This is a genomic window from Kitasatospora dryopteridis, from assembly GCF_050749075.1.
In the GTDB taxonomy this organism is placed as follows: Bacteria; Actinomycetota; Actinomycetes; order Streptomycetales; family Streptomycetaceae; genus Kitasatospora.
Genome location: NZ_CP192749.1, coordinates 2,190,566 through 2,305,908, shown reverse-complemented (window position 1 = coordinate 2,305,908; position 115,343 = coordinate 2,190,566). Strand labels below are relative to the sequence as shown.

Annotated in this window: 94 protein-coding genes, 3 pseudogenes and 3 riboswitches (2 of these 100 running past the window's edge); of the genes and pseudogenes, 71 read left to right on the top strand and 26 right to left on the bottom strand. The window is 73.7% G+C overall.

The genetic code is table 11. The features are described from left to right. Window positions 1-1,006, top strand: the 3' portion of a protein-coding gene (trpD, locus tag ACQ614_RS10465) for an anthranilate phosphoribosyltransferase (RefSeq protein ID WP_431678184.1). The gene continues 68 nt to the left of window position 1, outside the view; the window shows 1,006 of its 1,074 coding nt (coding positions 69-1,074); its start codon lies beyond the left edge, outside the window; it ends in the stop codon at window positions 1,004-1,006. A gap of 199 nt (window positions 1,007-1,205) precedes the next feature. Continuing rightward, window positions 1,206-1,323: riboswitch (SAM riboswitch) on the top strand. Between the two features lie 49 nt (window positions 1,324-1,372). Continuing rightward, a complete protein-coding gene (locus ACQ614_RS10460; RefSeq protein WP_431678182.1) occupies window positions 1,373-2,743 on the top strand; it encodes an aminotransferase class V-fold PLP-dependent enzyme in 1,371 nt (456 codons plus the stop codon). A 153-nt stretch (window positions 2,744-2,896) separates the two neighbouring features. Here the strand turns inward: ACQ614_RS10460 and ACQ614_RS10455 are convergent, their stop codons facing one another. Together ACQ614_RS10455 and ACQ614_RS10450 are read right to left on the bottom strand one after the other, a co-directional pair. After that, window positions 2,897-3,178: an Lrp/AsnC ligand binding domain-containing protein gene (locus ACQ614_RS10455; RefSeq protein WP_363489315.1), complete on the bottom strand. Its 282-nt coding sequence runs from the start codon at window positions 3,176-3,178 to the stop codon at window positions 2,897-2,899. Next, the gene (locus tag ACQ614_RS10450) at window positions 3,175-4,020 is read right to left on the bottom strand and encodes a rhomboid family intramembrane serine protease (protein WP_431678180.1); all 846 of its coding nucleotides are present in this window, start codon (window positions 4,018-4,020) and stop codon (window positions 3,175-3,177) included. Before ACQ614_RS10450 ends, ACQ614_RS10455 begins: the two co-directional genes overlap by 4 nt. Before the next feature lie 149 nt (window positions 4,021-4,169). Between ACQ614_RS10450 and ACQ614_RS10445 the strand changes: the two genes are divergently transcribed. The 6 genes and pseudogenes from ACQ614_RS10445 (at window position 4,170) to ACQ614_RS10420 (ending at window position 11,500) form a co-directional block, all read left to right on the top strand. Next, the gene (locus tag ACQ614_RS10445) at window positions 4,170-4,442 is read left to right on the top strand and encodes a hypothetical protein (RefSeq protein ID WP_363489319.1); all 273 of its coding nucleotides are present in this window, start codon (window positions 4,170-4,172) and stop codon (window positions 4,440-4,442) included. A gap of 226 nt (window positions 4,443-4,668) precedes the next feature. Beyond that, window positions 4,669-6,023 (top strand): annotated as a pseudogene (locus tag ACQ614_RS10440) (NYN domain-containing protein). Between the two features lie 179 nt (window positions 6,024-6,202). Continuing rightward, entirely contained in the window at window positions 6,203-7,231 is a 1,029-nt protein-coding gene (locus tag ACQ614_RS10435; RefSeq protein ID WP_431678178.1) for an NlpC/P60 family protein, read from the top strand. Between the two features lie 358 nt (window positions 7,232-7,589). Beyond that, a riboswitch (cyclic di-AMP (ydaO/yuaA leader) is annotated at window positions 7,590-7,780 on the top strand. A 10-nt stretch (window positions 7,781-7,790) separates the two neighbouring features. Further along, the gene (locus tag ACQ614_RS10430) at window positions 7,791-8,858 is read left to right on the top strand and encodes an NlpC/P60 family protein (RefSeq protein ID WP_431678176.1); all 1,068 of its coding nucleotides are present in this window, start codon (window positions 7,791-7,793) and stop codon (window positions 8,856-8,858) included. Window positions 8,859-9,095: 237 nt separating this feature from the next. Further along, window positions 9,096-10,163 carry an NlpC/P60 family protein gene (locus tag ACQ614_RS10425; RefSeq protein WP_431678175.1) on the top strand — a complete coding sequence of 356 codons (1,068 nt, stop codon included), beginning with the start codon at window positions 9,096-9,098 and terminating at the stop codon, window positions 10,161-10,163. A gap of 176 nt (window positions 10,164-10,339) precedes the next feature. After that, window positions 10,340-11,500 (top strand): hypothetical protein, encoded by a 1,161-nt coding sequence (locus ACQ614_RS10420; protein WP_431678174.1) that lies wholly within the window; start codon window positions 10,340-10,342, stop codon window positions 11,498-11,500. 36 nt (window positions 11,501-11,536) lie between these two features. On the opposite strand, the gene ACQ614_RS10415 is transcribed toward ACQ614_RS10420, so the two are convergent. Then, window positions 11,537-12,463 carry a carbohydrate kinase family protein gene (locus tag ACQ614_RS10415; RefSeq protein WP_431678172.1) on the bottom strand — a complete coding sequence of 309 codons (927 nt, stop codon included), beginning with the start codon at window positions 12,461-12,463 and terminating at the stop codon, window positions 11,537-11,539. Between the two features lie 125 nt (window positions 12,464-12,588). After that, on the bottom strand, window positions 12,589-13,971 hold the full coding sequence (locus ACQ614_RS10410; RefSeq protein ID WP_363489331.1) for a glycosyltransferase 87 family protein: 1,383 nt from the start codon (window positions 13,969-13,971) through the stop codon (window positions 12,589-12,591). A 191-nt stretch (window positions 13,972-14,162) separates the two neighbouring features. On the opposite strand from ACQ614_RS10410, the gene ACQ614_RS10405 reads away from it, so the two are divergent. Next, the gene (locus ACQ614_RS10405) at window positions 14,163-15,296 is read left to right on the top strand and encodes a glycosyltransferase family 4 protein (RefSeq protein ID WP_431678171.1); all 1,134 of its coding nucleotides are present in this window, start codon (window positions 14,163-14,165) and stop codon (window positions 15,294-15,296) included. An 83-nt stretch (window positions 15,297-15,379) separates the two neighbouring features. Here the strand turns inward: ACQ614_RS10405 and ACQ614_RS10400 are convergent, their stop codons facing one another. Beyond that, window positions 15,380-17,173, bottom strand: coding sequence for an AMP-dependent synthetase/ligase (locus tag ACQ614_RS10400; RefSeq protein WP_431678170.1), 1,794 nt, complete (start codon window positions 17,171-17,173; stop codon window positions 15,380-15,382). A 318-nt stretch (window positions 17,174-17,491) separates the two neighbouring features. Between ACQ614_RS10400 and ACQ614_RS10395 the strand changes: the two genes are divergently transcribed. The 5 genes from ACQ614_RS10395 (at window position 17,492) to ACQ614_RS10375 (ending at window position 21,627) form a co-directional block, all read left to right on the top strand. Then, on the top strand, window positions 17,492-17,926 hold the full coding sequence (locus tag ACQ614_RS10395; protein ID WP_431678169.1) for an SRPBCC family protein: 435 nt from the start codon (window positions 17,492-17,494) through the stop codon (window positions 17,924-17,926). Between the two features lie 6 nt (window positions 17,927-17,932). After that, complete coding sequence (locus ACQ614_RS10390; RefSeq protein WP_431678168.1) at window positions 17,933-19,099, top strand: ArsA family ATPase; 1,167 nt, start codon at window positions 17,933-17,935, stop codon at window positions 19,097-19,099. A gap of 204 nt (window positions 19,100-19,303) precedes the next feature. Continuing rightward, window positions 19,304-19,591: a DUF5304 family protein gene (locus ACQ614_RS10385; protein ID WP_431678167.1), complete on the top strand. Its 288-nt coding sequence runs from the start codon at window positions 19,304-19,306 to the stop codon at window positions 19,589-19,591. Window positions 19,592-19,787: 196 nt separating this feature from the next. Further along, window positions 19,788-20,729 (top strand): ROK family glucokinase, encoded by a 942-nt coding sequence (locus ACQ614_RS10380; protein WP_431678166.1) that lies wholly within the window; start codon window positions 19,788-19,790, stop codon window positions 20,727-20,729. 88 nt (window positions 20,730-20,817) lie between these two features. Next, window positions 20,818-21,627, top strand: coding sequence for an endonuclease/exonuclease/phosphatase family protein (locus tag ACQ614_RS10375; RefSeq protein WP_431678164.1), 810 nt, complete (start codon window positions 20,818-20,820; stop codon window positions 21,625-21,627). Window positions 21,628-21,775: 148 nt separating this feature from the next. On the opposite strand, the gene ACQ614_RS10370 is transcribed toward ACQ614_RS10375, so the two are convergent. From ACQ614_RS10370 to ACQ614_RS10360, 3 genes are all read right to left on the bottom strand, one after another. Further along, on the bottom strand, window positions 21,776-22,714 hold the full coding sequence (locus ACQ614_RS10370; RefSeq protein WP_431678163.1) for a DUF4352 domain-containing protein: 939 nt from the start codon (window positions 22,712-22,714) through the stop codon (window positions 21,776-21,778). Window positions 22,715-22,798: 84 nt separating this feature from the next. Continuing rightward, a complete protein-coding gene (locus ACQ614_RS10365; protein ID WP_431678162.1) occupies window positions 22,799-23,413 on the bottom strand; it encodes a hypothetical protein in 615 nt (204 codons plus the stop codon). Window positions 23,414-23,423: 10 nt separating this feature from the next. Next, the gene (locus ACQ614_RS10360; RefSeq protein ID WP_431678160.1) at window positions 23,424-24,215 is read right to left on the bottom strand and encodes an alpha/beta hydrolase; all 792 of its coding nucleotides are present in this window, start codon (window positions 24,213-24,215) and stop codon (window positions 23,424-23,426) included. Between the two features lie 280 nt (window positions 24,216-24,495). Between ACQ614_RS10360 and ACQ614_RS10355 the strand changes: the two genes are divergently transcribed. The 3 genes from ACQ614_RS10355 to ACQ614_RS10345 all read left to right on the top strand — a co-directional run bounded on the left by ACQ614_RS10355 (window position 24,496) and on the right by ACQ614_RS10345 (window position 27,255). After that, window positions 24,496-25,353, top strand: coding sequence for a lysophospholipid acyltransferase family protein (locus ACQ614_RS10355; protein ID WP_431683885.1), 858 nt, complete (start codon window positions 24,496-24,498; stop codon window positions 25,351-25,353). A 124-nt stretch (window positions 25,354-25,477) separates the two neighbouring features. After that, window positions 25,478-26,593, top strand: a complete 1,116-nt coding sequence (gene macS, locus ACQ614_RS10350; RefSeq protein WP_431683884.1) for a MacS family sensor histidine kinase — start codon at window positions 25,478-25,480, stop codon at window positions 26,591-26,593. Continuing rightward, the gene (locus tag ACQ614_RS10345) at window positions 26,593-27,255 is read left to right on the top strand and encodes a response regulator transcription factor (RefSeq protein WP_363489355.1); all 663 of its coding nucleotides are present in this window, start codon (window positions 26,593-26,595) and stop codon (window positions 27,253-27,255) included. Before macS ends, ACQ614_RS10345 begins: the two co-directional genes overlap by 1 nt. 18 nt (window positions 27,256-27,273) lie before the next feature. Here the strand turns inward: ACQ614_RS10345 and ACQ614_RS10340 are convergent, their stop codons facing one another. Further along, window positions 27,274-27,477, bottom strand: a complete 204-nt coding sequence (locus ACQ614_RS10340) for a hypothetical protein (protein ID WP_431678158.1) — start codon at window positions 27,475-27,477, stop codon at window positions 27,274-27,276. 185 nt (window positions 27,478-27,662) lie between these two features. After that, a complete protein-coding gene (locus ACQ614_RS10335; protein WP_431678157.1) occupies window positions 27,663-29,600 on the bottom strand; it encodes an anthranilate synthase family protein in 1,938 nt (645 codons plus the stop codon). A 303-nt stretch (window positions 29,601-29,903) separates the two neighbouring features. Between ACQ614_RS10335 and ACQ614_RS10330 the strand changes: the two genes are divergently transcribed. Both ACQ614_RS10330 and ACQ614_RS10325 read left to right on the top strand, forming a co-directional pair. After that, window positions 29,904-31,253, top strand: coding sequence for a class II 3-deoxy-7-phosphoheptulonate synthase (locus ACQ614_RS10330; protein WP_431678155.1), 1,350 nt, complete (start codon window positions 29,904-29,906; stop codon window positions 31,251-31,253). Between the two features lie 161 nt (window positions 31,254-31,414). Continuing rightward, on the top strand, window positions 31,415-31,669 hold the full coding sequence (locus tag ACQ614_RS10325; protein WP_363489363.1) for a (2Fe-2S)-binding protein: 255 nt from the start codon (window positions 31,415-31,417) through the stop codon (window positions 31,667-31,669). 2 nt (window positions 31,670-31,671) lie between these two features. Here the strand turns inward: ACQ614_RS10325 and bfr are convergent, their stop codons facing one another. Further along, window positions 31,672-32,151: a bacterioferritin gene (gene bfr, locus ACQ614_RS10320; RefSeq protein WP_431678154.1), complete on the bottom strand. Its 480-nt coding sequence runs from the start codon at window positions 32,149-32,151 to the stop codon at window positions 31,672-31,674. A 188-nt stretch (window positions 32,152-32,339) separates the two neighbouring features. Between bfr and ACQ614_RS10315 the strand changes: the two genes are divergently transcribed. Next, entirely contained in the window at window positions 32,340-32,969 is a 630-nt protein-coding gene (locus tag ACQ614_RS10315; protein WP_431678153.1) for a sulfite oxidase-like oxidoreductase, read from the top strand. 24 nt (window positions 32,970-32,993) lie between these two features. Here the strand turns inward: ACQ614_RS10315 and pknB are convergent, their stop codons facing one another. The 4 genes from pknB to thiO all read right to left on the bottom strand — a co-directional run bounded on the left by pknB (window position 32,994) and on the right by thiO (window position 37,040). After that, on the bottom strand, window positions 32,994-34,742 hold the full coding sequence (pknB, locus tag ACQ614_RS10310) for a Stk1 family PASTA domain-containing Ser/Thr kinase (RefSeq protein WP_431683883.1): 1,749 nt from the start codon (window positions 34,740-34,742) through the stop codon (window positions 32,994-32,996). Window positions 34,743-34,867: 125 nt separating this feature from the next. Next, window positions 34,868-35,665 carry a thiazole synthase gene (locus ACQ614_RS10305; RefSeq protein WP_431678151.1) on the bottom strand — a complete coding sequence of 266 codons (798 nt, stop codon included), beginning with the start codon at window positions 35,663-35,665 and terminating at the stop codon, window positions 34,868-34,870. 2 nt (window positions 35,666-35,667) lie between these two features. Then, the gene (thiS, locus tag ACQ614_RS10300) at window positions 35,668-35,892 is read right to left on the bottom strand and encodes a sulfur carrier protein ThiS (protein WP_363489371.1); all 225 of its coding nucleotides are present in this window, start codon (window positions 35,890-35,892) and stop codon (window positions 35,668-35,670) included. Beyond that, complete coding sequence (gene thiO, locus ACQ614_RS10295; protein ID WP_431678150.1) at window positions 35,886-37,040, bottom strand: glycine oxidase ThiO; 1,155 nt, start codon at window positions 37,038-37,040, stop codon at window positions 35,886-35,888. The genes thiS and thiO overlap by 7 nt, the downstream gene beginning before the upstream one ends. After that, window positions 37,035-37,147: riboswitch (TPP riboswitch) on the bottom strand. (Overlaps the previous gene by 6 nt.) A gap of 125 nt (window positions 37,148-37,272) precedes the next feature. On the opposite strand from thiO, the gene ACQ614_RS10290 reads away from it, so the two are divergent. The 3 genes from ACQ614_RS10290 to thiE all read left to right on the top strand — a co-directional run bounded on the left by ACQ614_RS10290 (window position 37,273) and on the right by thiE (window position 39,541). Beyond that, window positions 37,273-38,418 (top strand): NAD(P)/FAD-dependent oxidoreductase, encoded by a 1,146-nt coding sequence (locus ACQ614_RS10290; protein ID WP_431683882.1) that lies wholly within the window; start codon window positions 37,273-37,275, stop codon window positions 38,416-38,418. Between the two features lie 113 nt (window positions 38,419-38,531). Then, window positions 38,532-38,897 (top strand): Rv2175c family DNA-binding protein, encoded by a 366-nt coding sequence (locus ACQ614_RS10285; RefSeq protein WP_431678149.1) that lies wholly within the window; start codon window positions 38,532-38,534, stop codon window positions 38,895-38,897. Beyond that, complete coding sequence (gene thiE, locus ACQ614_RS10280) at window positions 38,897-39,541, top strand: thiamine phosphate synthase (RefSeq protein WP_431678148.1); 645 nt, start codon at window positions 38,897-38,899, stop codon at window positions 39,539-39,541. The genes ACQ614_RS10285 and thiE overlap by 1 nt, the downstream gene beginning before the upstream one ends. A 101-nt stretch (window positions 39,542-39,642) precedes the next feature. On the opposite strand, the gene ACQ614_RS10275 is transcribed toward thiE, so the two are convergent. Further along, window positions 39,643-40,749: a polyprenyl synthetase family protein gene (locus ACQ614_RS10275; RefSeq protein WP_431678147.1), complete on the bottom strand. Its 1,107-nt coding sequence runs from the start codon at window positions 40,747-40,749 to the stop codon at window positions 39,643-39,645. Between the two features lie 184 nt (window positions 40,750-40,933). Between ACQ614_RS10275 and metF the strand changes: the two genes are divergently transcribed. Beyond that, window positions 40,934-41,848 carry a methylenetetrahydrofolate reductase [NAD(P)H] gene (metF, locus tag ACQ614_RS10270; protein ID WP_431678146.1) on the top strand — a complete coding sequence of 305 codons (915 nt, stop codon included), beginning with the start codon at window positions 40,934-40,936 and terminating at the stop codon, window positions 41,846-41,848. A gap of 83 nt (window positions 41,849-41,931) precedes the next feature. After that, window positions 41,932-42,765, top strand: coding sequence for a hypothetical protein (locus tag ACQ614_RS10265; protein ID WP_431678145.1), 834 nt, complete (start codon window positions 41,932-41,934; stop codon window positions 42,763-42,765). A gap of 3 nt (window positions 42,766-42,768) precedes the next feature. Here ACQ614_RS10265 and ACQ614_RS10260 read toward each other — a convergent pair whose 3' ends face one another. Together ACQ614_RS10260 and ACQ614_RS10255 are read right to left on the bottom strand one after the other, a co-directional pair. Beyond that, window positions 42,769-44,154 (bottom strand): phytoene desaturase family protein, encoded by a 1,386-nt coding sequence (locus ACQ614_RS10260; RefSeq protein WP_431678143.1) that lies wholly within the window; start codon window positions 44,152-44,154, stop codon window positions 42,769-42,771. Window positions 44,155-44,207: 53 nt separating this feature from the next. Next, window positions 44,208-44,816 carry a DUF4126 domain-containing protein gene (locus tag ACQ614_RS10255; protein WP_431678142.1) on the bottom strand — a complete coding sequence of 203 codons (609 nt, stop codon included), beginning with the start codon at window positions 44,814-44,816 and terminating at the stop codon, window positions 44,208-44,210. Between the two features lie 581 nt (window positions 44,817-45,397). Here ACQ614_RS10255 and ACQ614_RS10250 point away from each other — a divergent pair. The 3 genes from ACQ614_RS10250 (at window position 45,398) to ACQ614_RS10240 (ending at window position 47,440) form a co-directional block, all read left to right on the top strand. Then, window positions 45,398-45,922 carry an SAV_6107 family HEPN domain-containing protein gene (locus tag ACQ614_RS10250; RefSeq protein WP_431678141.1) on the top strand — a complete coding sequence of 175 codons (525 nt, stop codon included), beginning with the start codon at window positions 45,398-45,400 and terminating at the stop codon, window positions 45,920-45,922. 109 nt (window positions 45,923-46,031) lie between these two features. Further along, window positions 46,032-46,784, top strand: coding sequence for a methyltransferase domain-containing protein (locus ACQ614_RS10245; protein WP_363489391.1), 753 nt, complete (start codon window positions 46,032-46,034; stop codon window positions 46,782-46,784). Window positions 46,785-47,056: 272 nt separating this feature from the next. Further along, window positions 47,057-47,440, top strand: a complete 384-nt coding sequence (locus ACQ614_RS10240) for a DUF3040 domain-containing protein (protein ID WP_431678139.1) — start codon at window positions 47,057-47,059, stop codon at window positions 47,438-47,440. Window positions 47,441-47,550: 110 nt separating this feature from the next. On the opposite strand, the gene ACQ614_RS10235 is transcribed toward ACQ614_RS10240, so the two are convergent. From ACQ614_RS10235 to ACQ614_RS10220, 4 genes are all read right to left on the bottom strand, one after another. Then, complete coding sequence (locus tag ACQ614_RS10235) at window positions 47,551-49,983, bottom strand: transglutaminaseTgpA domain-containing protein (RefSeq protein WP_431678138.1); 2,433 nt, start codon at window positions 49,981-49,983, stop codon at window positions 47,551-47,553. Next, complete coding sequence (locus ACQ614_RS10230; RefSeq protein ID WP_431678137.1) at window positions 49,980-51,323, bottom strand: DUF58 domain-containing protein; 1,344 nt, start codon at window positions 51,321-51,323, stop codon at window positions 49,980-49,982. Before ACQ614_RS10230 ends, ACQ614_RS10235 begins: the two co-directional genes overlap by 4 nt. Before the next feature lies 1 nt (window position 51,324). After that, on the bottom strand, window positions 51,325-52,350 hold the full coding sequence (locus ACQ614_RS10225) for an AAA family ATPase (RefSeq protein ID WP_431678136.1): 1,026 nt from the start codon (window positions 52,348-52,350) through the stop codon (window positions 51,325-51,327). Window positions 52,351-52,680: 330 nt separating this feature from the next. Next, a complete protein-coding gene (locus ACQ614_RS10220; protein WP_363489399.1) occupies window positions 52,681-53,220 on the bottom strand; it encodes a beta-class carbonic anhydrase in 540 nt (179 codons plus the stop codon). Window positions 53,221-53,740: 520 nt separating this feature from the next. Between ACQ614_RS10220 and rsmH the strand changes: the two genes are divergently transcribed. The 17 genes and pseudogenes from rsmH to ACQ614_RS10135 all read left to right on the top strand — a co-directional run bounded on the left by rsmH (window position 53,741) and on the right by ACQ614_RS10135 (window position 72,620). Beyond that, the gene (gene rsmH, locus ACQ614_RS10215; RefSeq protein ID WP_363489401.1) at window positions 53,741-54,709 is read left to right on the top strand and encodes a 16S rRNA (cytosine(1402)-N(4))-methyltransferase RsmH; all 969 of its coding nucleotides are present in this window, start codon (window positions 53,741-53,743) and stop codon (window positions 54,707-54,709) included. Window positions 54,710-54,911: 202 nt separating this feature from the next. Then, window positions 54,912-55,355, top strand: coding sequence for an FtsB family cell division protein (locus ACQ614_RS10210; protein WP_431678135.1), 444 nt, complete (start codon window positions 54,912-54,914; stop codon window positions 55,353-55,355). Further along, window positions 55,352-56,230: pseudogene (locus ACQ614_RS10205) on the top strand (cell division protein); the annotation flags it as partial. The gene ACQ614_RS10210 and the pseudogene ACQ614_RS10205, both read left to right, overlap by 4 nt. A 575-nt stretch (window positions 56,231-56,805) precedes the next feature. Continuing rightward, window positions 56,806-57,963 (top strand): annotated as a pseudogene (locus ACQ614_RS10200) (peptidoglycan D,D-transpeptidase FtsI family protein); the annotation flags it as partial. A 113-nt stretch (window positions 57,964-58,076) separates the two neighbouring features. Further along, entirely contained in the window at window positions 58,077-59,774 is a 1,698-nt protein-coding gene (locus ACQ614_RS10195) for a UDP-N-acetylmuramoyl-L-alanyl-D-glutamate--2,6-diaminopimelate ligase (protein WP_431683881.1), read from the top strand. Continuing rightward, window positions 59,771-61,174, top strand: a complete 1,404-nt coding sequence (locus ACQ614_RS10190; RefSeq protein WP_431678133.1) for a UDP-N-acetylmuramoyl-tripeptide--D-alanyl-D-alanine ligase — start codon at window positions 59,771-59,773, stop codon at window positions 61,172-61,174. The genes ACQ614_RS10195 and ACQ614_RS10190 overlap by 4 nt, the downstream gene beginning before the upstream one ends. Further along, on the top strand, window positions 61,171-62,232 hold the full coding sequence (mraY, locus tag ACQ614_RS10185; RefSeq protein WP_363489409.1) for a phospho-N-acetylmuramoyl-pentapeptide-transferase: 1,062 nt from the start codon (window positions 61,171-61,173) through the stop codon (window positions 62,230-62,232). The genes ACQ614_RS10190 and mraY overlap by 4 nt, the downstream gene beginning before the upstream one ends. Further along, window positions 62,229-63,656: a UDP-N-acetylmuramoyl-L-alanine--D-glutamate ligase gene (murD, locus tag ACQ614_RS10180; RefSeq protein ID WP_431678132.1), complete on the top strand. Its 1,428-nt coding sequence runs from the start codon at window positions 62,229-62,231 to the stop codon at window positions 63,654-63,656. Before mraY ends, murD begins: the two co-directional genes overlap by 4 nt. Window positions 63,657-63,722: 66 nt before the next feature. Then, window positions 63,723-65,093 (top strand): putative lipid II flippase FtsW, encoded by a 1,371-nt coding sequence (ftsW, locus tag ACQ614_RS10175; RefSeq protein ID WP_431678130.1) that lies wholly within the window; start codon window positions 63,723-63,725, stop codon window positions 65,091-65,093. 6 nt (window positions 65,094-65,099) lie between these two features. Beyond that, a complete protein-coding gene (murG, locus tag ACQ614_RS10170; protein WP_431678129.1) occupies window positions 65,100-66,206 on the top strand; it encodes an undecaprenyldiphospho-muramoylpentapeptide beta-N-acetylglucosaminyltransferase in 1,107 nt (368 codons plus the stop codon). Continuing rightward, window positions 66,199-66,966 carry a cell division protein FtsQ/DivIB gene (locus ACQ614_RS10165; protein ID WP_431678128.1) on the top strand — a complete coding sequence of 256 codons (768 nt, stop codon included), beginning with the start codon at window positions 66,199-66,201 and terminating at the stop codon, window positions 66,964-66,966. The genes murG and ACQ614_RS10165 overlap by 8 nt, the downstream gene beginning before the upstream one ends. Before the next feature lie 363 nt (window positions 66,967-67,329). After that, window positions 67,330-68,538 (top strand): cell division protein FtsZ, encoded by a 1,209-nt coding sequence (gene ftsZ / locus ACQ614_RS10160; protein ID WP_431678126.1) that lies wholly within the window; start codon window positions 67,330-67,332, stop codon window positions 68,536-68,538. Between the two features lie 11 nt (window positions 68,539-68,549). Then, window positions 68,550-69,284, top strand: coding sequence for a peptidoglycan editing factor PgeF (gene pgeF, locus ACQ614_RS10155; RefSeq protein WP_431678125.1), 735 nt, complete (start codon window positions 68,550-68,552; stop codon window positions 69,282-69,284). Next, complete coding sequence (locus ACQ614_RS10150) at window positions 69,281-70,069, top strand: YggS family pyridoxal phosphate-dependent enzyme (protein ID WP_431678124.1); 789 nt, start codon at window positions 69,281-69,283, stop codon at window positions 70,067-70,069. Before pgeF ends, ACQ614_RS10150 begins: the two co-directional genes overlap by 4 nt. Before the next feature lie 210 nt (window positions 70,070-70,279). Continuing rightward, on the top strand, window positions 70,280-70,888 hold the full coding sequence (locus ACQ614_RS10145) for a cell division protein SepF (RefSeq protein ID WP_344627430.1): 609 nt from the start codon (window positions 70,280-70,282) through the stop codon (window positions 70,886-70,888). A 75-nt stretch (window positions 70,889-70,963) separates the two neighbouring features. Continuing rightward, entirely contained in the window at window positions 70,964-71,254 is a 291-nt protein-coding gene (locus ACQ614_RS10140) for a YggT family protein (RefSeq protein WP_100890667.1), read from the top strand. A gap of 49 nt (window positions 71,255-71,303) precedes the next feature. Then, window positions 71,304-72,620 carry a DivIVA domain-containing protein gene (locus tag ACQ614_RS10135; RefSeq protein WP_431678123.1) on the top strand — a complete coding sequence of 439 codons (1,317 nt, stop codon included), beginning with the start codon at window positions 71,304-71,306 and terminating at the stop codon, window positions 72,618-72,620. Between the two features lie 295 nt (window positions 72,621-72,915). Here the strand turns inward: ACQ614_RS10135 and ileS are convergent, their stop codons facing one another. Further along, window positions 72,916-76,044 carry an isoleucine--tRNA ligase gene (gene ileS / locus ACQ614_RS10130; protein WP_431678122.1) on the bottom strand — a complete coding sequence of 1,043 codons (3,129 nt, stop codon included), beginning with the start codon at window positions 76,042-76,044 and terminating at the stop codon, window positions 72,916-72,918. Between the two features lie 616 nt (window positions 76,045-76,660). On the opposite strand from ileS, the gene ACQ614_RS10125 reads away from it, so the two are divergent. The 7 genes from ACQ614_RS10125 (at window position 76,661) to ACQ614_RS10095 (ending at window position 81,174) form a co-directional block, all read left to right on the top strand. Then, window positions 76,661-77,167, top strand: a complete 507-nt coding sequence (locus ACQ614_RS10125) for a TraR/DksA family transcriptional regulator (RefSeq protein ID WP_363489428.1) — start codon at window positions 76,661-76,663, stop codon at window positions 77,165-77,167. A gap of 204 nt (window positions 77,168-77,371) precedes the next feature. Then, a complete protein-coding gene (lspA, locus tag ACQ614_RS10120) occupies window positions 77,372-77,989 on the top strand; it encodes a signal peptidase II (RefSeq protein ID WP_431678121.1) in 618 nt (205 codons plus the stop codon). A gap of 82 nt (window positions 77,990-78,071) precedes the next feature. Beyond that, the gene (locus tag ACQ614_RS10115) at window positions 78,072-79,010 is read left to right on the top strand and encodes an RluA family pseudouridine synthase (RefSeq protein WP_363489432.1); all 939 of its coding nucleotides are present in this window, start codon (window positions 78,072-78,074) and stop codon (window positions 79,008-79,010) included. 1 nt (window position 79,011) lies between these two features. After that, window positions 79,012-79,497 (top strand): GNAT family N-acetyltransferase, encoded by a 486-nt coding sequence (locus ACQ614_RS10110; protein WP_431678119.1) that lies wholly within the window; start codon window positions 79,012-79,014, stop codon window positions 79,495-79,497. Between the two features lie 58 nt (window positions 79,498-79,555). Further along, window positions 79,556-80,008: a hypothetical protein gene (locus ACQ614_RS10105; RefSeq protein WP_431678118.1), complete on the top strand. Its 453-nt coding sequence runs from the start codon at window positions 79,556-79,558 to the stop codon at window positions 80,006-80,008. Next, on the top strand, window positions 80,002-80,505 hold the full coding sequence (locus ACQ614_RS10100) for a hypothetical protein (protein ID WP_431678117.1): 504 nt from the start codon (window positions 80,002-80,004) through the stop codon (window positions 80,503-80,505). Before ACQ614_RS10105 ends, ACQ614_RS10100 begins: the two co-directional genes overlap by 7 nt. 57 nt (window positions 80,506-80,562) lie before the next feature. Beyond that, window positions 80,563-81,174 carry an endonuclease gene (locus ACQ614_RS10095; RefSeq protein WP_431678116.1) on the top strand — a complete coding sequence of 204 codons (612 nt, stop codon included), beginning with the start codon at window positions 80,563-80,565 and terminating at the stop codon, window positions 81,172-81,174. 71 nt (window positions 81,175-81,245) lie between these two features. Here the strand turns inward: ACQ614_RS10095 and ACQ614_RS10090 are convergent, their stop codons facing one another. Next, window positions 81,246-82,553 (bottom strand): SUKH-4 family immunity protein, encoded by a 1,308-nt coding sequence (locus tag ACQ614_RS10090; RefSeq protein ID WP_431678114.1) that lies wholly within the window; start codon window positions 82,551-82,553, stop codon window positions 81,246-81,248. 155 nt (window positions 82,554-82,708) lie between these two features. Here ACQ614_RS10090 and ACQ614_RS10085 point away from each other — a divergent pair, with 155 nt between their 5' ends. The 10 genes from ACQ614_RS10085 to ACQ614_RS10040 all read left to right on the top strand — a co-directional run bounded on the left by ACQ614_RS10085 (window position 82,709) and on the right by ACQ614_RS10040 (window position 98,800). Continuing rightward, complete coding sequence (locus tag ACQ614_RS10085; RefSeq protein ID WP_431678113.1) at window positions 82,709-83,059, top strand: hypothetical protein; 351 nt, start codon at window positions 82,709-82,711, stop codon at window positions 83,057-83,059. Between the two features lie 243 nt (window positions 83,060-83,302). Further along, entirely contained in the window at window positions 83,303-88,180 is a 4,878-nt protein-coding gene (locus ACQ614_RS10080; protein WP_431683880.1) for a toxin glutamine deamidase domain-containing protein, read from the top strand. Between the two features lie 9 nt (window positions 88,181-88,189). Next, window positions 88,190-90,166 (top strand): SUKH-4 family immunity protein, encoded by a 1,977-nt coding sequence (locus ACQ614_RS10075; protein WP_431678112.1) that lies wholly within the window; start codon window positions 88,190-88,192, stop codon window positions 90,164-90,166. Between the two features lie 47 nt (window positions 90,167-90,213). Beyond that, window positions 90,214-92,007: an ATP-binding protein gene (locus ACQ614_RS10070; RefSeq protein ID WP_431678111.1), complete on the top strand. Its 1,794-nt coding sequence runs from the start codon at window positions 90,214-90,216 to the stop codon at window positions 92,005-92,007. A 216-nt stretch (window positions 92,008-92,223) separates the two neighbouring features. Next, window positions 92,224-92,469, top strand: a complete 246-nt coding sequence (locus ACQ614_RS10065) for a hypothetical protein (protein ID WP_431678110.1) — start codon at window positions 92,224-92,226, stop codon at window positions 92,467-92,469. 86 nt (window positions 92,470-92,555) lie between these two features. Continuing rightward, window positions 92,556-92,795 (top strand): hypothetical protein, encoded by a 240-nt coding sequence (locus ACQ614_RS10060; RefSeq protein WP_431678108.1) that lies wholly within the window; start codon window positions 92,556-92,558, stop codon window positions 92,793-92,795. A gap of 117 nt (window positions 92,796-92,912) precedes the next feature. After that, complete coding sequence (locus tag ACQ614_RS10055; protein WP_431678107.1) at window positions 92,913-93,641, top strand: hypothetical protein; 729 nt, start codon at window positions 92,913-92,915, stop codon at window positions 93,639-93,641. 89 nt (window positions 93,642-93,730) lie between these two features. Continuing rightward, window positions 93,731-96,223: an SUKH-4 family immunity protein gene (locus ACQ614_RS10050; RefSeq protein WP_431678106.1), complete on the top strand. Its 2,493-nt coding sequence runs from the start codon at window positions 93,731-93,733 to the stop codon at window positions 96,221-96,223. 29 nt (window positions 96,224-96,252) lie between these two features. Then, on the top strand, window positions 96,253-98,184 hold the full coding sequence (locus tag ACQ614_RS10045; protein ID WP_431678104.1) for a hypothetical protein: 1,932 nt from the start codon (window positions 96,253-96,255) through the stop codon (window positions 98,182-98,184). 232 nt (window positions 98,185-98,416) lie between these two features. After that, window positions 98,417-98,800 carry a WXG100 family type VII secretion target gene (locus ACQ614_RS10040; RefSeq protein ID WP_431678103.1) on the top strand — a complete coding sequence of 128 codons (384 nt, stop codon included), beginning with the start codon at window positions 98,417-98,419 and terminating at the stop codon, window positions 98,798-98,800. Between the two features lie 337 nt (window positions 98,801-99,137). On the opposite strand, the gene ACQ614_RS10035 is transcribed toward ACQ614_RS10040, so the two are convergent. Together ACQ614_RS10035 and ACQ614_RS10030 are read right to left on the bottom strand one after the other, a co-directional pair. Then, a complete protein-coding gene (locus tag ACQ614_RS10035; protein WP_431678102.1) occupies window positions 99,138-99,395 on the bottom strand; it encodes a hypothetical protein in 258 nt (85 codons plus the stop codon). 96 nt (window positions 99,396-99,491) lie between these two features. Continuing rightward, a complete protein-coding gene (locus ACQ614_RS10030; RefSeq protein ID WP_431678100.1) occupies window positions 99,492-99,953 on the bottom strand; it encodes a hypothetical protein in 462 nt (153 codons plus the stop codon). Window positions 99,954-100,905: 952 nt separating this feature from the next. Between ACQ614_RS10030 and ACQ614_RS10025 the strand changes: the two genes are divergently transcribed. The 9 genes from ACQ614_RS10025 to ACQ614_RS09985 all read left to right on the top strand — a co-directional run. Continuing rightward, window positions 100,906-103,584 (top strand): toxin glutamine deamidase domain-containing protein, encoded by a 2,679-nt coding sequence (locus ACQ614_RS10025; RefSeq protein ID WP_431678098.1) that lies wholly within the window; start codon window positions 100,906-100,908, stop codon window positions 103,582-103,584. A gap of 26 nt (window positions 103,585-103,610) precedes the next feature. Further along, the gene (locus ACQ614_RS10020) at window positions 103,611-105,752 is read left to right on the top strand and encodes an SUKH-4 family immunity protein (protein WP_431678097.1); all 2,142 of its coding nucleotides are present in this window, start codon (window positions 103,611-103,613) and stop codon (window positions 105,750-105,752) included. Between the two features lie 73 nt (window positions 105,753-105,825). Beyond that, window positions 105,826-107,637, top strand: coding sequence for an ATP-binding protein (locus ACQ614_RS10015; RefSeq protein WP_431678096.1), 1,812 nt, complete (start codon window positions 105,826-105,828; stop codon window positions 107,635-107,637). A 60-nt stretch (window positions 107,638-107,697) separates the two neighbouring features. After that, complete coding sequence (locus ACQ614_RS10010; RefSeq protein WP_431678095.1) at window positions 107,698-109,002, top strand: SUKH-4 family immunity protein; 1,305 nt, start codon at window positions 107,698-107,700, stop codon at window positions 109,000-109,002. 102 nt (window positions 109,003-109,104) lie between these two features. Next, the gene (locus tag ACQ614_RS10005) at window positions 109,105-109,656 is read left to right on the top strand and encodes an AAA family ATPase (protein WP_431678093.1); all 552 of its coding nucleotides are present in this window, start codon (window positions 109,105-109,107) and stop codon (window positions 109,654-109,656) included. Between the two features lie 44 nt (window positions 109,657-109,700). Beyond that, entirely contained in the window at window positions 109,701-110,963 is a 1,263-nt protein-coding gene (locus ACQ614_RS10000; RefSeq protein ID WP_431678092.1) for a hypothetical protein, read from the top strand. A 67-nt stretch (window positions 110,964-111,030) separates the two neighbouring features. After that, a complete protein-coding gene (locus ACQ614_RS09995; protein ID WP_431678091.1) occupies window positions 111,031-112,122 on the top strand; it encodes an SUKH-4 family immunity protein in 1,092 nt (363 codons plus the stop codon). Between the two features lie 188 nt (window positions 112,123-112,310). Beyond that, window positions 112,311-112,889, top strand: a complete 579-nt coding sequence (locus ACQ614_RS09990; RefSeq protein WP_431678089.1) for an O-methyltransferase — start codon at window positions 112,311-112,313, stop codon at window positions 112,887-112,889. A gap of 92 nt (window positions 112,890-112,981) precedes the next feature. Then, window positions 112,982-115,343, top strand: partial view of an alpha/beta fold hydrolase gene (locus ACQ614_RS09985; protein ID WP_431678088.1) — the 5' portion only. Its footprint extends 392 nt past the window's final position; only the first 2,362 of its 2,754 coding nucleotides appear in the window; its start codon is at window positions 112,982-112,984; its stop codon lies off the right edge, out of view.

Genomic DNA, 115,343 nt, shown 5'->3' with positions numbered 1-115,343 from the left:
CCTGTCGGCACTGCTGCGCGGCGAGGACCTCGCAGAGGCGGACACCGCCTGGGCGATGGACCAGATCATGAGCGGCGAGGCCTCGCCCGTCCAGGTGGCCGGCTTCATGGTCGCGCTGCGGGCCAAGGGCGAGACCGTCGAGGAGATCGCCGGCCTGGTCGACGCGATGTACGCGCACGCCGAACCGCTGCACATCCCCGGCCCCGCCGTCGACATCGTCGGCACCGGCGGCGACCGCGCCAAGACCGTCAACATCTCCACCATGTCCGCGATCGTCGCGGCCGCGGCCGGTGCCAAGGTCGTCAAGCACGGCAACCGGGCCGCCTCCTCGGCCTCCGGCTCCTCCGACGTCCTGGAGAAGCTCGGCATCAGCCTCGACCTCGGCGCCCGGCGGGTCGCGGAGGTCGCCGAGGAGGTCGGCCTCACCTTCTGCTTCGCCGCGAAGTTCCACCCCGCGATGCGGCACGCGGCCACCGCCCGGGCCGGCCTCGGCGTGCCCACCGCCTTCAACATCCTCGGCCCGCTGACCAACCCGGCCCGGGTCACCTCGCACGCCGTCGGCTGTTTCGACACCCGCCTCGCCGGGCTGATCGCCGGCGTCCTCGCCCGCCGGGGCGCCTCCGCCCTGGTCTTCCGCGGCGACGACGGCCTCGACGAACTCACCGTCTGCACCACCTCGCACGTGTGGATCGTCAAGGACGGCACCATCACCGAGACCTCCTTCGACCCTCGGGACGTCGGGCTGGAGCTCGCCGGGATCGAGGCGCTGCGGGGAGCGGACGCCGAGTTCAACGCCGGCGTCGCACGGCGGCTGTTCGCCGGCGAGAAGGGGCCCGTCCGGGACGCCGTCCTGCTCAACACGGCCGCCGCACTCACCGCACTCGACCTCACGGACGCCCCGCTCACCGAGCAGCTCGCGGCCGGCATGGAGCGGGCGGCCGCCGCCATCGACTCGGGCGCTGCCGAGGCCACGCTCGAGCGCTGGGCCGAGGCGACCAGCAAGTAGGGCGAGCCGGGACTGCTGAGTGGCAAGCCACTGAGGGGCGCGTGGGGGCACCTCCCGGCCGAAGGCCGGGGGAGAACTGCGCGAGGCGGGAGGTGCGGACCGTTGCCTTCCGAGTCGCGCAGATCCCCGCGCCCCTTTGGTGGTTGGCGCCGGGTGTCGGGTTGACCGGTGTCGCCGGGGTCACCTAGAGTCCTCGACAGGTCATGAGTGGCAGCGTCAAGCCCCAGCTTGCTGTCCGGCAACCCTCCGTCCGTGGCGGGGTGCCCTGGGTGAGGACCGGGCCGTGCGGCAGACCGTCCGCGTGGCAAGCGCGGACTTCCGGCGATGCATCCCCGGGGTCCCCACCCCGTGAAGGAGTGCATCCTCATGTCGCTGTCCACCCGGATCTGCGCCCCCCTCGCCGTCCTCGGCCACGACGTCCAGGTCCCGCTCGCCACCGGTGAGAAGGTCGGCTACGCCGCCCTCGACTACGCCGCCAGCGCCCCCGCCCTGCAGCGCGTCTGGGACGACATCGCCGCCTACGCCCCCTACTACGGCAGCGTCCACCGCGGCGCGGGCTACCTCTCGCAGCTCTCCACCGACCTGTTCGAGCAGAGCCGCCGCACCGTCGCCGACTTCCTCGACCTGCGAGAGGACGACCAGGTGGTGTTCACCCGCGCGACCACCGACTCGCTCAACCTGCTGGCCGGCGCGGTGCCCGCCGGCACCCGCGTCTACGCCTTCGAGACCGAGCACCACGCCTCCCTGCTGCCCTGGCGGCACGCCGGTCTGACGGTGGAGTACCTCCGGGCCCCGCGCTCCCGCGCAGAGGCGGTCGCCGCCCTCGACGCCGCGCTCGCCGCGGGCACCCCGGACGGCCCGCGCCTGCTGTGCGTCACCGGGGCGTCCAACGTCACCGGCGAGCTGTGGCCGATCGCCGAGCTCACCGAGACCGCCCACCGGCACGGCGCCCGGGTCGTCCTGGACGCCGCCCAGCTCGCCCCGCACCACCGGCTGTCGGTCCGTGAACTCGGCGTGGACTGGGTCGCGTTCTCCGGCCACAAGCTGTACGCGCCGTTCGGCGCCGGCGTGCTCGCCGGGCGCAGCGACTGGCTGGACGCGGCCGAGCCGTACCTGGCCGGGGGCGGCGCCAGCCGTACGGTGGCCCGGGAGGCGGACGGCTCGGTGGCGGTGGAGTGGCACAGCGGTCCGGCCCGGCACGAGGCCGGTTCGCCGAACGTGATCGGCGCCTACGCGATCGCCTCGGCCTGCCGGGCGCTGGCCGAGGCCGGGTTCGACGCGCTGGAGGCGCGCGAGCAGGCGCTGGTCGAGCGGCTGACCGACGGGCTGGCCGCGATCCCCGAGGTCCGGGTGCTCAACCTGTTCGGCGAGGGCTCGGCCCGGGTCGGGGTGCTGTCCTTCGTCGTCCGCGGCTGGAACAGCTCGCACTTCTCGGCGGCGCTCTCCGCCGAGTACGGGATCGGCGTGCGGGACGGCCTGTTCTGCGCGCACCCGCTGGTGCGGACCCTGCTCGGCGGGGAGGAGGCCGCGCCCTCCGAGTGCGGTGCGCCGGAGCCCTCGCTGCCCGGGGAGCGGAGCCTGAACGCGATCCGGGTCAGCTTCGGCGCGGGCACTCCGGTGGAGCACGTGGACCGCTTCCTGGCCGCCGTCCGCGAGCTGGTCACCGACGGCGCCCGCTGGACCTACCGCAACGAGGGCGGCCGCTGCGTTCCCGCCACCTCGGCGCCCAGGGCATGAGCGTCACCACCAGGGGCGCGGGGAACTGCGCAATTCGGATGCGGGCCACCGTACGAATCAGGGGTCTGCCGATTTCTCACGGCGGCCCACTCCCTGATTGCGCAGTTCCCCGCGCCCCTGAATCAACCGCCCCCTGGGTGGTTGCCCCTCTTACTACTCGTCGAGGCCGAGGGCGAAGGCTGCCTCGAGGTCGTGCTGGGAGTAGGTGCGGAAGGCGATCTGGGTCTCGGTGTGCTCGACGCCCGGCACCTTGTTGACCTGACCCGGGATCACCTCGGCGAGGTCCTCGTGCCGGCGCACCCGGACCATCGCCACCAGGTCGTAGCTGCCGGTCACCGAGTAGACCTCGCTGACGCCCTCGATCGCGGCGATCGCCTCGGCGATCTCGGGGATCCGGTCGACGCTGGTCTTGATGAGGACGATCGCGGTGATCACTCTTCGGCTCCTGTGTGTGGGGTACGGCTCAGCGTATCGGCCGTCGGCCGGGCCCGTCTGCCCTGCCGGAGGCCCGCCGCCCACACCGCCAGCCAGCCCGCGCTGAAGCCGATGACGTGCACCAGGTACGCAACCCCGGGCACCGCCGGGCCGAGCGGCCACCACTGCAGGGCGAACCACAGGCCGAGCACCAGCCAGGCCGGGAACCGCAGCGGCAGGAAGAGCAGCAGCGGCACCAGGGTGGTCACCCGGGCCCTCGGGTACAGCCGCAGGTAGCCGCCGAGCACCCCGGCGATCGCGCCCGAGGCGCCGACCAGTGCGCGCGCCGACTCCGCGGAGTCGGCCTCGGCCAGCGCCCAGCCGTACGTCGCCAGGTAGCCGACCCCCAGATAGAAGAGGAGGAAGCGCAGCCGGCCGAGGCGCCCCTCCAGGTCGGGGCCGAACACATAGAGGAAGAGGAGGTTGCCGACCAGGTGCAGCCAGCCCGCGTGGACGAACAGCGAGCTCAGCACCGACAGGAACGGGATCTTGTGCGGTGTGGGGGAGAGCGTGCAGCCCGGTACCGCCGGCGGCAGGGCGGCCAGCCGGCCGGCGTCCAGCGGACGGCCGGCCAGCAGTTCGGCGGGGACTGCGCCCCAGCGCTGCTCGAAGCGCTGCTCGGCGCAGACCCGGGCGTTGCCGGTGCCGTACCGCGGGTTGAGGCCGAAGCTGGGGCCGGCCAGCAGGACGACGGCGCTCAGTGCGATCAGCGTGTAGGTGACCAGCGGGGTGCGGGCAGCGGCCCCGGCGCCGGCACCCGCCGGTTCGCGCACCGGTGCGGGGACGGGGGCGGGGACGGCCATACCGGCGAGCATTCCTCGGAGCCCGCGCCGCGAACCGGCCGCTGCTGCAAGCGGGTGACCTGTCCGTTCCCCAAGACCGGTGACCGTCGGCCGGGCCGTACGCAATAGGCTTGGACGACCGGACCCGGGACCATCCGAGAGGACCTCCGATGACCATCGCCGCCCCCACCGCCGAGACTCGCTGGCGCTGCACGCTCTGCGGGAACCTCACCCGCTTCGACGTGACGCGCTCGGCCCGGGTGGTGGAGTACCTGCACTTCGACCTCAGCGGCGAGTCGAAGGTGGAGGAGACCGAGGTGCTCAGCGAGACCCTCGAGTCGGTCCGCTGCCGCTGGTGCAACGCCGTCGACCAGGTCGAGCTCGTGGCCCGGCCCGGGGCCGAGGCCGCCGCGGAGCAGGCCGAGGACGAGTCGAAGGCCTGAGCCTTCCGCTTCCGACACACCCCGGTGGAGCTCCTGCGCCACCGGGGTGTGTGGCGCGGTGCCCGGCTGGGCACGGTAGACGGGACAATTGCACAGAGCGGTGCATTCGAGGGCAGCGGCCACCGGCCGCGCGGGCCCGGGGAGCAGGATCGGAGCCGAGGACGTGGTGGACGCAGCGAGCGGGCCGGCCGAGCCGCAGGGGCAGCAGCCCGCTGCGGACGCGGAGCTGCCGGACGCTCCCGGGGCCGGGCCGACGGCCGGGGACGCGCCGTCCGAGCAGCTGGACCGCCCGCTGCCCGAAGGGGTGCGCCGCCGTGTGGTGGGCATCGCCGCCGACGCCCTGGGTGCCATCCCGGTCGGCGAGCTGCCGTCCGGCCTGCGCCCGTACGCCAAGTTCACCCCCGCCCGGCGGGCCAAGTACGCGGGGACCGCGCTGGCCGCGGCGCTGGACGCGGAGCCGGTGTTCCGGGTCCGGATAGCCGATCGGCTGCGGCTCGGACAGCCCGACCTGGTGAAGGCGCTGGAGTCCGGGACCGTTCCGGCCGCCGCCGATCCGATGGACGTGGCAGCCGCCGCCTACCTGCTGCGCCCGGTCGGCTGGAGCCGGCTGGTCGTCGACGCGGGGGACGAGGTCGAGCGGGCGGACGCCGAGGGCGCCGCCGCGGAGGCCGCCCGGGTGGTGGAGAAGCTCCAGGCGGAGCTCACCGAGGTGCGCGCCTCGGCCCGGGCGGACCTGGAGCGGCAGCGGGCCGACGCGGAGGGGGTGCGCCGGGAGGCGGAGTCGCTGCGCAAGCGCGTCCGCTCCCTGGAGAGCGACACCCGGCGCGCGCAGGCGGAGGTCCGCAAGCTGCAGGCCGAGTTGGACGCCGCCCGGGCCGCCGCCGCGGCCGAGCGCAGTGCGGCGGAGGGCGAGGCGCGCCGGCTGCGGCACCGGATCACCGAGCTGGAGACGGCCGCCGAGGCCGGCCGCGTTCGGCGCGCGAGGGCCGGAGCGTGGAGGACATGCGGCTGCGGCTGCTGCTCGACACCGTGCTCCAGTCGGCGCAGGGCCTGCAGCGGGAGTTGGCGCTGCCGGTCTCCCAGCTGCGGCCAGCCGATCTGGTGGACGCGGTGGAGCCCGGTTCGGCGAACCCGCACGACGTGGCCCGGCGCGGGCTGGCCGAGGACGACCCGGCGCTGCTCGACCAGCTGCTGGCGATCCCTCAGGTGCATCTGGTGGTGGACGGCTACAACGTGACCAAGACCGGCTATCCGGCGCTGCCGCTGGAGCAGCAGCGGATGCGGCTGCTCGGCGGGCTGGCGATGCTGGCGCAGCGCACCCAGGCCGAGGTGACCTGCGTCTTCGACGGGCAGGACCTGGACGTTCCGGTGATCATGGCGCCGCCGCGCGGGGTCCGGGTCCGCTTCAGCCGCACGGGGGAGACCGCGGACGAACTGATCCGCCGCCTGGTGCGGGCCGAGCCGCAGGGCCGGCCGGTCGTGGTGGTCTCCACCGACAAGGAGGTCGCGGACGGCGTGCGGAAGGCGGGAGCGCGTCCGGTCGCGTCGATTCTGCTGCTCAACCGGCTCGCCAGGCCCTGACGGGCCGTCGGCCCAGGTGGCGGGGTTGTGTCGGGGTGGTGAAATCCGGGTCCGCGCGACAAGTTCGCCCGGGCGGGGAGTGGCGCCGAGGGCGGATCTTCACTAGGGTCTGGCGTCAAACCTATTTTCCGGACGTCCACTCGATCGGGTGAGTCCAGCAGGAAGAAGGAGCTAGTCCCTTGGCCTCCCACCGCCGTCCCAAGCAGCCGAGCCGCGCGCGGGTCACCGTGCTCACCGCTGCCGCCGCGACTGCGGTCGCCCTCTCCGCCCAGGCCGCCGCACACGCCGCGCCGGCCAAGCCGAGCAAGGACGAGGTGAAGGTCCAGGTCGACAAGCTGCTCGAGGAGCAGGAGCAGGCGGCCGAGAAGTACAACGGCGCCAAGGAGCGGGCCGACCAGCTCCGCAAGCAGGCCGACCAGCTGCAGGACCAGATCGCCCGCGGCCAGGAGCAGCTCTCCCAGGTGGCGTCCGGCCTGTCCGCGGTGGCGGCCGACCAGTACCGCACCGGTGGCGTGGACCCGACGGTCGCGCTGATGCTGGACTCGAACCCGGACAACTACCTCGACCGGGCGTCCAGCAACGAGCAGGCCACCGACACCCAGGCGTCCACGCTGAAGGGCCTGCGGGACCAGCAGCGCCGGCTGGACCAGCAGAAGCAGGAGGCCGCGGCCATCCTCGCCGAGCTGGACAACTCCACCCAGGCGCTGAACGACGCCAAGGCGGACGTCCAGAAGAAGCTCTCCGAGGCCCAGCGCCTGCTGAGCACGCTGACCGCCGCCGAGCGCGCCGCGATCCTCGGCAGCGACCGCGCCTCGCGCAGCGACGACCGCTACGACGTCGGCAGCCTGCCGCCGGCCGCGGGCTACGCGGCGACCGCCGTCTCGGCGGCGATGGGCAAGCGCGGCACCCCGTACGTCTGGGGCGCCACCGGCCCGAACTCCTTCGACTGCTCCGGCCTGATGGTGTGGGCGTACGCCAAGGCCGGCGTGTCGCTGCCGCGCACCTCGCAGTCGCAGGCGAGCGTCGGCACCCGCGTCCCCTCGTTGGCCGCCGCCCAGCCGGGTGACCTCGTCATCTACTACTCGGACGCGCACCACGTCGGCATGTACGTCGGCAACGGCCTCGTCGTCCACGCGCCGCGCACCGGCGACGTGGTGAAGCTGATGGATGCGGACATCCTGCCGATCAAGACCATTCGCCGCGTCTGACCCATCGGTAGCAATTCAGACATATGCCTCACCTGCGGCGTTTCTGACGTCGCATGACACGCCCGGGCGCGTCGTGATCACTGTGTGATCTCCGACACGCCCGGGCGTCGGCTTTGTCGGGCGTGCGGTGAAAACTCGTCAGCCGAGCGTGGATTATCGGTCACGGGCAGTCGCAATCACATTTTCACGACAACATTCCCCCGATGTTTTTCTGACAAGGATTTGAACGGATCACGGATCGGTTACTAGGGTCATGACCCACGGACCGCCGCACAGTCGAGCGCCCAACCCGGGCGACGGTGGCGGTCACCGCCGAGTCCGCGACGCAGCAGGGCAGTCCGACTGCCCACGGGGAGCCCCTGCGGGGGCGCTGTCGAACGGAGCCGGGGAACCACGTTTCCCCCGGGGTGAATCGGCGTCAGGTCGGCCGCGCCGGCCGGGCCGCGGATCGGACCGCGGACCGTGCAGGGGTGGCCGTGAGGCGTCGTAGGGCAATGCTTCCGGCCCGAACCCGTCAGCTCACCCGGTAGGCGGTGTGAGGAAGAAGGAGTCCGCCTTCGTGGCGTCCCATCGTCGTCCCAAGCCCGTCGGCCGTACCCGCGCCTCGATCCTGACTGCGGCAGCCGCCACTGCGGTGGCACTTTCCTCGCAGACCGGTGCGTACGCCGACCCGGCACCCACCAAGGAGCAGGTCGCGGCCCAGGTCGACCAGCTCAACGAGCAGGCCGAGGCCGCCAACGAGGAGTACCTCGCGGCGACCGAGAAGCAGCAGGACCTGCAGAAGCAGGTCACCCAGCTCCAGGACCAGGTCGCCCGCCAGCAGGCGGAGGTGAGCGGCGTTCAGGGCCGCCTCGCCGAGGTGGCCGCCCAGCAGTACCGCGACGGCGGCATCTCGCCCACGGTCAAGCTGATGCTCTCCAGCAACCCCGGCGACTTCCTCGGCCAGGCCGGGGCGGTCAGCCGGATGAATGCGACCCAGGCCGACACGCTCAAGTCCTTCAAGGCCGAGCAGGCCAAGCTGGACGTCCAGAAGACCGAGGCCGAGCACAAGCTCGCCGAGCTGGACACCAGCACCCGGGCCCTCAAGGCCAAGAAGGAGGAGTTCCAGGGCAAGCTGGCCAAGGCCAGTGCCCTGCTGAACACCCTCACCCAGAAGGAGAAGGACGATCTGGCCGCCGCCGAGGCCCGTGCCGCGGCTGCCGCCAAGTCCACCGCCGACCGGGCCTCGCGCGACACCACCCGTACCGACCTCGGCACCGCCGACGTGCCGACCGGGTCCTACACCGCGCGGGCGATCGAGGCCGTGAAGTCCAAGCTGGGCTCCCCGTACGTGTACGGAGCCACCGGCCCCAACCAGTTCGACTGCTCCGGTCTGATGCAGTGGGCGTACCGCCAGGCCGGCGTGTCGATCCCGCGGACCTCGCAGTCGCAGGCCGGTGCGGGCACCAACGTCGGCACCAACATCGCCAACGCCAAGCCCGGCGACCTGGTCATCTACTACGGCGACCGGCACCACGTCGGCATGTACGTGGGCGGCGGCCAGGTGATCCACGCGCCGCACACCGGCGCGGTGGTCCGCTACGTCTCGGCGACCGCGATGCCGATCTCGGCGATCGTGCGGGTCTGACGTCCCGTCCGGCGGCCTGCCGCGGGCCCGGCTCCCCAGGGGCCGGGCCCGCGGCCGTTCCCGCAGGCAGGTGGGCCGATTCGGCCGAATGTCCGATTGAAGGTCAAATATTCGCGGATGGCAGGGTTTGGACTAGATCGGCGGGACTCGCTAACGTCTGCCCCCGGACCTCCGCGAGGACGACCGCCCGTCGGGGCGGCCGCGGGCGTCCGGCCGCAGGAACGGAGCCGCCGCCGCATGTCCGTGCACCGTCGCCCCCAACTGCCGGGCGGTCACGCCCTCGCCCGAGCGCTGGTACTCACCGCCGCGGCCACCACCGCCGTGGGCGCCTCCGTCGGCACCGGCGCCTGGGGCGCCCCCGCAGCGCCGACCGACCCCTCCCGGCGGACGGCCGACGTCAAGTCCAGGGTCGACCGGCTCTACGACGAGGCCGAGCAGGCCAGCGAACGGGCGAACGCCGCCCAGGAGGAGCAGCGGAGGCTGCAGGACGAGGCCACCCACCTCCAGGAGCAGGTCGCCACCGGGCAGGAGGAGCTCAACGGCCTCTACACCGACCTCGCCACCGCCGCCGCCGCGCAGTACCGGGACGGCGGCCTCGACCCGGCCGTCCGGCTGATGCTGGAGTCCGACCCGGCCGCGTACCTCACCCGGGCCCGCGCCCTCGACCAGGCCGCCGGCCGCCAGGGCGAGACCCTGCACCGCGTCCTCGAGCGCCAGCGCAGGCTCGACCAGCGGCGCGCCGAGGCCACCTCCAAGCTCGCCGAGCTGGAGGACGTCCGCCGCTCCCTCGCCGCGAGCAAGGAGGAGATCCGGCAGCGGCTCGGCGACGCCCAGCGGCTGCTCGGCGGCCTCACCGCCGCCGAGCGCGCCCGGCTGGCGGAGGACGACGACGCCGCCGCGGCCCGCCGCGCCGCCCGGGGCCCCGAACGCCCCGACCTCGGCGACCGGCCGGCCTCCTCCGGGCGCGCGGCTACCGCACTGGCCGCCGCCATCAGTAAGATCGGTTCTCCGTATGTGTACGGATCGACCGGCCCTCGTACCTTCGACTGCTCCGGTCTGATGTACTGGAGCTGGCGGCAGGCCGGAGTCTCCCTGCCGCGCACCTCGCAGGCGCAGGCGAACGCGGGGCGGCGAGTGAGCCTGTCCGAGGCGCAACCGGGAGACCTGGTGATCTTCTACAGGGACATGCACCACGTCGGCATGTACGCCGGCGGGGGCGTCGTCGTGCACGCCCCCTACCCGGGCGCCCGGGTCCGCTACGAGAGCGTCAACGCCATGCCCGTCAGCGGGGTGGTGCGGGTCTGAGCACCGTCCACCGGCAGCCCGGCCCGTCCGGCGGGGAGGCCGAGCCCCTGGTCACCGACCTGCCCCGGCATTCCGCGGCGGGCCGTTCCGCACCTCCCGCCGGAGGGCGGCTCTCCCGGCGCGCCGCGCTGCTGCTCGCCGCCGGCGGCCTCCTCCAGCTGTCCGCACCCCGCGCCGTGCCCGCCGCCGACCTGCGGGCCGCAGCCCTGCTGCCGCAGGGCGTGCCGAACGCCGGCATCCGGGCCCGGATCGACGACGTGCTCGCCGACCGGGCCCGCGCCCTGCTGCGCGCCGACCGCGCCGCGCTGCTCGCCGGCACCGCCCCGGCCGCCCGCGCCGCCCAGGACCGGGCCGCCGCCAGGGTCGCCGCCGTGCCCTTCTCCGCGGTCGAGTACCGGATCAGCGAGATCGGCGAACCGGGCCCCGACGGGCGGCTCACCGTCACCGCGGGCCTCTCCCACCGGCTGCGCGGCATCGACGAGCATCCCGCCGTCCTCCCGCGCCGCCTCACCTTCGACCGCACCCCCGCCGGCTGGCTGCTCTCCGGGGACGAGCCCGACGGCAGCGCCGCCCTCTGGGACCTCGGCGAGACCCGGGTCGCCCGGGGCGAGCGCTCCCTCGTCCTCGGCCTCGGAACGGCCGAGGAGCTCGCCGACCTGGCCTCCGTCGCCGACCGCGCCGTGCCGGCCGTCTCCGAGCTGTGGGGCGACGGCTGGCCCGGCCGGCTGCTGCTGCTCAGCCCCGCGACCGAGCCCCAGTTCGCCCGGATGCTCGACGTCGCCGCAGGGTCGTACCAGGGCATCGCCGCGGTCACCGTGGCCGCCGGCGGCGAGCCCGCCGCCACCCCGGCCGACCGGGTGCTGGTCAACCCGGAGGCGTTCCGCGGGCTCAGCGACCTCGGCCGCCGGGTGGTCGTCACCCACGAGGCCACCCATGTGGCGACCCGCGCCGCCACCCGCAGCTGGACGCCGCTCTGGCTCTCCGAGGGCGCCGCCGACTACACCGGCTACCGCGGGGCCGGCCGCACCCCGAAGCAGATCGCGCCCGAGCTGGGCCGGGACGTCGCCGCCGGCCGGGTGCCCACCGCGCTGCCCGCCGACGCCGACTTCGCCGCCGGCGCCCCCGGCATCGCCCAGGCCTACGAACAGGCCTGGCTGGCCTGCGAGATGATCGCGAACAGGTACGGCCCGCAGCGGCTCGTCCGGCTCTACCGGGAGGTCGGCGCCATGGGCGATCCGGCCAGGCTCGAGGCCGTGCTGCGCGCCGAGCTCGGCCTCGACCTCCCCGCCTTCACCAAGGCCTGGGCGGCCGAACTGGTGCGTCAGCTGCGTCGCTGAGACCGGCCGGCAACGGGGGCGGCGACGCCGGAGTCCCTATGGCCGGCCGGTCTTGGCCGCCGCGAGCCCGGCGGCCAGGCCCTCGGCGTCGATCAGGCCGCCGTGCGTGCCGGCGGTGGTGCAGGCGTGCGCCCCGGCCACCGAGCCCGCCAGCATGCACTCCTCGGCCGGCCGCCCGGCCAGCCAGGAGTCGAGGAAGCCGCTGACGAAGGCGTCGCCGGCGCCGTTGCTGTCCACCACCGGGCGGCCCGGGTCGACCGCGGGCACGTGCCGGACTTCGGTCTCGCCGCGCTCCAGCAGGTAGCTGCCGTCGGCGCCTGCGGTGGCCACCACCAGGCGGGCCCGGCCCCCGGCCAGCACCCCGCGCATGACCTCCTCGGGCCGGCCGCCCAGGCCCGCCGCGGAGAGGAAGACCAGATCGGCGCGGAGCGCGTAGTGCCGGTGGTGCTCGTTCACGCCGTCCCAGGCGTGCAGGTCGGTGGAGCTGGTCGCACCGAGCCGCTCGATGTCCGGGTGCATGTCCCGGTTGATGTTGGTGATCGACAGGTGCACGTGCCGGGCCCGCTCCAGGAACGGCAGGTAGAAGTCGGACGGCAGCCGCAGGTCGGCGGGGTGCCGGCCGTCGTAGAAGGAGAAGCGCAGGCCGTCGGCGTCCACCAGGTTCACCCCGCGCGGGGTGCCGGCGGGGGAGACCAGGTGGCTGAAGTCCAGGCCGGCGCGGCGGAAGGCGGCCAGCACCAGCTCGGCCTGCGGGTCGTCGCCGAGGAAGTCGAGGAACTTGGTGCGCAGCCCCAGCCGGTGGCAGCCGAGTGCGACGCCGCTGCCGGTGTGGCCCGCGTAGTCGTGGACCGGCGGCACCCCGACGGAGTCGGAGCCGGGGATCTCCAGGCGGTCCACGCGGACGATGGTGTCCACGCCCGCACCGCCCACCACGAGGACGTCGAAATCGGAGCTCTCGGGCATGCGGGCCCTCCACAGGCGGCATCGGCTGACGGGGCACGATGCTGCCAGGGGCGCCGACATGGCTGCAAGGCTTTGCAGAAACTTTCAGCGATGGCTCTCGGAGGTGCGGGGCACGCCCCGGCCGGTCACGAGGTCGGCGCCGTCCGCGGGCTGTCCAGATCGTCCAGCAGCGCCTGCTCGTACGCGATGCCCGGGCGCACCGGGTACCCCTGCACCGGCGGCTCCGGCGGCAGCACCAGCGTGGCCTGCGCGTCCGGCCCGCGGGTGGAGCGCCACAGCCTGCGGCAGGACACCACGGTGGCCGCCAGCAGCAGCAGGTTGCGCGCGGTCAGCACCGCCACGCCCCACGGCTCGCTGCGCTGCACCGCACCGAACAGGATCGGGAACTCCACCGTGGTCAGCACCGTCGCCACCAGGATCAGCACCGCCACCGGCTTCTGCCGGGTGCCCCGCACGGTCAGGCACACCGCCGCCAGGCCCACCAGCCACACCAGGTACTGCGGGCTGATCACCCGGCTCGTCACCGTGAACACCAGCAGCGCCGCCAGCGCCGCGTCGTACGCCGTCGACGGCTGCCAGCGCACCGCCCGCAGCCGCCACAGCAGCAGCCAGCCGAAGCCCAGCAGCGTGCCCGCGACGCACACCTTCGACACCACCGGCACCCACGGGCCGAGCATCTCCAGCGAGCCGTAGTTCATCGTCACCTGGCCGTCCCAGGCACCGGCCAGCTTGGCGAAGTGCAGCGGCAGCGCGCCCAGCGACTCCACCTCGATGCCGCGCTCCTTCTGGAAGGTCAGGAACTCGAACGCCCCGTTCATCCCCGCCGTCAGCAGGAAGCCCAGCGCCGCAGCCGTCGCCGCCGCGGCCGTCCACGCCCGCCGGGTGCGCCGCCCGCGCGGCGTCCCCGCCAGCGCCAGCACCGGCCACACCTTCACCAGACCGCCCAGGCCCAGCAGCACACCGCCCAGTGCCGGCCTGCGCAGCACCAGCAGCAGGCCGCCCACCGCGATCGCCGTCACCACGATGTCGTACCGGCAGTACACCGTCGGGCCGAGCAGCGGCACACCCGCCACCCACATCCACGCCCCGGTGAAGCTCCGGCCCCGGCGGGTGCCCACCCGCATCAGCGCACCCACCGTCAGCGCGTCGAACAGCCCGCACAGCACGAAGAAGGACACCAGGTACGACCAGGGCAGCACCCCCGGCAGCAGGATCACCAGGGCCGCACCCGGCGGGTACTGCCAGGTCACGTCGTCCAGCGGATAGGTGCCGGTCTGCAGCACCTCGTACCAGCCGTGGTAGATCACCGAGATGTCGGAGCTGACGTCCGTCCCCGAGATCCGCAGTACGCCCACGGCCATCAGCACGATCAGCGCCCGCGTCGCCACCCAGGACACCCCGAGCGCCCACAGGGCGCCGCCGGCCGGCGCGGGAGGCGGAGAGCCGGTGAGGGCGAGGCGCTCGGTGCTGCTGGTGCTGCCGGTGCGCCCGGTCGGGGCCAACTCCACTGCGCTCCCTCGTTCGTCTCGCTACCGCCGGTCGCGGGTGGCAACCGCACACAGGCCCCCGGGACATAGGACCGGCCCGGAGCGGAAACGGTTGCGCTGCAACGCTTCGTTCCCGGCGGGCCGTGGTGTTGACCTATGGTACGGATCACCGACCCCTGCACCGAGCAACCCCCGACCGAGCGAGCCGTGGCATGCACAAGACCCTCATCGTCACCAACGACTTCCCGCCCAGGCCGGGCGGAATCCAGGCCTTCGTGCACAACATGGCCGTGCGCCAGCCTCCGGGTTCCATCGTGGTGTACGCATCCACCTGGCGCGACGGGAGCGAGGTCGCCCGGTTCGACGCCCAGCAGCCGTTCCCGGTGATCCGCGACCGGACGAAGATGATGGTGCCCACCCCGCGGGTGACCCGGCGGGCCGCCGAGATACTCAAGGCCGAGGGCTGCAGCTCCGTCTGGTTCGGCGCCGCCGCCCCGCTCGGCCTGATGGCCCCCGCCCTCCGCCGGGCCGGCGCCGAACGGCTGCTCGGCATGACCCACGGCCACGAGGCCGCCTGGGCCCAGCTGCCCGCCTCCCGCCAGCTGCTGCGCCGGATCGGCGCCGGCACCGACACCCTCACCTACCTCGGCGAGTACACCCGCTCCCGGATCGCCGACGCGGTCGGCCCCGAGGCCGCCCGGCGCATGGTCCAGCTGCCCCCCGGCGTCGACGAGAAGACCTTCCGGCCGGACTCCGGCGGCGCCGGGATCCGCGCCAGGCTCGGACTGACCGACCGGCCCGTCGTCGTCTGCGTCTCCCGCCTCGTCAAGCGCAAGGGCCAGGACACCCTCATCGAGGCCATGCCGCAGATCCTCGCCGCCGTGCCCGACACCGTCCTGCTGATCGTCGGCGGCGGGCCCTACCGCAGCGACCTGGAGAAGCTCGCCGAGGCCCGCGGCGTCGCCGGCTCCGTCCGCTTCACCGGAGCCGTCCCCTGGGAGGAGCTCCCCGCCCACTACGGCGCCGGGGACGTCTTCGCCATGCCCTGCCGGACCCGCCGCGGCGGCCTCGACGTCGAGGGCCTCGGCATCGTCTACCTGGAGGCCTCCGCCACCGGCCTGCCCGTCGTCGCCGGAGACTCCGGCGGGGCACCGGACGCCGTCCTCGAGGGCGAGACCGGGTACGTCGTGCCGGGGCGGTCGGCGGCGGCGGCCGCGGAGCGGATCGTGCGGCTGCTCCACGACGAGCAGCTGCGGCAGACCATGGGGGAGGCCGGCCGCCGCTGGGTCGAGCGCTCCTGGCGCTGGGACCTCCTGGCCCAGCGCCTCACGGGGCTGCTGGCCTGACCCCGGGCCGCGGGCGCTGCGGGGCAACCACAAGGGGCGCGGGTTCCCCGCGCCCCTGTTCGTGCTCGGCCGCACGCCCTGGTTCAGCGCTGGTAGAGGGACTCGACCTCGGCGGCGAAGTCCTTGAGGACGACGTTGCGCTTGAGCTTGAGGGACGGGGTGAGGTGGCCGCTCTCCTCGGTGAAGGCGGTGTCGAGGAGGCGGAACTTCTTCACGGCCTCGGCGTGCGAGACGGCCTGGTTGCCGTCGTCCACCGCGGCCTGGACGGCGGCCAGCAGGTCGGCGTCGGCGGCCAGGTCGGTGAGGGTGGCGTCCGCGGGCTTCCCGTTGACCTCCTTCCACTTGGCGAAGAAGTCCGGGTCCAGCGTGATCAGGCAGGCGACGAACGGCTTGCGGTCGCCGACCACCATGACCTCGCCGACCAGGGCGTGCGCGCGGATGCGGTCCTCGATCACCGCCGGCGCGACGTTCTTGCCGCCCGCAGTGACGATGATCTCCTTCTTGCGGCCGGTGATGGTGAGGTAGCCCTCGGCGTCCAGCGAGCCGATGTCGCCGGTGGCGAACCAGCCGTCCTGCATGGCGTCGGCGGTGGCCTGCGGGTTCTCCCAGTAGCCGGTGAAGATCTGGGGGCCCTTGAGGAGCACCTCGCCGTCCTCGGCGATCTTCACCGAGGAGCCGGGCAGCGGCTGGCCGACGGTGCCGATCTTCGGCTTGTCGTGCGGGTTGAAGGCGGTAGCCGCACAGGTCTCGGTGAGGCCGTAGCCCTCCAGGACGGTGAAGCCGATGCCGCGGTAGAAGTGGCCGAGCCGCTCGCCGAGCGGGGCGCCGCCGGAGATGGCGTGGGTGGCCCGCCCGCCGAGGGCGGCCCGCAGCTTGGTGTACACCAGCTTGTCGAAGACGAAGTGCTTGATCCTCAGGCCGAGCCCGGCGCCGCCGGCGTCGAGTGCGCGGCTGTAGGCGATGGCGGTGTCGGTGGCCTTGTCGAAGATCTTGCCCTTGCCGTCGGCCTGGGCCTTGGCGCGGGCGGTGTTGAAGACCTTCTCGAAGACGCGGGGCACGCCGAGGATGAGGGTCGGACGGAAGGAGCCGAGCTCGGCGGTGACGTCCTTGATGTCGGAGACGTGGCCGAGCTTGATCGGGGCGATCGCGGCGGCGATCTCGGCGATCCGGCCGAGCACGTGGGCGAGCGGCAGGAAGAGCAGGACGGAGCTCTCGCCGGTGCGGAACAGCGGCTCCAGGCGGGCGGTGACGTTGCCGAGTTCGGCGAGGAAGTTGCCGTGCGTCAGCTGACAGCCCTTCGGGCGGCCGGTGGTGCCCGAGGTGTAGACGATGGTGGCGATGGAGTCGGAGTTCGGCACCGAGCGGCGCTCGGCGACGGTGGCGTCGGAGACCTCGGCACCGGCCTCGGCGAGGGCGGCGATCGCGCCGTCCTCGATCTGCCAGGTGTGCCGGAGCTGCGGCAGCCGGTCCCGGACCTCGGCGACCACGGCGGCGTGGGCGGCGGTCTCGGTGACGACGGCGACGGCGCCGGAGTTGCCGAGGATCCACTCGACCTGCTCGGCGGAGGAGCTCTCGTACACCGGCACGGTGATGGCGCCCGCGCACCAGACGGCGAAGTCGAGGAGCGTCCACTCGTACCGGGTACGGGACATGACGGCGACCCGGTCACCGGGCTCGACGCCGGAGGCGATGAGTCCCTTGGCCGCCGCGTGAACCTCGGTCAGGAACTGCGCCGCGGTGAGGTCCTGCCACTGCCCGGCCACCTTCCGGCTGATCACGGCCACGCCGGGGTGCTGCTCGGCGTTCTGGTGGATCAGGTCGGAGAGGTTTCCGCCGCTCGGAACCTGGTAGCGGGCCGGAAGGCTGAACTCGAGCAAGACTGCTCCTCGTCTGCGACGCTGCGGGACGGCAGGACGTTACTGCCCGGTAGCAGGATTCGACCAGAGCTGTCGGCTCCGTTGTTCGAAGAGTCACACCGCGCAGGCCGGTGGGAATGGTTTCGACTCGCACCCTACGGCAGCCGGAACCCGATCCGCCGACAGCCCCCGTCCGGCCCCGCTGCCCCGGCCCGACCGCTCCCGCCGGTGCGCCGCAGCCGGAACGCGACCCCGTACGCCGAGGGCGGCGCCCGGCGTGCACCCGCGGGCGCGATAGCCTGCCCTGGGCGCACATCTGAACAGACGCGGAGGGCCGTGATGGCGGAGCACACCAGGTCGAGCATCATCATCGACGCGACCCCGGCCGAGGTGATGGCCGCGATCGCCGACTTCGCCGCCTACCCGGAGTGGACGGGCGAGGTCAAGGAGATCGAGGTGCTGAGCACCACCGCCGAGGGCCGCGGCGCCGAGGTGCGCCTGGTCCTCGACGCCGGCGCCATCCGCGACGAGCACGTCCTCGCCTACACCTGGGAGGGCGACCGCGAGGTCAGCTGGACGCTGGTGAAGAGCCAGATGCTGCGCGCCCTCGACGGCTCCTACAGCCTCGCCGCGGTCAAGAGCGGCGGCACCGAGGTCACCTACCAGCTGGCCGTCGACGTCAAGATCCCGATGCTCGGCATGATCAAGCGCAAGGCGGAGAAGGTCATCATCGACCGGGCCCTGGCCGGTCTGAAGAAGCGCGTCGAGGGCTGACCCCGGGTGTCACCGCGCACCGTCCTCGTCACCGGCGAGGGCTCGGCCGCCGTCGCCGCCGCCACCGCCCTGCACAGCGCAGGCCAGGGCCGGCGGACCCTGCTGCTCGCCGCCGACGACCCGCACCGCACCCTCGACGACCTGCTGGGCGCCCGGCTCACCGACGCCCCCGCCCCGTACGCCGAGCGCCTCGCGGTCGCCAGGATCGACGAGCAGGCCGCGCTGCGCAGCGCCCTCGACGGCTTCGGCGCCCGGATCGCCCCCGCCCTCGACCTGATCGGCGCCGAGCCGCTCGACCCGGAGGAGCTCACCCCGCTGCCCGGCACCCGGCAGCTCGCCCTGCTGCGCGCCCTGCGCAGTGCCGACGCCGACACCGTCGTGGTCGCCGGCCCGCCGCCGGCCGAACTCCTCGCTATCCTCGCCCTGCCCGAGCAGCTCGACCGCTACCTGGACCGCCTCCTGCCCGAGCAGCGCCAGGCCGCCCGCGCGCTGCGCCCGCTGCTCGCCGCCCTGGCCGGCGTCCCGATGCCCGCCGACTGGCTCTTCGAGGCCAGGGCCGCCGCCTCCGCCGCACTCGCCGAGGCGCGCGCCGTCGTCGAGGCACCCGGCACCTCCGTCCGCCTGGTCGTGGACGCCGACGCCCACGGCGCCGGGGAACTGCGCCGCATCCGCGCCGGCCTCGCCCTGCACGGCCGCCGACTGGACTCGGTGGTCGCCCACCGGGTGCTGCCCGCCGCCGCCGCCTCCTCGCCCGACCCCTGGCTGGCCCGCCGGGCCGCCCGCCAGAACGAGCGCCTCACCGAGCTGGCCGCCGAACTCGGCGGCGTCCCGCTGCTCACCGCCGAGTGGCCCGAGGTCGCCCTGGAGGAGATCGCCGGCCAGCTGTACGCGGCGGGCGAACCCGAACCCGGCGAGGCGCCGGAGCCCTGGGTCGAGGACCGGCTCGCCGCGGACGGCCTGCTGGTCTGGCACCTGGCGCTGCCCGGCGCGGACCGCGCCGGACTGGAGCTGGTGCGCCGCGGCGACGAACTGGTGGTGGGCGCCGGCGGGTACCGCCGCCTGCTGCCGCTGCCCTCGGCGCTGCGCCGCTGCACCGTGAGCGGCGCCGGGCTCACCGGCGGAGTGCTCTCGGTGCGGTTCGCGCCGGACCCTGCGCTCTGGCCGCGCGGCTGAGACCCGCGCACAGCCGATGTGCCGGGGCGTGCGGGAGGACTGTGCGCGCCCGGTGTGCATCCGGTACGCCGGACGGCCTTCGGTGCGCCGTCCGGTAGCGTCTGGGCCCCGGCCCGGGCCGCGCCCGGGCGGCCCCGACCCGGGCCGGCGACGCACCGAAGTCGTACTGAGGACCCACTGGGAACCCACTGAGGGAGGCGCCGGATGGCGGACGAGAAGGCGGACGGCACGAGCGGGCAGGACCTCGGTGCGGAGCTCGGACCGCTGGTCGACGAGGTGCGGAAGTTCGCCCTCGCGCTCGGCGGCAAGGCCCTCGAGTACGGCGTCCGGCTGCGCGAGCAGAACCCGGAGGTGTACGGACATCTTGCCGCGGCGGGCGGCGAACTGGTCGCTGCGTACCGCGCTGCCGTCTCAGGTCATGAACAGCGCTGGGCCGGTGCCGGACACGCCGAGGCCGAGCGGATCGACCTGGACCAGACCACCGACAACTAGTGAACTCGCAGGTCAGGGGAGGTGACCCTGGCGCCTTCCTGCATCACTCAAAGGTACGAAGTCTACGACTTCTGAACGCGCACGACCGCTCTATCCAGAAATTGTCTTCGGTTAATGTATGCCGCACTGTGTACGAGAGGACTGCTCAGCGGGTACCGTTCCGCTCAGCGGGAACGAGTGAATAGCTGAGGGACACATGGCTCTGACCATCGGCGTCGACGTCGGCGGGACGAAGATCGCGGCCGGCGTGGTCGACGAGACCGGCGAGATCCTGGCGCGTACCCGGGTACCCACCCCGGCCGACCCCCAGTGGGCGGTCGACGCGATCGCGCAGGCCGTGCGCGAGCTCAAGGAGGAGTACCCGGAGGTCTCCGCCGTGGGCGTCGGTGCCCCGGGCTTCGTCGACCGCGACCGCTCCACGGTGATCTTCGCCCCCAACATCGACTGGGAGAACGAGCCGCTCAAGCAGCGCGTCGAGGAGCTCACCGGCCTGGAGACCGTCGTCGAGAACGACGCGAACTGCGCCGCCTGGGCGGAGTTCCGCTTCGGTGCCGCAGCCGACTACGAGGACATGGTCCTGATCACCGTCGGCACCGGCATCGGCGGCGGCATCGTCCTCGACGGCCGGATGCACCGCGGCCGCTTCGGCGTCGCCGGCGAGATCGGCCACCTCAACATGGTCCCCGACGGCCTGGCCTGCGGCTGCGGCGGCCTGGGCTGCTGGGAGCAGTACGGCTCCGGCCGCGCCCTGCGGCGCTACGGCCGCGAGAGGGCCGCCGGCGACCCGATCGCCGGCAAGCGCATGCTGGAGCTCAACGACGGCGTCGCCGAGACCATCCGCGGCATCCACATCACCGAGGCCGCGGCCGAGGGCGACCCGCTCGCCCTGGAGTGCTACGCGGAGCTCGCCGACTGGCTCGGCCGCGGCATGGCCGACCTGGCCGCGCTCTTCGACCCGGGCGTCTTCGTGCTCGGCGGCGGCGTCTCCGACTCGGGCAGCCTGCTGCTCGACCCGGTCGCCGCGGCCTTCGAGAACTACCTGACCGGTGGCGCGCACCGCCCGCGCGCCGAGGTCGTGCTCGCCACCATGGGCTCGGCCGCCGGCATCGCCGGCGCCGCGGACCTCGCGCGCGTCTGACAGCACGTTCCCGCACGGAGGCGGGGCCGGGACCCTTCCCGGCCCCGCCTCCGGCGTGTCCCCGCTGCGGCGGCCTAGCATGGCCGCCATGCCCGTCGAGCAGCCGCCCGCCGCCCCCGGACCAGTGCCGCCCGCGCGCGAGGACGACCTGCCGGAGCTCCCTTCCTCCGGTGCGGAGCCGGACGGCGCCCAGCGGGTCCGCCTGCTCAGCTACAACATCCGCTCGCTGCGCGACGACCGGGAGGCGCTCGTGCGGGTGGTGCGCGCCTGCGAGCCCGACGTGGTCTGCATCCAGGAGTCGCCGCGCTACTGGAAACCGGAGAAGCAGGCCGCCTGGCTGGCCCGCCGCACCGGCAACGTCATCCTCTCCGGCGGCGGCCGGATCGCCGCCGGTCCACTGCTGCTCGGCCGCCTCAAGGTGGACGTCCTGGCCGTCCGCGACCGGCTGCTGCCCAAGACCCGCGGACTGCACGCCCGCGGCTTCGCCACCGCCCTGCTGAGGATCGGCGGTTCGGCGCCGTTCGCGGTGACCAGCTGCCACCTCTCGCTCGACCCCGCCGAGCGGCTGCGCCAGTTCGAGCTGCTGCCCGGCCAGTTCGACCCCGGCGAGCCCGGCCTGATCGCGGGCGACTTCAACGAGCACCCGGACGGCCCGGGCTGGCGGAGCCTGGCCGCCCGCTACCAGGACGCCCACACCGTCGCCCCCTGGGGCGGCACCCACACCTCCGTGCCGGACGACCCGTACCAGCGGATCGACGCGGTCTTCGCCACCCCGGGCGTCGAGGTGCTGGCCTGCGGGGTACCGCACGGCCTGCCCGGCGTCTCACCGGCCGACCTGCTGGCGGCGACCGACCACCTGCCGGTCCTGGCGGTGGTCCGCATCCCCGCAGCGGGCTGACCATCGGGGCGGTGCCCCTGCGAGGCGTCCTCGACCGCGACGGTGTACCGCCCGGTCCCGGCGTGCGGCACCGTTCCTCCCGAGCCGCGCAGTTCCCCCCGCGCCCATCGTGGGCAGCCGACTGCCCACGGCGACAGCCACCCGCGGATCAGCTGATCGAGGCGGCGACGATCTCGCCGTTGCGGACGGTGTAGGTGCCCGCGTAGTGGCGGTGGGTGCCGTCGGTCTGCAGGGCGTCCAGGTGGACGGCGACGGTGTCGCCGCGGACGCCGACGACCGTGAGGCTGTCGGCGGCCGTGGTGGCGAAGCCGTCCACGAACTGCCGGTACGTGGGGGAGAGGTTGTGCCCGCCGAGGGCCCAGGCGCGGGCGTAGTCACGGGCGTTGAGCGCGGCGTAGTACTGCTCGACCACCTGCCGCGGCGAGCCGGTGGTGGCGGCCCGGGCACTCGGCGGCACGGTGACCGTCCTGGTTGCAGTCGCGGTCGGGGCCGCGGTCGGGGTCGGGGTCGGCGCCGCAGTCGGCGCCGCCGTGGCCGCGGCCGGCACCGTCCACTGCCCGGTCCGGTCGGCGAAGCCGGAGTCCAGGGTGAACTGCACCTCGGCCGGGCGGGAGGCCGCGGGCAGTTCGAAGGCGAGGTAGCCGAGCGCGGTGTCGCCCGGGGCGATGCGCATCGTGGCCGGGAAGGGCTGCCCCGCGGTGACCTCCTTGGTGACGTCGGCACTGAAGCGCTGTCCCTGGTCGTCGATCACGGTGGCGCCGTTCGACGGGGAGTCCGCGTAGCCGGCATAGCCGACGTTGTGGAGCCGGAACTGCACGCCGACCAGCCGCTTGCCCGCCTCGGCGGTGGAGATGGCGTTCGCGCCGGCGGCCGGGTCGACCACCGAGGTCACCGTGACGGCCACCTTGGCGCCCTGCCCGTTCCCCGCGAGCTCCAGTGTGTCCCCGACCTGCGCCGACCGGGCCGCCGCCGCCGGGCTGCTCGCCGGGGCGCTGCCGGTCGGGGAGGTGACCACCGTGTGGCCGCCGCAGCCCGCGGCCAGTGCCACCAGCACTGCCGCGGCCGCGGGGACGCCGATCCGTAACATGCCGCTGCCTTCCGCCGCCTTTCCAGGCTACGGGCGGGGGCCCGCCGGTGCCCGGGCGGAGGCCGCCCGGGCAGGGCGGCGGGCTCAGACGACGGCGCCGCCCATCGGGTCGTCCGGCTCGTCGTCGTCCTTGTCCTTCATCCGGGCGACGAGGGTGACGAAGCCGCCGAGGAAGGCGGTGATGCCGACCCAGGCCGGCCAGCCGGCGATCTCGCGCCAGACGACGGCGTCGAGGAGCAGCAGGGCCGGGCCGCCGAGGACGGCGAGCCAGGCGAACTTGGCGGTGGTGTCGGCCTTCGGGAGCGGCGGGGGCTCCGGCGGCACGAAGTGGCCCTCGTCCGGGTCCTCCTGCAGCTCGAAGTCGCGCGGGCCGGAGACCGGCCCCGCGACCTGCTCGGGGGTGGTCGGCCGGGGTCGCGGGCGCGGCTGCGGGGCGAAGTCGTCCAGGGAGTCGGTGCCGGAGGAAGTCTCCTTGGCACGGAGGTTCTCGATCTCGGGCCAGTCCGGGTTGGTCAGGTCGACGGGGTCGTCGAACTGTGCGACCAGGGCGGCGAAGATCGCGTCCTGTTCGGCCTGGCTGCCGGCCGCGGGACGCCGGGCGGGCGCCTCGGGGCCGGCGGTCTCCTCGGCCGGTTCGCGCTCGACGGCGCCGTCCTCGGGCAGCTCCTCGTCGCCGCCCGCCTTGCTGGTCTCGTTCACTACCGGCCCTTCAGCCCAGGTGGTGCTCGGCATCGGTCGTCGCATCGGTCTTCGCTGCCGGTGCCAGCCGCCGGACGAACTCGAGGCTCTCCTCGAAGATCATCCCGGCGTCGTGGTCCAGCGTGGCGACGTGGAAACTGCGCTCGCACAGTTTCTCCGTCACGTCGGTCGAGGATATCCGGGCGAGCACCAGTTCCGAGTTGGCCGGTGAGACCACGTGGTCCCCGGGGCTGCGGAGCAGCAGCAGCGGCTGCCGTACGGCGGGCAGTTCGGCCCGGACGGTCTTCCACAGCCGGGACAGCGACCAGGCGGCGTGCAGCGGGGTCCGGTCGTAGCCGCCCTCGGTGGCGCCCTCCAGGGCGATGTCGTCGGTGATGCCGGGCAGGCTCGGCACCACGTGCCGCAGGGCGGGCAGCAGGACGCTGGCCGGGTTGTCGGAGCGGACGGAGGGGTTGACCAGGACCAGGCCGGAGATCGCGTCGCCGTGCCGGGCGGCGAGGCGCAGGGCGAGTGCGCCGCCCATGGAGAGGGCGCAGACGAAGACCTGCTCGCAGCGCTCGGCGAGGGCCCGCAGTTCGCGGTCGGCCTCGGCGTACCAGTCCTCCCAGCGGGTCTGCTGCATGTCCTGCCAGCGGGTGCCGTGGCCGGGCAGCAGCGGCAGGGCGACGGTCAGCCCGGCGGCGGCCAGGTGGTCGGCCCACGGGCGCATCGACTTCGGGGAGCCGGTGAAGCCGTGGACGAGCAGCACGCCGACCGGCCCGCCCTCGTGGTGAAACGGTTCTGCGCCCGGCAGCAGCGGCATCGTCGGGGTGCTCCTTCGCTCGAAGTGCCCGGGTGACGGGAATGGGTGAGGTGCGGGAGGTGCAGGATGTGCGTGGGGTACGTGAGGTGCATCGGGACGGACGGCGTGCGCAGCGCCGCGCTACCCGCCGGTACCCGGAGCGGCATCGTCCCACGCGCACGGCGGCCCGTACAGGGCAGCACCCGCCGCTTCACGGGCCTGCCGGTGCACACGGGCGCGCCTGCGGGCATTAGGATCGACCGGTCCGCACAACAGGAGGCCCGGGTTGTTCTACCGACTGATGAAGATGATCGTCGCGCCGTTGCTGCGGATCTTCTTCCGGCCGTGGATCGAGGGCGCGGAGAACATCCCCGACGAGGGTGCCGCGATCATCGCGAGCAACCACCTGTCCTTCTCGGACTCCTTCTTCTTCCCCGCGCTGATCAAGCGCCGGATCACCTTCATCGCCAAGGCCGAGTACTTCAACACCCCCGGCCTCAAGGGCAAGCTGACCGCCGCCTTCTTCAAGGGCGTCGGCCAGCTGCCGGTGGACCGGTCCGGCGTCCGCGGCGCCGGCGAGGCCGCCATCCGCAGCGCCGTCGCGGTGCTGGAGCGCGGCGAGCTGTTCGGCGTCTACCCGGAGGGCACCCGCTCGCCCGACGGCAAGCTCTACCGCGGCAAGGTCGGCGGCCTCGCCCGCGTCGCGCTGCAGACCGGCGCCCCGGTCATCCCGGTCGCGATGATCGACACCGAGAAGGTGCAGCCGCCCGGCCAGGTCGTCCCCAACTTCGGCATCCGCCCCGGCATCCGGATCGGCCGCCCGCTGGACTTCTCCCGCTACCACGGCATGGAGAACGACCGCTTCATCCTCCGCTCGGTCACCGACGAGGTGATGTACGAGATCATGCGGCTCTCCGGCCAGGAGTACGTGGACATCTACGCCACCGCCGCCAAGCGCCAGATCACCGAGGACAAGAAGCGCGCCGACGCCGAGCGCCGGGCCGCGCAGAAGGCCGAGAAGGCCGCGGAGAAGGCCGCCAAGGAGGAGGCCGCCCGCGAGGAGGCCGCCAAGGAGGAGGCAGCCCGCGAGGAGGCCGCTCGTTCGGGGCAGGCGGAGCAGGAGCAGGGCCGGCAGGAGACGCAGGACAAGCCGGAGTAGCACCGGCAGGGTCGGGGGGACGTACATGGCGGAGGACCACAGAGCCGGGCTCGCGACGCGCCCGGCCGGCACCGTCGCGGTCGCGGCCGCGCCGCAGCGGGCGAGCGCGCTGACCGCCGGCGGCATGTCCGTCGAACTGCCGCTGTGGCGGGCGATCGGCTACTTCCGGGTGCTCGCCCTGGCCTACGCGATCCTGCGCTACATCAACTCCTTCCACGACTTCCTCCACCCGGTCTCCGGCTGGATCTACCTCGGCGCGCTCACCCTGTGGACGCTCGCCAGCTCCCGGGCCTTCGCCGGCCCCCAGCGCTGCACCTGGTACGTGCTCGGCACCGACCTCGCGTTCGCCGTCACCGGCATCGTGATGAGCGGGATCATCGACAATCCGGAGCGCATCCACGGCGGCGCCCCCACCCTGCCCACCATCTGGGCGGCCGGCACCGTGCTGGGCTTCGCCGGCAAGGGCGGCTGGAAGCCCGCCGCCTTCGCGGCCACCGTGATCGGCCTCGCCAACATCCTCGGCCACGGCGGCATCACCCCGGACAACATCCACAACATCGTGCTGCTGATGGTGGCCGGCTGCGCCATCGGCTACGTCATCGAACTCGCCCGCACCAGCGAGGCGGTGCTCACCCGGGCACTCCAGGTCGAGGCCGCCACCCGGGAGCGCGAGCGGCTCTCCCGCGACATCCACGACGGGGTGCTCCAGGTGCTCGCGCTCGTCCAGCGCCGCGAGGGCGACCTCGGTGACCTCGGCCGGCTGGCCGGGGAGCAGGAGCGCGCCCTGCGGGCCCTGATGGCCGGCGGCCCGCTGCCCGCCCAGGCGGCCGGCGGGCGGGCTCCCGCCGAGCAGGACCTCCGGCAGCTGGTCGGCGTCCACGCCGACGACCGGATCACCGTCTCCGCCCCCGGCACCCCCGTCCTGCTGCCCGCGCACGCCGCCGCCGAACTCGCCGCCGCGGTCGGCGCCGCCGTCGACAACGTCCGCCGGCACGCGGGGGAGAACGCCCGGGCCTGGATCCTCGTCGAGGACGAGCCCGACGCCGTCACCGTCTCCGTCCGCGACGACGGTGCGGGCTTCGCCGCCGACCGGCTCGGCGAGGCGGAGCAGGCCGGCCGCCTCGGCGTCTCGCAGTCCATCCGCGGACGGCTGCGCGACCTCGGCGGCACGGCCGAGCTGTACTCGGTGCCCGGCGAGGGCGCCGAGGTGGAGATGCGGGTGCCCAGGAAGGGGCAGTGATGTCGGATCAGGTGCGGGTCATGGTCGTGGACGACCACCCGATGTGGCGGGACGCCGTCTCCCGGGACCTCGCCGACGCGGGCTTCGCCGTCGTCGCCACCGCCGGCGACGGCGAGGAGGCCGTCCGCCGCGCCCTGGCCACCACCCCGCAGGTCGTCGTCCTCGACCTCAACCTGCCCGCCCTGCCCGGCGTCGAGGTCTGCCGCCGGATCGTCACCCACGACCCCACCGCCCGGGTGCTGGTGCTCTCCGCCAGCGGCGAGCACGCCGACGTGCTGGAGGCCGTGAAGTCCGGCGCCACCGGCTACCTGGTGAAGTCCGCGGGCCGCGAGGAGCTCATCGACGCCGTCCGCCGCACCGCGCTCGGCGACCCGGTCTTCACCCCCGGCCTGGCCGGCCTCGTCCTCGGCGAGTTCCGCCGGCTGGCCACCGAGCCCGCCCCGGCCGCGGCCCCCGCCGCCCCGCAGCTCACCGCCCGGGAGACCGAGGTGCTGCGGCTGGTCGCCAAGGGCCTGTCGTACCGGCAGATCGCCGACCGCCTGGTGCTCTCGCACCGCACGGTGCAGAACCATGTGCAGAACACCCTCGGCAAGCTCCAGCTGCACAACCGGGTCGAACTCGTCCGCTACGCCATCGAGCAGGGCCTGGACGACGAGCTGTAGCGGCCCGGCCGCGGCCGCTCAGCAGTACTCGGTCACGCAGAGCAGGACGAGGCCGTCCGCCGAGACGTACTCGTGCGCCTCGTGGCCGGGCGGCTCCCGAACGTAGAGGCGTCTCCTGACGGACTGCCAGCAGGCCTGCCGGCCCTCGGCCGGGACGTCCTGCAGGTCGCTGAGCCGGGCCTTTGTTGCCGAAGTGCCGGGCCCCTGAGTGGACCGGGCCACCCAGGGGCGCGGGGAACTGCGCGGGACGGAAGTACAGCGCCGTCACTTCCGATTCGCGCAGTTCCCCGCGCCCCCAGTGGTGGCCCCTGTGCAGTCAGCAGTTCCCCGCTCGTCCCGGCAACGGTGTGTCGGCATGGCGGGGCTCCACACGCCCCCGAGTAGGTCTTGGCCGGACGTACGGCCGGTCAGCCCCGGACGGCGGCCGCGGTGTGCAGCAGGCCGGCGACGATGTCCACGCCCTCGCGGGTGAGCACCGACTCGGGGTGGAACTGCAGGGCGGCGAAGCCCGGTCCGCGCAGGGCGTGGACGTCCCCGGTGAGGGTGTCGCGGGCGACCTCGACGCCCTCGGCGGCGAGCCGTTCGGCGGCGGCGTCGTCGCAGCGGGCGGTGAACGTGTTGTAGAAGCCGACCGTGCGGCGGGTGCCGAACAGGTCGACGGTCTCCTGGGCGCCCTGGTACGGCACGGCCTTGCGGGCCAGCGGCAGGCCGAGCTCGGCACTGAGCAGCTGGTGGCTGAGGCAGACGGCCAGCAGCGGCGCGGTGCGGGTGCCGGCCCGTACGGCGGCCAGGGCGTCGGCGACGACCGGGCGGAGCACGGCCATCTTGGGGTCGGCGGCGTCCGCCGGGTCGCCGGGGCCGGGGCCGAGCACCAGCGCACCGGTGTGGGCGGCGACCCGCTCGCGCAGCCCGGGCGTGTCGTAGCGCAGCACGGTGACCCGGTGGCCGAGCGAGGTCAGCAGGTGGGCCAGCATCGAGGTGAAGGTGTCCTCGCCGTCGACCACCAGGGTGTCGAGCCCCTCGGCGGCCGGCGCCGGCTGCTGCATCCGCAGCCAGAACGGTGCGAGGCCGGCCCGGCGGGCGTCCAGGGCGGCCTGCACCCGGTGGTCGTCGGCCAGCCGCGGCCCGCCGCTGCGGGCGGTCGTCCTCGGCGGCGCGGGCCGGGCGCCGATCGCGGTGAGCACCCCGGCCGCCTTGGCATGCGTCTCGGCGACCTCGGAGTGCGGGTCGGAGTGCCGCACCAGGGTGGCGCCGACTCGTACCACCAGCTCGCCGGTGGCCGGGTCGATGTCGGCGGTGCGGATGCAGATGGGGGAGTCGAGCTGCTGCCCGCCGCTGGCGGAGCGGCCGATCAGGGCCAGTGCGCCGGAGTAGTAGCCGCGGCCGGTCGCCTCGTAGCGGCGGATGACCCGGGTGGCGTTCTGCACCGGGCTGCCGGTGACGGTCGCCGCGAACATGGTCTCCTTCAGCACCTCGCGGACGTCCAGCGAGGTGCGCCCGCGCAGCTCGTACTCGGTGTGGGTGAGGTGGGCCATCTCCTTGAGGCGCGGGCCGAGCACCTGGCCGCCGAGGTCGCCGACGGTGCACATCATCTTGAGCTCCTCGTCGACCACCATGGTGAGCTCCTCCAGCTCCTTGGGGTCGTGCAGGAACTCCAGCAGCGAGTCGACGGTCGGCCCGCCGGCCGGGTGGCGGTAGGTGCCGGAGATGGGGTTCATCACGACGGTGCCGCCGGACTGCCGCACGTGCACCTCCGGCGACGCGCCGACCAGGACCCTCTCCCCGGTGTGCACCAGGAAGGTCCAGTACGCGCCGCGCTCCTGCTCCAGCAACCGCCGGAACAGGGTGAGCGCGAGGGCGGTGTCGAAGCCCTCCAGCCGGCCGTGGAAGTCCCGGCGGACGACGAAGTTCGCCCCCTCGCCGCGGCCGATCTCGTCCTCGATGACCCGGCGGACGATCCCGGCGTACTCCTCGTCCCCGATGTCGAAGGCGCCGCCGCCCAGGCGCACCGGGCGCTCCGGCAGGGCGGGCAGCAGCTCCTCCAGCCGGAAGGCGTACTGCTCCTCGACGGCGAGCGCCTGCAGCGGGGTGCCGTCGTCGTGGGCGTCGAAGCCGCGCTCGCGGATCTGCCGGTACGGGACCAGGGCGAGCAGGTCGTGCCGGGGGCCGTCGGCGGGGACACCGCTGCGCACCGGCAGTTCGGCGAGGGTGTCGTGGACGCCGACCGTGCCGACCAGGACCTCGAGGGTGTCCGGGGCGAGCCGCGGGGCGCGGCGGTGCAGCAGGGCGAACGCGGGGGCGCCGGGGGCGGTGAGGCGGGCGAGCAGTTCGGCGGGGCTGGTCACGGTGCGGCGTTCCTTCCGGGAGGCGGGCGGTGGCTGGTCGCTCTTCGCGGGAGGGCCGCCTGCTCCTCGGAACACGCAGACGGCCGCCCCGAAGGGCGGCCGTCGTGTCGTCTCAGGGACGCGCGAGCTGTGGGCCGCCCATCGGGCTGGCCCACCACCAGGAGAAGGTGTGCGGCGCGGTCACGGGGACGAGCGTAGCGGATGCTCCGGCGGTGTGAAGTCGCTCACCGAAATGTCCATCACCCGTCTCACCCATCGGGCGGCGGGCACAATTCGCTTGTCACAACCCGTAGCCTTGGCCTCGTGACCGTGACAACTGAGACAAACGGGGCTGCCTTCTCCTGGCAGTCCCTGCCCGCGGCGCAGCAGCCCGAATGGCCGGACCACGAGGCACTGCGCAAGACCCTTGCGGACCTCGCCTCGTATCCGCCGCTCGTCTTCGCCGGCGAGTGCGACCAGCTGCGCGCCCGGCTCGGTGCCGTCGCGCGCGGAGAGGCATTCCTGCTGCAGGGCGGTGACTGCGCCGAGGCCTTCGACGGCGTGTCGGCCGAGCAGATCCGCAACAAGCTGAAGACCCTGCTGCAGATGGCGGCCGTGCTGACGTACGCCGCCTCCGTGCCGGTCGTCAAGGTCGGGCGCATCGCCGGCCAGTACTCCAAGCCGCGCTCGAAGTCGACCGAGACCCGGGACGGCGTGACCCTGCCGGTGTACCGCGGAGACTCGGTCAACGGCTTCGAGTTCACCCCGGAGTCGCGCATCCCGGACCCGGAGCGCCTCAAGCGGATGTACAACGCCTCCGCCGCGACGCTCAACCTGGTGCGCGCCTTCACCACCGGTGGTTACGCCGACCTGCGCCAGGTGCACGCCTGGAACCAGGACTTCGTGCGCAACTCGCCGTCCGGCCAGCGCTACGAGCAGCTCGCCCGCGAGATCGACAACGCGCTCGCCTTCATGAACGCCTGCGGGGTGGCCCCGGAGGAGTTCAAGACGGTCGAGTTCTACTCCTCGCACGAGGCGCTGATCCTGGACTACGAGACGGCGCTGACCCGCACCGACTCGCGCACCGGCGACCTGTACGACGTCTCCGGCCACATGGTCTGGATCGGCGAGCGCACCCGTCAGCTTGACCACGCGCACATCGAGTTCGCGTCCAAGATCCGCAACCCGATCGGTGTGAAGCTCGGCCCGACCACCACGGTCGACGAGGCGCTCACCCTGATCGACCGGCTCGACCCGGACCGCGAGCCGGGCCGGCTGACCTTCATCACCCGGATGGGTGCGGGCAAGATCCGCGAGCACCTGCCCGCCCTGGTCGAGAAGGTCACCGCCTCCGGCGCCCAGCCGGTGTGGATCTGCGACCCGATGCACGGCAACACCTTCGAGGCCGAGACCGGCCACAAGACCCGCCGCTTCGACGACGTGCTCGACGAGGTCAAGGGCTTCTTCGAGGTGCACCGCGCGCTGGGCACCCACCCGGGCGGCATCCACGTCGAGCTCACCGGTGACGACGTCACCGAGTGCGTGGGCGGCGGCGACGAGGTCCTCGTCGACGACCTGCACCAGCGCTACGAGACGGCCTGCGACCCGCGGCTCAACCGCAGCCAGTCGCTGGACCTGGCCTTCCTGGTCGCGGAGATGTACCGCAGCCAGTGAGGCCGGCGCCCGCGATGATCGCAATGTGACAAACGCCCCTCCGCTTTCCGGGCCACCGGGAGCGGAGGGGCTTTGCTTTGCGGGTACCTTGGGTAAGGTAAGGCTTAGCGAGGTAAGGCGAGCCTTGCCGATCAACGAACACCAGCCCGGGAGAACCGCCGATGTACGTGTGCATGTGCCATGCGGTCACTGAGGCCCAGGTGAAGCAGGAGATCGACGGCGGCGCCGTCACCCCGCGCCAGATAGCCAAGGGCTGCAAGGCCGGCACCGACTGCGGCTCCTGCGTCCGCCGCATCCAGGCCCTGCTCGGTGAGCACGGTGCCCGCCCGTGCCCGACGGCCAGGCTGGCCGCCAAGTTGGGGCTGGCCGATCCCGCAGCTGAGACCTCGCCCGAGCGCGGTCTCGAAGCCGCCTGAGCTCAGCCCTCCGGCTGTTCGACGAGCGTCGCCAGGTAGAGCGACTCGCCGAGCTTCTCCAGCAGCTCCAGCTGCGTGTCCAGGTAGTCGATGTGGTGCTCCTCGTCGGCGAGGATCGCCTCGAAGATGTTGGCCGAGGTGACGTCGTTCTTGGCCCGCATCACGACGATGCCGCGGCGCAGCCGGTCGATCGCCTCGACCTCGACCTGGCGGTCGGCCTCGAACATCTCCTTGACCGTCTGGCCGATCCGGACGTGGAAGAGCCGCTGGTAGTTGGGCAGGCCGTCCAGGAAGAGGATCCGGTCGGTCAGCGTCTCGGCGTGCTTCATCTCGTCGAAGGACTCGTGCCGGGTGTAGGCGGCGAGCTTCGTCCAGCCGTTGTTCTCCTGCATCTTGGCGTGCAGGAAGTACTGGTTGATGGCGGTCAACTCGGCGGTGAGCTGCTCGTTGAGGAACTCGATGACCTCGGGGTCGCCCTGCATGGCGTGCCTTCCTGTAGCCGTCCGTCGCTTGCCCGCATCGTGGCACCGGAACGGGTGGTGTTTCCAGTAAGTTCACACTTACCCGACTCTGTGGCGCATTGTCCGATTTGCCGATGGTCGGATTTCGTGGAGGGGCGTGCACGAGGGGCGCGCAACGCACATCGCCCGCCGTCTGCGACCATGGAGTCATGGGTCAGCACGAACCGGAACCGGCGCAGCCGGCCGACCCGAGACTCCCGCCCGGCCAGCGCCTCCAGCGCGGCTGGCCGGTGCTGCACTACGGCCCGGTGCCCCGCTTCAAGCCGCAGAGCTGGGACTTCCAGGTGTTCGGGGCGACCGCCTCGGCCGAGAAGCACACCTGGGACTTCGAGGGCTTCCACGCACTGCCGCGGGTGACCGTGCGCGGCGACATGCACTGCGTCACCCGTTTCTCCATGCTCGGCAACGAGTGGGGCGGCGTCGCCGCCAAGACCGTCGTCGACCTGGTGCCGCCCGCCCCCGGCGTCACCCACGTCATGGTGTGGGCGGAGTACGGCTACAGCGCCAACCTCAGGCTCGCCGACTTCACCGACCCGCAGACCGTCTTCGCCACCCACCGCAACGGCGAGCCGCTCACCGTCGAGCACGGCTTCCCCGTCCGCCTCGTGGTGCCGCACCTGTACGCCTGGAAGGGCCCCAAATGGGTGCGGGCGGTCGAGTACATGCGGGCCGACCGCCGCGGCTTCTGGGAGGAGCGCGGCTACCACAACCTCGCCGACCCGTGGGTCGAGCAGCGGTACTCCTACCAGGAGAAGCCGGGCGACGGGCCCCTGCGGTAACCCGTCAGGGGGCGCCCGGGGCGCCTAGAACAGGCCGAAGCTGATCACCACGGTGCTGCCCTGGGGGCGGGGGGTGCCCGCCTTGGGGGTCTGCCCGGAGACCTTGCCGGTGCCGAACAGGTTCAGCCCGGTGGTCTGCACCTTGAAGCCGGCCTCGGTGAGCGCCTTGGCAGCGTCGTCCTTGCTCAGGCCGACCACGTCAGGGACGGGCGCCATGCCCTTGCTGACCACCAGCGAGACCGGGGTGTTCGGGCTGACGGAGGTGCCGGCGCCCGGCTCCGCGCTGATCACCGCACCCTCGGGCACGTCGTCGTCGAACTCCTCGCGGGTCGTCCCCGGGGTCAGCCGGGCATCGGTGAGCGCCTTGCGGGCCCGCTCCACCGGCAGACCCTCCACGGACGGCACCGGCACCCGGTCGGGACCCTTGGAGAGCACCACCTTCACCGGATCGCTCTTGCGAGCGCGGGCACCCACCCCGGGATCGGTGGAGATCACCTGCCCGGCCTTGACGGTCTCGCTGAACTGCTGGCTGAACGTGCCGCGCAGCCCCGCCCCGTCCAGGGTCGACACCGCCTGCGCCTCGGTCTGCCCGAGCACGCTCGGCACCGTCGTGTACAGCCCGTCCGAGAGCAGGTACGTCGCCCCGCCGACCAGCAGCAGCACCACGGCGATCACCGCGGCCCAGATCAGCGGGGTGCGCGAGCGCGGCGGCCGCGGTGCCCGCGCCGGGCGGGCCGGCACCGTCTCGTCGTACGGGCGCGGCGGGGTCAGCAGGTCGGCGGGCACGTCCAGCACGCTGGTGCGCTCCACCGGGCGGTCGACCACCGCGGTGATCTCGCCGGTCGGGTACTGCGGGGTCGGCCGGGTGGAGGCCGGCGGCTCGGCGTCCAGCTGGGCCGGGGTGAGCGCGCGGCGGGCCCGCTGCAGCGCGGCCAGCAGCTCCACGGCGTCCCAGGGGCGGGCCTCCGGGTCGCGTGCGGTCGCGGCGGCCACTATGGCGTCCAGCTCCCGGCCGACGCCGGGCGCGGCCAGCGAGGGCGCCGGAACGTCCTCGTTGAGGTGCCGGTAGATCACCTGCATGGCGTTCTCGCCGGTGTGCGGCTTGGCGCCGGTCAGCATCTCGTACAGCAGGATGCCGGCCGCGTAGACGTCGACCCGCTGGTCGGTGGGGCCGTCCTGGCGGATCTGCTCGGGGGCGAGGTAGGAGACGGTGCCGAGCACGGTGCCGGTGGAGGTGGTGCTGGTGATGGCATCGCCCGCGCCCTCCGTGCCGGTCAGCAGGCGGACCAGGCCGAAGTCGGCGACCTTGACCATGCCGCCGTCGGTGATCAGCACGTTCTCCGGCTTGACGTCCCGGTGCACCAGGCCGGCCCGGTGGGCGGCGCCCAGGGCGGCCAGCACCGGCTCCAGGATGTCCAGGGCGGCCCGCGCCGACAGCGCCCCGCGGTCGCGCAGCAGGTCGCGCAGCGTCCGCCCGGGCACGTACTCCATCGCGAGGAAGACCGCCCGGCCGTCGGCGCCCTGGTCGAAGACGTTCACCACGTTCGGGTGGGAGAGGCGGGCGACCGCCTTCGCCTCGCGGATGAACCGGCCGGTGAACTCGTTGCCGCCGTCGGCGGCCAGCGCGGGGTGCATGACCTTCAGCGCGACGACCCGGTCCAGCCGGGTGTCCGTGCCGCGGTACACGGTGGCCATGCCCCCGACGGCAATGCGGCGATCCACCCGGTACCGGCCGTCGAGCAGGGCACCGATCAGGGGGTCGTCGAGCGTCATGTCCACCCGAGGAGTGTAGGACGCAGAGGTGACCCTCGGCCCGGGACGGCGCGGCCCCGGGCCGGGTTGTGCCGATGTTGAGACATGCGGGTGGCGCCCCCAGGGGCGCGGGGCGCCCCGAGGCGTTAGAACGCCGGGTGCTCGCGGGTGTCGAGGTGGGCGCGGCCGGCCATCTGGGAGGACGCCTCGGCGTGGAAGCGGCGCGGGATGCGGCCCGCCCGGTGGGCCAGGCGCCCGGCCTCCGCGGCCCGCCGCATGGCGTCCGCCATCAGCACCGGGTCCTGAGCCCGCGTCACCGCCGAGGCCAGCATCACCGCGGAGCAGCCGAGTTCCATCGCCAGCGCCACGTCCGAGGCGGTGCCCGCGCCGGCGTCGAGGATCACCGGCACGCCCGCACTCTCCACGATCAGCTGGAAGTTGTGCGGGTTGCGGATGCCGAGGCCCGAGCCGATCGGCGAGCCCAGCGGCATGATCGCCGCGCAGCCGACGTCCTCCAGCTTCCGCGCCAGCACCGGGTCGTCATTGGTGTACGGGAGCACGGTGAAGCCGTCGTCGACCAGCGTCTCGGCGGCGTCCAGGAGTTCGATCGGGTCGGGGAGCAACGTCCGCTCGTCCGCGATCACTTCGAGCTTCACCCAGTCCGTGCCGAGCGCCTCCCGGGCCAGACGGGCGGTCAGCACGGCCTCCCCGGCGGTGAAGCAGCCCGCCGTGTTGGGCAGCACCCGGATCCCGTTGCGGGCCAGGACGTCCAGCACCGAACCCTGCGTCGAGGCGTTGACCCGGCGCATCGCCACCGTCGTCAGTTCGGTGCCGGAGACCTGCAGCGCCTGCTCCAGGACGTCCAGGCTGGGGGCGCCGCCGGTGCCCATGATCAGGCGCGAGGTGAAGGTGGTGTCCGCGATGGTGAGCAGGTCGTCGGCCATCGTCAGCCTCCCTGGACGGCGGTGAGGATCTCCACCCGGTCGCCCGCGCCGAGCACGGTCGCCGGCCAGGCGCCGCGCGGCACCACGGCCTCGTTGACCGCGGCCGCCACCCCGGTGTTCGCGGCGCTGACCTCGGCCACCACCTGGGCCAGCGTGGTGCCCGCGGGCAGCTCGCGCGGCTCGCCGTTGACGGACAGGGGGACGGGCGCCGGTTCGGTGTTCAGCATGCGAGGGCCTTCGAGTGGAAACGGTCGGGGGAGAAGGGGGCGGCGAGTTCGGGGACGCTCCCGGTGGCCAGGTACTCGCCGAGCAGGTCGGCGGTCACCGGCGTCAGCAGCACCCCGTTGCGGTAGTGTCCGGTGGCGGCGACCAGCCCCGGCAGCGCGGTCGGGCCGAGCAGCGGCGCGTTGTCGGGCGAGCCCGGGCGCAGCCCGGCACCGGTCTCCACCAGCGGCAGCTCGGTCAGGCCGGGCACCAACTCGTGCGCGTCGCGCAGCAGTTCGTAGACCCCGCCGGCGGTCACCGTGGTGTCGAAGCCCTGCTCCTCGCTGGTCGCGCCGATCACCAGCTCGCCGTCCGCCCGCGGCACCAGGTAGATGTGCTGCCCGCGGACCACCGCCCGCACGTTGCGCGACAGGAACGGCCGGTACGCCGGCGGCACGTGCAGCCGCAGCACCTGGCCCTTCACCGGCCTGACCGGCGGCAGCACACCCTCCGGCAGGCCCGGCAGCAGGTGGCTGCGGCAGCCCGCCGCCAGCACCACCCTGTCGCCCGCGAGCTCCTCGCCGCCGTCGGTGCGCACGCCCGCCGCCCGGCCGTCCTCGACCAGCAGCTCGTCGGCGTTCGCCCGGTGCAGCACCACCCCGGCCCGTTCGCAGGCCGCGACCAGGGCGCGGGCCAGGCGCCGGCCGTCGACCTGGTGGTCCCCGGTGACCAGCAGCCCGCCCCGGACGCCCGGAGCCAGCATCGGCTCCAGCCGGCGGCACTCCCGGCCGGTCAGCCACTGCGAGTCCAGGCCCAGCCGGCCCTGGAAGGCGTGCAGTTCGCGCAGTTCCTCGCGGTCGTCCGCGTCCAGCGCCACCGCGAGCGTGCCCGTCCGCCGGTACCCGGTGTCCAGGCCCGTCGCCTCGGTCAGCTCGGCGGCGAACGCCTCGTACCGCTCGTTCGACGCCATCCCCAGGCGCAGCAGCGGCTCCTCGCCGTACTGCAGCTCGGTGACCGGCGCCAGCATGCCCGCGGCGACCTGCGCCGCACCGCCGCCCGGGGCAGGATCGACCAGCGCCACCGACAGGCCGCGCTGCGCCGCCCGCCAGGCGACGCCGAGACCGATGATGCCGCCGCCGACCACCAGCACGTCGGAATGGGACCGTGCCACGTCGCTGATTCTCCCTTCGCCGGCATGACCCGGATCAGGTTCGGACGGTCGCAGGCCGCTCCAGCCCGCCTCTCAGCCCGGTGCACCGGGCTCCCGTGTGGTGTGCACCCACCATAACGCCGGGTGTCGCCCACCCCGAAAGGGCGTACACGGGCTGGACACCCCGGCCGATAGGGTGGCCGCCGTGGCAGAGCTGAACAGCACGGACCGGGTCGTCGTCGTCGGCACCGGCATGGCCGGCGCACAGTGCGCGCTCGCACTGCGGCAGGGAGGCTTCGGCGGCCGGGTGGCCCTGGTCGGCGACGAGCCGCACCGCCCCTACGACCGGCCGCCGCTGTCCAAGGACGTCCTGCTCGGCAAGACCGACGGCACCGCCTTCGACATCGACTGGGAGGACCTCGGCGTCGAGCTGCTCCTCGGCCGCCGCGCCACCGGCCTCGAACCGGGCGTCCTGCACACCGACGCGGGCCCGCTCGACCACGACGCCCTGGTCGTCGCCACCGGCGCCGAGGCCGTCGAACTGCCCGGCGCGGCCGGCGCCCGGCTGCTGCGCACCGTCGACGACGCCCTCGCGCTGCGCGCCGACCTCACCCCCGGCACCCGGATCGCCCTGGTCGGCGCCGGCTGGATCGGCGCCGAGACCGCCACCGTCGCCCGGCAGCTCGGCTGCCGCGTCACCGTCGTCGAGGCCGGGCCCGCCCCGCTGCCCGGCGCCCTGCCCGCCGAACTCGGCACGCTGATGGCCCGCTGGTACGCGGACGCCGGCATCGACCTGCGCTGCGGCACCGGCGTCGCCGCCGCCGAACCCGGCGGCCTGCTGCTCGCCGACGGCAGCCACGTCCCGGCCGACCACGTCGTCGTCGGCATCGGCGCCCGCCCCGCCACCGGCTGGCTGGCCGGCTCCGGCGTCGCCCTCGACACGCACGGCGCCGTCCTCGCCGACGAGCGGCTGCGCACCACCGCCCCCGGCGTCTGGGCTGCCGGCGACTGCGTCTCCTACCCCTCCGCCCGCTCCGGCACCCGGCTCACCGTCCAGCACTGGGACCACGCCCTGCACTCCGGGGCCGCGGCCGCCGCCTCGCTGCTCGGCTCCGACGCCGCGTACGACCCGGTGCCGTACTTCTGGTCCGAGCAGTTCGGCCGCATGGTCCAGTACGCCGGGCGGCACGGCGACGCCGACGAACTCCTGTGGCGCGGCACGCCCGACGACCCCACCTGGTCCGTGCTGTGGCTGCGCGACGGCGCCCTCACCGCGCTGCTCGCCGTCGACCGGCCGCGCGACCTCAACCAGGCCAAGCGGCTCATCGACAAGGGCACCGTGCTCGACCCGGCCCGCGCGGCCGACCCCGAGGTGCAGCTCAAGTCCGCGACCGTCTGACCCGGCGCCCGGCCCCGACACCCGGCGGCCGTCCGGTCACGATCCGTCATCGGTCGCCCGCGGCCGGTGCGTGCTGCGTGCATACGGGGCCCGGCAGGTGGCAGTCTGGTGCCGTGAGTGAGATCGATCCCAAGATTGACGCCCTGGTCCCGGCCTGGATGTACCTGCCCGACATCTCCGAGCTGTGGGGGGTGCAGGTCACCGAGGTCCGCAACATGGTGAAGTCCAACACCCTGCTGGCCGTCCGCCGCGGGGAGAACAAGTCGCTGCAGGTGCCCGCCGCCTTCATCACCCCCGACGGCCCGGTGAAGCACCTCATCGGCACCCTGACCGTCCTGCGGGACTCCGGCTTCAGCGACGAGGAAATCCTCGAGTGGCTCTTCACCGAGGACCCGTCGCTGCCCGGCAGCCCCATCCAGGCCCTGCACGAGAACCGCGCCACCGAGGTCAAGCGCCGCGCCCAGGCGATGGCGCTCTGATGGCCGATCCGCGCGGTCTCCCGGCGGACGCCCGGCTGTACCTGTGCACCGACGCCCGGCGCGAGCAGGGCGACCTGCCCGAGTTCCTCGACGCGGTGCTCGCGGGCGGCGTGGACATCGTCCAGCTCCGCGACAAGGGTCTGGAGGCCCGCCAGGAACTCGAGTACCTGGAGGTCTTCGCCGACGCCGCCCGCCGCCACGGCAAGCTCTTCGCCGTCAACGACCGGGCCGACGTCGCGCACGCCGCACGGCCGCAGGTGCTGCACCTCGGGCAGGACGACCTGCCGGTGCCGGCCGCCCGCGCGATCCTCGGCGAAGGGGTCGTGATCGGACGGTCCTGCCACGCCGAGGCGGAGGTCGACGCCGCGATCGCCGAACCGGGCGTCGACTACTTCTGCACCGGCCCGGTCTGGCCCACCCCCACCAAGCCCGGCCGGCCCGCACCCGGCCTCGGCCTGGTCTCCTACGCGGCCAAGGCCGTGACGGACCGTCCGTGGTTCGCCATCGGCGGCATCGACGGGACCAACCTCGACGAGGTCCTCGCGGCCGGCGCCCGGCGGATCGTCGTCGTCCGCGCCATCACCGCCGCCGAAGACCCGGGCGCAGCAGCCGCCTCCCTGGCCCGCCGCCTCCGCGAGCAGTAGGGGGAACCCGCAGGGGCGCGTGGGGGCACCTCCCAGCCTTCGGCCGGGAGGTGCCCCCACGCGCCCCTTTTGCGGTTTGCCGTTCCCGGGGCCGCCCGGGGTCAGTGCTTGCGGACGGTGGCGGCTTCGGCGAGGGCGAGGAGGGTGGGGCGGGCGGGGCCGTCGGCGAGGGGGGCGGCGTCGAGGGCGGTGAGGGACTGGTGGACGAGTTCGTCGATGCGCGCTTCGACGCGGTCGGCGGCTCCGCTGCGCTCCACCAGCGCCCGCAGGACGGGGATCTCCTCGGGGACCAGGTCGGCCGCGCCGAGGCGTTCGTCGAGGTGCCGGGCGTCCGCGGGGGAGAGGCCCCGCATGGCGTGGGCGACGAGGAGGGTGCGCTTGCCCTCGCGGAGGTCGTCCCCGGCGGGCTTGCCGGTGACGGCGGGGTCGCCGAAGACGCCGAGGAGGTCGTCGCGGAGCTGGAAGGCCTCGCCGAGCGGCAGCCCGAACGCACTGTAGGCCTCGACGAGTTCCGGCCCGGCGCCGGCGAGCAGGGCGCCGGTCTGCAGCGGCCGTTCGATGGTGTACTTCGCGGACTTGTAGTGGAGGACGGTCTGCGCCCGGTCGAGGGCGCCGTCGTCGGCGGAGTCGCCGGCGACGGGTTCCAGGACGTCGAGGTACTGGCCGACCATCACTTCGGTCCGCATGAGGTCGAAGACGGGCTTGGCGGCGCGGACGGCCTCGTCGGGCAGCCCGGAGGACTGGAAGAGTTCGTCGCACCAGATGAGCAGCAGGTCGCCGAGGAGCACGGCCGCGCTGGCGCCGTACTGCTCGCGGTCGCCGCGCCAGCCGTGCTCGCGGTGCAGGGCCTCGAAGCGGCGGTGCACGGAGGGCAGCCCGCGGCGGGTGTCGCTGCGGTCCATCAGGTCGTCGTGGACGAGGGCGCTGGCCTGGAGGAGTTCGAGGGCGGCGGCTGCGTTGGCGATGCCGGGGTGGCCGGCGGGGCCGCCGGCTCCGCGCCAGCCCCAGTAGCAGAAGGCGGGGCGCAGCCGCTTGCCGCCGTCGAGGAGGAAGTCGCGCAGTGCTTCGGAGACCGGCCCGAGCTGGGGGGAGATGCCGGCGAGCAGGGCGCTCCGGCCGTCCATGAATGCGGCGAGGGCGTGGTTGACGCGCTCGCGCACGGCCTCCCGGTCGATCGGGTTGGCCGGCAGGCTGGTGGGGGAGGGCACGGTGTACTCCGGATTGCTGGGCTGACAATCAGCCTATCCGGCGGCGGTGGGGCCTCCGAATCGGTGCGCAGGACGCCGTCGCTACTGCGTCCGCATGACCTGCGTCACCCCGTGTCCCACGTGCACGTCTCATTCAGTGGACTGCGTTTGGTCACGCTCCGCGGCGGACCGATAGCCTGCCAGCATGGCACTCGGCATCCCCTCCACCCGGACCGACCGCGCGCAGACCGTCCGGGACCTGCTGGCAGCCGGCGACCGGTCGTTCTCGTTCGAGTTCATGCCGCCGCGCAACGAGGCCGCCGAGCGCCGCCTGTGGGATGCGATCCGTCGCGTCGAGGCGCTCGACCCCAACTTCGTCTGCATGACCTACGGCGCCGGGGGCTCCTCGCGCGGCCGGACGGTCAACATGGTCGGCCGGATCGCCACCGAGACCACGCTGACGCCGGTCGCGCACCTGACCGCCGTCGACCACTCCGTGGCCGAGCTGCGCAACATCATCGGCCAGTACGCCGACGCGGGCGTGCGCAACGTCCTCGCCGTGCGCGGCGACCCGCCCGGCGACCCGATGGGCGCGTGGGTCCGCCACCCCGACGGCGTCACCTACGCCTACGAGCTGGTCGAGCTGATCAAGGGCATCGGCGACTTCTGCGTGGGCGTGGCCGCCTTCCCGCAGATGCACCCGCGCTCGGAGAACTGGGACGACGACATCCGGCACTTCGTCGCCAAGTGCCGGGCCGGCGCCGACTACGCGATCACGCAGATGTTCTTCGAGGTGGAGGACTACCTGCGGCTGCGCGACCGGGTCGCCGAGGTCGGCTGCGTGACGCCGATCATCCCGGAGATCATGCCGGTCACCAACATCCGGCAGCTGGAGCGCTTCCCGCAGCTGTCCGGCTCGGACTTCCCCGAGGAGCTGAAGGCCCGCTTCCTGGCCGTCGCGGACGACCCGGAGGCGGTGCGGGCGGTGGGCATCGAGCACGCCACGGCGATGTCCGAGCGGCTGCTCGCCGAGGGCGCTCCGGGCCTGCACTTCATCACCCTCAACCACTCCACCTCGACCCTGGAGATCTACCAGAACCTGGGCCTGCACCAGCGCTGAATCCGGGGCCGTCGCGGATGCGGTGGTGTTCGCCCGGAGCCTGTACAGTCGCCCGCACGGCCGGGCACGACTGGAGGTAGCGGATGGGCATCGGATACCTGCTGCTGTACGCCGCCCTCGCGGTCGTCGCACTCTGGCTGATCGCCGAGCTGCTGCTGCAGAACCGTGCCCCGGTGGTGTGGCGCGGTGTCGCCCTGGCCGGCTTCCTCACCGTGGTCTCCGGCATGCGGCTGCAGTCGGTGCTGGTCATCGGCGCGGGCGCGGCCGCCTTCGCGGCCGGCCAGTTCTTCGTCACCACCTCGGTGAAGCGCGGTTTCGTCGCCGGCTGGTCGCTGCGCCGGTCGGACGGGACGCTGCCCGGCCCGCTGGCCCGCGTCCCGCTGCTCAGCGCCGCCACCGGCGGTGCGGCCGGTGCCGCGGCGGTCGCCGTGCCCGAGCCGCCGACCGTCGGCGAGGTCGGCCCGGTCGAGCCCGATCTGCCGGGCGCCGCGTACGCCGGGGTCGAGGAGATCGCCGACGACGGCGTGTACGCCGAGCAGCAGGCGTACCACCAGCAGGAGCAGCAGGCCTGGACCCAGCAGGCCGTCCCGCAGCAGCCCGTCTACCAGGACGCGTACGGCCAGCAGCAGGCCGGCTACGGCTACGGCTGGGACCAGCAGTGGGCGGCGCAGCAGCAGGCCGCCCATGCCCAGTACCAGCAGCAGGACCCGTACGCCCAGCAGGCCGCCTACGCCCAGTACCAGCAGGACCCGTACGCCGCGCAGCAGTTCGCCGCCCAGCAGGCGCAGCAGGCCCAGCAGCAGGGCTACTACTACCAGCAGGGCTGGGAGTACCAGCAGCAGCAACAGCAGCCGGTCGTCCCGCAGCAGCAGGGCCACTACCAGCAGCAGACCTGGGACTACCAGCAGCAGGGCTGAGCGTCAGGCCGGGCCGATCAGCCCGGCGGTGATCGAGGCGGACATGCCGACCCGGGCGAGCCCGCCGCCGGGGTGGGCGCCGCCGCCGATCCGGTACAGGCCCGGGACGCCGGTCCCGTTCGGCGGGTTGAGGGTGCCGCCCGCCAGTGAGGGCACGGGCACCCACGGGGTGGACCGCACCTCCCGCCACAGCACCCGTTCCCGCAGGTCCAGCCCGGACTTGGCGAGGTGGTCCAGCAGATGGCCGGCGTAGGCGTCCAGGTCGTCGCCCTCCCGTACCCCGCAGGTGACGGTGAGGGTGACCGCCTCGTGCCCGGCGTCCGGCACCAGGGCCGGGTCGTCCGGCCGCAGCACCTGCACGGTCGGGCCCTCGGGGACGCTCTCCCCGTGGATCAGCGCCTCCGTCTCCCAGCTCGCGCCCGCGGCGTGCACCACCGTGCGGTGCACGGTGCCCTCGGGCCGTCCGCCGCGCAGCGCCAGCAGCACCGTCACCCGGCCGAGCCCGCTGCCCGGCTTCTCCCACCCGAGGCCCGGGTCGGCGGAGGAGGAGAGCACCAGGTCGGCCTCGATCCGCTCGCCGTCGGCGGTCAGCACCCCGCAGGCCCGGCCGTCCTCGGTCAGCACCTCGGCCACCCGGATGCCGAAGCGGAACTCCACCCGGCGCTGCTCGCAGCGGCGGAACACCGCGTCGGCCAGCGCCCGGATGCCGCCGCGGACGTACCAGACGCCGAAGGACTGCTCCATGTACGGCAGCACGGTCGCCCCCGCCGGGGCGTCGGGGTCGAGGCCGAAGCGGGTGGCGTACTCGGTGAGCAGCGCCGTCAGCCCGGGGTGGCCGCCGAGCTCGCGCCGGGCCACGTCGGCGAGGCTGTACGAGCCGCGCGGCAGCCACTTGGCGGGGCCGCGCCGCGGCGGCCGCGGGTACGGGTCGGCGAGCCGGCCCTCGGGCAGCGGCTCCTCCATCAGCGGGCGGCGGGTGGCCTCCCAGACCGCGCGGCCGCGGTTCATCACCTCGCCCCAGCGGTCGCCCGAGCCGGCGCCGAAGGCCTCGTCCAGGGCCTTGGCGACGCCGCCGCGGGAGGCGTTGGGCAGCACCAACTCGGTGCCGTCGGGGAAGAGGTGCCGGCTCTCCGGGTCCACCGGGACGAGGTCGACCAGCTCCTCCAGCGGCTCCCGGCCGGTCTTCAGCGCCAGGTCGCGGTAGACCGCCGGCAGGTTGAGCAGGCCCGGCCCGGTGTCGAAGGCGAAGCCGTCCCGCTCGTACCGGCCGACCATGCCGCCGTACGTCTGCGCGGCCTCGCAGACCGTCACCCGGTGCCCGAGGGTCCCGAGCCTGGATGCTGCGGCGAGCCCGGCCATACCTGCGCCGATGATGACGATCCGTGCCATGAGCGCCGAGTCTACGGGCGAGCCTTCAGCAGGCGCCCCTGCGGGTTGCCTTGTCAGTACTGCGGCTGGACGGCCGCTGCACGGGCGGCCTTGCGCTCGCGGCGGCGCTGCAGGAAGCGGCGGATGCGGGAGACCGCGAACCAGACCAGCAGCACGCCGAGCACCAGCAGCACTGCGGCGCCGGAGGCCGCCACCCACGGGTGGAAGATCGCCAGGGTGACCAGGCCGGCCACCGAGAGGTCCTCCAGCACGCTGACCACGATGTTGGAGGCGGGCTCCGGGGAGGTGTTGACGGCCATCCGCAGCGATGCCTTGATGCCGTGGCTGACCAGCGCCGTGGTACCGCCGAGTGCGCCCGCCGCGATCTCGCTCAGCGAGCCCGGGTCGTTGCTCGCCAGCAGCGCGCCGACCACCGTGCCCGCGGCCGGGCGGATCACGGTGTGCACCGCGTCCCACACCGAGTCCACGTACGGGATCTTGTCGGCCACCGCCTCGCAGAGGAACAGCACCCCGGCGGCGATCAGCACGTCCGTGCGCTCCAGCGCGGGCGGCACCGACTCGGCGCCGCCGAACCGGCCGAACAGGCCGAGCAACAGCACCACGGCATAGGCGTTGACACCGCTCGCCCAGCCGCTGGTGAAGATCAACGGGATGATGCTCAACTCTGCTCCCCTCCGGCAGGCCGCCCGACACCCGGGCGGTCGGGACGTACCGTACCGGTGGTCCAAGGACGCAGCGGCCGCTCCGCCGGTTCCCGCGGCCACGGTCGCCGGCGATCTGAGTACGGATACTCAGATCCGCGAATGAGTACGCCGACGGATGGTCGGTGACCTGCGGGGACGACAGAGTGGTGGGTACCGGGCGGAGCCGCTGCGAGGCACCGTCCGGGAACGACCGGGGCCGACCGCCGCCAGTGGGGGACCGGCGGGCCAGGCCCGGTCGTGCGTACGGGCCGATCGGGGCCGCGCACCGCCGACACGGGGCGGCGGAGCGCGGTCCGGGGGGCGGCCCGGCCGGGGGAGGACCGGGGGCCGGGGGAACGGCCTCCGGCAGACGTGCGGGGCGGCAGCGCCCGGCCGGGCGGCACAGGGGGAGCCGCTCCGGCCGCGGCCTGCCGCCCCCGCCGTGTTCCCGTCCGGCCGCACCGCAGGACCGTTCGCACCCGGGATTGTCAGTGGCGGTTGCCACGCTGGAGGGGCGCGGGCCGTCCGGCCCGGGCACCCGCATCGGACCGGGGGAGACCATGACCATCAGCCGCCCCGAGCGCGTCACCCGCCACCCTGTCGCCGACACCCTGCCCGTGGACCGCAACCGCGCCGCCGACGTGCACCCGGTGGTGCGCCGCGCCGCCGCCCCGCCCGCCGCCCTCGACCTGCTCCGCCAGGCCCACCGCACCCTGACCGCCGCCCGCAGCATGCCGGACCCGCTGGAGCGCTACGCCACCGCGCACCTGGCCGCACTGCGCACCACCGCGGCGGTGCTGGCCGTCCGCGGCCGCCCCGACCGCAACCCGCGCCGCCGGCAGGCGATCCGCAGCGCCTGGGAGCTGCTGCCCCAGGTCGCCCCCGAACTCGCCGAGTGGGCCTCCTACTTCGCCGCCGGCGCAAGCCGCCGGGCGGCGGCCGAGGCGGGCATCCGCAGCGCCGCCGGCGCCCGGGACGCCGACGACCTGATCCGGAACACCGGCCTGTACCTGCGCATCGTGGAGCGCCTGCTCGGCCTCCACCCGTCCCTCCCCCAGCAGCCCTTACCGCTCGGCGGGGACTGACCGGCCGCCGCCCCGCCCGGCAGCGCGGGCCGAGGGCGCCGTCGGCGGGCTGTGCAGGGCCTATGGTGGTGGCGTTCGGTGATCCACCCCAGTACCGAGGAGCCCCGCCGTGTACCCGACGCGTCCCCGCAGTGCCCTGCGTACCGCTGTGGTCTGGGAGGTGCTGTGCGCAGCCCTGGAGCAGCGCGCGGCGGAGCTCGACCGGCCGGTGCTGGACGTCCTCGACACGGGCGGCGGCACCGGCAACTTCGCCGTGCCCGTCGCCCGGCTCGGCCACCGCGTCACCGTGGTCGACCCCAGCCCCGACGCCCTGTTCGCCCTGGAGCGCCGCGCCGCCGAGGCCGGTGTCACCGACCTCGTCCGCGCGGTCCAGGGCGACACCCAGACCCTGCCCGAGGTCGTCGAGGGCGGCTCCGCCGACGTGGTGCTCTGCCACGGCGTGCTGGAGGTCGTCGACGACCCCGCCGAGGCGCTCGGCAACCTCACCGGGACGCTCCGCAAGGGCGGCCTGGTCAGCCTGCTCGCCGCCAACCGCAACGGCGCGGTGCTCGCCCGCGCCCTGGCCGGCCACTTCGCCGAGGCCCGCACCGTGCTCGACGCCGAGGACGGCCGCTGGGGCACCGGCGACCCCATGCCGCGCCGCTTCACCGGCGACGAGCTCGCCGCCCTGGCCGCCGCGGCCGGCCTCCAGGTGCGCTCCGTGCACGGCGTACGGGTCTTCGCCGACCTCGTTCCCGGCGTGCTCGTCGACACCGAGCCCGGCGCCATGGACGCCCTGCTGAAGCTGGAGCAGGCCGCCGCCGAGCAGCCCGCCTTCCACGCCGTCGCCACCCAGCTGCACCTGCTCGCCGCTCTGGTCTGATCCGGCCCTGGGCCGCAGCGGCGGCCCTGGACTGCACCGATTCCGACCTCCCGGGCACTTGTGCGCCCGCCGCGGCGTTGCACCGGTGCAGGACCGCACCGAAGTGGCCGATGGCACGTGTCCACCACCACCCCGAACAGCGCCTGCGGACCGTATGATCTGGGTAAAGCCGGAAAGCATGACACCCGAACGCCTGGGGCATATGGACCACACAGGATCAGGCCCAGGGGTGGCGGACCGGTCGCCCCGCGACCGACGAGTAGGAGGACTCCGTGCCGCTCTCGGAGCACGAGCAGCGACTGCTCGAGCAGATGGAGCGAGCGCTGTACGCCGAAGATCCCAAATTCGCGTCAGCGCTTGAGGGAACCGGGCTGCGCACCTACACCCGTCGGAGGGTCTACCTGGCCGCCGCAGGGTTCGTGGCCGGCATAGGCCTCCTCATGGGAGGCATGGTCGCCCAGCTGATCTGGGTGAGCGTGATCGGTTTCCTGGTGATGCTTGGCTGCGCTGTCCTTGCCGTGACCGGTTGGCGGCGCGGTGCCCTCGGGCACGGATCGGCCGCCAAGGCATCCCCCGCTCCCCGCCGCAAGGCGAACGTGATGGACCGGATGGAACAGCGCTGGCAACGCCGTCGCGACGAGCACGACGGCCTCTAGGACCCGAGCAGACCGAGCCGACACAACAGCAGCAGACACAACCGCCGGGGGCGGGCAGTTCACCGAACTGCCCGCCCCCGGCGGTTCGCCTTCCCGGCGGCCCCGCGCGGCTACCCGCCGTCCGCGGGCGGCCGGCGCAGCGCCTTGCGGACGGCCCGGCGGACGGGCTGCGCCAGCCGGTCCCAGCGCTCGCCCACGGCCTCCCGGGCGGCCGACACCCGCTCGGTGGCCCGCCACCACAGCCGTGCCGTGGACGGCGGCAGCAGCACCGCCCGGGCCCGCCCGTAGCGGCCGACCGAGGCGCTCAGCGCCTCCCGGGTCGCCCGGACGTCCGCCCCGAGCGGCGACAGCGGGCCCGTCTCCCGGGCGTACAGCACCTGCTCGGTGGCCAGGGCCACCCGGCCGGCCGCCGCCCGCGCGTCCGGGTCCAGCGAGCCGATCTCGGCGATCCGCGCCACCGTGCGGCGCGGCGTGCTGGCGTCGTCCGGCGGGATGCCGAGGTCCCAGGCCGAGTCGACCAGCTCCTGCCAGGCCGCGAGGACCTGCTCGTCGGTGAGCCTGATCCGGTCGGAACCCGGCAGGTGCCGCCCGGAGCCCAGCCGGCGCCGCCGCAGCCGTGCCCGCCAGAGCGCCGGCACGGCCAGCAGCAGCAGCGCGAGACCGACCGCCGAGAACGTCGCCAGCGCCCGCCAGGACTGCCACCAGGGCTCGTTGCCGACGGCCTGGTCGGCCGCGGTCTGCTGGTCCCCGCAGTCCTCGATGCGGTGCCCCCCGCCGCAGCTGTTCGTCGCACCCGGTGCCGCCGAGGCCGCGTCGCTCGGCACGTCGCCGGGCTGCGCGGTGGTCGCGCCGGGGGAGGGCTCCGCCTGCTCGCGGGTGTAGCTCGGCACGACCGCGCCCTGGCCGGCCGACGGGGTCGGCTCGAAGCGCACCCAGCCGGTGCCGGCGAAGTACAGCTCCGGCCACGCGTGGTAGTTCGTCGACCGCACGACGTACACCTTGCCGTCGTTGGAGCTGCCCGGCGTGAAGCCGATCGCCACCCGCGCCGGGATGCCCAGCGAGCGGGCCATCGCCGCCATGGTCGACGCGAAGTGCACGCAGAAGCCCCGGCGGTCCTGCAGGAACTTCAGGATCGCGGTGTTGCCGGTGCCCGCCTCGATGTCCGTGTCGTAGTGGAACTCCGAGGAGGTGAACCACTCCTGCAGGGCCACCGCCCGGTCGAAGGAGGTGTCCTTGCCCGCCGTGACCGTCCGGGCCGTCCTCGACACCTCGGCCGGCAGCGTCTGCGGCAGCTGCAGGTACTTGGCCGGCAGGTCGGCCGGCACCGGACCGGCCGAGCGCAGCTGCTCGGCGGTGGCCTCCACCTGCAGGCTGCTCACCGAGTACTTCACGCCGTCGGTCTTCTGCCCGTCCGCACCCACCAGGGCGCGGGTCTCCGGCTCGTACCGCCAGGAGCCCGGCACCGACACCCGGGACGCCGGGTACGGCATCGGCAGCCAGTCGGTGCGCAGGTTCTCCGAGATCGACACGTCGGTCTCGGCCTGCGAGATCGCGACCGCGGACGAGAGCCCCTCGAGCTTCGGCAGCGGGTCCGGGCGCTGCTGCAGCTTCTGCTGCGAGAACCGCCAGTCCACGCCGTTGAACTCGTCCAGCGCGCCGATCCGCAGGTACATCTCGCCGACCGTGCTGGCGTTGGTGCGGTACTGCAGCAGCGGCACCGGGTCCGTCCGGTGCAGGCTCTCGGTGAGCGCCACCACCGGGTTGAGCGAGGTCACCTGCCCGCTCCTGCCGATGCCGGAGCCGGAGCCGCCGCTGCCGGCCAGACCGCCCACCAGCCCGAGCCCGGCCTGCGGCAGGAACGCCGGCACCGCGAGCGCCAGCACCAGCGCCGCCACGCCCACCCGGTGCCCGCTGTGCACCGGCGGCGAGTTGGTGGCCTTGCCGGTGCCGCTGAACACCCGGCCCCAGCGCGACAGCCGGTCCTGGCCCTCGGCGCGCAGCAGCAGCAGATAGCCGCCGGCCGCCGGGAGGAACCAGATCCACGCCCCGGACCCCAGGCCCGACAGGCCGCAGCCCACCGAGTACAGCGCCAGCAGCGGCAGACCGGCCGCCGCCGCCCGCCGGTGGGTCACCGCGAGGGCGTCCACCAGCACCGCGATCAGCGCGACCGAGCCGACCAGCACCAGCCGCAGCCCCGGCGTGTCCGGGGCGGGCACCGAGTACTGGGCGAGGTCGGTCCCGGCCTGGCCCAGACGGCCGCCCAGCGCGTCCAGCGCCCGGCCGCCCGGCAGCAAGCCCCAGGCCATCGAGCTGCGCACCGAGGTGAGCATCAGGACGTACAGCACGACCAGCAGCTGCACCGGCGTGACCGCCCAGCCCGCCACCGCCAGGCGGCGCAGCCCGGAGCCCGCGCCGGCCGCCACCATGATCATCAGGAGTGCGTGCCCGGCCCACCCGTGCGTGGTGAGCAGCGGCAGCAGGCACATCGCGGTGAGCGCGGTCGCCGTTGCCGCGCAGATCGTCAACCTGGCCCGGGTGGTCACGCGCCGACCTCGTCTCGGTAGGGGCCCGACTGCTCGGTGCGGTCGGCCGTACGCCACAGCTCGGGCAGCGAGGCTCCTGCCTTCACCGGCACCACCGTCCAGCCGGCCCGGCCGAGCAGCTTCTGCTGCTCCTCGAACGTGCTGTCGGCGGTGTCCGGCAGCAGGTGCCGCAGACCCGCCCAGGTGGCGGTGTCGAGCAGGAACACCACCGCGCCGGCCGCCCGGCGGCGCAGCGAGCACAGCCGCTCCAGCTGTTCCTCGTCGAGACTGCCGACGATCGCCACCAGCAGGCCCTCGCCGCTGCGCAGCACCTCCTCGGCGCGGGCCAGCCCGCCGCCGTCGGAGTGCTCGACGACGGCCAGCTCGTCCAGCAGCAGCCCGCTCGCCTCGACCGCGGTGGTCGGCGAGGAACTGCCCGAGGAGGGCACGCAGCGGCCGGTGTCGGTGACCAGGCGCGTCCGGTAGCCGCGTTCGATCAGGTGGATGCCGACGGACGCGGCGCAGGTCACCGCCCACTCGAAGGAGGAGCCGGGACCGCTGCCGCGGTGCGCGATCTCCCGGGTGTCCAGCAGCACCGCGGCGTGCGCCTGCAGCGGCTGCTCCTCGCGGCGGACCATCAGCTCGCCGTAGCGCGCGGTGGACTTCCAGTGCACCCGGCGCAGGTCGTCGCCGTGCCGGTACTCGCGCGGGATCACGTCGTCGTCACCGGCCAGGGCCAGCGCCCTGGCGTTGGTGTCGCCGTGCCCGGCCCGCTCGCCCGGCAGCCGCACCGGCGGCAGCTGCTGCACCTGCGGCACCACGGTGAGCGTGTCGGAGGCGTTGAAGGAGCGGGTCAGCTCGCACATCCCGAACGGGTCGGCCAGCCGCAGCTGCAGCGGCCCCAGCGGGTAGCGGCCGCGCAGGTCGGAGCGGACCCGGTAGGAGACCTCGCGGTACCCGTGCGGCTCCACCCGGTCCAGCACGAACCGCGGCCGCGGGCCCAGCATGTACGGGACCTTGTCCTCCAGCAGCAGCACGCCGGTGGGCACCCGGGAGACGTTGTCCAGCCGCAGGTGCACCCGGGCCTCGTGGCCGGCCGGGGTCCGGTGCGGGGTGAGCCGCCGGCCGCCCGCCACCCGGTAGCGGGTGCGCAGCAGCACCAGGGCCGCCGCCAGCGGCAGCGCCGCCAGCAGCACCCCGACCCGCAGCAGCGCGTCCTGTCCGAAGACGTACGCGCACAGCGAGGCGGTGATCCCGGCGGCGAGGAACGAACGCCCCCGGGTGGTCAGGCCGTGCAGCCCCGACCGCAGGCCGTGCGGGGTCTGCCCGGCCGGCGGCGGAGGGTTCTCGCCGGCGGCCACGTCAGCCGCGCCCCTGAGGACGGGGGATCGGCATCCTGGCGACCAGGTCGAGCACGACCTGCTCGGAGGTGCGGCGGCTGAGCCGGCTCTCCGCGGTCGGCAGCAGGCGGTGCGCCAGCACCGGGACGGCCAGCGCCTGGATGTCGTCCGGCACCACGTAGTCGCGCCCGTCCAGGGCGGCCGAGGCGCGGGCCGCGCGCACCAGGTGCAGGGTGGCCCGCGGCGAGGCGCCGAGCCGCAGCTCCGGGTGGTTGCGGGTGGCGGCGACCAGGTCGACCGCGTAGCGGCGGACCGCGTCCGCCACGTGCACCGTGCGGACCAGCTCGATCAGCTTGAGGATGTCGTGGGCGTGCGCGACCGGCTGCAGGTCGTCCAGCGGGTTGGCGCCGGCGTGCACGTCGAGCATGGCGAACTCGGCGTCCGGGCTGGGGTAGCCGATCGACACCCGGGCCATGAAGCGGTCGCGCTGCGCCTCGGGCAGCGGGTAGGTGCCCTCCATCTCGACCGGGTTCTGGGTCGCCACCACCATGAACGGCGAGGGCAGCTCGTAGCTGGTGCCGTCGATGGTGACCTGGCGCTCCTCCATCGACTCCAGGAGCGCCGACTGGGTCTTCGGCGAGGCGCGGTTGATCTCGTCGCCGACCACGATCTGCGCGAAGATCGCGCCCGGCCGGAACTCGAAGTCCCGCTGGTGCTGGTCGAAGACGTTGGTGCCGGTCACGTCGGAGGGCAGCAGGTCCGGGGTGAACTGGATGCGGCGCACCGTGCAGTCCACCGACCGGGCCAGCGCCTTGGCGAGCATGGTCTTGCCGACGCCGGGCACGTCCTCCAGCAGCAGGTGGCCCTCGGCCAGCAGCACGGTCAGGGCGATCCGGACGGCCTCGGGCTTGCCCTCGATGACGCTCTCCACCGACGCGCGGATCCGCTCGGCCACCGCGTTCAGCTCACCCAGGCCTGCGGGCCTGCGCGCCGCGAAGCCGTCGGAGCGGGTCGCACCCGCCGTGTCCTGCGTGTTGTAGGTCGTCACCCGTTTGCTCCCATGTGGACCGCTTGTGCCGGCGGTGGACGCCGGCCCACCAAGATGGCGCCGCCCGGGCGGGCGTGCGGTTCCGTCGAGGGAGTGGCACGGGCGGTGGGCGTGCGGCAAGGCCGCCCCAGGTGGAACGGGGCCGGGCCTGCACCGGCATTCTTCCCTGTCGGGCGGCCTGAAGTCACTCGCACGGGCGACACGCGTGCAGTGTCCCGGTTCGTCCCGGCACGACACCGGCCGCCCGGGGGCGAGGTGGGACCCGGACGGCGCTGGCCGGGTCGGTGGCGGCCGTTCGCCCCGGCCGGGGCGAACGCGGACTCGGAGGTCTCAGACGATCTCGCGGAGCAGACCGGTGTGGACGTCGAACACGAAGCCGCGGATGTCGTCCTTGTTCGGCAGGAACGGCGAGGTGCGCACGCGCTCCATCGACTGGCGGACGTCGCCGTCCAGGTCCACGAAGGCCTCCACCGCCCACTGCGGGCGCTGGCCGACCTCCAGCTCCAGCTCGCGGCGGAAGTCCTCGGTCAGGCCGAGCAGACCGCAGCCGGTGTGGTGGATCAGCACCACCGAGCGGGTGCCCAGGGCACGCTGGCTGATGGTGAGCGAGCGGATCGTGTCGTCGGTGACGACACCGCCCGCGTTGCGGATGATGTGGGCGTCGCCGAGTTCGAGGCCGAGCGCGGCGAACAGGTCGAGGCGGGCGTCCATGCACGCCACCACGGCGACCTTCTGCACGGGGCGGGCGTCCATGCCGCCGTCGCGGAAGTCCACCGCGTAGGTGCGGTTCGAGTCCACGAAGCGGTCGATGATCCCGGAAACGGTGCCGGCAGCGGCGTCCGGCGCGGAACGGTCGGGGGTCACTGTCATGGTGACGAAGGTAATCCGAATTCCAGTGCCATGGTGCGGGCGGCCCGGTGCTGTGATCGAGTCCATAGCCCGCCGCGCCCGGGCCCGGGAGGGATTGCGGACTTGCTCCCGTTTTGCCCGGCGCGGGGCCGGCCGGTGCGCCTGGCCGCCCCCGCCCCGGTGCGCCGCCCCCCACCTGCGAGGAGCCGTACCTCCGCCCGGGTGGTCCGCCGCCGGGGAGCGTTGACTCGCCGGGCCCGGGCGATAGTCTGGCGGCGCAGTGGAGCACTGCCCGTACGCCCCGCCGACGCCCCCCGGGCCGGCGCCGGGGCCACCCGTACGCAGCCCGCGGCCTCCACCCGCTCCTGTGTCACCTGGCGCACCTTCCCCGGTGCCGGGCGGTCACTCCTTCCCCAAGCGAGCGGGCGGGGACCGCGGGCTGCGTGCGCGACCGGCTGCGGGAGGCGCCCCGGCGGTGGGCGAGAATGGGGCCAGCCGTCCGGGCCCGGGCGGCCGCACCGAGGAAGGGCGCCACCGCGCAATGAGCAACGAGAGTCCGGCACCCAGGCACGTCCCGGTGATGCTGCAGCGCTGCATGGACGCACTGGCCCCGGCGGCCTCCGCCCCCGGCGCGGTCGTGGTGGACGCCACGCTCGGCCTCGGCGGCCACAGCGAGGCGATCCTCACGCAGTTCCCCGAGGCCCGGCTGGTCGCCGTCGACCGGGACCCGGTCGCGCTGGAGCTCTCCGCCGAGCGCCTCGCCCCCTTCGGCGACCGCGCCACCCTGGTGCACGCCGTGTACGACGAGATCCCGCGCGTCCTCGACGACCTCGGCATCCGCGAGGTCCAGGGCGTCCTGTTCGACCTCGGCGTCTCCTCCATGCAACTGGACGAGGCCGACCGCGGCTTCGCCTACGCCCAGGACGCCCCGCTCGACATGCGCATGGACCAGACCCGCGGCCTGAGCGCCGCCGAGGTCCTCAACACCTACAGCCACGGCGACCTCGCCCGGATCCTCAAGGTGTACGGCGAGGAGCGGTTCGCCGGGAAGATCGCCTCGGTGATCGTCCGCGAACGGGAGAAGGAACCGTTCACCACCAGCGCGCGTCTCGTGGAGTTGGTACGCAACGCCATCCCGGCGGCGACCCGGCGCACCGGCGGCAACCCGGCCAAGCGCACCTTTCAGGCCCTGCGGATCGAGGTCAACGGGGAGCTGGAGGTGCTCGACCGGGCCATCCCCGGGGCGCTGGAACGCCTCGCGGTCGGCGGGCGGATCGTGGTGATGTCCTACCAGTCCCTGGAGGACCGCCTGGTGAAGCAGTACTTCCAGGCAGGCGCCACCTCCACCGCCCCGCCCGGGCTGCCGTTCGTACCCGAGGAGCACCAGCCCTGGCTGAAGCTGCACACCCGCGGGGCGGTGCTGGCCACCGAGGAGGAGATCGAGGAGAACCGGCGCGCCGCGCCCGTCCGGCTGCGCGTGGCGGAGAGGATCAGGGCGACCCGGGGCTGACCGGGTGGGCGAACGAGCGAGGAACGGCGAGAGGGAGGGCGCAGTGCCGGTGGCCGGCGGTGGGCCCGTGCTGCCCGTGGGCGGGCGGGGTGGGCGGACCCGGAGGAGCGGAGCACTGCCGGGGCAGGCGGGCCGGGGGCGGATCACCGCCGGGCCCGGATCCCGGTCGGTCCGCGGACGGACCCCCTTCGCCGTCCTGATCGTGGTGCTGCTCTCGGCCGGCCTGCTCGGCCTGCTGGCGCTCAACACCGCCCTCAACGAGGGCTCCTTCGAGCTGTCCCGGCTCAAGAAGCAGACCACCGACCTCACCGACGAGCGCCAGGGCCTGCAGGCCCAGATCGACCGGGACGCCGCCCCGGACGCCCTCGCCCGCCGCGCCCGCGAACTGGGCATGGTCCCCGGCGGCGGCCCGGCCTTCCTGCAGGACGACGGCTCCGTGCTCGGCAAGCCCGGCCAGGCCCAGGACAGCCCGCCGGTCAAGCGCCCCGAGGACACCGCCTCCGCGGCCGCCCCCTCCTCGGGCGCACCCGCCGACCCCAACGCGGGCACGAGCCCGAGCCCCGGCCCGTCCGCCTCCGACGACGGCGTACAGATCGCACCGGCCCCGCCCGCCGCCACCGCCACCCGCACCGGGGGCGCCCGATGAGCACCCCCCGCAGGCCGCACGGCCCCGGCGACCGCCGACCGCACCGCCCCGCGCGGCCCGGCGAGGCCGGCCGCAACCCCTCCGACCGCGTCCGCGCCCCCCGCCCGCGCTCCGCCGACCAGGCCCGCCAGACACCCCGCCGCGGCAGCGAACCGCGCGCCGCCCGCCCCGCGGCCCGCCGCCCGCAGCGGCCCGCGGCCCGCCCGCAGCCGCGCATGATCCGCCTCGCCGACCCGCGCCGCCGGCTGCGGGCCGCCGGCATCGCCCTGGTCGTGGTCTTCACGGTGTTCGCCGGCCGGCTCGTCCAGCTCCAGCTGCTCGACTCCCACGCGCTGGCCGCCGAGGCCGGCGCCAACCAGTACGTCCCGGTCGTGCTCTCCGCGGAGCGCGGCTCGATAACGGCCTCCGACGGCACCGTGCTCGCCACCACCGTGGACGCGTACGACATCACCGCCGACCCGACGCTGTTCACCCCCGAGGCCACCCACGTCCCGGACGCGCCCGAGCAGGCCGCCGCCCTGCTCGCGCCGATCCTCGACCTGCCCAAGGAGAAGATCGCCGGGCTGCTCCACCTCAACCCGAAGAACCCCAAGAGCCGCTACGCGCTGCTCGCCGCCCGGCAGACCCCGGAGGCCAAGAACCGGATCTCCGACCTGCGCGCCAACCTGGCCAAGCAGGCCGACACCAAGGCCTGCCGGGCGCAGCGCCAGCTGCTCGGCAAGCCCGCCGACAAGGGCGGCCGCAGCTCGGTCGACACCGCCTGCGCCAACACGCTGGCCGGGGTCGTCTACTCGCCGAGCAAGCGGCGGGTCTACCCGGCCGGAGACCTTGCGGGCAACCTGGTGGGCTTCGTCAATGCCGAGGGCACCGGCACAGGCGGCCTGGAACTGCAGTTCCAGAAGGACCTGGCGGGCGTCGACGGGCGCTCCACCTACGCCTCGGTCGGCGGTTTTTTTTTTTTTTTTTTTTTTTTTTTTTTTTTTTTTTTTTTTTTTTTTTTTTTTTTTTTTTTTTTTTTTTTTTTTTTTTTTTTTTTTTTTTTTTTTTTTTTTTTTTTTTTTTTTTTTTTTTTTTTTTTTTTTTTTTTTTTTTTTTTTTTTTTTTTTTTTTTTTTTTTTTTTTTTTTTTTTTTTTTTTTTTTTTTTTTTTTTTTTTTTTTTTTTTTTTTTTTTTTTTTTTTTTTTTTTTTTTTTTTTTTTTTTTTTTTTTTTTTTTTTTTTTTTTTTTTTTTTTTTTTTTTTTTTTTTTTTTTTTTTTTTTTTTTTTTTTTTTTTTTTTTTTTTTTTTTTTTTTTTTTTTTTTTTTTTTTTTTTTTTTTTTTTTTTTTTTTTTTTTTTTTTTTTTTTTTTTTTTTTTTTTTTTTTTTTTTTTTTTTTTTTTTTTTTTTTTTTTTTTTTTTTTTTTTTTTTTTTTTTTTTTTTTTTTTTTTTTTTTTTTTTTTTTTTTTTTCCGGATCGTGCCCAGCTCCGGCGGCAGCCAGCACGCCCCGGTGCCCGGCACCGACCTGCGGCTCACCGTCGACAAGGACATCCAGTGGGCCGCCCAGCGGGCCATCACCGACCAGGTCGCCAACGCCGGGGCGGAGAAGGGCTACGTCGTCGTCCAGGACGTGAAGACCGGCCGCATCCTCGCCATGGCCACCTCGCCCGGCCTCGACCCGAACAAGCTGTCCACCGCCCGGCCCGAGCAGCTCGGCAACGCCGCCGTCCAGGACGCCTACGAGCCCGGCTCCACGGCCAAGCTGATGACCATGGCCGCCGTGCTCGACACCGGCACCGCGACCTGGGACACCCACGTCACCGTGCCGAACACGCTGCAGCGCTCCGACCGGGTGTTCCACGACGACATCGACCACGAGACCTGGTACCTGACGCTGGCCGGCGTGCTCGCCAAGTCCTCCAACATCGGCACCATCGAGGCCGCCGAACACCTGGGCAAGAACCAGGCCGAGGCCAACAAGGTGCTCGGCGGCTACCTGCAGAAGTTCGGCATCGGCCAGCCCAGCGGCCTCGGCTTCCCCGGCGAGACCCGCGGCATCCTCGCCAAGCCGGAGGACTGGAAGGGCTCGCAGCAGTACACCATCCCGTTCGGGCAGGGCCTGTCGGTCAACGCCCTGCAGGCCACCTCGGTGTTCTCCACCATCGCCAACGGCGGGGTGCGGGTCGCGCCGAGCCTGGTCATGGGCACCACCGGCCCCGACGGCCGCTACACCCAGGCCCAGGCCGGCGCACAGACCCGGGTGGTGAGCGAGGCGACCGCCAAGACGCTGACCGAGATGCTGGAGTCCGTCGTCACCGACGAGCAGGGCACCGGCACCAAGGCGGCCATCCCCGGCTACCGGGTCGCCGGCAAGACCGGCACCGCCAACCGCGTCGACCCGAAGACCGGCCGGTACTCCGGCTACACCGCCTCCTTCATCGGCTTCGCACCGGCCGACCAGCCACGGGTGACGGTCTCCTGCGTCATCCAGAACCCGGTCAACGGCCACTTCGGCGGCCAGCTCTGCGGTCCGGTGTTCAAGCAGGTGATGGAGTTCGCCCTGAAGACCCTGCGGGTCGCGCCGAGCGGCAGTGCGGCGCCGAACCTGCCCGTCGAGTGGAAGCCCTGATGAGCGACGCCCCCGACCACCGCAGCAGCCACCCGCACTCCGCGGGGCGGAACGACGGGGGCACCCCCGCCCGGTTTGGCCCTGGAGGCCCTTCGGCCGATACCCTGCCCGCCGTGCCGAAACCCGATCAAATCTCCGCGAGCCCGCCCCGCCCCTCCAGCCCGGCGGCGCTGCCGCTCGCCGAGGTCGCCCGACTGCTGGGCCTGGCGCCCGTCGAGGGCGCGGAGGCCACCGGCATCACCCACGACTCCCGCGCGGTGCGCCCGGGCGACGTGTACGTGGCGTTCCCCGGTGCCAACCACCACGGTGCCGCCTTCGCCGGGCAGGCCGCGGCGGCCGGCGCCGTCGCCGTCCTGACCGACCCGGCCGGCGCCGAAATCGCCGCCCCGGCCGGACTGCCGCTGCTGGTCGTCGACAACGTCCGCGGCGCGATGGGCCACCTGGCCGCCGCCGTGTACGGGCGCCCCAGCGAGCAGCTGCTGATGATCGGCCTGACCGGCACCAACGGCAAGACCACCACCTCCTACCTGGTCGAGGCCGGGCTGCGCGGCGGCGGACTGCTGCCCGGGGTGATCGGCACCGTCGAGATGCGGGTCGGCGACGAGCGGATCAAGAGCGAGCGCACCACCCCCGAGTCGACCGACCTGCACGCGGTCCTCGCGGTGATGCGCGAGCGCGGCGCCTCCGCCGTGGTCATGGAGGTCTCCAGCCACGCCCTGGTCTTCGGCCGGGTCGACGGGGTGCTGTACGACGTCGCGCTGTTCAACAACCTCACCCCCGAGCACCTCGACTTCCACCCGGACATGGAGGACTACTACCGGGCCAAGGCCCGGCTCTTCCAGACCGACAAGGCCCGCCGCGGGGTGGCCAACTTCGACGACCCGTACGGCCGCCGGCTGGCCGGCGAGGCGCCGATCCCGGTCGCGACCTTCTCCGCGAAGGGCGACCCGGAGGCCGACTGGCGGGCCGTCGACGTCCAGCTCGGCCCGGCCGGCTCCACCTTCCGCGTGGTCGGCCCGGACGGCGCCGCCGCGGACGCCTCGGTGCCGCTGCCCGGCCCGTTCAACGTCGCCAACGCGCTCGGCGCGATCACCGCGCTGGTCACCGCCGGGGTGCCGCTGCCCGCCGCGGCCGCCGGCGTCGCCGCCTCGACCGGCGTCCCCGGCCGCCTGGAGCGGGTCGACGCCGGGCAGCCGTACGTCGCCGTGGTCGACTACGCGCACAAGCCTGACGCCCTGCAGGCCGTCCTGGAGTCGCTGCGCGAGGTCACCAAGGGCCGGCTGCACGTGGTCGTCGGCTGCGGCGGCGACCGCGACCCCTTCAAGCGCGGCCCGATGGGGGCCATCGCCGCCCGGATCGCCGACACCGCCGTCCTGACCAGCGACAACCCGCGCTCGGAGGACCCGCTGGCGATCCTCACCGCGATGCTCGCCGGCGCCGCCGAGGTGCCGGAGGAGGAGCGCGGCGAGGTGCTGGTGGTGCCGGACCGCGCCGAGGCGATCCGGCAGGCCGTCGCCCGCGCCCACGCCGGGGACACCGTGCTGGTGGCCGGGAAGGGCCACGAGGTCGGCCAGTACGCGAAGGGCGAGGTCCGCCCCTTCGACGACCGGGACGAACTCCGCGAGGCCATCACGCGGGCGACCACCCGCCCCGAGCCGAAGGGCGCGCCGCCCGCGGCGGAGCCGCCGACCGGCTCTGTGGAAGCGATGAGCGACAAGCGAGGCACGAGCGCCGGAGCGAAGAGTGCCGGCGCCGGGTCAGGAGCGCCCGGAGGCGAGCGGGCGACAGACACAGAAGGAGAGCAGCCGTGATCGCACTGACCCTGGCCGAGGCCGCCGCGGCGGTGGGCGGCACGCTCGACGGTGCCGACCCGCAGGCCGTGGTGACCGGGTCGGTCGTGGTGGACTCCCGCCAGGTGCAGCCGGGCGGCCTGTTCGTCGCCTTGGTGGGCGAGCACGTGGACGGGCACGACTACGCCGCGAAGGCGGTCGGGGCGGGCGCCGTCGCGGTGCTGGCCTCCCGTCCGGTCGGCGTGCCGGCGATCCTGGTCGACGACGTGGTGGCGGCCCTCGGCCGCCTCGCCCGCGCCGTGGTGGAGCGCGCCACCGGCACCGCCGTGGTCGCGCTGACCGGCTCCTCCGGCAAGACCAGCACCAAGGACCTGATCGCGCAGGTGCTGCAGCGCCGCGGCGAGACCGTCTACCCGCCCGGCAACCTCAACAACGAGATCGGGCACCCGATGACGGCCCTGCGGGTCGAGCCCGCCACCCGGCACCTGGTGCTGGAGATGGGTGCGCGGCACAAGGGCGACATCGAGTACCTGACCGGCATCACCCCGCCGAGCATCGCGATCGTGCTGAACGTCGGCACCGCCCACGTCGGCGAGTTCGGCTCCAAGGAGGGCATCGCCGAGGCCAAGGGCGAGATCGTCGAGGCGCTCGGCGCCGACGGCGTCGCCGTCCTGAACGCCGACGACCCGCTCGTACGCGCGATGGAGACCCGTACCAAGGGCCGCGTCGTGCTGTTCGGCGAGAGCCGGGACGCCCACGTCCGGGCGGCGGATGTTCGCCTGGACGACACCGGACGTCCTTCCTTCACGCTGATCACCCCAGCCGGTTCCGCACCCGTGAACCTGCGCCTGTACGGTGAGCACCACGTCTCGAACGCCCTCGCCGCCGCAGCGGTGGCGGTGGAGCTCGGGATGCCCGTCGACGACACCGCCGAAGCGCTCAGCGAGGCGGGTGCGCTGTCCCGCTGGCGCATGGAGGTCGTCGACCGGGCCGATGGTGTCACCGTCGTCAACGACGCCTACAACGCGAACCCGGACTCGATGCGGGCCGCGCTCAGGGCGCTGGTGTCGATGGCGGGCCGCGGTCCGGAGCGCCGCCGCACGTTCGCGGTGCTCGGGGAGATGCGGGAGCTCGGCGGGGACAGCCTCGACGAGCACGACGCCATCGGGCGGCTCGCCGTCCGGCTCGACGTCACCAAGCTGGTGGCGGTGGGCGGACGCGAGGCGGCCTGCATGGAACTCGGCGCGAGGAACGAAGGTTCGTGGGGTGAGGAGTCGGTGCTGGTGTCCGACGCGGACGCGGCGATCGAGCTGCTGCGCAGTCAGCTGCAGCCTGGGGACGTGGTGCTGGTGAAGGCGTCCCGTTCGGCCGGCCTGGAGAAGGTCGCCGAGGCCCTGCTCGCCGATGGGGCCGCTCAGTGAAGCAGATCCTCTACTCCGGCGGCATCGGTCTGATCCTGTCGCTGCTGGGCACGCCCGCCCTGATCAAGCTGCTCGCGCGGCACGGCTACGGCCAGTACATCCGCGACGACGGCCCCAAGGCGCACCACAGCAAGCGCGGCACCCCCACCATGGGCGGCATCGCGTTCATCCTGGCGACGCTGATCGCGTACTTCGCCACCAAGGCGATAGCGGGCGAAACACCCACGGCCTCCGGCCTGCTGGTGCTGTTCCTGACGGCGGGTCTGGGCCTGGTCGGCTTCCTCGACGACTACATCAAGGTCGTCAAGCGCCGCTCCCTCGGCCTGCGGGCCAAGGCGAAGCTGCTCGGCCAGTCCTTCGTCGGCCTCGCCTTCGCCGTCCTGTCGCTCCAGTTCTCCAACAGCCGCGGTCTCACCCCGGCCTCCACCCACCTGTCCTTCGTCAAGGACTTCAGCTGGTCCATCGGCCCGGTGCTCTTCGTCATCTGGGCCTACTTCATGATCGCCGCGATGTCGAACGGCGTGAACCTCACCGACGGCCTCGACGGCCTCGCCACCGGCGCCTCGGTGATGGTCTTCGGCGCCTACGTCTTCATCGGCGTCTGGCAGTACGGCCAGACCTGCGCTCACATGATCACCGCGACCGCGAACTGCTACGACGTCCGCGACCCGCTGGACCTGGCCGTCGTCGCCTCCGCCCTGATGGGCTCCTGCTTCGGCTTCCTGTGGTGGAACACCTCGCCCGCCAAGATCTTCATGGGCGACACCGGCTCGCTCGCCCTCGGCGGCGCCCTCGCCGGCCTCGCCATCTGCTCCCGCACCGAACTGCTGCTCGCCCTGCTCGGCGGCCTGTTCGTCATCATCACCCTGTCGGTGATCATCCAGGTCGGCTCGTTCCGGATGACCGGCAAGCGCGTCTTCAAGATGGCCCCGCTCCAGCACCACTTCGAGCTCAAGGGCTGGAGCGAGGTGCTGATCGTCGTCCGCTTCTGGATCATCCAGGGCCTGTGCGTCGCGGTCGGCCTCGGACTCTTCTACGCAGGATGGGTGGCCGGATGACGGAGAACCCCGACTGGAACGGCCTGAGGACCGTCGTGGCAGGCCTCGGCCTGTCCGGCGTCAGCGCCGCCCGCGTGCTGCGCGACCTCGGCGCCGAGGTCACCGTCGTGGACGGCGGCGACAGCCCCGCGCTGCGCGCCAAGGCCGCCGACCTCACCGGCATCACCGTCCGCCTCGGCGACGGCGAGACCCTGCCCGAGGGCACCGAACTCGTCGTCACCTCGCCCGGCTGGCCGCCGAACAGCCCGCTGTTCCTCGCCGCCGACGCCGCCGGCGTCCCGGTCTGGGGCGACGTCGAACTCGCCTGGCGACTGCGCCGCCCGCACCCCGCCACCGGCGAACCCGCCCCCTGGCTGGCCGTCACCGGCACCAACGGCAAGACCACCACCGTCCAGATGCTCGCCTCGATCCTCACCGCCGCGGGCGAGCGCACCGCCGCCGTCGGCAACGTCGGGGTCTCCGTGCTGGACGCGGTCCTCGCCGAGGAGCCCTACGACGTCCTCGCCGTCGAGCTCTCCAGCTACCAGCTGCACTGGGCGCCCTCGCTGCGCCCGCACTCGGCGGCCGTCCTCAACCTGGCCCCCGACCACCTCGACTGGCACGGCTCCATGGAGGCGTACGCCGCCGACAAGGGCCGCATCTACGAGGGCAACAAGGTCGCCTGCGTCTACAACCTGGCCGACCCGGCCACCGAGGCGCTGGTCCGCGAGGCCGACGTCGAGGAGGGCTGCCGGGCCGTCGGCTTCGGCCTGAACGCCCCGGGCCTGTCCAACTTCGGCGTGGTCGACGGCCTGCTCGTCGACCGGGCCTTCGTCGAGGACCGGGCCAACAACGCGGCCGAGATCGGCGCCGTCTCCGACATCGTGCCGCCCGCCCCGCACAACGTCGCCAACGCGCTCGCCGCGGCCGCCCTCGCCCGCGCCTACGGCGTCGACGCCAAGGCCGTCCGCGACGGCCTGCGCGCCTTCCGCCCCGACGCGCACCGGATCGCCCAGGTCGCCGTGGTCGACGAGGTCACGTACATCGACGACTCCAAGGCCACCAACACCCACGCGGCCGCCGCCTCGCTCGCCGCGTACGAACCGGTCGTCTGGATCGCCGGCGGCCTCGCCAAGGGCGCCACCTTCGACGAGCTCGTCGCCTCCGCCGCCGACCGGCTGCGGGCCGCCGTGCTCATCGGCCAGGACCGCGCCCTGATCCGGGAGGCGCTGGCGCGACACGCCCCGGATGTGCCCGTGGTCGAGGCGGCCGAGGGCCAGACTGGCGCGGTGGCGATGGCCGAGGTGGTCCGCACCGCGGCCTCGCTCGCCAAGCCCGGCGACACCGTCCTGCTGGCGCCCGCCTGCGCCTCGATGGACATGTTCACCAACTACGGCGAACGCGGCGACCTCTTCGCCGCCGCGGTGCTGGACCTGATGGAATAGCGGCAGCACGGCCGGGCGGCACCAGGGGTGCCGCCCGGCCCGTCCACGGAGAGACAGGGGGAGCACGTGTCCGGTGAGGGCAAGGCGGGAACGGCCGCCCCACCGGAGCGCGGCTCCGCCCGCCTCCAGCTGATCTCCGCGACCACCACCACGTTCAAGGCCGCCACCCCCGTCACCCGGCTCCGCGCCCTGCGGGCCAGGGTTCGCTGGACGCTGGACCGGCCGCTCACCCCGTACTACCTCATCCTCGGCTCCACCATGCTGCTCGTGGTGCTCGGCCTGGTCATGGTGTTCTCCTCCTCCCAGATCCTGGTGATGGAACACCGCCTGCCGATCACCTTCTTCTTCCGCAAGCAGCTGGTCGCCACCATGCTCGGCACCGTCATGCTGGTGCTGCTCGCCCGCACCCCCGTGAAGGCGCTGCGGCTGCTCGCCTACCCGCTGCTGCTCGCCGTGATCGCCGGGCTGCTGCTGGTCGCCATCCCCGGCATCGGCGTGATGGTCAACGGCAACCGGAACTGGCTGGGCTTCGGCTTCTTCCAGGTCCAGCCCTCCGAGTTCGCCAAGCTCGCCCTGATCCTTTGGGGCGCCGACCTGCTCGCCCGCAAGCACCGCACCCACACCCTCGACCAGTGGAAGCACCTGCTGGTGCCGCTGGTGCCGGGCACCGTCCTGCTGATGATGCTGATCATGCTCGGCGGGGACATGGGCACCACCATGGTCCTGGTCGCCATGCTCTTCGGCCTGCTCTGGATGGTCGGCGCACCGCTGCGGCTCTTCGGCGCCACCCTCGGCATCGCGGTGGTCGCCTGCACCGCCCTGATCATCACCGTGCCGCACCGGCTCGACCGCCTGGCCTGCATCGGCGTCACCAAACCGGACCCGAACCTCAACTGCTTCCAGGCCCTGCACGGCCTGTACGCCTTCGCCGCCGGCGGCCCCTTCGGCTCCGGACTCGGCGCCGGCGTCGAGAAGTGGGGCCAGCTGCCGGAGGCCCACACCGACTTCATCTTCGCCGCCACCGGCGAGGAACTCGGTCTGGTGGGGACGCTGTCGGTACTCGGACTCTTCGCGGCACTAGGCTACGCGGGTATCCGTGTGGCCATCGGCACGAAGGACCCTTTCGTCAGGTACGCCGCGGGAGCCGCCACCACGTGGATCATGGCGCAGGCCATGGTCAACCTGGGGTCGGCCCTGGGACTCCTGCCCATCGCGGGCGTCCCCCTCCCGCTGTTCTCCTACGGAGGGTCCGCCATGCTGGCGGCCATGTGCGCCATCGGTGTGCTGATCAGCTTCGCGCGCAGCACCCCGGCGGCAAAGGCGGCCCTCGCCGCCCGGACCCCCACCCGAGCCGGGACACTCCTGGCCCGGGTGCTGCCACGACGACGAACCACAGCGCGCAAGCCGGCCGCACGGCCGGCGCGCAGGGAGCGGTGAATTTCGGTGCATGTCGTACTCGCCGGCGGCGGGACCGCCGGTCACATCGAGCCGGCCATGGCCCTCGCGGACGCCCTCCGCAGGCACGACCCCTCCGTGGGGATCACCGCCCTCGGCACCGAGCGCGGCCTGGAGACCCGGCTGGTGCCCGAGCGCGGCTACGAGCTTGCGCTCATCCCCGCCGTCCCGCTGCCCCGCAAGCCCACCCCCGAGCTGATCACCGTTCCCGGCCGGCTCCGCGGCACCGTACGCGCCGCCCAGGACGTCATCGAGCGGGTCAGGGCCGACGTCGTGGTCGGCTTCGGCGGCTACGTCGCCATGCCCGCCTACCTGGCCGCCAAGCGCGCCGGCGTGCCGATCGTGGTGCACGAGGCCAACGCCCGCCCCGGCCTGGCCAACAAGATCGGCGCCCGCTACACCGACTTCGTCGCCGTCTCCACCCCGGACTCCAAGCTCCGCGACTCCCGGTACATCGGCATCCCGCTGCGCCGCACCATCGCGACCCTGGACCGCAACGCCGTCCGCCCGGAGGCCCGCCACTACTTCGGCCTCGACCAGCGGCTGCCCACCCTGCTGGTGTCCGGCGGCTCGCAGGGCGCCCGCCGGCTGAACGAGACCGTCCAGTCCATCGCCCCGCGGCTGCAGCAGTACGGCGTGCAGATCCTGCACGCGGTCGGCCCGAAGAACGAGCTGCCGCGGATCGACGACATCCCCGGCATGCCGCCGTACCGGGCGGTGCCGTACGTCGACCGGATGGACCTCGCCTACGCCGCGGCCGACCTGATGCTCTGCCGGGCCGGCGCGATGACCGTGGCCGAGCTGGCCGCGGTGGGCCTGCCGGCGGCGTTCGTGCCGCTGCCGATCGGCAACGGCGAGCAGCGGCTGAACGCCCAGCCGATGGTGAAGGCCGGCGGCGGCCTGCTGGTCGACGACGCCGAGCTCACCCCTGACTGGGTGCTGCAGAACGTGCTGCCGGTGCTCACCGACCCGGCCCGGCTGTGGGACATGAGCCGCGCCGCCGCCGAGTTCGGTCGCCGCGACGCGGACGAACTGCTGGTGCGCATGGTGTACGAAGCGATCGAGGCGTCCCGCGGCGGCCGCGGCCGTGGCTGACCCGGCCGTCGCCGACCCGGCGGGGGAGGACGACGCGCCGGTTCCCCGGCTGCGGCTCTCCCGGCGGGGGATCGCGGTGCTGTGCGCGCTCGGTTCCCTGCTCACCGGCGGGCTCTCCTGGCTGGTCTTCGCCTCCTCGGCCCTGGACGTGCGCGCCGTCGCCGTCCAGGGCCTGGACAGCGGCCGGCTCGGCCAGGACGAGGTCGCTGCGGCGCTCGGCGGCCTGCGGCACGGCCCGCTCGCCCGGGTCGACCTGGACGAGGCGGAGCGCCGGGTGGAGGCCGTGCCCCGGGTGGCGAAGGCCGAGGTCTGGCGCGGCTGGCCGCACACCCTGCGGGTGAAGGTGACGGAGCGTCGGGCGGTGGCCGCCGTCCGCACCGAGGACGGGAAGTTCGCGCAGGTCGACGCGGGGGGCTTCACCTTCGCCACCGAGCCGGCCGCGCCGCAGGGGGTGCCGGTGGTGGACCTGCAGCTCAGTCAGCAGGCGAACGAAGCGCTGGACCTGTTCGACCGGCCGGCCCTGGTGCACGCCGCGATCACGGTCGCCGCCGGCCTGCCCGCCGAGCTGTCCGGCAAGGCCGGCGCGGTGCAGGTGCACAGCTACGACGACATCCGGCTGCAGCTGTCCGGCGGGGCCACCGTGCGCTGGGGGAGCCCGGAGCGGACGGACCGCAAGGCCCGGGTGCTGGCCGCGCTGATCGGCCGGAAAGCCGCCATTTACGACGTGAGTGCGCCGGATGCCCCGGCCGTGTCGGGATGATCCGGTAAGTTCTTCCTGAAGGGGCGGTATTGACGGGGCCGAGGCTCCGGTCCGACCCTTGGTGGTCACCCCGGTTTCACCGGAGGGTCGATGATCACATAGGCTCAAAAGAAAAACGGGAAGCTCGGCGTGTTCGTTGAACACCGACCGGATGCGACCTACTGTCCTGTGTCACCAGGCTGTGTCCAGCAGCAATGTGACAGAGGTACAGCTACAACCCTAAACCTCAAGTTTAGGGTTCGGGTCGGCGGTCGGCATTTCGGACATACAGCACCGAAAGCGCGTGCTCCCCACCCATCGACATCCGTCGGCCTTCGCGACACGGGGAGCCGACCCGGAAATTCGAGGCGAGAGGCCTTCGACGTGGCAGCACCCCAGAACTACCTCGCAGTCATCAAGGTCGTCGGTATCGGCGGCGGTGGTGTCAACGCCATCAACCGGATGATCGAGGTCGGGCTCAAGGGCGTCGAGTTCATCGCGATCAACACCGATGCGCAGGCCCTCCTCATGAGCGACGCCGACGTGAAGCTCGATGTGGGCCGTGAACTCACCCGGGGCCTCGGCGCCGGCGCCAACCCCGAGGTCGGCCGCAAGGCCGCCGAGGACCACCGCGAGGAGATCGAGGAGGTCCTCAAGGGGGCCGACATGGTCTTCGTGACGGCCGGCGAGGGCGGCGGCACCGGCACCGGCGGCGCGCCCGTCGTGGCCAACATCGCCCGCTCGCTCGGCGCGCTCACCATCGGCGTGGTCACCCGCCCGTTCACCTTCGAGGGCCGCCGCCGGGCCAACCAGGCCGAGGACGGCATCGCCTCGCTGCGCGAGCAGGTCGACACCCTCATCGTCATCCCGAACGACCGCCTGCTGTCCATCTCGGACCGCCAGGTGAGCGTGCTGGACGCCTTCCGCTCCGCCGACCAGGTGCTGCTCTCCGGTGTCCAGGGCATCACCGACCTGATCACCACCCCCGGCCTGATCAACCTCGACTTCGCCGACGTCAAGTCGGTCATGTCGGACGCCGGCTCCGCCCTCATGGGCATCGGCTCCGCCCGCGGCGAGGACCGCGCCAAGGCGGCCGCCGTGATGGCGATCTCCTCGCCGCTGCTGGAGGCCTCCATCGACGGTGCCCGCGGCGTGCTGCTCTCCATCTCCGGCGGCTCCGACCTCGGCCTGTTCGAGATCAACGAGGCCGCCCAGCTGGTCAGCGAGGCCGCCCACCCCGAGGCCAACATCATCTTCGGCGCCGTCATCGACGACGCGCTCGGCGACGAGGTCCGGGTCACCGTCATCGCGGCCGGCTTCGACGGCGGCCAGCCCCCGGCGATCGTCCGCGAGCCGGTGGTCAAGGCCTCCACCAACCAGCCCGCGGCCGCCCCGGAGCGCCCGGCCACCCGGCCGTCCTACGGGATCGGCTCCGTGACGGCCCGTCCGGACGACTCCGACCGCACCTCCGACGTGCCGGCCCGGATCACCGCGCCCACCGTCCCGCCGGTGCCGCCGCAGGTGCAGCCCGCCCGCCAGCCGTACGTGGAGAGCCCCGCCGAGGAGCTCGACGTGCCCGACTTCCTGAAGTAGACGTCTCGCACGTGATTCCTCACATCAGTCGACACGGTGCTCACTTCGCCTCCACCACCCGGTGGGGCGGGGTGAGCACCTCGCCGTACGGGGAGCTCAACCTCGGCGGCGCGGTCGGGGACGACCCGGCCGCCGTCCGGCGCAACCGGGAGATCGCCGCCCGGGAGCTCGGGCTCGACCCGGCGGACGTGGTCTGGATGAACCAGGTGCACGGCAACGCGGTCGCCGTGGTGGCGGAGCGGCAGCCCGACGGGCAGGCCCCCACCGTCGACGCGGTGGTCACCGACCGCCCGCTCGCCCTGGCGGTGCTCACCGCCGACTGCACCCCGGTGCTGCTGGCCGACCCGGCCGCCGGAATCGTCGGCGCCGCCCACGCCGGCCGGCCCGGCCTGGCCGCAGGCGTCGTCCCGGCCGCCGTCCGTGCCATGGCGGAACTCGGCGCCGACCCGGCACGGATCACCGCCGTGCTCGGCCCCGCCGTGTGCGGCCGCTGCTACGAGGTGCCCGCCGCACTGCGCGACGAGGTCGCCGCGGTCGTGCCCGCCGCGTACGCCGAGACCTCCTGGGGCACGCCCGCACTGGACGTCGCCGCCGGCGTCGCCGCCCAGCTCGCCGGGGCAGGCGTCACCGACGTGGTGCGCTCCGACGTCTGCACCCTCGAGTCGGACGACCACTACTCCTACCGCCGGGAGCAGCGGACCGGCCGCCTCGCGAGCTACGTCTGGTTGGGCCCCGATCTCTCATGACGAACGACATCTACGGACCGTTCCCCGGCGGTGCCGAATTCCTCGCCGCCCTCGACGAGCGGCAGCGCGAACGGTACGAGGAACTCGGCGCCAACCTCGAGGTGGTCGAGAAGCGGATCGCCGACGCCTGCTCCGCCGCCGGCCGCGCCCGCGACGAGGTCACCCTGGTCGTGGTCACCAAGACCTACCCGGCCGAGGACACCGCCCTGCTCGCCGGACTCGGCGTCACCGACGTGGCCGAGAACCGCGACCAGGACGCCGCGGGCAAGGCCGAGCAGTGCGTGAACCTGCCGCTGACCTGGCACTTCGTCGGCCAGCTGCAGACCAACAAGGTGCGCTCGGTGGTCCGCTACGCCCACCTGGTGCACTCGGTGGACCGCCCGCGGCTGGTCGACTCGCTCTCCGCGGCGGTGCGGGGATCGGGGCGCGCGCCCCTCGGCTGCCTGGTGCAGGTGGCACTCGACAAGGAGGCCGGGGAGGGCGCGCACCGGGCCGGGGTGGCGCCGTCCGAGGTGGAGGCGCTGGCCGACCTGATCGCCGCCGCGCCCGGTCTGCGGCTGGACGGCCTGATGACGGTCGCTCCGCTGGCCGGTCCGTTGGCCGGCGACCCGGCCGCGGCCTTCGCCAGGCTCGCGGAAATCGCAAGCGCCGTACGGGCGAGCCATCCGGCTGCCACGATGGTGTCCGCAGGCATGAGCGGGGATTTGGAGCAGGCCGTGGCAGCCGGAGCGACACATGTACGCGTCGGTACGGCGGTACTCGGCGTGCGGTCACCGCTCGGGTAACGTCACCGGTTAGTAGATCAGACTGCAGGACAAAACAGGACAGAACCTAGCAGCCGTTCCAGCGCGCTAGCGAAAACTTCGTGGATCGCATCTCCGCAGAATCTCCACGGCCTGACGGGCCGTCGGTCCGGCGAGCCCGGGCCGCTGCGGAGACCGCAGGCCGAGGCCGGAGTCGGAGCCGATCCACCACAGAGCGGAGGAGACAGGAGCATGGCCGGCGCAATGCGCAAGATGGCGGTCTACCTCGGCCTCGTGGAGGACGAGACGTACGACGGCCAGGGTTACGACCCCGACGACGACTACGACGCCGACCCGGAGCCGATCCGCACCGGCCGCACCGAGGACCTGCGCCCGGCGGCGGCCGAGCGCCCGGCGCCCGCGCCGGTCGCGCACATCGCACCGCAGCCCGTGCCGGCCGCCGTCCCGATCCGGCAGGAGGCGCCGCGGATGGCGCCCGTGTCGTCCATCACACCCGACCGCCGCCAGAACCTGGAGAAGAGCTCCCCGGTGATCATGCCCAAGGTAGTGAACGAACGAGAGCCCTACCGCATCACCACGCTGCACCCGAGGACCTACAACGAGGCCCGTACCATCGGGGAACAGTTCCGCGACGGCACACCTGTGATCATGAATTTGACCGAGATGGACGACACGGACGCCAAGCGGCTCGTAGACTTCGCCGCTGGACTCGTCTTCGGTCTCCACGGCAGTATCGAGCGCGTGACACAGAAGGTGTTCCTCCTGTCTCCTGCTAACGTCGATGTCACGGCGGAGGACAAGGCTCGGATCGCCGAGGGTGGGTTCTTCAACCAGAGCTGACCCGGCCACGACTTTACGTGTGGACCGATCGACGGTGCGTCACTGACGGGCTGATGACCAGGAGAGGGAGACGAGATGGGGATCGTCGGGGCGGTGCTGTACTACGCGCTGACAGTCTTCCTGCTCATCCTGCTCTTCCGCCTCGTGATGGACTGGGTCTTCCAGTTCGCGCGCTCGTGGCAGCCGGGAAGGGCCATGGTCCTGGTCCTGGAGGCCACGTACACTGTCACGGATCCGCCGCTCAAGCTTCTTCGGCGCTTCATCCCGCCGTTGCGTCTCGGGGGCGTGGCGCTCGACCTGTCCTTCTTCGTACTGATGATCATTGTGTATGTCCTGATCTCGCTCGTGCGGTCCCTGTCGTTGTGAGCGATGCGACAGGATTCCGGAGTGCCGACGATCACGTTGAGGTGAAGAGATGCCATTGACCCCCGAGGACGTTCGGAACAAGCAGTTCACGACCGTCCGGCTGCGCGAAGGCTATGACGAGGACGAGGTCGATGCCTTCCTCGACGAGGTCGAAGCCGAGCTGACCCGCCTGCTTCGCGAGAACGAGGACCTGCGCGCCAAGCTGGCCGCCGCCACGCGTGCCGCCGCGCAGAACCAGGCCAACATGCGCAAGGAGCCGCCGCAGGACGCCCGTCCCGGCGGCGCCCCGGTGCCCGCCGCCATATCCGGCCCGCCGGTGCCCGGCCAGCAGCAGGGCCCCGGTCCCCAGCAGATGGGCGGCCCGCAGCAGCAGATGGGCAACCAGCCCCTCGGCCTGCCGTCCGGCGCCCCCGCCCTCCCGCCCGGCCCCGGCGCCGGCCAGATGGGCCAGCCGCAGCAGATGGGTCAGACCATGGGCGGCCAGCAGCAGCTGGTCCAGCCGATGGGCGGTCAGATGCTGCAGGCCATGGGCGGTCCGATGGGCCAGCCGCAGCAGATGGGCCAGACCATGGGCGGCCAGCAGCAGCTCGCGCCGATGGGCGGCCCCATGGGCCAGCCGATGGGCCAGCCGATGGGCCAGCCGATGGGCGGCCCGCTCGGTGGCCCGATGGGCCAGCCGCAGCAGCAGCCCGGCGGCGACAGCGCCGCCCGCGTGCTCGCCCTCGCCCAGCAGACCGCCGACCAGGCGATCTCCGAGGCGCGCTCCGAGGCCAACAAGATCGTCGGCGAGGCCCGCAGCCGCGCCGAGGGCCTGGAGCGGGACGCCCGCGCCAAGGCCGACGCCCTGGAGCGGGACGCCCAGGAGAAGCACCGCGTCGCCATGGGCTCCCTGGAGTCCGCCCGCGCCACGCTGGAGCGCAAGGTCGAGGACCTGCGCGCCTTCGAGCGCGAGTACCGGACCCGCCTGAAGTCCTACCTCGAGACCCAGCTGCGCCAGCTGGAGTCCCAGGCGGACGACTCGCTGGCCCCGCCGCGGATCCCGGCCACCGCCTCGCTGCCCCCGGCGGCGTCGTCGATGTCGCCGGCCACCTCCTCGGTGAGCAGCCCGAGCTTCGGCAGCCAGCCCTCCTTCGGCGGCAACCAGCCGTCGTTCGGCGGCAACGGCCAGTCCTTCGGCGGGAACTCCTTCGGCGGCGGCAGCAGCCCGAGCTTCGGCAGCCAGCCGGGCGGCAGCGGTGCCGCACAGATGGCTCCCGCCGGGATGACGCAGCCGATGGCCGCGGTGCGGCCGCAGCCGCCGCAGCCGATGCAGCAGGCGCCGGCCCCCATGCGGGGCTTCCTCATCGACGAGGACGGCGACAACTAAGCACCACCCACATCGAGGGCGCCCCCACTGTGATCAACATCACGGCGGGGGCGCCCTCGTGTGTGCGGCCAACCCCGAAGGGGCGCGTGGGGTCACCTCCCGGCCGAAGGCTGGGGGAGAACTGCGCGATCCGGATGCGGGCTCCCCGTCGAGTGAGGCCGACCACAAACAAAGGGGCGCGGGGAACTGTGCGATTCGGGAGGAAGACCACATCCGAATTGCGCAGTTCCCCGCGCCCCTATGGGTTGGCCCGAGCCTCTACGGGACGGCCCGAGCTGCTACCGGCCGGCCGGTGTCAGGCCTTGCGGAGCTGGAAGGCGAGGCCGAGGGAGTCGTCGGCGAAGCTCTCGGAGTCCCAGTCGGCGGCGCCGGCGGCGAAGTCCACGGCGAGGACCTCGTCGGCGACCAGGGGGCCGTGTTCGGCGATGGCCTCGGCGGTCTCCTCGCTGGTGGCGCGCCAGCGGAGGACGATCCGGTCGGCGACGTCCAGGCCGGAGTTCTTCCGGGCCTCCTGGATCTGGCGGATGGCGTCGCGGGCGATGCCGAGCCGCTTCAGCTCCGGGGTGATCGCCAGGTCGAGGGCGACGGTGGCGCCGGACTCGTTGGCGACGGCCCAGCCCTCCCGCGGGGTCTCGGTGATGATCACCTCGTCCGGCGAGAGCTCGATCCGCTCGCCGTTCAGCTGGACCCCGGTGGTGCCGGAGGCCCGCAGTTCGGCGGCGAGGACGGCGGCGTCCGCGGCGGCGACCGCCTTGGCCACGTCCTGGACACCCTTGCCGAACCGCTTGCCGAGGGCCCGGAAGTTGGCCTTGGCGGAGGTGTCGACGAGCGAGGCGCCGACGCCGGCCAGCGACTCCAGGGTGGTGACGTTGAGCTCTTCGGCGATCTGCGCACGCAGGTCGGCGGGGAGTTCGTCCCAGCCCTGGGCCGCGACGAGCGCCCGGGACAGCGGCTGACGGGTCTTCACCCCGGACTCGGCGCGGGTGGCCCGGCCGAGCTCGACGAGGCGGCGCACCAGCGCCATGTTCCGGGAGAGGTCGGCGTCGACGAGGGTCTCGTCGGCGGTCGGCCAGGCGGCGAGGTGGACGGAGGACGGGGCGCCCGGGGTGACCGGGACGACCAGGTCCTGCCAGACCTGCTCGGTGATGAACGGGGTGAGCGGGGCCATCAGCCGGGTGACGGTCTCCAGCGCCTCGTGCAGGGTGGCGAGCGCGGCGGCGTCGCCCTGCCAGAAGCGGCGGCGGCCGCGGCGGACGTACCAGTTGGAGAGGTCGTCGACGAAGGCGGACAGCAGCTTGCCGGCCCGCTGGGTGTCGTAGGCCTCCAGGGCCAGGTCGACCTCGCGGACGAGGGTGTTGAGCTCGGAGAGCACCCACTTGTCGAGCTGCGGGCGCATCGCCGGCGCCGGGTCGGCGGCGGAGGGCGCCCAGTCGGCGGTGCGCGCGTACAGGGCCTGGAAGGCGACGGTGTTCCAGTAGGTCAGCAGCGTCTTGCGGACGACCTCCTGGATGGTGCCGTGGCCGACGCGGCGCGCGGACCAGGGCGAACCGCCCGCGGCCATGAACCACCGGACGGCGTCGGCACCGTGCTGGTCCATCAGCGGGATCGGCTGGAGGATGTTGCCCAGGTGCTTGGACATCTTCCGGCCGTCCTCGGCGAGGATGTGGCCGAGGCAGACCACGTTCTCGTAGGAGGACTTGTCGAAGACCAGGGTGCCGACGGCCATCAGCGTGTAGAACCAGCCGCGGGTCTGGTCGATCGCCTCGGAGATGAACTGCGCCGGGTAGCGCTTCTCGAACAGCTCCTTGTTGCGGTACGGGTAGCCGTACTGCGCGAAGGGCATGGAGCCCGAGTCGTACCAGGCGTCGATGACCTCGGGGACGCGCACGGCGGTGCCGGAGCACTGCGGGCAGCCGAAGGTGACGTCGTCGATGAACGGCCGGTGCGGGTCGAGGCCGCTCTGGTCGGTGCCGGTGAGCCCGGAGAGCTCGGCCAGCGAGCCGACGCAGGTGAGGTGGCCCTCGTCGCAGCGCCAGATCGGCAGCGGGGTGCCCCAGTAGCGGTTACGGGAGAGCGCCCAGTCGATGTTGTTGTTGAGCCAGTCGCCGAAGCGGCCGTGCTTGACGTTCTCGGGGAACCAGTTGGTGTTCTCGTTCTCCCGGAGGAGGGCGTCCTTGACCGCGGTGGTGCGGATGTACCAGGACGGCTGCGCGTAGTAGAGCAGCGCGGTGTGGCAGCGCCAGCAGTGCGGGTAGCTGTGCTCGTACGGCAGGTGGCGGAAGAGCAGGCCGCGGGCCTGCAGGTCGGCGACGAGGGCCTCGTCGGCCTTCTTGAAGAAGACGCCGCCGACCAGCGGGACGTCCGTGGCGAAGGTGCCGTCGGCCTCGACCGGGTTGACCACGGGCAGGCCGTAGCGGCGGCAGACCGCGAGGTCGTCGGCGCCGAAGGCGGGGGACTGGTGGACGATGCCGGTGCCGTCCTCGGTGGTGACGTAGTCGGCGGTCACCACGAAGTGCGCGTTCTCGATCTCGACCAGCTGGAACGGCCGGTCGTACGTCCAGCGCTCCATCTCGGCGCCGGTGAAGGTCTGCCCGGTGGCCTCCCAGCCCTCGCCGAGGGCCTTGGCGACCAGCGCCTCCGCGACGACCAGCTTCTCGGTGCCGTCGGTGGCCACCACGTAGGTGACCTCGGGGTGCACGGCGGCGGCGGTGTTGGAGACCAGCGTCCACGGGGTGGTCGTCCAGACCAGCAGCGCGGCCTCGCCGGCCAGCGGGCCGGAGGTCAGCGGGAAGCGGACGTAGACCGAGGGGTCGACGACGGTCTCGTAGCCCTGGGCCAGCTCGTGGTCGGACAGGCCGGTGCCGCAGCGCGGGCACCAGGGGGCGACCCGGTGGTCCTGGACCAGCAGGTCCTTGTCGAAGATCTGCTTGAGCGACCACCAGACCGACTCGATGTACGAGGGGTCCATGGTCCGGTACGCCTCGTCGAGGTCGACCCAGTAGCCCATGCGCTCGGTGAGCTTGACGAACTCGTCGGTGTGCCGGGTGACGGACTCGCGGCACTTGGCGTTGAACTCGGCGATGCCGTACGCCTCGATGTCCTGCTTGCCGGAGAAGCCGAGCTCCTTCTCGACGGCGAGCTCGACCGGCAGGCCGTGGCAGTCCCAGCCGGCCTTGCGGGCGACGTGGTAGCCCTTCATGGTGCGGTAGCGCGGGAAGACGTCCTTGAAGACGCGGGCCTCGATGTGGTGGGCGCCCGGCATGCCGTTGGCGGTCGGCGGGCCCTCGTAGAACACCCACTCCGGGCGTCCCTCGGACTGCTCAAGGCTGCGCTGGAAGATCTTGTTGTCCTGCCAGAACGACAGGATGCCGTGCTCCAGGGCAGGCAGGTCGACCTGCGCGGGGACGGGGTTGTAGGTGCTCATCGCTGGCGTCTACCTCCGACGGATGCGTGGACTGGCTCCGACGGAGGGACGAGACGGCAGGCCGTCCCGCGGTACCACCCTCCTTGGCCGCGGCCGGCGTGGCCCGCGACCCTCTTGTTTGGGTCTGCTGCCGGTTCTACTGGGCCGCCCGAGCGGGTCGTGCGGCCGTTCTTCCGGCGGCTCCGGGGTGATCTTCGCGCCGTGCACACCCCCGGGCTCGCACCGTCCCCGGGTCGCTGGTGGCTGCGTACAGCGGTACTCGTCCCATCTGCGCCTTGCCCGCCCAGTGTATCGGCCGTGGCAAACCGGTAAGCGCACCCGAGGGCCGCCCGGCGGGCGCCGCGGTTAGCCGGTGGCGATCTGGGCACAACAGGGTCAGCACTTGGGCGGCATCGGCGGCGGAGGCTGCCCGGGTGGGATCGGATCTGACACCGGTATGTCCCGTTGTGACCGGATTCGATGAGGTTTATCTTTCCGGCACTGGAGGCCGCCGGGAACCGGCGGTTCGCATCATTCGTAAATGAGGTCGAAAGCCATGGCTGAGAGAGCAACTGGCACGCGTACCGCCACCAAGCGGACGCGGGAGGCTGTGGCAGGCGACCCAGGGGAGGGGACCGTGAGCACTGCACGGCGGAAGACCAGCACCACCACCGGCCGGGCGGCGACCAGCCGCACCCATGTCCCGGCGGGCTCCGGCGCCCGGGGCGGCGGAGCCGAGTCGGTGGACCCGGCCGAGTTGCCGGTCCGCCCCGGCGAGGACGCCTGGACGTCGGCCGAGGTGGCCGAGCTGCACGCCGAGCTCAACACCGACCTGGAGCGGCTGCGCGCCGAGATCGAGGCCTCCGAGGCCGCCATCACCGGCCTCATGCGGGACTCCAACGACGGCGCCGGGGACGACCAGGTCGACGCCGGCACCAAGAACATCAACCGGGAGAGCGAGCTCGCCCTCGCCAACAACGCCCGCGACAGCCTCGCCCAGACCGAGCGCGCCCTCGCCCGCCTGGAGGGCGTCGGCTTCGGCGTCTGCGAGTCCTGCGGCCAGGCGATCGGCAAGGCCCGGCTGCAGGCCTTCCCGCGGGCGACGCTCTGCGTCAGCTGCAAGGCCAAGCAGGAGCGCAGGTAGCGCCCACCTGTGGTGACGGGGAACGGGCGGTCCGGCCGCCGAGTGCCGTACGCTCGTCCCCGTAACCCCGGCCCACGGCCGGCCCGCCTCGGGCCGGTCCTCTTGTACACGGCAGCGGAGCGGATCATCAGCACTCCAGGTTCCCCCCAGACGCAGGACGAAGCCGTCCCCACCGCACGCGTGCCGCACGAGCCGGAGACCGCCGTGGACGACTCCGCCCCCCAGCCCGGGACGGGCGCGGCCGGCGCCACCGCAGCCTCCGGTGCACGGACGGTCCGCCGCCGCCGGATCGGCGTGCTGCTGGCCGTCGCCCTGCTCGCCTTCCTGATCGACCTCGGCAGCAAGCTGCTGGTCGTCGCCCGCCTGGAGGGGCACCAGCAGATCCAGGTGATCGGCGACATCATGACCTTCGAGGTGATCCGCAACCCCGGCGCCGCCTTCGGCATGGGCCAGGCCATGACGGTCGTCTTCACCGCGATCGCCGCCGCCGTCATCGTGGTCATCTGGCGGATCGCCCGCCGCCTCTACAGCCTGCCCTGGGCCGTCGCCCTCGGCCTGCTGCTCGGCGGCGCCCTCGGCAACCTCACCGACCGGCTGTTCCGCGCCCCCGGCGTCTTCCGCGGCCACGTGGTGGACTTCATCTCCGTCCAGCACTTCGCGGTCTTCAACCTCGCCGACTCCGCCATCGTCTGCGGCGGCATCCTGGTGGTGCTGCTGTCCTTCCGCGGCTCCAACCCGGACGGCACCACCCACCAGCCGGCCAAGCAGCCCGCCGCACAGGACGGCGACGACGAGGAGAACACGGGCGACGGCGCCCGCTGACCCCCTGAGCGCCCGTGCGGCCCGGCCACCGCCCCCACGGGGCCGGTCGGGCCGCTGCCCGCGGTCCGGCATACTCGTACGAGTGAGTATCGCAGCGCAGACCCGCAGCCTTCCCGTACCCGACGGCCTGGAGGGCGAGCGCCTCGACGCCGCCCTGGCCCGGATGTTCGGATTCTCCCGGACGAAGGCCGCCGAGCTGGCCGCCGACGGCAAGGTGACGCTCGACGGCTCCGTCGCCGCCAAGTCGGACCGGGTGACCGCGGGCGCCTGGCTGGAGGTCGAGATCCCGGCCCCCGCCGCCCCGGTGCAGATCGTCGCCGAGCCCGTCGAGGGCATGCGCATCGTCCACGACGACGACGACATCGTGCTCGTCGACAAGCCGGTCGGCGTCGCCGCCCACCCCAGCCCCGGCTGGACCGGCCCCACCGTCATCGGCGGCCTCGCCGCCGCCGGCTACCGCATCTCCACCTCCGGCGCCGCCGAGCGCCAGGGCATCGTGCACCGCCTCGACGTCGGCACCTCCGGCCTCATGGTCGTCGCCAAGTCCGAGCGCGCCTACACCGACCTCAAGCGGCAGTTCCACGACCGCATCACCGAGAAGCGGTACAACGCCCTCGTCCAGGGCCACCCCGACCCGCTCTCCGGCACCGTCGACGCCCCCATCGGCCGCCACCCCAGCAGCGACTGGAAGTGGGCCGTCACCCGCGACGGCAAGCCCTCGGTCACCCACTACGACCTCATCGAGGCCTACCGCGCCGCCTCCCTGCTCGACATCAAGCTGGAGACCGGCCGCACCCACCAGATCCGGGTGCATATGTCCGCGCTGCGCCACCCCTGCGTCGGCGACCTCACCTACGGCGCCGACCCCACGCTCGCCAAGCGCCTCGGCATCACCCGCCAGTGGCTGCACGCCGTCCAGCTCGGCTTCGAGCACCCCTCCGACGGCCAGTGGGTCGAGTTCCGCAGCGAGTACCCCGCCGACCTGCAGAAGGCCCTCGACATCATCGCCTCGGAGAGCTGACATGGCCGGGACCCCCGAGCGGGCGCCGGCCCCGGTGGAGATCAGGATCGCGGTGACCGAGGCCGACCTCGCCCAGGTCCGCAGCGTCCGCCGCGAGGTCTTCGTCGAGGAGCAGAACGTCCCCGAGGAGCTGGAGTACGACGAGCTGGACGCCACCTCGGTGCACCTGCTCGCCGTCGGCCCCGACGGCACCGGCCTCGGCACCGGCCGCCTGATCCACGGCCCCGAGGCGCTGAAGCTCACCGGCGTCGAGGGCCGGGTGCTGCTCGGCCGCCTCGCCGTGCGCAAGCCCGCCCGCGGCACCGGCCTCGGCGCCGACCTCGTCCGCGCCATCGAGCAGGCCGGCCGCGAGCGCGGCGCCCGCGAGCTCGAACTGCACGCCCAGACCCAGGCGCTCGGCTTCTACGAGCGGCTCGGCTACACCGCCGAGGGCCCGGTCTACGAGGACGCCGGAATCCCGCACCGCACCATGGTCCGGGTGTTCTGACCGCGGGTTCACCCCGCCCCCGCCGACCGGTACGCTCCCGCCCGTGAACGATCTTCGGGTGGGAGCGTCTGTCGTCGCGGGCGGACTGGTCTTCGGCACCCTCACCGTCCTCGGCGGCTGGTGGGCGCTCGACGGCGGGCTGTACGGCTGCGGCCCCGACGAGCGACGCCTCGCCCGCATTCTCGCCGCCGACCCCCTGCTCGCCGCCCGCACCGACCGGTTCGCCCCGGCCGGGGAGTCCACGGACACCTGTGACGACGACGACCGGGTGGTGAGCGTCTCGCAGGGCTTCCGCGGCACCGGGTCGCCCGCCGACACGGCCGCCGCCTACCGCACCCTCGTCCGCGAGCAGGGCTGGACCGCGCTGCCGGTGGACCGCATCACACCCCCCGACTGCTACACCAAGCGGACCGCCGGCACCGAGGCCCGCCTCAGCTTCGGCACGGACAGCCTCGACGGACTGCTGTGGGTGACCATCAGCGCCGCGCGCGAGGGCGAGGGCTGGTGCTGACCCGGGAGAAGGCCCGGAGCCTCCTCCGCGCCTCCCCGGTCGTCCTGCTGGTCCTGGCCGGCGGCTACTGGGTGCTCGACGGCGGGATCTACGGCTGCACCTTCGCCGACTCGGCCCTGGAGGGCCCGATGGAGACCGAGGTCCGGGCGCTGGGCACCCCGCGCGGGGCGCAGACCGGCGGGGAGCCGTACGCGGGCTGCGACGAGGACGACCGCTTCGCGTACTCCGGCCGCTGGTACACCGAGCCCGCCCGGCGGGCGGACGTCGTCGCCCACTACCGGGCGGCCGCCGCCCGGAACGGCTGGCAGCCGGCACCGCCCGAGCCGGACGAGCCCGCCCGGCGCCAGGACCCGACCGGCGAGCGGATCGGTCTCTGCTTCACCAAGCAGGTCGACGGCGCCACCGCCCACCTCGCGGTCTCCTGGGCCTTCGACGGCAGGCAGGGCTACTCGGTCGAGACCCGGGCGAGCCGCAGCGGCGGCTCCTGGTGCGCGTGACCGGCCGGGACGGCGGCGCGGCGGTTCGGGTGCCGGGCCGCGGGTAGGCGCCGGCATGTGAGCGGGGCCCAGGAGACCGCGGCCGGGCTGCTGCGCGAGCACGGGCGGACGTACGCGCAGGAGGCCGGGATCACCCTGCGCGACCGCCCGGCGCCGCTGTACCGGCTGCTGGTGCTGGCGGTGCTCTGCGCCACCCGGATCAGGGCCGACATCGCCGTCGCCGCCGCCCGCGAACTCTTCCGGGCCGGGATGCGGACCCCGCGGGCCATGGCCGACGCCGAGTGGCAGGCGCGGGTGGACGCCCTCGGCCGTGCCCACTACGTCCGCTACGACGAGAGCACCGCCACCGCCCTCGGCCGCGGCGCCGAACTCCTGCTGGAGCGCTGGCGCGGCGACCTGCGACGGCTGCGCGAGGAAGCCGGCCGGGACACCGCCGCCGAACACCGCCTGCTCCAGGAGTTCCCCCGGATCGGCCCGGTCGGCGCGGACATCTTCTGCCGCGAGGCCCAGGGCGTCTGGCCGGAGCTGCGGCCGTACTTCGACCGGCGAGCCCGGGACGCCGCCGCCTCGCTCGGCCTGCCGCGGGACGCCGACGACCTGGCCGCACTCGTCCCCGAGCCCGACCTGCCCGCCTTCGCCGCCGCCCTCGTCCGCGCCGGGCACGCCTGAGGCCTGTGGCGCTCTTGTCTCACGCAGTTCCGCCCGCCGGCCTTCGGCTCTGCGGCGGCGCAGCCACGAGGTCAGAACAGCCCGTGCCACATCTGCTCGACGACGACGCTCCACCAGGTGGAGTCCTTGTGGAAGGCCTGCGGGTCGATCGCCGCGAGCTCGTTCTGGAGCGCGGCCACCGCGGTGCCGGCCGCCAGCGGGTCGAGCCCGCGCATCGCGCTGCGGGCCGTCACCAGGGCGTCCAGGCTGCGGAGGAAGGCGGAGACCGAGGTGTTGACGTACCGTCCGCTGCCGGTGCGGGGGCTGACCGCCCACACCGAGCCGAGGCTCTGCTCGTCGCCCGTGCACTGCACGGCGACGGTGCACAGGCCGTCGGAGCCGATCCTCGTCCAGCCGGCGAGGACGCCGAGCAGCGACTCGTCCAACTCGGTGCCGACGGCCGTCAGGTGGGTGCGCAGGTCGGCGAGGAGGCCGCCGGCCGGCGGGGCGTCCGGGCGGTCCGCGGCGAAGAACAGCGGCACCTCGGCGGGCAGCCCAGCCCAGGTGAGGGTGGAGCGGGTCGGCTCGGGCAGGGCACTGCCGGCGATGTCGTCGGCGTCGTACCGCACGACCTCGCCGAAGGCCTCGGCCAGCCGACGGCCGAGCGCCACGTCGCGGACCGGAGCGGCCTGCTCGACCTCGCCGGGCTGCGGCGCCGGCACCCGGTGCGGACGCGGGGGCAGCGGCTGCCCCGCGAGGCGGGCGATCCGCTCGGCGTGCAGCGTGAGCGCGGCGGCGCCCTCGGCCCGCTCGTCGGCGAAGATCCCGTAGGTGTGCGAGCAGGAGACCTCGGCGTTGGGGAAGGCGCGCTCCACCAGGGCGGCGGTGTAGCCGCCGGGCAGGGTGGCCGGACGCAGGTCGGTGTGGACGGCGACCACGTTGCCGGCCGGAACGCCGAGCCGGTCGAGCTCGGCGGCGAGCTGGTACTCCGCGGGCGGCAGGCCCGGCCCCGCGTTGCGGTAGAGCATGACCTCCTGGCCGTCGGCCGGGTTCACGTAGGTGGCGACGGCGGTGTTGCCCGGGCCGGTGGCCGGCGGGTCGTTCCGGTGCACCCGGTCGGCGTGCTTGGCCTCGTACGAGCGGATCACCTCGTCCACCGGGACCGACGGCCACACGGTGAGCTCGCCGGTCTCCCGGTCCACCACGCCGCAGGCGTCGCCGAGGTCGGCCGGCGGGCGCCGCTCCCCGGTCACGGGGTCGCGCTCCGGCGCTGCGGGCGCGGCCCAGACCACCCATCCGAGCCCGAACTCGCGGTGTCGGACGGCACGGCGCTGCTCGGCCGGCGCATCGCCGTTCAGCCATCGGTCGGCTGCGGCGAGGGCCTGCTCCTGGGTGATCACGACGACTCCTCCGTGGTGGCGGACTCCGGCCGACATTACCGTCAGGCACCGTCGACTCCGAACGGTTGCATATGATCGCACGACGAAAGCGACCGCGGCCGACCGGTCTTGGCCCGCCGCGGTCCAGGGTGAGGGACGACGGGGAGGTGGCCGCCATGGCCGAAGAGCGCGAGATCGGCGACGACGAACTGCTGGACGTGGCGGACAATCCGACCCAGGCCGCCTCGCTGCACAAGGCGCTGCGCACCATCGCCAACAACTCCAACGTCGGCCCCGAGCTGCAGGAGATGGCGAAGAGCGTGCTCAGCGGCCGGATCGGCATGAAGGACGTCATCGAGTCCGACCGCTACATGCACGCGATCGGCGCCCGGCTCGGTGAGATGCGCGACGCCGCCGAGCACATGTCGCCGGAGGACCGCCACAAGTCGGAGGAGCGCGCGGAGAAGATGGTCCGCGAGCGGGAGGAGGCCGAGAACGGCACCGCCAAGCGCGACGGGCGGAAGTGACGGGCCGTCCGGCTCCGAGTGTGCAGGGCTGTCGCGGTGTCCGTGCGGGGCCGGTGAAGGATCGGCCCCGACGGCACTGAGCAGAGGATCTTCGCCGGCGATGGGGGCGTCGGCGCGTCAGTGCGATGAGTAGGATCATCTGATCGATCGTCGTGTGTCGTACTGTGCTTGGTTCTTGTTCGCCCGTAACCGGCCTCCGGCCGGACGGGATCGTCAGTTGGGGGGAACTGACTCGTGTCGCTGATGCTGCCGGACGGCCTTGAGTGGGTCCTGGAGATGCTCGGCTTCGACTGGCCGAAGGCGGACGAGGACAAGCTGCGTGAGTGTGCGCAGGTGTGGCGTGATTTCGCGGATCAGGTCGACGATCTGAATTATCGGGGGTTGTCGGCGGCGAACAGTGTGCGGTCGGCGAACTCGGGTGATTCGATCGATGCGTTCGGGAAGGCGTTCGACAAGTTCTCGACGGGTGGGGACGGTTATCTGGCGGATGCGGCGACGGCTGCGCGGTTGATCGCGGCGGCGTTCGAGGCTGCTGCGGTGATCGTGGTGGCGTGCAAGATCGCGGTGATCGCGCAGTTGGTGATCCTGGCTGCGGAGATCATTGCGGCGCAGGCGGCGGCGCCGTTCACGTTCGGTCTGTCGGAGCTGGGTGCGTTGGGGGCGACGCAGGCGACGAAGATGATCGTTCGCCGGTTGTTGAAGGAGCTTCGTGATGCGCTGATCGAGGCGATCATGGAGACGTTGAAGGATCCGATCGTCTCTGCGGTGCAGGCGATGATCTCGGATCTGATCGCGCAGACGGTGAACCAGGGTTTTGGTGCGCAGGACGGCTATGACCTGGGGCGGACGGCGAAGAAGGGGTGGGAGGAGGGGAAGTCCTCCGCGGAGAACTGGAAGCAGACGTTCACCGAGTCGCTGCGCGACGGGTTGGGTTCGCGGGCGGGCGGTGCGGCGCGGCACCACCTGGACAACGCGGCCGGGCACGGCAGTGGCGGCTCGGGCGGCGGGCACGGGAGCGGCGGCAGTAGCGAGAGCGGCAGCGGGAGCAGCGGCGGCGACTCGGGCTCCTCGGGATCGTCCGGATCTTCCAACTCCACTGGTACGTCGGGTTCTTCCGGTTCTTCCGGTTCTTCCGGTTCTTCGGGTTCTTCGGGTTCCGACTCGGGCTCCGGCTCGGGTTCCGGTTCCTCCGGGTCGGGGAGCTCGACCGGTTCCAGCGGTTCCGCCGGCTCGTCGGGCAGCAGTGGCTCGTCGGGCAGCGGTTCGTCCGGGAGCGGGTCCTCGGGCAGTGGCTCCTCCGCCAGTGGCACCGGTTCCTCGGGCTCGTCGGGGTCGCAGGGCGACTCAGGGACGGGTGGCCGGAACGACGGCGGCTCCTCGACCTCGCATGCCAACGACGGCCGCGACGGGCGGAGTTCGGCGCCGACGGACCCGTTCGGTACGCGGCTGAGCTCCGACCCCGCCCCTGCGGCCAACCACACTCCGGCCGGTGGCGACGGGACTCCGCAGGCTTCCTCAGGCGCCAACAGCGGCTCTCCCGCCCACACGGGCTCGGACAGCAGGCCGACGCCCGGCTCGGACGGTCCGGTGCCGGCGTCGGGTGACGGCCGCGGTGCGGACGCGCCGCCCGCGCACACCGGTACGGACGGCCGGCCGACCCCTCCCGCACAGGACGGGTCTTCGGACGGGCCCGCACGCAGCGGTGAGGCCCCCTCGGACCGTTCGGGCGCGGACACCGCCCGGCCCGGCCAGACCACCGCACACCCCACACCCGACGCGATTCCCGCGCCCGCCCCGGCCCCGTCGCAGACCCCGGCGCCCCAGCACACCGGTGACGGATCGTCGACCCCGACCCACGGCGGCACCCCGAACGCCCGGCCCGACGCCACGCCCGCTCCCGCCCCGGGCCCGGCTCCGGCGCATGCGGCTGCTCCGCACCACGGCGGCGACGCCGGCACCCCGACGCACAGCGGCACCCCGGACTCCCGGCCCGGACCGGCACCGACCCACCCCACGCCCGACTCGTCGCCGTCCCCGGCACCGAGCCATGCGTCCGACTCCCCGACGTCCCGGCCGTCCTCGGATGCCGGTTCGACGCCCTCGCACGCCCAGCCGCATTCCGGTGATGCACGGACCACCACCCCGTCGTACGGGCCGGTGCACGGTGGCGACGAGTCGTCCGGCACTCCGGCCCACAGTGGCGAGAGCCGGCCGTCCCCGTCGTACGGGCCGGTGCGCGGCGACGCCCCGGCGAGCACCGCGGCCCAGTCCCACAGCGGTCCGGAGGCCGGCCGTCCCGGGCACGAGGCGCCGCCGCAGCGCCACGAGTCCGCCCCACGGGCCGAGGAGGGCGCTCCGCAGCAGGAACGTTCCGGTTCGGCGGTGCCGCCGCACACCGGGTCGGTGCCGCACGTTCCGGCCGGCGACGGCTCCCGCACGCCGTCCTCGGACGTGCCGCACCGGGCCACCGTCCACACCGCCTCCACCGCGGTCGCCGACGCACCGCCGACCCACACGCCAGGTTCGCCCACCACGGACAGCGCCGCAGCGCCGTCCACGGGCCAGCCGTCCCAGAACCCCGGCCCGGTGAACCCCGGCGCAGGTGTCCCGCCGACCACCGGGACGCCCGGCACGGGCAGCGCGACCACGCCGCGTGCCGACCGCCCCGCCACCGGCACGAGGCCTGCCGACGCCGACCGGCCCACCGTCCCCGGCCAGCGGAACAACCCCGGCCCGGACCGCACCGACCGCCCCACCAACCTGGGCCAGCAACCCACCGCCGGCCGCCCCGACCCGCGGACCAGTGCCCCGCGCCCCGACACCGCCTCGCGCCCGGACCCGCGTGCCGACCGTCCGGCCGGCGACCGGCCGACTTCGGCGCCTCCGCGTCCGGACGGGACCACCCGCCCGGACCCCCGTGCCGATCGCCCGGCCGACAGCGCTCCGCGTCAGGACCCGCGGGCGGAGCGTCCGGCCGACGCACCCACTCGCCCGGACCCGCGTGCCGACCGTCCGGCGGGCACTCCCGAGCGCACGCCGGACGATCGTGCCCGAGGTAACGACCGCCCGGCCGACACCTCGGAACACCGCAACCCCGAAGCGGACCCTCGCGACCACAACGGCGAGCACACGCCGAACCGTGGCCCCGAGCAGGCCACTCCCGACCACAAGCCGGACGACCACACCACCCCGGACCACACCACCCCCGACCACAAGCCGGCCGATCCGGACCGTCCGGCCACCGCCGACCGTCCGTACGGCAGTCCGGGCGGCCTGGTCGAGCCCGGTCACCACGACCGGGAGCGGGTCGAGAACTCCGTCCCGCGCGACGCCGACGGCAAGCCGCAGCGCCACCCGGACCCGGAGGGCGACTGGCCGCGCGCCATCAACGGCGACCCGGACGCGCCCGGCCGCCGCAACAACTGCGCCGACGTGGCGCTCGCCACCGTCGACACCTACTCCGGCCACCCGACCCCGGCAGCCGCCCGGACCCCCGACCACGACGCCGACGGGAACCCCTCGGACCGCGGTGAGCGCGGCGGACGCGACCGCATCGAGAACGCCCTCGGCGCCAAGTTCTCCGACATGGGCGACGGCAAGGACGCCTACCGCCGCCTGGAGGACACCCTCCGCCGCGAGGGCCACGGCTCGCAGGCCGTCATCATCACCCGCGACGCCGACGGCCGCGCCCACGCCTGGAACGCCGTCAACCACAACGGCAAGATCACCTACGTCGATGCCCAGACCGGCCGCCGCTCCAACCAGCCCCTCCACAGCGGCGACCACGGCGTCTTCGCCATCCCCCTCGGTCCGGACCGCCGGCCCGCGACCCCGCACACCGACTCCGGCAGGCCCGACCACACCCGGACCGACAGCCGCCCCGACCGCCGGGCCCCGGAGGAGGTCGCAGGGACCAAGCACAAGCTCGATCCGGACGGCGACGACGGGCCGGCTGCCAAGAAACCCAAGAAGCCGTCCGATCCCGAGGCCCCGGGCAAGCCGGAGATCACCACCCGGGACGAGGTCAAGGGCAGTGCCGAGTACGGCGATCGGCAGGGCGAGGAACATCAGCACCACAGCCGGCTGCCGGACGACTCGCAGCAGAAGCTGCGGGTCGATCAGGTCGTCCACCAGACGGACCTGGGCGACGTGTTCAGTCGGATGGAAGGCTGGGAGCGCGACGGTTCCATCCAACGGCTGTTCGACGAGTCCGCCAAGCGCAACAGCGTCGAGGGATCGAACGTCCCCAGGGGGTTCACACACAGCGAACTCAGCCATGCGCTCTCCGATTTCGACTCCCTCAAACCCCGCGAGCGCGGCGCCGTCATCGCAGTCCTGGCGCGGATGAACGTCAGCTTCCACCGGGGCAGCGCGGTGGGCTACGCGCTCGGCGGCCGGGACGACGGATACGAGTGGTCGGACCCGGATTCCCCGCGTCCGCCGGACGGCCGCTCGTGGGGTGTCCATTTCCACGAGAAGTTCGACATGTGGGGCCCGTCCAAGAGTCCCGCGAGGAGCATCTTCGACGAGCTGAAGCCGAAGTACGGCGACCGGGAGGGGGGAACCTCCTGGTCCGACCACCTACGGGCGACGACCAACGGCACCGACAATAGCCTGGACATGAGCGGGCGGAACTTCGCGGTGCTGGAGGTCAGGGATCCGGACAGCGGCGAGACCCGCTACATCGTGGACAGTTCCCTGTCGGGCACCGCGAAGGAACACGAGGACCACTCCGAACCCCATGTGGGCAAGTATTTCGACGAGGTGAACAAGGCGCGGGTCGCGGCTGATCAGAAGCCCTTCGAACCCGTGCACCTCTACACCGAGCGAGAGCCCTGCGGGCGCTCGTCCGGCGGTGGCAGGACAGGCGGCGTCAAGGGCTCGAACGACTGCTCGGTCTACATCCGCAACTCGCCCGCCCTGTCCGGCGTGGAGGTGAGCTACGGAATCGGGTACCGGGCCGGACCGATGGTCGAGGGGGCCAAGGACACCGACGGCTCGCCGATGACCGCGACGAAGGCCCGGCTCCGGCAGAGCGCCGACACCCGCTGGTACATGCGCAACCTCGAGGTCCTGTGGATGCGTGCGAGCATTCGGAGGGACGGCGGGGCCGATGCATAGGATTGCCGCGTGACGAACGATGACTCGCCCCGGGCCGTTTCCGTTGTCGTCGACTGTGCCGGGCAGAGCCTCGAATCGGCAGTCGTCGCGGCCGGCCGCGCGGCCGGCGAGGCCGGTCCGGGCGTCCACCTGCGGCTCGAGCGGGTGGAGCTCGCCGGTCCACTGGTGAGCTCGGACGAGCCGAAGCGCATTATGTCCTGCGGCAGCCGGGCGGTGTCGGAGTTGGTGGGGCGGCCCGTGACGATCGTCCCGCCCGCGGATGCCGACGACCGGTCGGAGGTGGCTGCCCGGCACGACCTCCCTGGGGCACTGGACGAGTTGCTCTGGCTCACCGCGGCGGCGGCCCTGGAACTGCCGGGCTCGGGCCTGCAGGTGTGGCGTGCGTTCGCGGCCGCCCTGACGGGCCGGCCCGTGTCGGTCGAGCAGTTGACGGAGTTCGCAGCCCGCAGGCCCGAGATCACGGTGGAGGGCCGTACCGTCCGCTTCGCGGACCTGGTGGCCCATCGGGCCGTCCGGGCCCGGCTGCCGCTGAGCGATGCGCAGCAGCGTGCGGTTCACCGTGCCCTGGTCGGACTGCGGTCCGACGCCGCCGGGACCGACGGGACCGACGGGACCGTGGCGGCCTACCTCGGCGCCGCACGGCCGGTGCACGCGGCGCTGGCCGGAGAGCTGGAGGACTGGCTGGAGGACCCTGGCTTCCTGGTGGAGTCGGGGTGGTACGGCCTCGGTCTGGGCCTGGCGCTGATGTATCCACAGGGCGTGCCGCTGGGAGGCGTCGCAGGAGATCTGCACTGCCTGCTGCTGGAAGGGCTGGCCGCGTCGGCGAGCCACGAGGAGTGGCTGAGCTGGGTGCACCACACGCTGGTGAGCCGCGGGATGGCGGCGGTGGCGGACGAGGTGGTGGCCCGGGCGCGGTTGCCGTGGCGGACGCTGTGGTCGCGCTGGCAGTGGCCGAGCGGGTACGCGCCGCGGCTGCCGCAGGAGATCGAGCAGGACGAACTCTGTCTCGTGCACGGGCCCGACGGTCCGACCCTCGCCACCCGGCACGAGCCCTGGGGCGACGAGTCGGGCACGGTGTTCGAGCAACTGTGGAGCGCCCGGACGGGGGAGCTGCTCGGCGCGGCGAACACCGCACCGCACGACAAGGTCGTGGCCCGCGCCGAGGACCTCACCGGGCTCACCGCGGGCCACGTGAACGGCGAGTGGGCCAGCAGCAGGCGGAATCTCCCCGCGCTCGGGCTGCCGTGGATGGGGGAGTCGGTCCAGCATGCCGTGCTGTGCACGCCCCTGGGCGCGGCAGGCGGCACGCTGTGGGTGTTCATGGGGCGCTGCGGGCTGTTCGGCGCGCTGGTGCACGACGACCTGGTGGCGGAACTCCCGCAGGTGTCACGGGGGCTGTCCGGACACGGGCTCACTCCCCGGGCGCAGTGGCCGGTGCCGGACGTGTCCCTCACGGGTGTGCTGACCCGGGCGGAACTGGAGCAGGACTGGGCGTTCGGTGCCGACGCGTGCCAGCCGGTGGCGCCCGAGCTGCTTCCTGCGGCGATGGCACACCCCGGCACCCGGGAGTTCCTGACCGAGGTGGGCTGGCCGGTGACGGAGGACCCGGTCCTGTCGACGGTCGAACTCGCCGCCGGTGGTCTGCAGCCTGCGGACGACCGCCCGCATCTGCTGGTGGGGCTCGGCGACCTCTGGGGTTCGCCGATCCTTCTCGACGGCCGCAGCGGTGAGGTGTTCTGCGAGGGCCGGGATCACGAACTCGCCCTGGTGGCCGGTGGGTTGCCGCAGCTGTTCCGGATCGTGCTGCTGCACCGGGCCGCACTGTCGGTGCCCGTACTGCTCGGCGTGTACGACTCGACGGATCTCGAGGAGGACGTCGCGCGCTGGATCCGGATCGTGGACTCGGCGGCCGCCGAAGGCGGTTTCTGGGAACACAAGTACTTCAACCCGACCCTCCTCGATCTGTGGGAGGGCTGGCTCGAATAGAGCCCCCGGACACTTCCTTTCACCACCTCAGCCTTGGAGACCGAACCTTGACGTCCCAGCCAGTCCACCAGCCGCACCCCCACCTGGGCGGGCGGGCGCCTGCGCTCCGGGCCCTGGCGGCATGGCTCGCCAACGGGACGTCCCCGGCCACCGTCCTGCTCACGGGGGCACCGGGAAGCGGCAGGTCACGGCTGCTGACCGGCTTCCTGATGCTCTGCGACCCGGAGTACCGCAAGCTCATCGACACCAACGCGCTCCAGCCGGACACCGTGCCGCCGGAAGGCCTTCCGGTGCCGCCGGTCTTCGCGGCCGACGGGCTGACGCCCGCCCAACTGCTCTGGCTGGTCGCCGACGAGCTCGGAATCGACGCGGACCGGACGGAGGACGTGTACGCGCTTCTCGCCGAGCCGCAGGAGCTTCCCGTTCCCGTCGTCGTTGCCGACGTGGACCGGTCCGGTGTCCTTCCGGAGCTGGACGGTCCGGCTCGGGTCGCGGAGGAGGTCCTGCTGCCGCTGGCACTCGCGCCCGGAATCCGCCTGCTGACCGACGTGCCCCGTACGCAGGCCGAGTGGCTGGCGGAACGGTTGCCCGCCGAGGACCTCCTGGTGATCGACCTCGACGTGGAGCCGTGGGCGGACGCGGATGCCCTGTGGCTCCAGGCCGCCGCCATGGTCGCCCGGCCGGAGGAGGCCGAGGCGATCGCCCGGAAGGCAAGTGGACCGCTGGTCGTGGAGCTGGCCGCCTGGTCGCTGACGGCCGTGCCCGACGGCCCTGCAGCGGACTTCCCCAGCACGGTGGGGGACGCGCTCGACCTGCACGCCGAGCGCTGCGGCACCGACGAACTCACCCTCCGCCGACTGCTCACCCCGCTGGCACTCGCGGGTGCCGGCACCTCCCTGCCCTTCCCTCTCTGGGAGCCGCTCGCCTCGGCGGTGGCCGGCAAGGACCTGTCCACGGTGTTTGCCGACGGTCAGCGGCTGCTGCTCCCCTTCTTCGACCTGCTCGACGGCGACGGAGAAGGATCGGAGCCCGCGGTCCGGCTGCGGCACCCGGCCCTGGCCGACGAACTGCGGGAGCGGTTCGGCACGACCGTCCGTGAGAGCAGCCGCAGGATGGCCACCGCCCTGCTGGCCCGGCTCCCCGAGGGGCCCGGGCGGTGGTCCGAGGCGCCGGCCTACACCCGCACCGGCCTGATCCGGCACGCGCTGGAGGGCGGCATCCTGCCGGAGCTGATGGCCGACCCGGCGTTCCTCGTCCATGCCGACCAGGTGGTGCTCCGCGCCGCTGCTGAGTACCTCGCCGGCACCGGTGCGGAGCTACCGGCCGTCGGGCGGACGTGGCTGCGCCTGGCTCCGTTGTTCACCCGCACCCAGGCAGACCCCCGCACCATCGCGGGCCTGCTGGAGCACGGGTGCCGCCAGGACGGCCTGTCCGTCACCGGGTTCGGTGTCGACCTGCCCTGGCACACACTCTGGCACAGGCCGCTGGCGGGGATTGCCGGGATCACCTCCGCAGCGGGCCCGGACGGAACTCCGGCCGTGGTGGCCAACCTACCCGGGGGAGATCAGCCTCTGGTCGCCTACCAGGCGCAGACCGGCGAGCCGCTGGACGGCGACCCGGCGCAGCTGGCCCGGCCGTCGGACGAGGACCGGGAGACTGGTGCCCTGAGGCTGGGCGTCGGTGGCGACTACCTCCGCATCTGGCAGGCGGAGGGCGGGCAGCTGGCCGTGTTCGCCGCAACCGTTCCGCTTGCCGGGGCCGATGTCACGCCGGACGGCATCGTCCTGGTGGCGGACAGCGCGGGGCTGAGCGCGCTGCGCGTGCAGATCCCCGGCAACTGAGCCGGATCGGGCGGTTGCCGAATCCGTGACGTTGGGGACGGGAGATCTCGCAGGGTTTCCTCCAGACTTATCTGAACGTGGAGATGGCGTTCCATCAACTACTGCGAGACGACCTGGGTCGACTTCGAGAGCGAGGCTGAGTTGTACGCCTACCTCGGCAAAGGTCTACGAGTACTTGTTCCTCGGTGCGGACGAGGTTCCGCTTCCGCCCGGCTGATGCCCGGACGCGAGAGCGATGCGCGGCCGTTCCGGGTGGTCGGTCGCAGGTCGGTCACCGATGCGCATGCTGTCCTGCCGACCGACCCGGAAGCTGCCGTGAACGCCTCCGGACCGGCGCAGGCCGAGGTGCTGCGCGAGGTGTCCGAACAGTCGGGGTTCGGTGTCCCGGACTGGGACGACGACCAGGAGTCGGCGACCACCTGCACAACCTGGTCGAACAGTGGCCGAGAGAACCGGCGGTGAGGGAGAGGCGACAAGACCGTGACGACCTGCGCCGACCCTGCTCGTTGAGAATGGTTCCGGCCGGATTCATCCAGCAGTATCTCCACGTGGAGACGGCCTACGCCTACATGCCCGTCGTTCTGGCCAACGTGAGGCGGTCGGACTGGGCCGACGACCTCCGGCAGATGTTCGACTTCGTCCTGCAGGAGCGGCCGTTGTCGCACGGCGGGTACTGCGACATGACATTCATCGACTTCGAGTCGGACGACGAACTCTACGCATACCTCCGGAAGGTGTACGACTACCTCTTTCTCGACTCCGGCGAGGTGCCGGTCCCTCCGGACTGACGCCCGTCCGGCATGGCTGCTCGGCATCGTACGCTCGAACACGGGCCCGCCGGTCTGCGCTCGGGAGCGCTTGTAGCGGCCGACAGCGGTGTCCGCGGGCCGGGATACCGTTCCTGAATGTCCGAAAGCTTTGACCTCAGGGTCGACCTGCCCGCGGCCCTCGCCGGCCCGTCCGCCGCGTTCACCTTCGTCGAGCGGTTCGCCGCCCACCTCGGGGCCCCGATCGAGTCCGGTGACGGGTTTCCCGAGGAGGAGCTGGCCGCCGCCGAGCAGCGGCTCGGCTTTGCCCTGCCCGGGGCGATGCGCGAGTGGTACTCCCGCTTCGGGCGGCGCTGGGACCTCTTCCACGCCCTCCGCTACCCGTACTCGCCGGAGGACCTGTGGGCGGAGGAGGGCGTCCTGGTCTGGCAGACGGAGAAGCTCTTCTGGTACGCCTGCGGGATTCCGCTCGACCGCCTCTCGGAGACCGACCCGCCGGTGGTGACCGACGTCGGCGAGGACGACGAATGGAGTGCCCACGCGGACCGGTTCTCCCTCGCCTGCATCGAGTTGCTGATGTCGCAGAACACCCTGTGCGGCGACGTCGGAGGCTGGACGAGGGAACGGCTCCCCGGTGACGCCGAATACCTGGAACGCCACTTCACCGCCGTCCCGTCGCTGTACGGACCGGAGGCCTCCGGCGGCCTGTACCGATGGTTCACCGATCGTGACGTGCTGGTCTGCGACGACCGCTCGGACGAGGACGCGGAGCTCGGGTGGCTGCACGTCAGGGCACTGACGTCCGAGGCCGCCGACCGCATCCAGGCGGAACTGCCCGGCAAATGGCGGGAGATCATGGACTACTGAGCCGGAGAGCCGGGGCATCGGAGATGTCCACCGGCCGACGACCCGACGACCGCGGCAGCGCGGCACAGACCGAGGAGTGAAGCCCCGAAATGCTTTTCGAGCCCGCGGCCCGGGACGCCGCTGCCCGCGAGTTGCTGGCCTGGCTGGAGCGCCGCGATCCCGCCGACCGGATCAGGCTGGTCACGGGCGGCGGCCCGGCCGGGCGGCAGTTGCTCGCCCGGGTCGCCGGGGAGGCGGCCGGGACGGTCGACGGGGCCGCCGACGCCACTGGCCTGACCGCCGCGCAATGGGCGCACGCCCTCGCCGGGGAGCTCGGCGCGGCCGACGCCCTCCGCCACGGCGAGGACGTGTGGGGGTTCACCGCCGGGCTGGCGGAGGCCGACCGGCCGCTTGCCGTCGTTCTCACCGGGACGCCCGGAATGCTGCGGGCTGCGGTCGCGGACCGGGCACCCGAGCTCCTGTACGCACTGCTCGACCAGGGCTGGAGCGGCGGCGCACACCGCACCCGGGTGCTGGCCGAGGTCGGCCGGGAGGCCCTCGCCGACCTGCTGCGCCGCCGTCCGGCGCTCGCGGACTCGGTGGTCGACCTCGACGCGGAGCGCTTCGCGCCGGCAGTGGGCGAGTTGGAGGCCGGGCTGTGCGGCCTGCTGGACAAGCCGGACGCGGTCGCGGTGGACGACCCCTCCGGCGCTGCGGCCGCGATCGCGAAGGCGGCGGCCGGTTCGGACGCGCTGCTCGCCGAGGTCCTGGCGGCGGCGGTCCGGTTGCGTGGCCGGGCCGACCCGGTGCTCCCGGGCACGCTTCCGGGGGCCTGGGAGTACTTCCTCGCGAGTGTGCCGGGTGCGGAGTCCGCCCGGCACCTGCTCGCCCCGCTGCTGCTCGCCGAAGGGCTGCCCGGCATGCCCGACGACCTGCGGCTGGAGGCCGCCGCCGAGCTGTCCGGACACCGCTTCGGCGCCGAGGAGTTGGCACGCGCCGAAGAGTGCCTGGGAACGCTGGCCGCGGCCGGGCCGGTGCCGGCCGGCCACGCCCGCCTGCGGGACGCCGCTCTCGCGGAGGCCGCCCTCGCCGCGTACGGGACGGAGGCGGCCGAGGTGCAGCGGCGGATCGCGGTCGCCGTGTGTAGGCGGCTGCCGCAGGACCTGGCGGGGGTCGCCGCCGGACGGCCGCTCACACCGGCGGAGGAGTACGCGCTGCGGTTCGGCGTCGCCCACGCCCTGGGCGGCGGGCTGCTGGACGAGTGGCTGGCGGATCCGCTGGTCCTGGCGCTGGGCGATCCGCGGACGCTGGCCGAGGCCGTTGCAGCGGCCCCGCGGACGGCGGACGCCGGTGCACGCCGCCGCCGCGGCGCGGTCGCGGAGGCGGTGCGGATGTATCGCCAGGACCAGAGCTGCGGGACGGCGGAGTGGGTGTCACGGCTGCGTTTCGCAGCCCTGATGTGGGGCGACGTCGAACTCGTGGCCGTGCTGGACGGGTTGGGCCTGGTGCTGCCCTGGCGCGCCGAGTGGGTGCGCTGGCGGCCGCTCGGGGTCTTCGATACCCGGGAGTTCGCGCCCGGGTGGACGGGACCGGTCGACGTCGTCGGCTGGGGCCGCGGCCCGGGGGAGACCTCCGGAGGGTCGGTCGACCGGGTGTGCGTGTACTCGCCCTACGACTGGCAGTACCGCTGGTACGCGTTGGCGGACGGCCGACAGCTCGGCGGGGCCCTGTCCGGGCAGCCGGCCGCCGACACCGAGCCGACCGGCACCGGTGGGAGCTCCGGCCGCACCGTCGAGGTACTGGAAGACTTCGATCTCCTCAAGGTCCGGGTGGACGGCCCGGGGCTGCCGGACGGGGGCACGGTCCACACGCTCTGCGCGTCCCGCTACCCGAGGGTGCGGGCGTACCCGCTGCCCGGCGGCCGGGTGCTGCTGGCCGGCCACAGCGGCGCGGCCCTGATCTCCCTCGCGCCGACCGGTCCGGCGCCCGGGCTCCCGCCCGCCGCGACCGATCCCCGCCTGCTGCCGCCGCCGCACTGGTGGGCGGGGAACGGCGTCGACGCCGAGGAGCTGCGCCGGTACTACCACCACGGGGTGGTGCGGGGCGACCACGGTCGCCTGGTGGCGGCCGGTGTCCCGGACGGGACGGCCCGCGTGCTCTCCGAGACCGGACTTCCCGGGTACCCGGTGTTCGGGCAGCAGATCGCCGAGTGCCTGGACGACCTCCGTACGCTGGCCGACCACCAGGAGGAGCAGGGCGAGCCCGCCGAGGAGGACCAGCAGGGCTATACGGTGATCGGCCTCTGCGCCGACGACGTCGTCCCCCTGTGCGTGGAGCACACGACCGGCCGCATCATGTACGCCGAGGGCGGCGAACCCGACCTGCTCAACACGTCCGCGGCCGCCTTCGCGGCCTGCCAGGCCCTGACCTCCTGGGCGCTCTGCGTTTCGGCCACCCGGGACGGCGGGGAGCGCGCGGAGTTCCTGGGCTTCCTCCGGGCCGCGCTCACCCGGATCGACCCCGAAGCCGCCGCCGACCAGGGCGCCGGCTGGTGGTGGTTCGAGACCGTCGAGGACGGTTCCATGTACAGCCTGGCGCCCTGAACAGGCCGATGTCGAGGGGAAGGAGCGCCGTGGAGGGGATCGTGCGGATCGACTGCGCCGGGCTGAGCCTGGAGGCGGTCGTCGCCGAGGCGTGGCGGCTGGTGGGGGAGGCCGATGGGGCCGAGCAGGTGCTGCTCGAACGGGTCGGGGCCGCAGGGCCGTTGGTACGGTCGACGGGCGAGCCGGCGCGGGTCCGGCAGTGGGCGCGCTACCACGCTCGGGAGGCACTCGGCGTGCCGGTGGTGGTCGGGGAAACGGCTGCCGCGGCGGCCCGTCCGGTCGATCTCCCGGCGGAGCATGCCGGTTGGCTGGCCGCTGCCGCGGCGTTGGAGACCTTCCGCGCACCGGTGCCGGTGTGGCGGGCGTTCGCCGGGGCACTGGGGGCAGGGCCGGTGACGTCCGAGGCGTTGGAGGAGTTCGCCGAGCGGGAGCCGCTGCTGGTGCTCGACGCCGACGGCGTGGGCTTCACCGGTGCCGAGGAGCACCGGGAGGTGCGACGCCGCTTCCCGTTGTCGGCGGATCAGCAGCGCGCCGTTCACCGGGCTGTGCTGGGGCTCCGGGGGGAGCCGGCTGCGGCCGGGTACCTGCATACGGTGTGGCCGGTGCACGCGGCGCTGGCAGGGGAGCTGGGGGAGTGGATCGCCGATCCGGGCTTCCTGGTGGAGTCCGAGTGGTACGGGCTGGGCCTGGGGCTGGCGTCGGCGCACCCCGAAGGCGTGCCGCTGGGCACGGTCGCGGGTGATCTGCACTGCCTGCTGCTGGAGGGACTGGCCGCACCGGCAAGCCACGAGGAGTGGCTGTCCTGGGTCCACCATGCGCTGGTGAGCCGGGGGTTGGGCAAGGCTGCGGAGGAGGTGGCGGCGCGGGTGCGCCTTCCGTGGCGGACGGCGTGGTCGCGCTGGCAGTGGCCGAGTGGGCTCGCGCCGCTGACCGATCCGATTCCTCTCGCCGACGAGGTGCACCTGGTGGAGCGGGAGGAGGGCGGTGTTGCCTTCGCGATCCGACGGGAGGACGAGGACGACTGGGACGTCGAGCACGAGTGGCTGTGGGACGTGGAGACGGGGGAGTTCCTCGGAGGTCCGGACGAGGACCTGCTGGAGGAGGTCGAGGAGGACGACGGGACCGGCCGCGCCGTGCGGTGGGTGAACGGGGCGTGGTCGTCCTTCGACCCGGCGGAGCGTACGGAGTTGGCGCGGCGGCTGCCGTGGGTGCCCGGTGCGGTGGACGAGGCCGTGCAGTGCACGCCGTCCGGTGCGTCCGGGGGCACGTTGTGGGTGTTCTCCGGCAGGTGCGGTCTGTTCGGCGCGCTGGTGGACGAGGAACGGCTGGCCGGGCTGCCGTCCGTGCCGCACGGGAGGCCCGGGTACAGCGTGGCCGGCCGGGCGGTGTGGCCGAACCCCCCGCTGCCGTTGAGCGGGACCGTGAGCCGGGAAGAGCTGGAACAGGACCGGGCGTTCGGGCCGGGGGCGTGCCGTCCTCTCCCGGACGGGCTCGTTCCGGCCGGGATCGGGAACGACGGAGCCAGGGCGTTCCTGACCGGGGTGGGCTGGCCGCTGACCGAGGGCACCTCAGGGCTCCGTACGGTCGACCCCGCAGCGGAGGGCTTCCGACCGGTCGACGGCCGGCCGGACCTGTGGGAGGGGCTCGGGTCCTTCCACGGCGCGCCGATCCTCCTCGACGTGCGGACCGGCGAGGTGCGCCACGGCCACCGGCCCCGCGAGGGCGAGGAGTTCCCGCTGATGGCGGGCAGCCTGGACCGGCTGCTGCGGATCGTCCTGCTGCACCACGCGGCGCTGACCGCGCCGGCGCTGCTCGGACACTACGACGGGGACGACCTCGAGCGCGCCGTCTCCAGCTGGGTCGCGACCGTCGACCCGGCAGCGGCCGGCGGCGGCTTCTGGGCGGAGCGCTGCTTCGTCCCGTCGCTGTACGACCTCTGGACGGACCGGAACAGCGAGTAGCGGGTGCGCCCCGTCAACTGCGGGCGACCGGGTCCTCAGCGGGCCGGAGCCGTTCGGATCGGAGGAAGTTGTTCCGGTTACGTGGGGGTCGTGCGAACCGGCGGCCGGTGGTGCTGCGCGACCGGGGCCAGGCCGTAGGATCAGTTGGTTAACGGGTAGTTGGACGGCAGGGCTCGGCCCGCGGGTCGTGGGGGCGGGGTCGCCGCAGTCGTACGGGGGACGGGGCGTTTCGGTGGCAGGTCAGCAGATCATCGTCGACGAGGGCAATCTGCGCGCCCAGGGGCGGAACCTCGAGTCGGTCGGCAAGGACTTCCAGGACGCGGCGAACCAGCTGAAGTCCCGTCTGGAGGCGCTGGAGGGCGGCAGTGAGCCGCCGTGGGGCGACGACGACCTCGGCGAGAAGTTCGGCATCGTGTACGAGGGCCTGCGCGACGGCATGCAGGAGTCCATGGACTCGCTCGCGCAGCGACTCGGCGAGATCGGCCAGAAGCTCCAGGCCATGGCCGAGAGCCACGCCGCGAACGAGGTCGACACGACCGGCCGGCTGGACGCCCTCGGCGGCCGGACGGACGCCCTGGGCAACGAGATCCACACCATGTACCGCCCGCAGGTCTGACCCGCACGCGCCGGTCCGTCCTGCCTGTTCGTCCTGCTCGTCCGTCTCTGCCCGCGCGCCGACCGGCGCGGGGTTTCGCTGGGGGGAACTGACTCGTGTCGCTGATGCTGCCGGACGGCCTTGAGTGGGTCCTGGAGATGCTCGGCTTCGACTGGCCGAAGGCGGACGAGGACAAGCTGCGTGAGTGTGCGCAGGTGTGGCGTGATTTCGCGGATCAGGTCGACGATCTGAATTATCGGGCGTTGTCGGCGGCGAACAGTGTGCGGTCGGCGAACTCGGGTGACTCGATCGATGCGTTCGGGAAGGCGTTCGACAAGTTCTCGACGGGTGGGGACGGTTATCTGGCGGATGCGGCGACGGCTGCGCGGTTGATCGCGGCGGCGTTCGAGGCTGCTGCGGTGATCGTGGTGGCGTGCAAGATCGCGGTGATCGCGCAGTTGGTGATCCTGGCTGCGGAGATCATTGCGGCGCAGGCGGCGGCGCCGTTCACGTTCGGTCTGTCGGAGCTGGGTGCGTTGGGGGCGACGCAGGCGACGAAGATGATCGTTCGCCGGTTGTTGAAGGAGCTTCGTGATGCGCTGATCGAGGCGATCATGGAGACGTTGAAGGATCCGATCGTCTCTGCGGTGCAGGCGATGATCTCGGATCTGATCGCGCAGACGGTGAACCAGGGTTTTGGTGCGCAGGACGGCTATGACCTGGGGCGGACGGCGAAGAAGGGGTGGGAGGAGGGGAAGTCCTCCGCGGAGAACTGGAAGCAGACGTTCACCGAGTCGCTGCGCGACGGGTTGGGTTCGCGGGCGGGCGGTGCGGCGCGGCACCACCTGGACAACGCGGCCGGGCACGGCAGTGGCGGCTCGGGCGGCGGGCACGGGAGCGGCGGCAGTAGCGAGAGCGGCAGCGGGAGCAGCGGCGGCGACTCGGGCTCCTCGGGATCGTCCGGATCTTCCAACTCCACTGGTACGTCCGGTTCTTCCGGTTCTTCGGGTTCTTCGGGTTCCGACTCGGGCTCCGGCTCGGGTTCCGGTTCCTCCGGGTCGGGGAACTCGACCGGTTCCAGCGGTTCCGCCGGCTCGTCGGGCAGCAGTGGCTCGTCGGGCAGCGGTTCGTCCGGGAGCGGGTCCTCGGGCAGTGGCTCCTCCGCCAGTGGCACCGGTTCCTCGGGCCCGTCGGGGTCGCAGGGCGACTCAGGGACGGGTGGCCGGAACGACGGCGGCTCCTCGACCTCGCATGCCAACGACGGCCGCGACGGGCGGAGTTCGGCGCCGACGGACCCGTTCGGTACGCGGCTGAGCTCCGACCCCGCACCTGCGGCCAACCACACGCCTGCAGGCGGCGACGGCACCCCGCCGCCTTCGTCCTCGCACACCCCGTCGGCGGGCGCCGACACCGGGACTCCGGCCCACACGGGGACGGACAGCAGGCCGACGCCCGGCTCGGACGGTCCCGCGCCTTCGGCGGGTGACGGCCGCGGTGCGGACGCGCCGCCCGCGCACACGGGGACGGACGGTCGGCCCGCTCCGGGCTCCGACGGTCCGGCCCCTGCCAGGCACGAGGGTTCGGACGGACCGGCGCGCAGCGGCGACGGCCCCTCGGAGCGGTCGGGTGCGGACACGCCCCGCCCCGGTCCGGCCCCTGCCCACCCGACGCCGGATTCGGCATCCGCACCCGCACCCGCGCCGTCCCACGCCGCGCCCTCCCACGCCGGGGTGCCGCACAGCAGTGGTGATGGAGCGTCCGTTCCTCCGCACGGCACGCCCGACTCGCGTCCCGGCCCGGCGCCGAGCCACCCCACCCCGGACTCGGCCCCCGCGCCGGCGCACTCCGGTGAGTCCCGGCCCGGCCCGGTGCGGGGCGGCGACGACGGTTCGGCGGCCCCCTCGCACGGCGGCGACCGGCCCGCGTACGGCCCCGTCCGCGGCGGGGACGCTCCGGCACCGGCCCACGCGTCCGAAGGCCCCGCGTCCCGCCCGGCTGCGGACATCCCCGCGCAGCAGGACCGCTCCGGGCCCGCGCACACCCCGGCGGGGGACCACCGCACGCCGGCGGCCGCACCTACCCCTGACCCGACGCCCGGCACGCACGGCGGTGGTGACGGACGCGGCGTGCCGACCGGTGGTGTGCCGCACGTCCCGTCCGCGACGGTGCCGTCCGCGGGCCCGGACCACTCGCGTCCGACCCCATCCTCCGACGGCCCGCACCGCGCCACGGTGGAGACGGCGTCCACCGCGGTGGCCGACGCACCGCCGACCCACACCCCGACCGCGGGCCCGGACACCGCGGCCCAGCCGGGCCCGGCCGGCCAGAACTCCGGCACGCCCACCACGGGTCCGGTCGCGACCGGACCCGTGCCGGGCTCCGGCGTTCCCGCCTCCGGGGCGCCTACCGCCGGTACCCCGCCGCGGCAGGGCGGCCCCGTGCCCGGTACCGCCGGTGACGGCCCCTCGACCGGGCGGCCGACCACCGTCCCCGGCCAGTCCACGGGCCGTCCGGACCACGGGGACCGCCCGACCGGTCTCGGCCGGCAGCCCGGTACCGACCGTCCCGGCACGGACCGGTCCGCCGCCGCGCCGCGTCCGGACGCCGACCGGCCCTCCCGCCCGGACCCCCGGACGGGGGACCCGCGCAGTGCGGACCCGCGGCCGTCCACGGACCCGCGCACCACCGACCCGCGTCCGTCCACCGACCGTCCGACCTCCGCCGCACCGCGCCCGGACGCCGACGCCCGCCCCGACGGCCACGGTCGCCCCGACGAGGCCGCCAAGCCCGAAGACCACGCCAAGCCCGAAGACCACGCCAAGCCCGACGACCACGCCAAGCCCGACGACCGCCCGGCGTCCGACGACCACGCCAAGCCCGAGCACGACCCGTCCCGGGACGGCGACGCCCACCGCGACGCCGACGCCGACACCCGTCCGGACGAGGACACCCGCCCGGACGCCGACACCCCCGCGCACGAGCGCCCGCTCTCCGACAGCCGCCCGTACGACACCCCCGGCGGCCTGGCCCGGGTCGAGGAGCACCACCAGCAGGAGCTGGAGCGGCGCATCCCGCGGAACCCGGACGGCACCCCGCAGCGCCACCCCGACCCGTACGGGGACTGGCCGGGCGCGGTGAACGGCGACGGGCACCGCGAGCCCGGCCGCGACAACAACTGCCTGGACGTGGCGCTCTCCAGCGCCGACACGTACAGCGGCAACCCCACGGCTGCGGCGGCGCGCACCGACGACGGCAGCCCGGACGGCGAGCGCGGCGGCCGCGACCGTGCCGAGCGTCAACTCGGTGCGCCCTTCCGGGACCTGGGCAACGGCGACCAGGCGTTCCACCGCCTGGAGGACACCCTCCGGCAGTCCGGGCACGGCTCCCAGGCCGTCATCGTCACGCAGGACGCCAACGGCCGGGCCCACGCCTGGAACGTCGTCAACCACAACGGCAAGATCGTCTACCTCGACAACCAGACCGGCGCCCGCAGCGACAAGCCGCTGCACAACGGCGACCACGGGGTGTTCGCCATCCCGCTCGACGCGGACCGCAAGCCGATCCCGTCCGACCGGCACGGCGACGGCACCGGAGACCGGCCCGACGGGGACGCCGACCGGCGGCCCGAGGACCCGGCCGGCAAGAAGAAGCAGGACAAGCACGAGCACGGGAAGGACGCCGAGGACAAGCAGTCGCTGGCGGAGAAGCACAAGGACGACCCCGACCACCCGATCCACGAGCAGGCCCGCACCGACCACGAGCGCCTCGCCGACCGCGAGGACCGCGACGACGACATCTACGGCGTCCAGGGCGACGGCTGCCAGCAGCAGCTGCGGGACACCAACGACGTGCGCCAGGTCGACATGGACCACGTCCACGACAAGCTGCACGAGTGGGCGGCGGACGACGACCAGAGCCTGGCGTACGTCCTGCACCTCACCGAGGGCGACGACGCGTACACCTTCCGCCGGTCGGACCTGGTCGAGGCGCTGCCCGGCTTCGGCGACATGCACCCCGGCGAGCAGGGCGCCGTGGTGGCCGCGCTCGGCCGCATGAGCCACTCGTTCCACGAGCAGCACGGCGTCGGCATGAGCCCGGAGCCGCGGGACTTCCCGTACGCCCCGTCCGACGCCGAGGGCAAGACCGGCGTCGACCAGGACGGCGAGGACCTGCCCAAGGGCAGCACCGATCCGCGCTCCCGCGGTGTCGTCGACCACGAGAAGACCACCTCCGAGGTCGCGCTGAAGCAGTCCGACGACTACGAGGACTCCAAGGAGGCGATCAAGGAGGCGTTCGCCGCCAAGAGCATCACCGCCGTCCTGGAGGCCCAGGGGACGCACCGTCCCGACTTCAGCGGACGCAACTACGCGGTCATGGAGGTCTACGACCCCGTGACCAAGGAGATCAGCTACGTCGTGGACAGCTCCGTCCCGGCCAGCGGCGGCGACCGGAAGGGCGTCACACCGCTCCACTCCGAGACCCACCTCGGCGGCTGGATGGACCGGTTGAACGCGTCGCGGCCGGAGGGGCAGAAGTACGAGGTGCTGAGCCTCTACACCGAGCGCGAGCCCTGCGGCCGCGGGCAGGGCCACGCCGACTGCTCGGGCTACCTCGCCGACGACCACGCGGGCGTGCCGATCCACTACGCCACCGGTTACCGCAAGGGCGAGGTGGTCGGGCCCACCGGCGAGTCCGGCAAGGCCACCCCGCGGCAGCTGATGAACCGCGACTTCGGCAACTACGTGGCCAAGGTCGGCGAGACCTGGTCGCTCGTCCAGCAGAATGCCATGGACACCAGCGAGTGACCGAGCACGGACGAAGGAGCGACCCAGTGGCGGATCCCGACCGGACGACCGCGGACCGGGCGGTCCGGGAGATCTCTGCCCGGCTGCGGGACGACAAGCCCGGCCGGGTGTACGTGTGCGGGGCGGCCGGCAGCGGGAAGAGCGGCGTCCTCGCGGCCCTGGCCGAGGAGTTCCCGGACGCCCTGCACCTCGACGCGGCCGGCCGCAGCGGGGAGCAGGTCGTCCGCGACCTGCTCGACCGGACGGGCCTGCAGCGCGGGCCCGTCCCGGGCGACCTCGGCGAACTCGTCCGGCTCCTGGGCAAGGAGAAGCGGCCGCGGACGATCCTGCTCGCCAACACCCACCTCGCGGGGACGCTCGTCTCCGGCGGCGAGCCGCGGCTGCTGCAGGAGATCGTGCGCTCGCTGGCGCTCGCCACCGCCAAGAGCAAGCTGCGGCTGGTCGTCGAGCAGGACGAGGTGCCCGAACTGCCGGACGCCAGGTCGCCCAGGTACCGGGCCGAGACGGTCGTGCTGCAGGGCGGCGGCACCGCGGACGCGCTGCGCGGACTGGAGTCCGCCGTGCCGACGGACGTGCTCGCGGCGCTGCGGGCGCTCGCGGGGGCGCAGCTGCGGCGCATCCCGGTCGACGGCTGGGCGGTGCTCTGCCGCGCGGCCGGTGTGCCCGCCGCCGCGGACGAGCTCCGTACCTGGGCGGCCGAACTCCCTTGCCTGGTGCGGGAGGAGGACGACACGGTCGGCTTCGCCGACGGCGCCCTCGCGGCCGCCCTGCGCGGGGCCGGCACCGACCGGATCGACACGGCGCTGACCGACGAACTGCTGGGCGGCGCTACGCTCGCCGACTGGGCCGCGCGCTCCCTGCCGGGGCACGCGGCGGCCGCCGGCCGGTTCGACGACCTGCTCGCCGACGCCCGGGCCCTGGCCCGGGTGCCGCGCGAGCCCCTGACGGAGGCCTTCCGGGCCTGCTACCCGGACGGCTTCGTCCGCGACAGCCGTGCGGCCGCCCTGCACTACCTGTTGGAGCTGGTCCGGCCGGGCACGCCGCACGGCGAATGGGTCGCCCGGCTGGCCCAGGACGCCTTCGCCCGCGGGGAGTCCGAGCGCGCGGAGGAGCTCGCCGGGGCGTGCCCCGAGCCGCTGCCGTTCCGCACCGTGTGGTCCCACTGGCGGCCGGCCGGCGACTTCACCGCCCCCGCGGTGCGCCACCGGTCCGGCCTGAAGGCGGTCACCGCCGCCTCGTACGGCGGCCAGGCGGTCGTCACCACCGACGACGCCGGGTTCCGCCTCGTCCGCGACGCCGCCGCCGGCGAGCTCCTCGCCGGGCCGCTGGCCCCGGGCACGGAGGCCCCCGCCCTCGTCCCCGAGGAGACCGGGGGGCTGCGGCCGGAGTGGAAGTGGTCGGAACTCCTCGACGCCGAGGGCCGGCCGGCGGGTGTCCTGCACCACCCCGACGCGGAGCGCGCCGGGGCCGTCGGCGACCTCGTCGTCCTCGCCGACCGGCGGGGGGCCTACGCGGTCCGGGTCGACACCGAGCTGCTGCCCGAGGGGCCCCGCGGCTGCCCGTCCCCGGCGGTCGGCCCGCCCGGGCGCGTCCTGCCGCGCCCGTACGACCCGGCGGCCGTCGCCGACCTGCGCGGCCTGCTGGAGCGAACCTACGGCCCCGGGAACGTCCACCGCCTGCAGCCGGACGAGGTGCCCGACGCGGTCACCCACGCGCCCACCCGGGAACTGCTCACCGGCACCGGCGTGCCCTTCGTCGAGGGCCAGATCGGTCTGTGGCTCGACCGCGTCACCTCCCGGAGCCTCGCGGTGCGGCCGTGGGAGTCCGTCCCGGACAACGAACAGCCCAAGGACAGCGGTCCGTTCCTGGCCCTCGGCGAGTGGATGGGCGCCCCACTGCTGCTGGACGGCGCCACCGGCCGCGTCCTGCGGATGATCGCCGCCGACTCCCCGGACCACGCCCACCCGGCCGAGCCGCTCGCCGGGACGACCCTGGAGTCCTTCCTCACCATGGCCGCCCTCCAGGCCCGGTACGCGGACGCCTACCGCACCGGCGGCCCCGACCGCTACGAGGTCCTCGACGAGCTCCGGGTGTGGCTCGACGGCGCCGACCCCGACGCCGCCGGGTCGGAGTCCTGGGAGTACGTCATGGAACCCGACAACTGGTAGCCCGCGGCCGCCCCGGCCCGACCTCCACCGACACCGACCCGACCACCCCTCTCCAGACCCGGAGCAGACCGACGTGACCGACCCGACCACCTACCAGCCCCACCCGCACATCGGCGGCCGGGCAGCCGCACTGCGGGCCCTGGCGGCCTGGCGGACCGGTGCGGCCGGCGCACCCCGTACGGTGCTCGTCACCGGCAGCAGCGGCAGCGGCCGCTCGCGGCTGCTGACCGGCTTCCTCATGCTCTGCGACCCGGAGTACCGCAAGCGGATCGACACCGGCGTGCTGGACCCGGCCACCGTGCCGCCGGGCGACCTGCCCGCGCCGCCGGTGTTCGATGCGACCGGGCTGACCGCCGACCAGCTGCTCTGGCTGGTCGCCGACGAGTTCGCCCCGGGGGCCGGGCGCGCCGACGAGATCCCCCGCCTGCTGGCCGAGCCGCGCGAGCAGCCCGTCGCCGTCGCCGTCGTCGTCGCCGACGTCGACCGGGCCGGGGTCCTGCCGGCGTCCGACGCGCCCGCGCGGATCGCGGCCGAGGTGCTGCTGCCGCTCGCCGCCGCCCCCGGCCTGCGGCTGCTGGCCGACGTGCCGCGGGCCGAGGCCCGGTGGCTGGCCGAACGGGCACCCGCCGGGACGCTCCGGGTCGTCGACCTGGACGAGGAGCCGTGGGCCGACCCGGAGAGCCTGCTGCTCCAGGCCGAGCACACCCTCGACGACCCCGCCGCCGCGGCACGGCTGGCCCGGACGGCGGCCGGCCCGCTGGTGGTGCGGCTCGCCGCCTGGTCGGAGCGGGCCACCCGGGACGCCGGCGGCGGGACGCCGCTGCCGCACACCGTCGGCGACGCCCTCGACCTGCACGCCGAACGCTGCGGCACGGACGAGTTGACGCTGCGCCGGCTGCTGGCCCCGCTCGCCCTGGCCGGCCCCGGTGCGCCGCTGCCGCTCGCCCTGTGGGGGCGGCTCGCCTCCGCCGTGGCCGGCAAGGACCTCGGCCCGGCGCTCGCCGCCGGCCGGCTCCTGCTGCTCCCGTTCTTCGAACTCGTCGGGGAGGACACCGACCCGGCCGTGCGGATCGTGCACCCCGCGGTCGCCGACGAGCTGCGCGAGCGGTTCGGCACCACCGTCCGCGAGGCCCAGCGCCGCATCGCCGCCGCGCTGGCCGCCGGCGCGGGCGACGCGGACGGCGGCGCCGACCGCTGGGCGGCGGCCCCGGCGTACGTCCGCGAGCAGCTGGCCGGGCACGCCCTGGAGGGCGGGATGCTGCCCGAACTGCTGGCCGATCCCGGCTTCCTGCTGCACGCCGAACAGGTCCGGCTGCGGGCCGCCGTCGAGCACCTGGCGGTCGCCGGTACCGAGCTGCCGCCGCTCGCCCGCACCTGGCTCCGGCTGGCCCCGCTGTTCACCCGCCACGGCGCCGGCCCCGGTCTGCGGGCCGGGCTGCTGGAGCACGCCTGCCGCCAGGACGGCCTGCCCGCCCCCGACTTCGGCCTCGCCCTGCCCTGGCGCACCCTGTGGACGCGGCCGCTGCCCGGCGTCACCGCCGTCACCGCGGCGACCGCACCCGACGGCACCGCCGTGCTGGCCGCCTACGTCGCCGGCGGCGACCCCGCCCTGCACACCCTCGACGCCGCGACCGGCGAGCCGGTGCCCGTGGACCCGCAGCAGCTTGACCGCCCCACGGACGAGCAGCGCGAGGCCTGCCCCGTCCGGCTCGCCGTCGGCGGCGACTACGTGCGGATCTGGCCGCGCGGGGAGGGCGGGCCGATCGCGGCGTTCCTCTCCGCCGGACCGCTCGGCGGCGTGGACATCACCCCGGACGGCGTGCTGCTGCTCGCCGACGCCACCGGTGTCGCGGCACTGCGCCTGGCCCTGCCCGCCGCCCTCTGACCCCGTCCGCGGACGACTACCGTGGACCCTTTCCCTCCGGCTCCGAAGGAGAACGAGCGCGTGACGACCCGTGAGCAGGCGATGGAGGCCGCCCATCGGTGGCTCAACGACGACCTGCCCGAGGAGCAGTGGCGCACCGTCGGCGTCCACGAGTTCGACCTGGGCTGGGTGCTGTGGGCCGAGCCCGCGGAGGCAGCGGAGGCCGGCGCCCCCGAGGGCGAGCGGCGGGCCCCGGCCGAGATCGGCTCGGCCTGCGCCGTGGTCGACCGGGAGACCGGCGAACTCACCACCTGGCCGTCGGTGCCGGTCGAGGAGGTCGTCCGGCTCTACCGCGACAAGCTCGGCGCGGGCACCTACGACCCCGACCGGCCGCTCGCCACCGGGCCGGGCGCCACCGCCGTGCTCACCTACCGCGACACCGGCGGCGAGGAGCAGAGCCTCTTCCGGATGTCCGCACCGGGCACCCGGCACCCCGAGGTGCACGCCTGGCGGACCCTGCAGCAGCAGGGCGTGCGGCCCGAGGACGTGCTCGCCGTCCACACCGACCTGCGTCCCTGCGAGCTCCCCGGCGGGTACTGCGCCGCCACGCTGCTCGCCGAACTGCCGGTCGCCACCTTCTCGTACGGTCACGACTACGGCCCGCGCTTCGACCGCCGCGCCGCGGGTGTCCGCGCGCTGGCCGACGCCACCGAGAAGCTGTTCCGCGAGGCCGGCCGCCCGGCGCCGCCGCGGCCCAACCGGGCACCGTTCCCCCGCGCCGTCGAGGCCGCCGCGCCGGAGCGGGACGCCGCCCTCGGCCGCCGCCTCGCCGAGCAGTTCGGTGCCGGCGGCGTGCACCGCTTCGACGCCGACGACACCGCCGCCACCGCCCTCCCGGACGCCGCCGGCGCCACCCTGGTCTGGGCCGGCCTGCCCGCCCGGGTCGACGGCTTCTTCGAGGTACTGCCCGGCCTGCCGGACGTCGCCGCCCACCTGGCCGCGACCGGCCGCGGCAGCCGCGTCCCCGACGCCGCCCACACCCTGCTCACCGAGTACGTGCTGCTCGGCACCGACGGCCACGCCCTGGTCGCCGTGCAGTGCGGCGACGGCGGCACCGGCACCGGCGAGGGCGCCGGCCGCGTCTGGGCGGTCGACCCCGACAACGGGACGGGCCGCTACCTCAACCGCGACCTCTCGGCGTACGTGCGCTGCCTCGCGCTCCTCGCCGCCCACCGCTCCGCCCGGGTCGGCCTCGACCCGCACGCCGCCGCCGAGGCCACCGACGCCTTCCAGCAGCAGCTCGCCGCCCTCGACCCCACCGTGTTCCAGGACCCGGAGAACTGGTGGGCCGTCGTCGTCGAGCAGATGTGGGACGGCCTGCTGTGAATCCCGGAGGTACTGCCCGGCCCGTGCCCGACGCCGCCCTGCTCGTCCGCTGAACGCCGTTCACTGAACGCTGCAGACACGCCGGACACGAGGAGGACCACAGTGGCGACGACGGACGCCGCCGTGCGCACCGCGCGCACCGTGCGCGAATGGGCGGCCGGCGGGCCGCGGCAGCAGGTCCTGCTGCTGCGCGGCGACCGGGGCGCGGGCCGGAGCACCGTGCTTCGGGAGGCGCTGTCCGGGCTGCCCGGCGTGGTGTTCGTCGACTGCGCGGGCCGGAGCGTCGACGCGGTGGCCGAGTCCGTGCTGCGGGCCCTCGGCACCGACCCTGCGGACGCCCGGCCGCGCGGCACCTTCCGCGAGCTGGTCCGCCGGGCGGCCCCCGCGGCCGGCCTGGTGCTGCTGGACGCCCATCTGGCCGGCGAGTACCGGGGATCGGCGGCGCCCCAGGCCGTACTGGACCACGTGGTCCGGCACCTCGTCGACCGCGGCGGGCCGGTTGCCTGGGCCGCGGTGGAGGCGGACGCCGCGCTGCGGGTGACCCGGCCGTCGTCGACCGCCGTGGTGGAGCTGCCGCCGCCCGCGGACCGGCCGGCCGCGCGGACGACCCGCGGGCCGCCCGCAGCTTCGACCCGCGGGACCTTCCGGAGCTGATCGGCCGGCCAGACTTCCTCGCCGCGACCCCGCGGGCGGAGCTGGTGGACGCGCTGCCGCTCGCCTGGCCGGACGGCGTCCAGCACAACTCGCTCGCGGCGGACGTGCACCACCTCGACCGGCTCGGGGTGCGGCCGGGCCCCGCCGACCAGGGCGAGTGGCTGGCCGCGCTGCACCACCGCCTGGTGTGCCGGGGCGCGTCCGCCCCGGCCGCCGGGCTGGCCGGGGCCGCGGAGGCGGCCGGGACGGCGCTCCCGTGGCGCACCGTGTGGGGCCGCTGGCTGCCGGCCGGCCGGTCCGCGGAGACCCGGCCCGTCCCCGGGCCGGTGGAGGCCGTCCGCCCGGCGGTGCTGGACGGCCGCGCGGTCGTGGTGACCCGGGACCTCGACGTGCCGGACGAGGACGTCGACTCCGGCATCGTGCGGGCCCGCACCGAGTACGTCTTCGACCACGCCGACGGCGAACTGCTCGGCGGCCCGTACCGGCGGACCGCCGGGGCGCCCGACGCCCCGCCGGTGGCCGCCGCGGACGGCGGGGAGCGGCTGAGCTGGTCCGGGGGCCGGCTGCGCGCGGCCGGGCGCCCGGCCGCGCCGCGATTCCCGTTCGAGGTGACCGGGGGCGTCCGCACCGGCGGCGACCTCGTCCTGGCCGGGGCCGACGGCGTGTTCCGCGTCGAACTGCTCGCCCCGGTCGACGAGCTCGCGCCCGGCTGGGCGACCGATCCGTTCGTCGAGCCGCTCGCCTTCGAGGCGCTGCGCGAGCTGCCGCCCGAGGCCGCCGCGCCGACCGCCGACTGGCTGGCCGCACCGTTCTCCGGATTCTGGCGGCCGGACGCCGACGACCTTCCGGACGGCCTGGTGGACGCCGGCGCACGGGACTTCCTGAGCCGGACCGGCGTGCCGCTGGCGGCCGGCCGGGGCACGCTGTGGACCGGCCACCTCCCCGAGGAGGGCCTCGAGGAGTGGGACGTGGAGGAGGCCGAGGACGGCGGCTCCCGGCACCTGTACCGGATCGGCCGGTGGCTCGGCGGCGACCTCCTGCTGGACGGCTCCGGCGGCGAGGTGCTGCTGGAGGACTTCGACGGGGACACCGCGCACGCCGCCGACTCGCTGCCGGTGTTCTTCGCCATGCTGCGCCTGCTCTGCGAACCGGGCCGCACCGTCCGCCGGGTCAACCACCGGTACGTCGCGGCGCAGTCGGACCGCTGGCTGGCGGCCCTGGACGCCGAAGCGGCCGAGGGCGCCTGGTACCCCCTCCTGCACGAGCAGCACGAGCTCGACAGCGGGCTGTGGGGTGACGAGAGATGACGGGGTGACGGCCCGCCCGCACCGGAGAACAGAGACGCGACCGACCCGAACCACCCACGGAGACACCGTGACCACCCGTCCCGCCGGGGGATTCGACGTGCGCGAGCTGCCCGCGCTGATCGAGCAGCCGGAATTCCTGGCCCGGACCGGCCGCCCGGTGCTTCCACCCCGTGCCGTACGGCTCGGCGAGGAGCCGCAGCCACCCGAACTCCCCGAAGGACTGCGGGCGTTGGACGCCACGACAGAGCCCGGCGTACGCAGCACCCACCGGGACGTGCCGGACGACCCGCCGGCCCCGCGCCTCCACCAGAAGGTCTGGGAGGCCGTCCGGACGGACAGGCAGGTCGTCGGCTACGGGGAGTGGGGCGTCTTCGCCGTCGAGCTCTCCGGGGGCGGCACCCCGGGCAGCGGGACGGCGGACTTCTGGCCGGACCGGCCCCTGCTGCGCCCGCACTGCACCGTCGCGCCCGCCGGTGTGCCCGCCGAGGCCCGCAGGCCCACCCCCGCTTGGCTCGAACGGCACTTCGGCCCCGCCTCCCTGTGGCGGCCCGAACCGGAAGCCCTGCCCGCCGAGCTCCGCCACGAGCCGTCCCGCCGCTTCCTCCTCGAGGTCGGCTTCCCGCTGGTGGACGGCACGTTCACCCTGCACTCGCGGCAGCTCGCCGACCACGGGCCGGCCCCGCTCGCGGTGCCGCTGCGCACGGTCACCAGGCACGGCGCCCCCATCGGCGAGTTGTCGGGCCGCCCCCTGCTGCTCGGCCGCTGGATGTTCCGCCACCTCGTGCTCGACGGCACCACCGGCAGGCTGTACGTCCTCGGGCAGGACCCGCCCGGGCCCGGCGGCCACGACCCCGGCCGTCCGGCGGGCCTCGAACTCTGCGCGTCCTCGATCGAGGCGTTCGTCGCGGTGCTGCGCCTGTGCTCCTCCTACCGGTACGACAGCACGGTCACCGGAGACCCCCGGCCGCCGGCCGCACCCGCCCGCCTGCTCGGGTGGATCGGGGAGCTCGACCCCGCACCGGGCGCGGTCGAGCACTGGTCCGCCCTGCTGACGGACTCCCTGGTCCACGAGGCCTTCGCGGACGCGGCCCGCCGCACCGGACGGTTCCTCGCCAAGCCCCCCGCCCACCCGATGGCCCACACCGAGCACTACCGCTGACCTTCGGGGGCACCCAGGGGCGCGTGGGGGCACCTCCCGGCCGAAGGCCGGGGGAGAACCGCGCAGTCCGGGAGCGGTTGCCTCCGCAGGCAGGGCCGGCCCCGGATGCGCCCGCACGGGCCCAGGCCACCTGGCATTCCGCGGAAATCCGCCTGCACCCGTCCGGGCACCGGCGGCAGACTGGCCCGATGGACGACACACTCACCCAACTGCCGCCCGCCGTCGCCGCGTTGCGGGCCGCGGCGGCCGCCCACGGCTTCACCCTGTCCTGCGAGGAAAGGACGGGTGCACTGCTCGCCGCCCTCGCCGCCGCCCGCCCCGGCGGGCGCATCCTGGAGCTCGGCACCGGCGCCGGCGAGGGCTCGGCCTGGCTGCTCAGCGGCATGGACGCCGGCGCCCGCCTGGTCAGTGTGGAACTGGACGGCGCCGTCCAGGCCCTCGCCCGGGCCGAGCTGGCCGGGGACGGGCGCTGCGAGTTCGTCGCCGCCGACGGCGGGGCCTGGCTGGAGGCCTACCGCGGCGAGCCGTTCGACCTGGTCTTCGCCGACACCTGGCCGGGCAAGTTCACCCACCTTGAGCGGGCCCTGGAGCTGGTCGCCCCCGGCGGCACCTACCTGATCGACGACCTGCTGCCGCTGCCGGACTGGCCCGCCGAGCACACCGCGGCCGTCCGGAGGATCATCCGCTACCTGATGGACCGTCAGGACTTCCGGACGGTCCGCCTCGCCTGGTCGACCGGTCTGCTCATGGCGGTCAGGACCGCCTGACCCCGTCGGGCCGCATCCGAACGACCGGCGCGGCTGACGTGATCGCGCCCTTTACGGGCTCCCTACCCCGACCGGGGTTAGGGTCGGTGACCATGGGGTTCGGGTGGGCCCGGCGCCGCCGCCGGCTGGGACGGCGCGCGCTGGTGGCATGGGTGGTTGCGGCGGTGCTGGTCGTCGTGGGGGCGATCGGCACCGCCGCTGGCGGTTCCGGGCCCGAGGTGCGCCAGGAGGACCGCTTCCTCACCATGCCCGAGACCCCGGGCGGCGGCGCGACCGTCCGGATCGACACCTCGTTCTTCACCACCGGCACCTCCCCGCGCCCGGCGATCCTGCTGGCGCACGGCTTCGGCGGCTCCAAGGAGGGCGAACGCGACCGGGCCCGGCAGCTCGCCCGCTCCGGCTACGCCGTCCTGACCTGGTCCGCCCGCGGCTTCGGCCAGTCCGGCGGCCGGATCGGCCTGGACGCGCCGGACCGCGAGATCCAGGACGTCGTCCACCTCGTCGACTGGCTCGCGAAGCGGCCCGAGGTGCAGCTCGACAGGGCCGACGACCCGCGGGTCGGCATCACCGGCGCCTCCTACGGCGGCGGGGCGGCCCTGCTCGGAGCCGCGTACGACCCGCGGATCGACGCGGTCGCCACCGGGATCACCTGGTGGAACCTCGCCGACGCGCTCTTCCCGCAAGCCGCCCAGGGCTCGACCGCCGCGGACGGCGTCTTCAAGAAGCTCTGGGCCGGGCTGTTCTTCACCACCGGCTCGGCCGGCGCCCCCACCGGCGGGCCCCGGGGCGGACAGCAGGACGGCCGGCAGGGCACGGTCGGCTGCGGCCGCTTCCTCGACGAGCTCTGCGCCATGTACAACCGGGTCGCCGCGGCGGGCCGCCCGGACGCGGAGGCCGTCGCGGTGCTGGAGAAGTCCAGTCCGTCCTCGGTCGCCGACCGGATCAAGGTGCCCACCCTGGTCGTCCAGGGCCAGCAGGACTCGCTCTTCCCGCTCGACCAGGGCGACCGGATCGCGAAGGCCGTCGCCGCCAACGGCGCCCCCGTCGCCGTCGACTGGTTCGCCGGCGGGCACGACGGCGGCACCGAGGGCAGCGAGCGCACCGACGCCCGGGTCACCGCCTGGTTCGACCGCCACCTCGCCGGCAGGGCCGCCGACACCGGGCCCGCCTTCCGGGTCACCCGCACCGGCGGCGTCGACTCCACCGGCTTCCAGGCCGTGCTGCGCGGCGCCGACGCCGACGCGTACCCCGGCCTCGGCGGCACCGCCACCCGCAGCATCGAACTCGCCGGCCGCGAGCAGACGATCGCCAACCCGCCCGGCGGCGCCCCGCCGAACATCTCCACCGTCCCCGGGATCGGTGCCCTCTCCCAGGCCGCCGCCCTCGGCGGCGGCCTCTCCCTCGACTTCCCCGGCCAGTACGCGGCCTTCGACTCCGCCCCGCTGACCGCCCCGCTCGACCTCACCGGCCAGGCCCGGGTCTCCGCGACCGTGCACGCCGACCGGCCCGACGCGGTGCTGTTCGCCAAGCTCTACGACCTGGGCCCGGACGGCAAGCAGACCCTGCCGCAGCAGCTCGTCGCCCCGCTGCGGGTCACCGGCGCCGACGCGCCGGGCGGCCGCACCGTGCAGATCGCCCTGCCCGCCGTCGACCACTCCTTCCCGGCCGGGCACCGGCTGCGGCTCGTCCTCGCCTCCACCGACCTGGCGTACGCCTCCCCGGCGCAGCCCGCCACCTACACGGTCGCCGTCGACGGGCCGCTCGCCGCCCCCACCGTCTCCGGCCTGCACACCGAGGCCGCCCCGCTGCCCGCCCGGGTCTGGGTGCTGCCGCTGCTCGCCGTCGCCGCCGCGGCCGCCCTGCTCCTGCTGCGCCGCCGGCGCCGACCGCAGCTGCCCGCCGACCCGGCGCTGGCCGGCGTGCCGCTGCAGATCACCGGCCTGAGCAAGCGGTACAAGGGCGCCGCCGACCGGTACGCCGTCCGCGAGCTGTCCTTCCGCGTCGAACAGGGCCAGGTGCTCGGCCTGCTCGGCCCGAACGGCGCCGGCAAGACCACCACCCTGCGCATGCTGATGGGCCTGATCCGGCCCGACGAGGGCGAGATCCGGATCTTCGGGCACGCGGTGCGGGCCGGCGCGCCCGTGCTCTCCCGGGTCGGCGCCTTCGTCGAGGGCGCCGGCTTCCTGCCGCACCTCAGCGGCCGCGCCAACCTGGAGCTGTACTGGCAGGCCACCGGCCGGCCCGCCGAGGACGCCCACCTGGAGGAGGCGCTCGCCATCGCCGACCTCGGCGAGGCCCTGGACCGTGCCGTCCGGACCTACTCCCAGGGCATGCGGCAGCGCCTCGCCATCGCCCAGGCCATGCTCGGCCTGCCCGACCTGCTGATCCTCGACGAGCCCACCAACGGCCTCGACCCGCCGCAGATCCGCGAGATGCGCAAGGTGATGATCCGGT

Excerpts from the sequence above, each read along its gene's own strand:
- ACQ614_RS10385 (WP_431678167.1), top strand. The coding sequence starts at position 19,304 with ATGGCGGACGAGAAGGCGGACGGCACGAGCGGGCAGGACCTCGGTGCG.
- ACQ614_RS10035 (WP_431678102.1), bottom strand. The coding sequence starts at position 99,395 with ATGATCGCCTCGATCAGCGCATCACGAAGCTCCTTCAACAACCGGCGA.
- ACQ614_RS10250 (WP_431678141.1), top strand. The coding sequence starts at position 45,398 with ATGACCATCAGCCGCCCCGAGCGCGTCACCCGCCACCCTGTCGCCGAC.
- ACQ614_RS10290 (WP_431683882.1), top strand. The coding sequence starts at position 37,273 with ATGGCCGGCGCACAGTGCGCGCTCGCACTGCGGCAGGGAGGCTTCGGC.
- ACQ614_RS10305 (WP_431678151.1), bottom strand. The coding sequence starts at position 35,665 with ATGGCCGACGACCTGCTCACCATCGCGGACACCACCTTCACCTCGCGC.
- ACQ614_RS10055 (WP_431678107.1), top strand. The coding sequence starts at position 92,913 with ATGTCCGAAAGCTTTGACCTCAGGGTCGACCTGCCCGCGGCCCTCGCC.
- ACQ614_RS10145 (WP_344627430.1), top strand. The coding sequence starts at position 70,280 with ATGGCCGGCGCAATGCGCAAGATGGCGGTCTACCTCGGCCTCGTGGAG.
- ACQ614_RS10395 (WP_431678169.1), top strand. The coding sequence starts at position 17,492 with ATGGCGGAGCACACCAGGTCGAGCATCATCATCGACGCGACCCCGGCC.
- murD (WP_431678132.1), top strand. The coding sequence starts at position 62,229 with ATGACGGAGAACCCCGACTGGAACGGCCTGAGGACCGTCGTGGCAGGC.
- ACQ614_RS10140 (WP_100890667.1), top strand. The coding sequence starts at position 70,964 with ATGGGGATCGTCGGGGCGGTGCTGTACTACGCGCTGACAGTCTTCCTG.
- ACQ614_RS10360 (WP_431678160.1), bottom strand. The coding sequence starts at position 24,215 with ATGCCGCTGCTGCCGGGCGCAGAACCGTTTCACCACGAGGGCGGGCCG.
- pknB (WP_431683883.1), bottom strand. The coding sequence starts at position 34,742 with ATGACGCTCGACGACCCCCTGATCGGTGCCCTGCTCGACGGCCGGTAC.
- macS (WP_431683884.1), top strand. The coding sequence starts at position 25,478 with ATGTCCGTCGAACTGCCGCTGTGGCGGGCGATCGGCTACTTCCGGGTG.
- ACQ614_RS10405 (WP_431678171.1), top strand. The coding sequence starts at position 14,163 with ATGCACAAGACCCTCATCGTCACCAACGACTTCCCGCCCAGGCCGGGC.
- ACQ614_RS10110 (WP_431678119.1), top strand. The coding sequence starts at position 79,012 with ATGGCCGGGACCCCCGAGCGGGCGCCGGCCCCGGTGGAGATCAGGATC.
- ACQ614_RS10450 (WP_431678180.1), bottom strand. The coding sequence starts at position 4,020 with ATGGCCGTCCCCGCCCCCGTCCCCGCACCGGTGCGCGAACCGGCGGGT.
- metF (WP_431678146.1), top strand. The coding sequence starts at position 40,934 with ATGGCACTCGGCATCCCCTCCACCCGGACCGACCGCGCGCAGACCGTC.
- ACQ614_RS10085 (WP_431678113.1), top strand. The coding sequence starts at position 82,709 with ATGGCCGAAGAGCGCGAGATCGGCGACGACGAACTGCTGGACGTGGCG.
- ACQ614_RS10150 (WP_431678124.1), top strand. The coding sequence starts at position 69,281 with ATGACGAACGACATCTACGGACCGTTCCCCGGCGGTGCCGAATTCCTC.
- ACQ614_RS10370 (WP_431678163.1), bottom strand. The coding sequence starts at position 22,714 with ATGTTACGGATCGGCGTCCCCGCGGCCGCGGCAGTGCTGGTGGCACTG.
- ileS (WP_431678122.1), bottom strand. The coding sequence starts at position 76,044 with ATGAGCACCTACAACCCCGTCCCCGCGCAGGTCGACCTGCCTGCCCTG.
- bfr (WP_431678154.1), bottom strand. The coding sequence starts at position 32,151 with ATGCAGGGCGACCCCGAGGTCATCGAGTTCCTCAACGAGCAGCTCACC.
- thiS (WP_363489371.1), bottom strand. The coding sequence starts at position 35,892 with ATGCTGAACACCGAACCGGCGCCCGTCCCCCTGTCCGTCAACGGCGAG.
- ACQ614_RS10260 (WP_431678143.1), bottom strand. The coding sequence starts at position 44,154 with ATGGCACGGATCGTCATCATCGGCGCAGGTATGGCCGGGCTCGCCGCA.
- ACQ614_RS10325 (WP_363489363.1), top strand. The coding sequence starts at position 31,415 with ATGTACGTGTGCATGTGCCATGCGGTCACTGAGGCCCAGGTGAAGCAG.
- ACQ614_RS10460 (WP_431678182.1), top strand. The coding sequence starts at position 1,373 with ATGTCGCTGTCCACCCGGATCTGCGCCCCCCTCGCCGTCCTCGGCCAC.
- ACQ614_RS10425 (WP_431678175.1), top strand. The coding sequence starts at position 9,096 with ATGTCCGTGCACCGTCGCCCCCAACTGCCGGGCGGTCACGCCCTCGCC.
- ACQ614_RS09990 (WP_431678089.1), top strand. The coding sequence starts at position 112,311 with ATGGACGACACACTCACCCAACTGCCGCCCGCCGTCGCCGCGTTGCGG.
- ACQ614_RS10080 (WP_431683880.1), top strand. The coding sequence starts at position 83,303 with ATGCTGCCGGACGGCCTTGAGTGGGTCCTGGAGATGCTCGGCTTCGAC.
- ACQ614_RS10135 (WP_431678123.1), top strand. The coding sequence starts at position 71,304 with ATGCCATTGACCCCCGAGGACGTTCGGAACAAGCAGTTCACGACCGTC.
- ACQ614_RS10315 (WP_431678153.1), top strand. The coding sequence starts at position 32,340 with ATGGGTCAGCACGAACCGGAACCGGCGCAGCCGGCCGACCCGAGACTC.
- ACQ614_RS10355 (WP_431683885.1), top strand. The coding sequence starts at position 24,496 with ATGAAGATGATCGTCGCGCCGTTGCTGCGGATCTTCTTCCGGCCGTGG.
- ACQ614_RS10050 (WP_431678106.1), top strand. The coding sequence starts at position 93,731 with ATGCTTTTCGAGCCCGCGGCCCGGGACGCCGCTGCCCGCGAGTTGCTG.
- ACQ614_RS10415 (WP_431678172.1), bottom strand. The coding sequence starts at position 12,463 with ATGCCCGAGAGCTCCGATTTCGACGTCCTCGTGGTGGGCGGTGCGGGC.
- rsmH (WP_363489401.1), top strand. The coding sequence starts at position 53,741 with ATGAGCAACGAGAGTCCGGCACCCAGGCACGTCCCGGTGATGCTGCAG.
- ACQ614_RS10345 (WP_363489355.1), top strand. The coding sequence starts at position 26,593 with ATGTCGGATCAGGTGCGGGTCATGGTCGTGGACGACCACCCGATGTGG.
- ACQ614_RS10065 (WP_431678110.1), top strand. The coding sequence starts at position 92,224 with ATGCCCGGACGCGAGAGCGATGCGCGGCCGTTCCGGGTGGTCGGTCGC.
- thiE (WP_431678148.1), top strand. The coding sequence starts at position 38,897 with ATGGCCGATCCGCGCGGTCTCCCGGCGGACGCCCGGCTGTACCTGTGC.
- ACQ614_RS10375 (WP_431678164.1), top strand. The coding sequence starts at position 20,818 with ATGCCCGTCGAGCAGCCGCCCGCCGCCCCCGGACCAGTGCCGCCCGCG.
- ACQ614_RS10220 (WP_363489399.1), bottom strand. The coding sequence starts at position 53,220 with ATGACAGTGACCCCCGACCGTTCCGCGCCGGACGCCGCTGCCGGCACC.
- ACQ614_RS10380 (WP_431678166.1), top strand. The coding sequence starts at position 19,788 with ATGGCTCTGACCATCGGCGTCGACGTCGGCGGGACGAAGATCGCGGCC.
- ACQ614_RS10445 (WP_363489319.1), top strand. The coding sequence starts at position 4,170 with ATGACCATCGCCGCCCCCACCGCCGAGACTCGCTGGCGCTGCACGCTC.
- ACQ614_RS10265 (WP_431678145.1), top strand. The coding sequence starts at position 41,932 with ATGGGCATCGGATACCTGCTGCTGTACGCCGCCCTCGCGGTCGTCGCA.